Origin of the sequence: Pseudomonas sp. PDM22, from assembly GCF_014851965.1 — a bacterium.
Classification (GTDB): Bacteria; Pseudomonadota; Gammaproteobacteria; order Pseudomonadales; family Pseudomonadaceae; genus Pseudomonas.
On record NZ_JACVAR010000004.1, the window covers coordinates 338194 to 451336 of the forward strand.

The 113143-nt window shown below is 65.9% G+C and carries 100 protein-coding genes and 1 riboswitch (1 of these 101 cut by a window edge); of the genes, 42 read left to right on the forward strand and 58 right to left on the reverse strand.

Annotated features, from left to right (window positions below; genetic code table 11):
• Positions 1-39 precede the first annotated feature (39 nt).
• Complete coding sequence (locus tag IB255_RS16510; protein WP_081515374.1) at positions 40-951, reverse strand: LysR family transcriptional regulator; 912 nt, start codon at positions 949-951, stop codon at positions 40-42.
• A gap of 130 nt (positions 952-1081) precedes the next feature.
• Between IB255_RS16510 and IB255_RS16515 the strand changes: the two genes are divergently transcribed.
• Genes IB255_RS16515 through IB255_RS16525 form a run of 3 tightly spaced genes read left to right on the forward strand, consistent with a single transcriptional unit; the run spans position 1082 to position 3653 of the window.
• Entirely contained in the window at positions 1082-2338 is a 1257-nt protein-coding gene (locus IB255_RS16515; RefSeq protein WP_081515375.1) for a D-amino acid dehydrogenase, read from the forward strand.
• Between the two features lie 25 nt (positions 2339-2363).
• Positions 2364-2714 (forward strand): RidA family protein, encoded by a 351-nt coding sequence (locus tag IB255_RS16520; protein ID WP_081515376.1) that lies wholly within the window; start codon positions 2364-2366, stop codon positions 2712-2714.
• 39 nt (positions 2715-2753) lie between these two features.
• On the forward strand, positions 2754-3653 hold the full coding sequence (locus IB255_RS16525; RefSeq protein ID WP_081515377.1) for a transporter substrate-binding domain-containing protein: 900 nt from the start codon (positions 2754-2756) through the stop codon (positions 3651-3653).
• A 5-nt stretch (positions 3654-3658) separates the two neighbouring features.
• Here IB255_RS16525 and IB255_RS16530 read toward each other — a convergent pair whose 3' ends face one another.
• Both IB255_RS16530 and IB255_RS16535 read right to left on the reverse strand, forming a co-directional pair.
• A complete protein-coding gene (locus IB255_RS16530) occupies positions 3659-4135 on the reverse strand; it encodes an NUDIX domain-containing protein (RefSeq protein ID WP_081515378.1) in 477 nt (158 codons plus the stop codon).
• A complete protein-coding gene (locus IB255_RS16535; protein WP_081515379.1) occupies positions 4132-4560 on the reverse strand; it encodes a hypothetical protein in 429 nt (142 codons plus the stop codon). Before IB255_RS16535 ends, IB255_RS16530 begins: the two co-directional genes overlap by 4 nt.
• A gap of 178 nt (positions 4561-4738) precedes the next feature.
• On the opposite strand from IB255_RS16535, the gene pip reads away from it, so the two are divergent.
• The 7 genes from pip to IB255_RS16570 all read left to right on the forward strand — a co-directional run bounded on the left by pip (position 4739) and on the right by IB255_RS16570 (position 13264).
• Positions 4739-5710 (forward strand): prolyl aminopeptidase, encoded by a 972-nt coding sequence (pip, locus tag IB255_RS16540; protein WP_081515380.1) that lies wholly within the window; start codon positions 4739-4741, stop codon positions 5708-5710.
• Complete coding sequence (gene dtd, locus IB255_RS16545) at positions 5707-6144, forward strand: D-aminoacyl-tRNA deacylase (protein ID WP_081515381.1); 438 nt, start codon at positions 5707-5709, stop codon at positions 6142-6144. The genes pip and dtd overlap by 4 nt, the downstream gene beginning before the upstream one ends.
• 201 nt (positions 6145-6345) lie before the next feature.
• Positions 6346-7914: a glucan biosynthesis protein G gene (locus IB255_RS16550; RefSeq protein WP_081515382.1), complete on the forward strand. Its 1569-nt coding sequence runs from the start codon at positions 6346-6348 to the stop codon at positions 7912-7914.
• Entirely contained in the window at positions 7907-10480 is a 2574-nt protein-coding gene (gene mdoH, locus IB255_RS16555; RefSeq protein ID WP_081515383.1) for a glucans biosynthesis glucosyltransferase MdoH, read from the forward strand. Before IB255_RS16550 ends, mdoH begins: the two co-directional genes overlap by 8 nt.
• 223 nt (positions 10481-10703) lie before the next feature.
• Positions 10704-11501: a transporter substrate-binding domain-containing protein gene (locus IB255_RS16560; RefSeq protein WP_081515384.1), complete on the forward strand. Its 798-nt coding sequence runs from the start codon at positions 10704-10706 to the stop codon at positions 11499-11501.
• A gap of 73 nt (positions 11502-11574) precedes the next feature.
• On the forward strand, positions 11575-12537 hold the full coding sequence (locus IB255_RS16565; RefSeq protein ID WP_081515385.1) for an amino acid ABC transporter permease: 963 nt from the start codon (positions 11575-11577) through the stop codon (positions 12535-12537).
• Positions 12530-13264 (forward strand): amino acid ABC transporter ATP-binding protein, encoded by a 735-nt coding sequence (locus IB255_RS16570; RefSeq protein WP_081515386.1) that lies wholly within the window; start codon positions 12530-12532, stop codon positions 13262-13264. Before IB255_RS16565 ends, IB255_RS16570 begins: the two co-directional genes overlap by 8 nt.
• 231 nt (positions 13265-13495) lie before the next feature.
• On the opposite strand, the gene IB255_RS16575 is transcribed toward IB255_RS16570, so the two are convergent.
• From IB255_RS16575 to IB255_RS16600, 6 genes are all read right to left on the reverse strand, one after another.
• On the reverse strand, positions 13496-15598 hold the full coding sequence (locus IB255_RS16575; RefSeq protein ID WP_139791447.1) for a DEAD/DEAH box helicase: 2103 nt from the start codon (positions 15596-15598) through the stop codon (positions 13496-13498).
• 154 nt (positions 15599-15752) lie between these two features.
• Positions 15753-16601 (reverse strand): methylenetetrahydrofolate reductase [NAD(P)H], encoded by an 849-nt coding sequence (gene metF / locus IB255_RS16580; RefSeq protein ID WP_081515389.1) that lies wholly within the window; start codon positions 16599-16601, stop codon positions 15753-15755.
• Positions 16602-16655: 54 nt separating this feature from the next.
• Positions 16656-17186, reverse strand: a complete 531-nt coding sequence (locus IB255_RS16585) for an HD domain-containing protein (protein ID WP_081515390.1) — start codon at positions 17184-17186, stop codon at positions 16656-16658.
• 53 nt (positions 17187-17239) lie between these two features.
• Positions 17240-18649: an adenosylhomocysteinase gene (gene ahcY / locus IB255_RS16590; RefSeq protein WP_081515391.1), complete on the reverse strand. Its 1410-nt coding sequence runs from the start codon at positions 18647-18649 to the stop codon at positions 17240-17242.
• 22 nt (positions 18650-18671) lie between these two features.
• Positions 18672-18784: riboswitch (S-adenosyl-L-homocysteine riboswitch) on the reverse strand.
• A gap of 215 nt (positions 18785-18999) precedes the next feature.
• Complete coding sequence (locus IB255_RS16595; protein WP_081515392.1) at positions 19000-20223, reverse strand: CaiB/BaiF CoA transferase family protein; 1224 nt, start codon at positions 20221-20223, stop codon at positions 19000-19002.
• A gap of 124 nt (positions 20224-20347) precedes the next feature.
• Positions 20348-21529: an acyl-CoA dehydrogenase gene (locus IB255_RS16600; protein ID WP_038803335.1), complete on the reverse strand. Its 1182-nt coding sequence runs from the start codon at positions 21527-21529 to the stop codon at positions 20348-20350.
• Positions 21530-21758: 229 nt separating this feature from the next.
• Between IB255_RS16600 and gcvA the strand changes: the two genes are divergently transcribed.
• The 5 genes from gcvA (at position 21759) to IB255_RS16625 (ending at position 26031) form a co-directional block, all read left to right on the forward strand.
• Positions 21759-22667: a transcriptional regulator GcvA gene (gcvA, locus tag IB255_RS16605; protein ID WP_192210567.1), complete on the forward strand. Its 909-nt coding sequence runs from the start codon at positions 21759-21761 to the stop codon at positions 22665-22667.
• 105 nt (positions 22668-22772) lie between these two features.
• Complete coding sequence (locus tag IB255_RS16610) at positions 22773-23180, forward strand: acyl-CoA thioesterase (protein ID WP_045215897.1); 408 nt, start codon at positions 22773-22775, stop codon at positions 23178-23180.
• 193 nt (positions 23181-23373) lie between these two features.
• On the forward strand, positions 23374-24381 hold the full coding sequence (locus tag IB255_RS16615; protein ID WP_081515394.1) for an ABC transporter substrate-binding protein: 1008 nt from the start codon (positions 23374-23376) through the stop codon (positions 24379-24381).
• A 67-nt stretch (positions 24382-24448) separates the two neighbouring features.
• Positions 24449-25255, forward strand: a complete 807-nt coding sequence (locus IB255_RS16620) for an ABC transporter permease (protein WP_015479267.1) — start codon at positions 24449-24451, stop codon at positions 25253-25255.
• Positions 25255-26031 carry an ABC transporter ATP-binding protein gene (locus IB255_RS16625; RefSeq protein ID WP_081515395.1) on the forward strand — a complete coding sequence of 259 codons (777 nt, stop codon included), beginning with the start codon at positions 25255-25257 and terminating at the stop codon, positions 26029-26031. The genes IB255_RS16620 and IB255_RS16625 overlap by 1 nt, the downstream gene beginning before the upstream one ends.
• A 19-nt stretch (positions 26032-26050) precedes the next feature.
• Here IB255_RS16625 and IB255_RS16630 read toward each other — a convergent pair whose 3' ends face one another.
• Both IB255_RS16630 and IB255_RS16635 read right to left on the reverse strand, forming a co-directional pair.
• Positions 26051-27043, reverse strand: a complete 993-nt coding sequence (locus IB255_RS16630; protein ID WP_192210568.1) for a TPM domain-containing protein — start codon at positions 27041-27043, stop codon at positions 26051-26053.
• Positions 27040-27654 carry a LemA family protein gene (locus IB255_RS16635; protein ID WP_081515397.1) on the reverse strand — a complete coding sequence of 205 codons (615 nt, stop codon included), beginning with the start codon at positions 27652-27654 and terminating at the stop codon, positions 27040-27042. Before IB255_RS16635 ends, IB255_RS16630 begins: the two co-directional genes overlap by 4 nt.
• 146 nt (positions 27655-27800) lie before the next feature.
• On the opposite strand from IB255_RS16635, the gene IB255_RS16640 reads away from it, so the two are divergent.
• From IB255_RS16640 to IB255_RS16650, 3 genes are all read left to right on the forward strand, one after another.
• The gene (locus IB255_RS16640) at positions 27801-28631 is read left to right on the forward strand and encodes an EamA family transporter (protein ID WP_151188563.1); all 831 of its coding nucleotides are present in this window, start codon (positions 27801-27803) and stop codon (positions 28629-28631) included.
• Between the two features lie 100 nt (positions 28632-28731).
• On the forward strand, positions 28732-29118 hold the full coding sequence (locus IB255_RS16645) for an MAPEG family protein (protein ID WP_151188562.1): 387 nt from the start codon (positions 28732-28734) through the stop codon (positions 29116-29118).
• Between the two features lie 144 nt (positions 29119-29262).
• Positions 29263-29730 carry a c-type cytochrome gene (locus IB255_RS16650; protein WP_192210569.1) on the forward strand — a complete coding sequence of 156 codons (468 nt, stop codon included), beginning with the start codon at positions 29263-29265 and terminating at the stop codon, positions 29728-29730.
• A gap of 67 nt (positions 29731-29797) precedes the next feature.
• Here IB255_RS16650 and IB255_RS16655 read toward each other — a convergent pair whose 3' ends face one another.
• On the reverse strand, positions 29798-30196 hold the full coding sequence (locus IB255_RS16655) for a DUF1090 domain-containing protein (RefSeq protein WP_081515401.1): 399 nt from the start codon (positions 30194-30196) through the stop codon (positions 29798-29800).
• 163 nt (positions 30197-30359) lie between these two features.
• On the opposite strand from IB255_RS16655, the gene IB255_RS16660 reads away from it, so the two are divergent.
• Positions 30360-31358 carry an alpha/beta hydrolase family esterase gene (locus IB255_RS16660; RefSeq protein WP_081515402.1) on the forward strand — a complete coding sequence of 333 codons (999 nt, stop codon included), beginning with the start codon at positions 30360-30362 and terminating at the stop codon, positions 31356-31358.
• Here the strand turns inward: IB255_RS16660 and IB255_RS16665 are convergent.
• Positions 31355-32101: a metallophosphoesterase gene (locus IB255_RS16665; protein ID WP_192210570.1), complete on the reverse strand. Its 747-nt coding sequence runs from the start codon at positions 32099-32101 to the stop codon at positions 31355-31357. The two genes, IB255_RS16660 and IB255_RS16665, sit on opposite strands and share 4 nt — an antisense overlap.
• Before the next feature lie 172 nt (positions 32102-32273).
• On the opposite strand from IB255_RS16665, the gene IB255_RS16670 reads away from it, so the two are divergent.
• The gene (locus IB255_RS16670) at positions 32274-33578 is read left to right on the forward strand and encodes a ferric reductase-like transmembrane domain-containing protein (RefSeq protein ID WP_192210571.1); all 1305 of its coding nucleotides are present in this window, start codon (positions 32274-32276) and stop codon (positions 33576-33578) included.
• Positions 33579-33583: 5 nt separating this feature from the next.
• On the opposite strand, the gene ligB is transcribed toward IB255_RS16670, so the two are convergent.
• From ligB to IB255_RS16685, 3 genes are all read right to left on the reverse strand, one after another.
• Entirely contained in the window at positions 33584-35251 is a 1668-nt protein-coding gene (gene ligB, locus IB255_RS16675) for an NAD-dependent DNA ligase LigB (RefSeq protein WP_192210572.1), read from the reverse strand.
• 148 nt (positions 35252-35399) lie between these two features.
• The gene (metK, locus tag IB255_RS16680) at positions 35400-36590 is read right to left on the reverse strand and encodes a methionine adenosyltransferase (protein WP_169935922.1); all 1191 of its coding nucleotides are present in this window, start codon (positions 36588-36590) and stop codon (positions 35400-35402) included.
• 18 nt (positions 36591-36608) lie between these two features.
• Positions 36609-37610, reverse strand: a complete 1002-nt coding sequence (locus tag IB255_RS16685; protein WP_192210573.1) for an ArsR/SmtB family transcription factor — start codon at positions 37608-37610, stop codon at positions 36609-36611.
• Positions 37611-37834: 224 nt separating this feature from the next.
• Here IB255_RS16685 and tkt point away from each other — a divergent pair, with 224 nt between their 5' ends.
• The 8 genes from tkt to IB255_RS16730 all read left to right on the forward strand — a co-directional run bounded on the left by tkt (position 37835) and on the right by IB255_RS16730 (position 45934).
• Entirely contained in the window at positions 37835-39832 is a 1998-nt protein-coding gene (gene tkt / locus IB255_RS16690) for a transketolase (RefSeq protein WP_081515408.1), read from the forward strand.
• Positions 39833-39891: 59 nt separating this feature from the next.
• A complete protein-coding gene (gene epd, locus IB255_RS16695) occupies positions 39892-40938 on the forward strand; it encodes an erythrose-4-phosphate dehydrogenase (RefSeq protein ID WP_081515409.1) in 1047 nt (348 codons plus the stop codon).
• A gap of 28 nt (positions 40939-40966) precedes the next feature.
• Positions 40967-42130, forward strand: coding sequence for a phosphoglycerate kinase (locus IB255_RS16700; RefSeq protein WP_081515410.1), 1164 nt, complete (start codon positions 40967-40969; stop codon positions 42128-42130).
• A gap of 424 nt (positions 42131-42554) precedes the next feature.
• A complete protein-coding gene (locus IB255_RS16710) occupies positions 42555-42890 on the forward strand; it encodes an MliC family protein (protein ID WP_081515412.1) in 336 nt (111 codons plus the stop codon).
• A gap of 120 nt (positions 42891-43010) precedes the next feature.
• Positions 43011-44075, forward strand: a complete 1065-nt coding sequence (fba, locus tag IB255_RS16715; protein ID WP_024764154.1) for a class II fructose-bisphosphate aldolase — start codon at positions 43011-43013, stop codon at positions 44073-44075.
• A 73-nt stretch (positions 44076-44148) separates the two neighbouring features.
• The gene (locus tag IB255_RS16720) at positions 44149-44577 is read left to right on the forward strand and encodes a hypothetical protein (protein WP_081515413.1); all 429 of its coding nucleotides are present in this window, start codon (positions 44149-44151) and stop codon (positions 44575-44577) included.
• A gap of 42 nt (positions 44578-44619) precedes the next feature.
• Complete coding sequence (locus IB255_RS16725; protein WP_081515414.1) at positions 44620-45390, forward strand: class I SAM-dependent methyltransferase; 771 nt, start codon at positions 44620-44622, stop codon at positions 45388-45390.
• Between the two features lie 49 nt (positions 45391-45439).
• Positions 45440-45934 carry a YgjP-like metallopeptidase domain-containing protein gene (locus tag IB255_RS16730; RefSeq protein ID WP_081515415.1) on the forward strand — a complete coding sequence of 165 codons (495 nt, stop codon included), beginning with the start codon at positions 45440-45442 and terminating at the stop codon, positions 45932-45934.
• Here IB255_RS16730 and IB255_RS16735 read toward each other — a convergent pair.
• Together IB255_RS16735 and IB255_RS16740 are read right to left on the reverse strand one after the other, a co-directional pair.
• Complete coding sequence (locus IB255_RS16735; RefSeq protein ID WP_081515416.1) at positions 45928-46395, reverse strand: hypothetical protein; 468 nt, start codon at positions 46393-46395, stop codon at positions 45928-45930. The two genes, IB255_RS16730 and IB255_RS16735, sit on opposite strands and share 7 nt — an antisense overlap.
• A gap of 176 nt (positions 46396-46571) precedes the next feature.
• Complete coding sequence (locus IB255_RS16740; protein ID WP_081515417.1) at positions 46572-49001, reverse strand: penicillin-binding protein 1A; 2430 nt, start codon at positions 48999-49001, stop codon at positions 46572-46574.
• A gap of 186 nt (positions 49002-49187) precedes the next feature.
• Here IB255_RS16740 and IB255_RS16745 point away from each other — a divergent pair, with 186 nt between their 5' ends.
• From IB255_RS16745 to hemE, 11 genes are all read left to right on the forward strand, one after another.
• Entirely contained in the window at positions 49188-50252 is a 1065-nt protein-coding gene (locus IB255_RS16745) for a pilus assembly protein PilM (RefSeq protein WP_017520515.1), read from the forward strand.
• Positions 50252-50845: a type 4a pilus biogenesis protein PilN gene (pilN, locus tag IB255_RS16750; RefSeq protein ID WP_081515418.1), complete on the forward strand. Its 594-nt coding sequence runs from the start codon at positions 50252-50254 to the stop codon at positions 50843-50845. Before IB255_RS16745 ends, pilN begins: the two co-directional genes overlap by 1 nt.
• On the forward strand, positions 50842-51504 hold the full coding sequence (pilO, locus tag IB255_RS16755) for a type 4a pilus biogenesis protein PilO (protein ID WP_081515419.1): 663 nt from the start codon (positions 50842-50844) through the stop codon (positions 51502-51504). Before pilN ends, pilO begins: the two co-directional genes overlap by 4 nt.
• The gene (gene pilP / locus IB255_RS16760) at positions 51501-52025 is read left to right on the forward strand and encodes a type 4a pilus biogenesis lipoprotein PilP (RefSeq protein ID WP_081515420.1); all 525 of its coding nucleotides are present in this window, start codon (positions 51501-51503) and stop codon (positions 52023-52025) included. The genes pilO and pilP overlap by 4 nt, the downstream gene beginning before the upstream one ends.
• A gap of 53 nt (positions 52026-52078) precedes the next feature.
• Positions 52079-54157, forward strand: a complete 2079-nt coding sequence (gene pilQ, locus IB255_RS16765; RefSeq protein WP_081515421.1) for a type IV pilus secretin PilQ — start codon at positions 52079-52081, stop codon at positions 54155-54157.
• Between the two features lie 8 nt (positions 54158-54165).
• Complete coding sequence (gene aroK, locus IB255_RS16770) at positions 54166-54684, forward strand: shikimate kinase AroK (protein WP_081515781.1); 519 nt, start codon at positions 54166-54168, stop codon at positions 54682-54684.
• A gap of 50 nt (positions 54685-54734) precedes the next feature.
• Positions 54735-55841: a 3-dehydroquinate synthase gene (gene aroB / locus IB255_RS16775; protein ID WP_081515422.1), complete on the forward strand. Its 1107-nt coding sequence runs from the start codon at positions 54735-54737 to the stop codon at positions 55839-55841.
• A 6-nt stretch (positions 55842-55847) separates the two neighbouring features.
• Positions 55848-57539 (forward strand): AAA family ATPase, encoded by a 1692-nt coding sequence (locus tag IB255_RS16780; protein WP_081515423.1) that lies wholly within the window; start codon positions 55848-55850, stop codon positions 57537-57539.
• 461 nt (positions 57540-58000) lie between these two features.
• A complete protein-coding gene (gene gltB, locus IB255_RS16785; protein ID WP_081515424.1) occupies positions 58001-62446 on the forward strand; it encodes a glutamate synthase large subunit in 4446 nt (1481 codons plus the stop codon).
• A gap of 27 nt (positions 62447-62473) precedes the next feature.
• Positions 62474-63892: an FAD-dependent oxidoreductase gene (locus IB255_RS16790; RefSeq protein WP_081515425.1), complete on the forward strand. Its 1419-nt coding sequence runs from the start codon at positions 62474-62476 to the stop codon at positions 63890-63892.
• Positions 63893-64080: 188 nt separating this feature from the next.
• The gene (gene hemE / locus IB255_RS16795) at positions 64081-65145 is read left to right on the forward strand and encodes a uroporphyrinogen decarboxylase (protein ID WP_081515426.1); all 1065 of its coding nucleotides are present in this window, start codon (positions 64081-64083) and stop codon (positions 65143-65145) included.
• Between the two features lie 625 nt (positions 65146-65770).
• Here the strand turns inward: hemE and gabP are convergent.
• The gene (gabP, locus tag IB255_RS16800; RefSeq protein WP_192210574.1) at positions 65771-67162 is read right to left on the reverse strand and encodes a GABA permease; all 1392 of its coding nucleotides are present in this window, start codon (positions 67160-67162) and stop codon (positions 65771-65773) included.
• Positions 67163-67405: 243 nt separating this feature from the next.
• Complete coding sequence (locus IB255_RS16805; RefSeq protein ID WP_225594911.1) at positions 67406-68749, reverse strand: MFS transporter; 1344 nt, start codon at positions 68747-68749, stop codon at positions 67406-67408.
• 245 nt (positions 68750-68994) lie between these two features.
• Here IB255_RS16805 and IB255_RS16810 point away from each other — a divergent pair, with 245 nt between their 5' ends.
• Entirely contained in the window at positions 68995-69888 is an 894-nt protein-coding gene (locus IB255_RS16810; RefSeq protein WP_081515428.1) for a LysR family transcriptional regulator, read from the forward strand.
• Between the two features lie 139 nt (positions 69889-70027).
• On the opposite strand, the gene IB255_RS16815 is transcribed toward IB255_RS16810, so the two are convergent.
• Genes IB255_RS16815 through IB255_RS16920 form a run of 22 tightly spaced genes read right to left on the reverse strand, consistent with a single transcriptional unit; the run spans position 70028 to position 89039 of the window.
• Complete coding sequence (locus IB255_RS16815) at positions 70028-70468, reverse strand: excinuclease (protein ID WP_081515429.1); 441 nt, start codon at positions 70466-70468, stop codon at positions 70028-70030.
• A gap of 27 nt (positions 70469-70495) precedes the next feature.
• Positions 70496-70894, reverse strand: coding sequence for a hypothetical protein (locus tag IB255_RS16820; protein WP_081515430.1), 399 nt, complete (start codon positions 70892-70894; stop codon positions 70496-70498).
• 47 nt (positions 70895-70941) lie between these two features.
• Positions 70942-72168: a beta-ketoacyl-ACP synthase gene (locus tag IB255_RS16825; RefSeq protein WP_081515431.1), complete on the reverse strand. Its 1227-nt coding sequence runs from the start codon at positions 72166-72168 to the stop codon at positions 70942-70944.
• Positions 72168-72896 (reverse strand): 3-oxoacyl-ACP reductase FabG, encoded by a 729-nt coding sequence (gene fabG, locus IB255_RS16830; protein ID WP_192210575.1) that lies wholly within the window; start codon positions 72894-72896, stop codon positions 72168-72170. Before fabG ends, IB255_RS16825 begins: the two co-directional genes overlap by 1 nt.
• Positions 72893-73390, reverse strand: a complete 498-nt coding sequence (locus IB255_RS16835; RefSeq protein ID WP_192210576.1) for a hotdog family protein — start codon at positions 73388-73390, stop codon at positions 72893-72895. Before IB255_RS16835 ends, fabG begins: the two co-directional genes overlap by 4 nt.
• Positions 73387-74610 carry a beta-ketoacyl-[acyl-carrier-protein] synthase family protein gene (locus IB255_RS16840; protein ID WP_192210577.1) on the reverse strand — a complete coding sequence of 408 codons (1224 nt, stop codon included), beginning with the start codon at positions 74608-74610 and terminating at the stop codon, positions 73387-73389. The genes IB255_RS16835 and IB255_RS16840 overlap by 4 nt, the downstream gene beginning before the upstream one ends.
• Positions 74607-75110, reverse strand: a complete 504-nt coding sequence (locus tag IB255_RS16845) for a hypothetical protein (RefSeq protein WP_192210578.1) — start codon at positions 75108-75110, stop codon at positions 74607-74609. Before IB255_RS16845 ends, IB255_RS16840 begins: the two co-directional genes overlap by 4 nt.
• A 2-nt stretch (positions 75111-75112) precedes the next feature.
• Complete coding sequence (locus tag IB255_RS16850) at positions 75113-75835, reverse strand: class I SAM-dependent methyltransferase (protein WP_192210579.1); 723 nt, start codon at positions 75833-75835, stop codon at positions 75113-75115.
• A 16-nt stretch (positions 75836-75851) separates the two neighbouring features.
• Positions 75852-77090 carry an NAD(P)/FAD-dependent oxidoreductase gene (locus IB255_RS16855; protein WP_151188545.1) on the reverse strand — a complete coding sequence of 413 codons (1239 nt, stop codon included), beginning with the start codon at positions 77088-77090 and terminating at the stop codon, positions 75852-75854.
• Positions 77077-78270: a sodium:proton antiporter gene (locus tag IB255_RS16860; protein WP_192210580.1), complete on the reverse strand. Its 1194-nt coding sequence runs from the start codon at positions 78268-78270 to the stop codon at positions 77077-77079. Before IB255_RS16860 ends, IB255_RS16855 begins: the two co-directional genes overlap by 14 nt.
• On the reverse strand, positions 78264-80612 hold the full coding sequence (locus tag IB255_RS16865) for an MMPL family transporter (protein WP_192210581.1): 2349 nt from the start codon (positions 80610-80612) through the stop codon (positions 78264-78266). Before IB255_RS16865 ends, IB255_RS16860 begins: the two co-directional genes overlap by 7 nt.
• Positions 80584-81177 carry an outer membrane lipoprotein carrier protein LolA gene (locus tag IB255_RS16870; protein WP_151188543.1) on the reverse strand — a complete coding sequence of 198 codons (594 nt, stop codon included), beginning with the start codon at positions 81175-81177 and terminating at the stop codon, positions 80584-80586. Before IB255_RS16870 ends, IB255_RS16865 begins: the two co-directional genes overlap by 29 nt.
• Positions 81171-81608, reverse strand: a complete 438-nt coding sequence (locus IB255_RS16875; protein ID WP_151188542.1) for an acyl-CoA thioesterase — start codon at positions 81606-81608, stop codon at positions 81171-81173. Before IB255_RS16875 ends, IB255_RS16870 begins: the two co-directional genes overlap by 7 nt.
• Positions 81601-83142, reverse strand: coding sequence for an HAL/PAL/TAL family ammonia-lyase (locus IB255_RS16880; RefSeq protein ID WP_192210582.1), 1542 nt, complete (start codon positions 83140-83142; stop codon positions 81601-81603). The genes IB255_RS16875 and IB255_RS16880 overlap by 8 nt, the downstream gene beginning before the upstream one ends.
• Complete coding sequence (locus IB255_RS16885; protein ID WP_225594912.1) at positions 83126-84004, reverse strand: glycosyl transferase; 879 nt, start codon at positions 84002-84004, stop codon at positions 83126-83128. The genes IB255_RS16880 and IB255_RS16885 overlap by 17 nt, the downstream gene beginning before the upstream one ends.
• A 47-nt stretch (positions 84005-84051) precedes the next feature.
• Complete coding sequence (locus tag IB255_RS16890) at positions 84052-84795, reverse strand: glycosyltransferase family 2 protein (RefSeq protein WP_151188539.1); 744 nt, start codon at positions 84793-84795, stop codon at positions 84052-84054.
• On the reverse strand, positions 84792-86483 hold the full coding sequence (locus tag IB255_RS16895) for an AMP-binding protein (RefSeq protein WP_192210584.1): 1692 nt from the start codon (positions 86481-86483) through the stop codon (positions 84792-84794). The genes IB255_RS16890 and IB255_RS16895 overlap by 4 nt, the downstream gene beginning before the upstream one ends.
• Positions 86480-87025 carry a hypothetical protein gene (locus IB255_RS16900; protein ID WP_081515446.1) on the reverse strand — a complete coding sequence of 182 codons (546 nt, stop codon included), beginning with the start codon at positions 87023-87025 and terminating at the stop codon, positions 86480-86482. Before IB255_RS16900 ends, IB255_RS16895 begins: the two co-directional genes overlap by 4 nt.
• The gene (locus tag IB255_RS16905) at positions 87022-87270 is read right to left on the reverse strand and encodes an acyl carrier protein (protein ID WP_081515447.1); all 249 of its coding nucleotides are present in this window, start codon (positions 87268-87270) and stop codon (positions 87022-87024) included. The genes IB255_RS16900 and IB255_RS16905 overlap by 4 nt, the downstream gene beginning before the upstream one ends.
• Before the next feature lie 11 nt (positions 87271-87281).
• Complete coding sequence (locus IB255_RS16910; RefSeq protein WP_045216036.1) at positions 87282-87542, reverse strand: phosphopantetheine-binding protein; 261 nt, start codon at positions 87540-87542, stop codon at positions 87282-87284.
• Positions 87517-88347, reverse strand: a complete 831-nt coding sequence (locus IB255_RS16915; RefSeq protein WP_192210585.1) for a lysophospholipid acyltransferase family protein — start codon at positions 88345-88347, stop codon at positions 87517-87519. Before IB255_RS16915 ends, IB255_RS16910 begins: the two co-directional genes overlap by 26 nt.
• Positions 88323-89039, reverse strand: coding sequence for a beta-ketoacyl synthase chain length factor (locus IB255_RS16920; RefSeq protein ID WP_192210586.1), 717 nt, complete (start codon positions 89037-89039; stop codon positions 88323-88325). The genes IB255_RS16915 and IB255_RS16920 overlap by 25 nt, the downstream gene beginning before the upstream one ends.
• 322 nt (positions 89040-89361) lie before the next feature.
• Between IB255_RS16920 and IB255_RS16925 the strand changes: the two genes are divergently transcribed.
• Positions 89362-90129 (forward strand): ParA family protein, encoded by a 768-nt coding sequence (locus IB255_RS16925; protein WP_138523465.1) that lies wholly within the window; start codon positions 89362-89364, stop codon positions 90127-90129.
• 4 nt (positions 90130-90133) lie between these two features.
• Here IB255_RS16925 and IB255_RS16930 read toward each other — a convergent pair whose 3' ends face one another.
• From IB255_RS16930 to IB255_RS16985, 12 genes are all read right to left on the reverse strand, one after another.
• A complete protein-coding gene (locus tag IB255_RS16930; RefSeq protein WP_192210587.1) occupies positions 90134-90943 on the reverse strand; it encodes a universal stress protein in 810 nt (269 codons plus the stop codon).
• Between the two features lie 77 nt (positions 90944-91020).
• Positions 91021-91464, reverse strand: a complete 444-nt coding sequence (locus IB255_RS16935; protein ID WP_081515452.1) for a YiiD C-terminal domain-containing protein — start codon at positions 91462-91464, stop codon at positions 91021-91023.
• Between the two features lie 95 nt (positions 91465-91559).
• Positions 91560-91994, reverse strand: a complete 435-nt coding sequence (gene trxC / locus IB255_RS16940; protein WP_138213961.1) for a thioredoxin TrxC — start codon at positions 91992-91994, stop codon at positions 91560-91562.
• A gap of 26 nt (positions 91995-92020) precedes the next feature.
• Positions 92021-92203, reverse strand: coding sequence for a hypothetical protein (locus IB255_RS16945; RefSeq protein WP_081515454.1), 183 nt, complete (start codon positions 92201-92203; stop codon positions 92021-92023).
• A gap of 93 nt (positions 92204-92296) precedes the next feature.
• Positions 92297-92617 (reverse strand): hypothetical protein, encoded by a 321-nt coding sequence (locus tag IB255_RS16950; RefSeq protein WP_192210588.1) that lies wholly within the window; start codon positions 92615-92617, stop codon positions 92297-92299.
• Between the two features lie 576 nt (positions 92618-93193).
• Complete coding sequence (locus tag IB255_RS16955; RefSeq protein WP_192210589.1) at positions 93194-95113, reverse strand: methyl-accepting chemotaxis protein; 1920 nt, start codon at positions 95111-95113, stop codon at positions 93194-93196.
• A 398-nt stretch (positions 95114-95511) separates the two neighbouring features.
• On the reverse strand, positions 95512-96789 hold the full coding sequence (locus tag IB255_RS16960) for a bifunctional O-acetylhomoserine aminocarboxypropyltransferase/cysteine synthase (protein ID WP_081515457.1): 1278 nt from the start codon (positions 96787-96789) through the stop codon (positions 95512-95514).
• Between the two features lie 122 nt (positions 96790-96911).
• On the reverse strand, positions 96912-98372 hold the full coding sequence (gene selO / locus IB255_RS16965) for a protein adenylyltransferase SelO (protein ID WP_192210590.1): 1461 nt from the start codon (positions 98370-98372) through the stop codon (positions 96912-96914).
• Positions 98373-98430: 58 nt separating this feature from the next.
• On the reverse strand, positions 98431-101796 hold the full coding sequence (gene mscK / locus IB255_RS16970; RefSeq protein WP_081515458.1) for a mechanosensitive channel MscK: 3366 nt from the start codon (positions 101794-101796) through the stop codon (positions 98431-98433).
• 84 nt (positions 101797-101880) lie between these two features.
• The gene (locus IB255_RS16975; protein ID WP_081515459.1) at positions 101881-103623 is read right to left on the reverse strand and encodes a potassium/proton antiporter; all 1743 of its coding nucleotides are present in this window, start codon (positions 103621-103623) and stop codon (positions 101881-101883) included.
• A gap of 100 nt (positions 103624-103723) precedes the next feature.
• A complete protein-coding gene (locus IB255_RS16980) occupies positions 103724-104407 on the reverse strand; it encodes a hypothetical protein (protein WP_192210591.1) in 684 nt (227 codons plus the stop codon).
• A 165-nt stretch (positions 104408-104572) separates the two neighbouring features.
• The gene (locus tag IB255_RS16985) at positions 104573-106375 is read right to left on the reverse strand and encodes an acyl-CoA dehydrogenase (protein WP_192210592.1); all 1803 of its coding nucleotides are present in this window, start codon (positions 106373-106375) and stop codon (positions 104573-104575) included.
• 178 nt (positions 106376-106553) lie between these two features.
• Here IB255_RS16985 and IB255_RS16990 point away from each other — a divergent pair, with 178 nt between their 5' ends.
• Positions 106554-107390, forward strand: coding sequence for a 23S rRNA (adenine(2030)-N(6))-methyltransferase RlmJ (locus IB255_RS16990; protein WP_192210593.1), 837 nt, complete (start codon positions 106554-106556; stop codon positions 107388-107390).
• A 50-nt stretch (positions 107391-107440) separates the two neighbouring features.
• Here the strand turns inward: IB255_RS16990 and msrA are convergent, their stop codons facing one another.
• The 4 genes from msrA to aceE all read right to left on the reverse strand — a co-directional run.
• A complete protein-coding gene (gene msrA, locus IB255_RS16995; protein ID WP_081515464.1) occupies positions 107441-108088 on the reverse strand; it encodes a peptide-methionine (S)-S-oxide reductase MsrA in 648 nt (215 codons plus the stop codon).
• Positions 108089-108198: 110 nt separating this feature from the next.
• Positions 108199-110898, reverse strand: coding sequence for a putative bifunctional diguanylate cyclase/phosphodiesterase (locus tag IB255_RS17000; protein ID WP_081515465.1), 2700 nt, complete (start codon positions 110896-110898; stop codon positions 108199-108201).
• Between the two features lie 288 nt (positions 110899-111186).
• Positions 111187-112830 carry a dihydrolipoyllysine-residue acetyltransferase gene (aceF, locus tag IB255_RS17005; RefSeq protein ID WP_192210594.1) on the reverse strand — a complete coding sequence of 548 codons (1644 nt, stop codon included), beginning with the start codon at positions 112828-112830 and terminating at the stop codon, positions 111187-111189.
• An 11-nt stretch (positions 112831-112841) separates the two neighbouring features.
• Positions 112842-113143 carry the 3' end of a pyruvate dehydrogenase (acetyl-transferring), homodimeric type gene (gene aceE, locus IB255_RS17010; RefSeq protein WP_081515467.1) on the reverse strand. It continues 2347 nt past the right edge of the window, so 302 of the gene's 2649 nt are visible here — the last part of the coding sequence; its start codon lies beyond the right edge, outside the window — the gene reads right to left on this strand; the stop codon is at positions 112842-112844.

The window sequence follows — 113143 nt, forward strand, 5'->3', positions numbered from 1 at the left end:
TTGATCCGCCTGGTCTGCTTGCCCGCACTGCCGGGAAAACTATTCGAAGCGGTGCTGCGCCAGTTGCTTCTCGGCATGCCGCACCAGCATTTCCAGCAGCAGCGCCTGGGTGTGCGGCGGGGTTTCGTCGGCGCGGGTCAGGGCATAGAGCGTCACCTTTACGGTGGGTGACAAGGTTCGCTGCACTGTCAGGCGCTCGTCTGCACCCAGGGCGGTAAAGGGGTCGACCAGCGCCAATCCCGTTCCGGCTTCCACCAGCGTTCTTGCCAACGCATAGGTCTGCACCGCGATGCGCACGCGCGGTGGCGGTTCGACGTTGGCCAGATGGCTTTCCAGGCGGGCGGACAGCGGGTCGGAAGTGGACAGCCCGATCATCGGTTCGCCGGCCAGTTCGTTCAGTGTCAGGGGCTGGCCGAGGTGCTCCGCCGGCCAGTGGCCGCGCGGCGCCAGGGCGACCAGCGGGCCGCTGGCGATGGGCTGCGAGCGCAGGCCGGGGTGGTCGGTCTGTTGCAGGGTCAGGGCGAGGTCGAGTTCGCGCATCAGCAGGTTCTGCACCAGTTCGCGGGAGTGCTGGGTGGCCAGCTCGCAGCTGCTCTGCGGGTAGCGGTCGGTCCATTCGCGAATCACTGGCGGCAGCAGCGATAGCGCCATCGCCGGCGTGGCGCCCACGCGCAGGCGGTTTTCCGGCTGGCCGCGCAGGCTCTGCGCGAGGCGCCGCACGCCCTGCAGGCTTTCGCTGACCTTGGCCACTTCGCGCTCCAGCTCCAGCGCCTCGGGTGTCGCCTGCAACTTTCCGCGAACACGAAGAAAGAGCGGGAAGCCCAACTGCTGCTCGGCATGCTGCAGCACCTTGGTCACCGCCGGCTGCGAGACGTGCAGCAGTTGCGCAGCGCCGCTGACCGAACCGGTCTCGCGGATGGCCTGGAACACTTCGATATGGCGCAGGCGCATGGCTTGCCTCCGTAGGCGGATTCGCCAGGGTATAACCCTGGTTTATGGGTTACCCATATTTATTCATTGTTCGCCGCCTGTCACTCGCGCCTAAGGTCGAGGCCAGGTTTGGATGGGCAGTGAGAAGGCAATGGCACAGCGGGTTTGCATCATCGGCGCGGGCGTGGTCGGGTTGGCCACGGCCCAGGCGCTGGTCCTCGAAGGCTTCGACGTCACCGTGCTGGAGGCGCGGGATCAGGCCGGGCTGGAAACCAGCTTCGCCAACGGCGGCCAGCTGTCCTACCGCTATGTCGCGCCGCTGGCCGATGCCGGCGTGCCGCAGCAGGCGCTGGGCTGGCTGCTGCGCAGGGACTCGCCGCTGCGCCTGCGCCCGCGCCTGGACCCGGCGCAATGGCGCTGGCTGCTGGAGTTCACCGCCGCCTGCCGGCGCTCGGTGAACCAGGCCAACGCCAAACACCTTCTGCGTCTTGCCCTGTTCAGCCAGGCTACATTGGCGCAGTGGCGCGAGGATGGGCTGGACGGCTTCGACTGGCGGCGCAACGGCAAGCTGGTGGCCTTCCGCGATGAAGGCAGCTTCCTCAGTGCGAGGCAGAACCTGTCCGACCCTGCCGAACAATTCGTCCTCTCGGCGCAGCAATGCCGCGAGCTGGACCCGGCGCTGGAGCGCGCGCCCTTCGTCGGTGGCATCCATACGCCGGACGAGGAGGTTGCCGACTGCTTCCTGTTCTGCCAGCGGCTGGCGGAGCGGCTTCAGGCTTCCGGGCGCTGCCGCACCCTCTATGGCCATCCGGCATCCCGGCTGATTCTGCGCAACGGCGCGGTGGCAGGCGTGGAGGCGGGCGGGGCGGCTGGTGTGGAAAGCTTCGAGGCCGATCACGTCGTGCTCGCCGCCGGCTACCGCAGCGCAGCACTGCTGCCGCGCGGGCCGCGTCTGCCGCTCTATCCGCTGAAGGGCTACAGCCTGACCGCGCCGATCCGCGCCAATGATCACGCGCCGGACGTGAGCCTGACCGACTACGACCGCAAGGTGGTCTACGCGCGCATCGGCGAGCGCTTGCGCATTGCCGCCATGGTCGACATCGTCGGCTTCGACCCGAGCCTGGAGCCCAAGCGGCTGGCGCTGATCCGCCAGCAGGCGGCGGATACCCTGCCCAACGCCTGCGATTACGGCGCCGCCATCGAATGGGCCGGCATGCGCCCGGCCACACCCACTGGCGTGCCGCTGGTGGGCGCGTGCGGGCCGCGCGGCCTGTGGCTCAACCTCGGTCACGGCGCTCTCGGTTTTACCTTGGCCTGCGGCAGCGCACAGCTGATCGCCGCGCAGATCAGTGGGAGCAAACCCGCCATCGACACCAGCGGCCTGACCCCCGAACGGCTGGCCGGCTGATTCCATCGGATTTAGGAGACCCACCATGCAACTCACACGCATCGCCACCAACGACCGCCTTTCCGGCGCTATGGTCTTCGGCTCGCTGGTGTTCCTTTCCGGGCAGGTGCCCGGTCAGGCCACCGATATCCAGGGCCAGACCGGCGAGGTGCTGGCGAAGATCGACGCACTACTGGCTGAAGCCGGCACCGGGAAGGCGAACATCCTCAGCGCGACCATTTACCTGAAGGACATCGCCGCGGACTTCGAAGCCATGAACGGCATCTGGTCCGCCTGGCTGCCCGAAGGCTGCGCGCCGACCCGCACCACGGTGCAGGCGCTGCTGGCGCGGCCGTCGGTGCTGGTGGAAATCACGGTGATCGCCGCGCGCCCCTGAACCTCAACCCGACTCACAACAACAAGAGGGACCGAACTCATGAAACGACTCGCACTGGGAATACTGGCGGCGTCCAGCCTGGTCTGCGCGCTGGCGCAGGCGAACGAAGCGCTGGATGGCACGTTGAAGAAAGTCGACGATCAAGGCGCGATAACCCTGGGTTATCGCGACGCCTCGGTGCCGTTCTCCTACCTGGGCGACAACAGCGGGCAGCCCATGGGCTACTCGGTGGACCTGGCCGGAAAGGTGGTTGAACGCATCAAGCAGAAGCTCGACAAGCCGGACCTGAAAGTGAAGTACAACCTGGTGACCTCGCAGACACGCATCCCGCTGGTGCAGAACGGCACGGTCGACCTGGAATGCGGCTCCACCGGCGTCACCGCAGAGCGCCAGAAGCAGGTCGCCTTCTCCTACGGCTTCATCTACGTGAAGGGCCAGTTGCTGACCGCCAAGGACAGCGGCATCCAGGGCTTCGATGACCTCAAGGGCAAGAACGTGGTGACCACCGCCGGCACCACCAACGAGCGCTACCTCAAGGCCTACAACGCCGAGCACAAGCTGGGCATGAACGTGGTCAGCGCCAAGGACCATGGCGAAGCCTTCCTCATGCTGCAATCCGGCCGCGCGGTAGCCTTCTACATGGATGACGCATTGCTCTACGGCGAGAAGGCCAAGGCGCGCGACCCGCATCATTGGGTAGTGGTGGGCGAGCCGCAGTCGCGGGAAATCTATGCCTGCATGGTGCGCCGCGACGATCCGCAGTTCCTCGCGCTGGTCAACCAGACGCTGGCCGACCTCTACGCCTCGGGCGAGATCAAGGGCATCTACCAGCGCTGGTTCGAGCAGCCGATCCCGCCGAAGAACCTCAACCTGGAGTTCCCCATGACCGCCGAGCTGCAGGCGATCATCGCCAAGCCCACCAGCGAACCGGTGCAGTAACGCTGCTAGCGCTGCAGGCCGAGGTGACGAATGACCGGCTGCGCCTCGGCCAGGCGTTCCCAGACGTCGTCGAGCAATTCGGCGGGGTAGTAGGAGGGCAGGCGCGGCAGTTCCTGGCGCGGTACCCAGGCGACCTCGCGGATATCGAACTCGTCGCCGCCCAGGCCGCGCAGGTTGTCCAGGCTGACCCGGCCATCCCAGGCATCCACGCGGTAGAACAGTTCCATGTGGAAGCGCCCGGCCACCGGCTCGGCGAACTCGCGCACATAGACCAGTGGGCCGACCTCCACCACCAGCCCGGTTTCCTCCCGGCACTCGCGGCGCACCGTGTCGCGGGTGGACTCGTCCTTGTCCGACTCGAAGCCGCCGCCCGGCGGAATCCAGTAAACGTCCCCGGCTACCTCGTGGCGCACCAGCAGGATCTCGTCGTTGCGCAGCAGCAGGCCGGCGGCGCGGATGCGGTGTTGCAGGGGGAGAGTCATTGCCACTCGAGCCTCGCCAGTTTCCATTCAGAACCTTCGCGCCACCACTCCAGCTTCACGGCGTAATGCCCGGCGCTGTCGGGGATGAGGTTCTCGGCGCCGGTAAGGGCGACCTGCGCGTCGGTATGGCCGCGATTGGTATAGGTCGGGTCGATCCGGCTCTCGCTGCTGAGCAGGATCACCTTGACCTGCTGGTGGCGCAGGAACATCAGCGTCATGGTGCGCCTGGCCCAGTCGCGGTCGAACTCGCCATTGGCGCGGAAATCGCCGGCCAGCTGATCGATCACGGCCCCGCTATTCTTGGCTTCGAGGTTGTCCTGCAATTGCTTGACGGCAGCGTCCAGTTGCGCGCGCGGGTCGTCCCGGCCGCAACCGGTCAAGGCAAGCAGCAGGATGAATAGAGAAAGAAACAACTTCCGTGGCATGGCTCACTAACTCCCTTATGGGTTTTTCGCTGGCCCGAGTATCATGCCCGACACCGTGGGGGCCGAAGACTTTCGATGGAAGTCGCGCCGCGGCAACGCGACTTTCTATTGGGTGGCGACAGGCCCTAGGATGGTTACTGGTCCGGAGCGACCGTACGCACTGATCCAGGAGCGAGCCATGCAAACTTTGTATCCGGAAATCAAGCCTCACGCGCGCCATGAACTGGCCGTCGAAGAGCCGCACGTCCTCTATGTGGACGAGAGCGGTACGCCCGACGGATTGCCGGTTCTGTTCATCCATGGCGGCCCGGGCTCCGGTTGCGATGCCATGTCGCGGCGCTTCTTCGATCCCAATATCTACCGCATCGTCACCTTCGACCAGCGCGGCTGTGGCCGCTCCACGCCCTACGCGAGCCTGGAGAACAACACCACCTGGCACCTGGTCGAGGATATCGAGCGCATCCGCGAGCACCTGGGTATCGACAAATGGGTGCTGTTCGGCGGCTCCTGGGGCTCGACCCTCTCGCTGGCCTACGCCCAGGCTCATCCCGAGCGTGTGCTGGCGCTGATCGTACGCGGCATCTTCCTCTGCCGCCCGCAGGAAATCCGCTGGTTCTACCAGGAAGGCGCGAGCCGCCTGTTCCCCGATTACTGGGAGGACTACCTGGCGCCGATTCCCGCCGATGAGCACGACGACCTGCTGCACGCCTTCCACCGCCGCCTGACCGGTCCGGACCAGATCGCCCAGATGCACGCCGCCCGTGCCTGGTCCACCTGGGAAGGCCGTACCGCCACGCTGCGGCCGAACCCGGCTGTGGTCGAGCGCTTCGCCGACCCGCACCGCTCGCTGTCCATCGCCCGGATCGAGAACCACTACTTCGTCAACGACGGCTTCCTCGAGCCCGACCAGTTGCTGCGCGACATGCACAAGATCGCCCACCTGCCGGGCGTGATCGTCCACGGCCGCTATGACGTGGTCTGCCCGCTGGACAACGCCTGGGCGCTGCACAAGGCCTGGCCCAACAGCGAACTGCAGATCGTCCGCGACGCCGGCCACGTGGCCGGTGAGCCGGGCATCACCGATGCGCTGGTGCGCGCCACCAACGAGATCGGCCGGCGCCTGCTGAACCTGCCGCCGGAGGCTGAATGAAGGGTCTGATCCAGCGGGTGCGTGGCGCCCGCGTCGAGGTCGACGGCGAAATCGTCGGCGCCATCGATCATGGGCTGCTGGCCCTGGTGGGGGTAGAACCCCAGGATGATGAAGAGTCAGTGAACCGTTTGTTGCACAAGCTGCTTAACTATCGAGTGTTTGGCGACGATGAAGGTAAAATGAACCTTTCATTGAGCGATGTCGGCGGCGGTCTGCTGCTGGTCTCGCAGTTCACCCTGGCCGCGGATACCCGAAAGGGGCTGCGACCGAGCTTTTCCAGCGCGGCGCCACCTGAAAAGGGCGCCGCGTTGTTCGATCTACTCGTGGAACAGGCGCGAGAGCGTCATCCGCTGGTCGCCACTGGCCGTTTTGGCGCCAACATGCAGGTCCACCTGGTCAATGACGGCCCGGTGACCTTTCTACTGGAGGCTTGAACGCGCGGCAGCTTGTCATATCGCCGTGGGATGATGGTTAGGGCTTATGCACTTAGAACAATGCGCCTCCGGGAGCCTGAAGTACCCGTGGAAAAAATCGGGGAATCATTCAGGCTCACCGGGGTCGGAATTCAATCGCCAGCAGATTGGCATCGCCTTTGCTGGCTTTAATCGTTTTGTGTTCACGGACGAGGGGGACTCGTGATTTTCCGTTCCGTTCAACAACCGCTTTCGCGCCAAATCCTTCGCGGACTGGTCGGCTCCGCCCTGTTGGCGTTGAGCGCTACCCATGCCTGGGCCTTCAATCTCGACGACGTTGGCGAAAAGGCCAAGGCGCTGGCTGCAGAGAAGTACAGCGCACCGACGAGCAACCTGCCATCGGAATTCAGCGAAATGAAGTTCGCCGATTACCAGCAGATTCGCTTCCGTAACGAGAAGGCCTACTGGGCCGACGAGAAGACCCCCTTCAAGATCAGCTTCTATCACCAGGGCATGCACTTCGACACCCCGGTGAAGATCAACGAAGTCACGGCGACCGACGTCAAGGAGATCAAATACGATCCCTCCCGTTTCGACTTCGGTTCCCTGAAGTTCGACGCCAATGCCACCAAGGACCTGGGCTACGCCGGCTTCCGCCTGCTGTACCCGATCAACTCGCCGGACAAGCAGGACGAGATCGCCACCTTCCTGGGGGCGAGCTACTTCCGCATCATCGGCAAGGACCAGTGGTGGGGCCTGTCCGCCCGTGGCCTGGCGCTGGACACCGCGCTGCCGTCGGGTGAGGAATTCCCGCGCTTCCGCGAGTTCTGGATCGAAAAACCCAAGCCCAAGGACAAGCACCTGGTGATCTTCGCGCTGCTGGATTCGCCCCGTGCGACTGGCGCGTACCGCTTCACCATCCGTCCGGGCAACGACACCGTGGTCGATGTGAAGGCCCGCGTGTTCCTGCGCGACAAGGTGACCAAGCTGGGCCTTGCGCCGCTGACCAGCATGTTCCTGTTCGGCTCCAACCAGCCGTCGCCGGAGCACAACTTCCGTCCGGAGCTGCATGACTCCACCGGCCTGCAGATCCATGCTGGCAACGACGAGTGGATCTGGCGCCCGCTGAACAACCCGAAACACCTGTCCGTCAGTGCCTACAGCGTCGAGAATCCGAAAGGCTTCGGTCTGCTGCAGCGTGGCCGCGAGTTCTCCCGCTACGAAGACCTCGACGACCGCTACGATCTGCGCCCGTCGGCCTGGGTCGAGCCGCAGGGCGACTGGGGCAAGGGCACCATCGAGCTGGTGGAGATCCCGACCCCGGACGAGACCAACGACAACATCGTTGCCTTCTGGAACCCCGAGAAGCGCCCGGAAGCCGGCGAGCCGCTGGACTTCGCCTACCGCATGCGCTGGACCAAGGACGAGCAGGCCCTGCACGATCCGAAGAATGCCTGGGTCATGCAGACCCTGCGCTCTGTCGGTGATGTGAAGCAGAAGAACCTGATCCGCCAGCCGGATGGCAGTGTCGCCCTGGTCGTCGATTTCGTCGGCCCGACCCTGAAGGCGCTGGCAGGCGATGCCCCGGTGAGCACCCAGGTGAGCACCGACGACAACGCAGAAGTGAAGGAAAACAGCCTGCGCTACAACGCAGTGACCCAGGGCTGGCGTCTGACCCTGCGGATCAAGGTCAAGGATCCGAAGAAGCCGACGGAAATGCGCGCTGCCCTGGTAAACGGTGGCCAGACCATTTCCGAAACCTGGAGCTACCAGCTGCCTGCCGATGAATAACTCCACCGCTACCACCGCGCCGGTGGCCGATTATCTCGCGCACCTGCCGCTGTCGGCGCAGGAGCGTGAGCGGCTGGCCAAGGCCGGTTCCATCAGCGAGCTGCACGAGCAGCTCGCTGGCGACGTCGAGGGTGATGACGCTGCGCTGGCTTCGGTCGGCGCACGTCTGCGCCACGGCTACGGCCAGGACCTCGACGATGCCCAGATGCTGGGCATGGACGACAACGGTCGTACCTACCTCAAGGCCGCGCCGCCGATCCAGCGCACCAAGGTGATCCCCGAACCCTGGCGCACCAACCCGATCATGCGCGGCTGGCGCCGCCTGACCGGTCGCAGCAACCCCTCCAAGCCCTCCCGCGACCTGCCCAAGGCGCGCTGGCAGCGGGTCGGCTCGCTGCGCCGGTTCATCTTGGTCCTGCTCATGCTCGGCCAGACCAGCGTCGCCACCTACTACATGAAAGGCATCCTGCCCTACCAGGGCTGGGCCTTCGTCGATCTCGAAGAAATCAACCGCCAGACCTTCCTGCAGACCCTGGAGCAGGTGCTGCCGTACGTCATCCAGTTCGGCGTGCTGGCGCTCTTCGCCATCCTCTTCTGCTGGGTCTCGGCAGGTTTCTGGACTGCCCTGATGGGCTTCTGGGAACTGCTCACCGGCCGCGACCGCTACCGCATTTCCGGCAGCAGCGCGGGCAGCGAGCCGATCGCCGCCGACGCACGCACCGCCATCGTCATGCCGATCTGCAACGAGGATGTTCCGCGCGTCTTCGCCGGCCTGCGGGCGACCTACGAGTCGGTCGCGGCCAGCGGCGAGCTGGATCGCTTCGACTTCTTCGTGCTCAGCGACACCAACCAGCCCGACATCGCCATGGCCGAAGAAAAGGCCTGGATCGAGCTGTGCAAGGAAGCCCTGGGCTTCGGTCGCATCTTCTACCGTCGCCGCCGGCGCCGGGTGAAGCGCAAGAGCGGCAACATCGACGACTTCTGCCGTCGCTGGGGTGGCCAGTACAAGTACATGGTCGTCATGGACGCGGACAGCGTGATGAGCGGCGATTGCCTGACCAAGCTGGTGCGCCTGATGGAGGCCAACCCCGAGGCTGGCATCATCCAGACCGCGCCCAAGGCGTCGGGCATGGACACCCTCTACGCGCGCATGCAGCAGTTCGCCACCCGCGTCTACGGTCCGCTGTTCACCGCCGGCCTGCACTTCTGGCAGCTGGGCGAATCCCACTACTGGGGCCACAACGCGATCATCCGGGTGAAACCCTTCATCGAGCACTGCGCCCTGGCGCCGCTGCCGGGCAAGGGTTCCTTCGCTGGCGCGATCCTCTCCCACGACTTCGTCGAAGCCGCGCTGATGCGCCGTGCCGGCTGGGGCGTGTGGATCGCCTATGACCTGGAAGGCAGCTACGAGGAATTGCCGCCCAACCTGCTGGACGAGCTCAAGCGCGACCGCCGCTGGTGCCACGGCAACCTGATGAACTTCCGCCTGTTCCTGGTCAAGGGCATGCACCCGGTGCACCGCGCGGTGTTCCTCACCGGCGTGATGTCCTACCTGTCGGCGCCGCTGTGGTTCTTCTTCCTGGTGCTGTCCACCGCGCTGCTGGCGGTGCATCAGCTGATGGAGCCGCAGTACTTCCTGGAGCCGCGCCAGCTGTTCCCGATCTGGCCGCAGTGGCATCCGGAGAAGGCCATCGCCCTGTTCTCCACCACTCTGACCCTGCTGTTCCTGCCCAAGCTGCTCAGCGTCATGCTGATCTGGGCCAAGGGCGCCAAGGGCTACGGCGGTGTGATCAAGGTGACCCTGAGCATGCTGCTGGAGATGTTCTTCTCCGTGCTGCTCGCCCCGGTGCGCATGCTCTTCCATACTCGCTTCGTGCTGGCCGCGTTCCTCGGCTGGGAAGCCCAGTGGAAGTCGCCGCAGCGTGACGACGACGATACCCCGTGGAGCGAGGCGATCCGTCGCCACGGCCTGCAGACCCTGCTGGGCCTGTGCTGGGCGCTGCTGGTGGCGTGGCTGAACCCGCGCTTCCTGTGGTGGCTGTCGCCCATCGTCGGCGCCCTGATGCTGTCGATCCCGGTCTCGGTGATCAGCAGCCGGGTCAAGCTGGGCCTGGCCTCGCGCGACGAGAAACTGTTCCTCATCCCCGAGGAATACGACACCCCGCGCGAGCTGCGTGCCACCGACGAGTACACCTACCAGAACCGCTGGCAGGCGCTGAAGGACGGCTTCGTCCGTTCCGCCGTCGACCCGGTGCTGAACGCCCTGGCGTGCGCCATGGGCACCGCCCGCCACGGTCAGTCCGCCGCCATCGAAGCGACCCGTACCGCGCTGGTCGAGAAGGCGCTGGAAGCCGGCCCTGAGCAGCTCGACGGCAACCGCCGCCTGGCGCTGCTGAGCGACCCGGTAGCGCTGTCGCGCCTGCACCTGGCGCTCTGGCAGGGTGACAAGGAACAGTGGATCGGTCCCTGGCGGCAATCGCTGCAGGCCGATGCCCATGCCCCGGCCGTGCCCCTGGCGCCGGTCGCGGAGCAGGGCGCCATGGCATTGCCCGCCGCGCAATCCTGACCCAGCGCCTCCCTCGTCCCGTCCGGGGCGAGGGAGGCGTGGCGGTTTAGCCTGTTTTCCCCGCGCACCGCTGCTGGTACCCTTCGCCAGCTATCCAGAAAAGATTGAGATATCCGCCGCATGGGGTACGCTTCGCAGCCTTCTGTGCCCGGCATGCCTGGGCGCGCGCGATTCGATCGCTGGAAAAAACAAGAAGTTCTTTCACTTGCTTGGGAGTATGGGGATGAAAAAGTACCTGGCATCGCTGGTGATGGGCGTCTGCGCCCTGGTCAGCGTGAGCGCGGCTCAGGCCGGCGCCATCGATGAAGCGGCCAAGCGCGGCACCCTGCGCGTAGGCATGGACCCGACCTACATGCCGTTCGAGATGACCAACAAGCGCGGTCAGATCGTCGGTTTCGAAGTGGACCTGCTCAAGGCCATGGCCAAATCCATGAACGTCAAGCTGGAGCTGGTCTCCACCGCCTATGACGGCATCATCCCGGCCCTGCTCACCGACAAGTTCGACATGATCGGTTCGGGCATGACCCTGACCCAGGAACGCAACCTGCGCCTGAACTTCTCCGATCCCTTCATCGTGGTCGGCCAGACCCTGCTGATCCGCAAGGAACTGCAAGGCGAGATCAAGTCCTACAAGGACCTGAACGACGCGAAATACCGCATCACCTCCAAGATCGGCACCACCGGCGAATTCGTTGCCAAGAAGCAGCTGTCCAAGGCCCAGTACCACGGTTTCGACAACGAGCCCGAAGCGGTCATGGATGTGGTCAACGGCAAGGCTGACGCCTTCATCTACGACTCGCCCTACAACGTCGTCGGCGTGAGCAAGTTCGGCGCCGGCAAGCTGGTGCACCTGGACCAGCCGTTCACCTACGAGCCGCTGGCCTTTGGTCTGAAGAAGGGCGACTACGACTCGATCAACTTCATCAACAACTTCCTCAAGCAGATTCGCGAAGACGGCACCTACGATCGCCTGCATGACAAGTGGTTCAAGAACACCGACTGGCTCAAGGACATGGAATAATCCACGTCTGACGCTGGTTGACCCGACGCGCAGGCCCTGAGCCTGCGCGTTCGCATTTTCACGGTAGAGATTCGTGGCTAGAACGAAACGCGCAACCTGGCCCTGGCACGGGCTGACCGGACTGATCCTGCTGTTGATCGGTCTGGCCCTCTGGTACTCCACTTCGCTGATCTCCTACGAGTGGCGCTGGAACCGCGTCCCGCAGTACTTCGCCTACCAGGCCGAAGAACCGCTGCGCGCGGAGAGCATCTCGCGGGTCGAGAAGATCGAGGATCAGGGCGGTAACGCCCGTGTCACCCTGGTGGACGAAGACGGCAAGCAGCAGGTGCTGAGCGTGGCTGCCGACACCCTGCAGTTCTCCGAGAACGACGACGTCGCCGAGGGCGATGTGGTCGGCTCGACCCGTCACTGGGCTGCCGGCCCGCTGGCCTGGGGCCTGTGGACCACGGTGTGGATCTCCTTCGTTTCCGGCGCGTTCGGCCTGTTCATCGGCCTGTTCACCGGTCTCTGTCGCCTGTCGAAGAACCCGACCCTGCACGACCTCTCGACCCTCTACGTCGAACTGGTGCGCGGTACGCCGTTGCTGGTGCAGATCTTCATCTTCTACTTCTTCATCGGCACCGTGCTGAACCTGTCCCGCGAGTTCGCCGGTGTGGCGGCGCTGGCGCTGTTCACCGGCGCCTACGTGGCCGAGATCGTCCGTGCCGGCGTGCAGTCCATCGCCCGTGGCCAGGATGAGGCCGCGCGCTCCCTGGGGCTGAACGCCGCGCAGTCGATGCGCCACGTGATCCTGCCGCAGGCATTCAAGCGCGTGCTGCCGCCGCTGGCCGGGCAGTTCATCAGCTTGGTGAAGGACACTTCCCTGGTCTCGGTGATCGCCATCACCGAGCTGACCAAGAGCGGCCGCGAGGCGATCACCACCTCGTTCTCCACCTTCGAGATCTGGTTCTGCGTCGCCGCGCTCTACCTCGTGATCAACCTGCCGCTGTCGCATCTGGCGGGGCGTCTGGAGCGGAGGCTCGGCCAAAGTGATTGAAGTCCGTAATCTGACCAAGGTCTACGACACCCGCGGGCTGGTCGTGCGCGCGGTGGACGATGTCAGCACCGGCGTCGCCCGCGGCGAAGTGGTGGTGGTGATCGGGCCGTCCGGCTCGGGCAAGTCCACTTTCCTGCGCTGCCTGAATGGCCTGGAAGAGTTCGACTCCGGCTCGGTGAGCATCGACGGCGTTGACCTCGCCAACCCGAAGACCGACATCAACGCCTACCGCCGCGAAGTCGGCATGGTGTTCCAGCACTTCAACCTGTTCCCGCACATGACCGTGCTGGAGAACCTGTGCCTGGCGCAGAAGGTCGTGCGCAAGCGCGGCAAGGCCGAGCGCGAAGCCAAGGCCCGTGCGCTGCTGGAAAAGGTCGGCATCGGCCAGAAGGCCAACGAGTACCCGTCGCGCCTCTCCGGCGGCCAGCAGCAGCGCGTGGCGATTGCCCGTGCGCTGTGCATGGAACCGAAGGTGATGCTGTTCGACGAACCCACCTCGGCGCTCGACCCGGAAATGGTCGGCGAGGTGCTGGACGTGATGAAGACCCTGGCCGTGGAAGGCATGACCATGGTCTGCGTGACCCACGAGATGGGCTTCGCCCGCGAAGTAGCGGACCGCGTGCTGTTCTTCGATCACGGCAAGCTGCTGGAGGACGCCGCTCCGGCGGAGTTCTTCGCCCAGCCCAAGGATGCGCGTGCGCAGAGCTTCCTGCGGCAGGTGCTGTGAGTCTCATGCACTGCTGAAAAAGCCGCCTTCGGGCGGCTTTTTTGTGCCTGCCCGGGGGGAAGTCTGTTCTCTGTGATCAGCCGCTGGCACCCGTAGGGCGGATAACGCCGTAGGCGTTATGCGCCCTACGCGGGCAAATGAGGTGCGGGGCTTTTGTAGGATCACAGGGTGTGTCGGCGACAAATCGCGGGCAAAAAGAAACCGCCCCGGAGGGCGGTTTCTTCTACAGCATCACTCGCGGTTGCGGGTCAGCAGCGCGGGACGCTCGGTCTTGCGGCGCGGTTCCAGTTCTTCCAACTGCTCCGGCGTCGGGAAGCGGTCGGTACGGACCAGGTCGCGCTTGTTGATCACTACCGGCTGGCGGGTCGGCTTGGCGGCGCCGTACTCGCTCGGCTCGCGCAGCGGGGCGTCGTTCATGCGCGAAGCCGGAGCCTTGCCACCGCGTTTGCGCTGGCCTTGCCCCTGCCCCTGCTTGCCCTGGCCGTTGCCGCCCTGGCCTTGTCCACGACCGCCGGCGCCAGGCTTCTTGGCAGCACGGCCCTGGCCTTGTCCTTGACCTTGGCTGCGGCCTTGACCGCTGCCGCCCTGGCCGCCGCCCTGACCACCCTGGCCGCGGGCGCGTTGCTGGCCCTGACCCTGGTTCTGGCCCTGACCTGCGCCTTGCCCCTGACCGCCACGGCGGCGCTGGCCGCGTTGCTGGTCCTTGTCCGGGAACGGGCTGACGTAGTCGGCGCGGTTGCCGAAGTTGTCGAAGTCGTCGTCGAGGAATTCTTCCGGATCGCGATTGCCATCGACAGCTTTCGGCGCGCGAGCCGGCTTGGCCTGCTGCTGACGGCCCTGGCCCTGCTGCTCTTGCTGCTGGCGGGGCTGGCGCGGTTGACGGGGTTCGCGCGGTTCGCGCGGCTCACGAGCCTGAGCGTTGGCGTTCGGTTGAGCATCGCCGCCCTGGCCGTCGCCCTTCTTCTTGCCGCGTCCGCCACGACGGCGGCGCTTGCCGGCCGGCTTGTCGCCGTCGACGGCCTCGCCTTCAGCGTTGGGAGCGGCGCTCTGCTGCTCTTCGGCGTGCGGTTGTTGCGGCTTGTCCTTGTTGCGGTCCTTGCGCTCGCCGCGCTTGGCCTTGTCCTTGCGCGGCTGGCGCTGCGGGGCTTCCTTCGGCTCGGGCTGCTGGACTTCCGGCAGCACGGCGTCGGGGTCGAAGCCGAGCATGTCGCCATCGGGGATGCGCTGCTTGGTCAGGCGCTCGATGGCCTTGAGCAACTTGTCCTCGTCCGGCGCCACCAGCGAGATGGCTTCACCGGTACGACCGGCGCGGCCGGTACGGCCGATGCGGTGGACGTAGTCTTCCTCGACGTTGGGCAGCTCGTAGTTGACCACGTGGGGCAACTGGTCGATGTCCAGGCCGCGGGCGGCGATGTCGGTGGCGACCAGGATGCGCACGTCGTTGGCCTTGAAGTCGGCCAGGGCCTTGGTGCGCGCGTTCTGGCTCTTGTTGCCGTGGATCGCGGCGGCCGGCAGGCCGTGCTTGGTCAGGTACTCGGCCAGGCGGTTGGCGCCGTGCTTGGTGCGGGTGAACACCAGCACCTGCTCCCAGGCGCCCATGGTCACCAGGTGCGCCAGCAGCGCGCGCTTCTGTACCGACGGAATGCGGAACACACGCTGCTCGATACGCTCGACGGTGGTGTTCGGCGGGGTGACCTCGATGCGCTCCGGGTTGTGCAGGAGCTTGTTGGTGAGGTCGATGATGTCTTTGGAGAAGGTCGCGGAGAACAGCAGGTTCTGGCGCTTGGCCGGAAGCTTGGCGAGGACCTTCTTCACGTCGTGGATGAAGCCCATGTCGAGCATGCGGTCGGCTTCGTCGAGGACGAGGATTTCCACGCGGGACAGATCGACGCTGCCCTGGCCGATCAGGTCGAGCAGGCGGCCGGGGCAGGCGACCAGGACGTCGACGCCCTTGGACATCGCCTGGACCTGCGGATTCATGCCGACGCCGCCGAAGATGCAGGCGCTTTTCAGGGGCAGGTCACGGGCGTAGACCTTGAAGCTGTCGTGCACCTGGGCAGCCAGCTCGCGGGTCGGGGTCAGTACCAGGACGCGGGCCTGGCGCGGGCCGTGGCGGTGTTCGCGGTCCGGGTGGCCTTCGGGGAACAGGCGTTCGAGCACCGGGAGGGCGAAGCCGCCGGTCTTGCCGGTGCCGGTCTGGGCGGCAACCATGAGGTCGCGGCCTTGCAGTACTGCGGGGATGGCGCGTTCCTGGACGGGAGTGGGGCGCGCGTAGCCGGCGGCTTCAACGGCGCCAGCCAGGGCCTCGGAGAGACCGAGGGAAGTAAAGGACATGCGGGGTTCCTGTAGGCCGGCGACCTGCCGGCTCGAGGGCGCGTGATTTCAGGCTCGGGGCGAGCGCTCAGCCGATGGCTGGAAGCACCCCGTCCACGATACGCCGGCGTTGCGCTGGCCGGGATCGCGGACGGTAAGCCCGGAGCAATGATCCTCAGCGGGGGAGCTTGAGGTTGTTCCAGAGCGCCAGGCTGGGTTCAGCCTGGTTCAGGGTGTAGAAATGCAGACCGGGTGCGCCGCCCTCGAGGAGGCGTTCGCACATGTCGGTGATGACCTGCTCACCAAAGGCCTGGATGCTGGCGATGTCGTCGCCGTAGGCTTCCAGCTGCTTGCGAATCCAACGGGGGATTTCCGCGCCACAGGCGTCGGAGAAGCGGGCCAGTTTGGTGTAGTTGGTGATCGGCATGATACCCGGTACGACCGGAATGCTGACACCGAGTTTCTCCGCACGCTCGACAAAATGGAAGTAGCTATCGGCGTTGAAGAAGTATTGTGTGATGGCAGAGTCGGCGCCGGCTTTGACCTTGCGCACGAAATTCGCCAAATCATCCTCGAAATTGCGCGCCTGCGGGTGAACTTCCGGATAGGCGGCAACTTCGATGTGGAAGTGATCGCCGGTTTCGGCGCGGATGAATTCCACCAGTTCGTTGGCGTAGCGCAGCTCGCCGCTGGCCATGCCCATGCCCGAGGGCAGGTCGCCGCGCAGGGCGACGATGCGACGGATGCCGGCGTCCTTGTAGTGGGCCAGCAGGGCACGCAGCTCGGGCTTGGTGTCGCCGACGCAGGACAGGTGCGGTGCGGTCGGCACCTTCACTTCGCCATCCAGCTGCAGCACGGTGGTCAGGGTGCGATCGCGGGTGGAGCCGCCGGCACCATAGGTGCAGGAGAAGAAGTCGGGCTTTTTCGCGGCCAGCTGGCTTGCGGTGGCCAGCAGTTTTTCATGGCCGGCTTCGGTCTTGGCGGGGAAGAACTCGAAGCTGAAACGGCGTTCTTTCTGACTCATGGTCGTTCCTTCGGCGCCCCGTCATCGCGTGGCTGCCGGCATGTGCCGTCGACTTCAGAAGTAACGGCGGTAGTTGTCTATCTTCGTGCGCAGTCGCTCGGCGCTGGGCTCGTGCGCATGGCCGAGGACGGCCAGGATGCGCTGCGACTGAACATGGTATTCGGCGATCTTGCTCCGCGCCCAGGTCGAGGGTGGCGGCTGCAGGTTGGTGATCCGGTCGCACAGCTTGACGATCGCATACTGCGGCGCGCCGGTCGCCAGCCTTTCGAGGTAGATGTCGAATGGCAGTTTCTCGCCATTCACCACCTTGCTCAGGCGCTGGGCGCCGTCGGCGACGAACTCGCCGAAACGCATCTGCAGTTCCTCGAAGGGCACCGGGGTGTCCTCGAGTACGTCGTGCAGCAGGGCAATCTGGACGGTCTCCGCCAGGCGCTGGATGGGCGCTTCGCGGTCGGCCGCCATCACTTCATTGGCCACCATCGCCAGGTGGACTGCGTAGGGCAGCGACGAGGCGGTCAGCGTCTGCCCGGCGTGAGCGCCGGCGGCGAAGAGCCAGGCCTGGTTGTAGCTGTCCTGCAGGTCCATGGGGCACCAGATGGCAAAGAGGGCAGACGATTGCTCGTCTGCCCTCTGGCACATCAGTAGCGGTAGGTGTCCGGCTTGAACGGGCCTTCCACGGTCACACCGATGTACTCGGCCTGTTTCGGGGTCAGCTGGGTGACGACGCCACCGAAGCCTTTGACCATCTCCAGGGCCACTTCTTCGTCGAGCTTCTTGGGCAGTACTTCGACGGTCAGACGCTCGGCTTTCTTCTCGGCGGAGAGGTCAGCGTACTTCTGCTCGAACAGGAAGATCTGCGCCAGCACCTGGTTGGCGAAGGAACCGTCCATGATGCGGCTCGGGTGGCCGGTGGCGTTACCCAGGTTCACCAGACGGCCTTCGGCCAGCAGGATCAGGTAGTCGTCGTTGGCCGGATCGAAGTCGCCAGCGCCGGTGCGGTGGATCTTGTGCACCTGCGGCTTCACCTCTTCCCAAGCCCAGGTCTTGCGCATGAAGGCGGTGTCGATCTCGTTGTCGAAGTGACCGATGTTGCACACCACGGCACGCTTCTTCAGCGCTTTCAGCATGCCGGCGTCGCAGACGTTGACGTTGCCGGTGGTGGTGACGATCAGGTCGATCTTGCCCAAGAGAGCTGCGTCAACGCTGGCTTCGGTGCCGTCGTTCAGGCCGTTCTTGTATGGGGAAACCAGCTCGAAGCCGTCCATGCAGGCCTGCATGGCGCAGATCGGGTCGATTTCGGAAACCTTCACGATCATGCCTTCCTGGCGCAGGGACTGGGCGGAGCCCTTGCCCACGTCGCCGTAGCCGATCACCAGGGCCTGCTTGCCCGACAGCAGGTGGTCGGTGCCGCGCTTGATGGCGTCGTTCAGGCTGTGACGGCAGCCGTACTTGTTGTCGTTCTTGCTCTTGGTCACAGCGTCGTTGACGTTGATCGCCGGGACTTTCAGGGTGCCGGCCTTGAGCATGTCGAGCAGGCGGTGCACACCGGTGGTGGTCTCTTCGGTGACGCCGTGGATGCGCTCGAGCATCTGCGGGTATTTCTTGTGCAGGATTTCGGTCAGGTCACCGCCGTCGTCCAGCACCATGTTGGCGTCCCACGGCTGGCCATCTTTCAGGATGGTCTGCTCGATGCACCACTCGTACTCCTGCTCGGTTTCGCCTTTCCAGGCGAAGACCGGGATACCGGCGGCGGCGATGGCGGCAGCAGCCTGGTCCTGGGTGGAGAAGATGTTGCAGGACGACCAGCGGACCTCTGCACCGAGGGCAGTGAGGGTCTCGATCAGCACGCCGGTCTGGATGGTCATGTGGATGCAGCCGAGGATCTTCGCGCCTTTCAGCGGCTGGCTGGCGGCGTACTTGCGGCGCAGGCCCATCAGAGCCGGCATTTCGGACTCGGCGATGATCAGCTCGCGGCGGCCCCAGGCGGCCAGGGAAATGTCGGCGACTTTGAAGTCGGTGAAACCGGCAGGCGTCATGACAGCGCTCATGCGTAACTCTCCATTCGTTGTCTGCGAATGGGCGCCGTTGATGCGTTTGGCGATCGGCGGTTGCCGACCGTGACGCGCCCCATCCGAGCCTGACATGTCGAAGCGAATCGACCTGCTGCAGCGCCCCTCGGACAGGTGGCGGGAACAGCCGGACAGCGCCGGCCGTTATTGAAGCTTGCGGATTATAGCCATGGCGCATGACAAGCCAAAGGCTTTTGGTCGCGTTCACGTATTGCATCGCGGCCGGGATCCCCGTCGCGCCCGCGCCAGGGGCCGTGAAAACCCTGGCGCGGGCGTCGTTGCGGGGATCGTTGGGCGCTCGCGGGAGCGGGCGCCGGCTGTCAGTTGGCTCAGATCACGCCGTCGTCGCGCAGCTTGCCGATGGCCGCCTGGTCCAGGCCCAGCACGCCTTCGAGGATTTCCTGGGTGTGCTGGCCGAGGGTCGGCGGGGCATTGCGGTATTCCACGGGCGTCTCGGACAGGCGGATCGGGCTGGCCACCTGCGGCACGCTGCCAGCCAGCGGATGCGGCAGGTCCACGCGCAGGCCGCGGGCGATCACCTGCGGGTCGGCGAAGACCTGCGCCAGGTCGTTGATCGGACCGCAGGGTACGCTGGCCCGTTCCAGCAGCGTGATCCATTCGGCAGTGGTGCGCATCACGGTGGACTGGCGGATCAGCGGGATCAGCACCTCGCGGTGCGCCACGCGCGCCTGGTTGGTGGCGAAGCGCTCGTCGCTGGCCCATTCCGGGTGGCCCGCCAGTTCGGCGAATTTGCGGAACTGCCCGTCATTGCCGACGGTGAGGATGAGGTCGCCATCGGCAGTGGGGAAGTCCTGATACGGCACGATGTTCGGGTGCGCGTTGCCCAGGCGACGCGGCGGGTTGCCGGTGGTCAGGTAGTTCAGAGTCTGGTTGGCCAGGCAGGCGACCTGCACGTCCAGCAGCGCCATGTCGATGTGCTGGCCGATGCCGCTGACATCGCGATGGGCGAGGGCGGCGAGGATCGCGGTGGACGAGTACAGGCCGGTGAGGATGTCGGTCAGCGCGACGCCGACCTTCACCGGGCCGGCGCCTTCCTCGGCGTCGGAACGGCCGGTCAGGCTCATCAGGCCGCCCAGGCCCTGGATCATGAAGTCGTAGCCTGCGCGCTTGGCGTAGGGGCCGAACTGGCCGAAGCCGGTGATCGAGCAGTAGATCAGCTTCGGATTCAGCGCTTTCAGCGACTCGTAGTCCAGGCCGTAGGCTTTCAGCCCGCCAACCTTGAAGTTCTCCAGCACGATGTCGGCCTTGGCGGCGAGTTCGCGCACCAGGCGCTGGCCTTCGGGCTGGATGAAGTCGATGGTCAGGGATTTCTTGTTGCGGTTCGCCGACAGGTAATACGCCGCTTCGCTGGTGTCGCGGCCGTCTGCATCCTTCAGGAACGGCGGGCCCCAGGCGCGGGTGTCGTCGCCGCTGCCGGGACGCTCGATCTTGATCACTTCCGCGCCGAGGTCGGCGAGGATCTGCCCGGCCCAGGGGCCGGCGAGAACGCGGGAGAGGTCGAGGACACGGATGTGCGAAAGGGCGCCGGACATGCAATCACCTGCAGCTTGAATAGGGGCGGGGAGGGCGCAGTGCGGGGACTCCACGGTCCTCCCCGGGGCCTCTCGGGCGAGAGGTAAAACGGGCGCCAGCTCCGAAGGAACTGGCGCGAGGCGCTTAGAAGAACGCCTGGATGCCGGTCTGGGCGCGGCCGAGGATCAGCGCGTGGACGTCGTGGGTACCTTCGTAGGTGTTCACCACTTCCAGGTTGACCAGGTGGCGGGCGACGCCGAATTCGTCGGAGATGCCGTTGCCGCCGAGCATGTCGCGGGCCAGGCGGGCGATGTCCAGGGCCTTGCCGCAGCTGTTGCGCTTCATGATCGAGGTGATTTCGACGGCGGCGGTGCCTTCGTCCTTCATCCGGCCCAGGCGCAGGCAGCCTTGCAGGGCGAGGGTGATGTCGGTCTGCATGTCGGCCAGTTTCTTCTGGATCAGCTGGTTGGCGGCCAGCGGGCGGCCGAACTGCTTGCGGTCCAGGGTGTACTGGCGAGCGGTGTGCCAGCAGGCTTCGGCGGCACCCAGGGCGCCCCAGGAGATGCCGTAGCGGGCGGAGTTCAGGCAGGTGAACGGACCACGCAGGCCGCGCACGTCCGGGAAGGCGTTCTCTTCCGGGCAGAACACGTTGTTCATCACGATCTCGCCGGTGATCGAGGCGCGCAGGCCGACCTTGCCGTGGATCGCCGGGGCGGACAGGCCTTCCCAGCCTTTTTCCAGGACGAAGCCGCGGATCTGGCCTTCGTCATCCTTGGCCCAGACCACGAAGACGTCGGCGATCGGGCTGTTGGTGATCCACATCTTGGCGCCGGTCAGGCGGTAGCCGCCGTCGACCTTCTTGGCGCGAGTGATCATCGAGCCCGGGTCGGAGCCGTGGTCCGGCTCGGTCAGGCCGAAGCAGCCGATGTACTCGCCGCTGGCCAGTTTCGGCAGGTATTTCTGCTTGGTGGCTTCGTTGCCGAATTCATTGATCGGCACCATCACCAGGGAGGACTGCACGCTCATCATCGAGCGGTAGCCGGAGTCGATGCGCTCGACTTCACGGGCGATCAGGCCGTAGCACACGTAGTTCAGGCCGCTACCGCCGTACTGTTCGGGGATGGTCGCGCCGAGCAGGCCGGTTTCGCCCATCTCGCGGAAGATCGCCGGGTCGGTCTGTTCATGGCGGAAGGCTTCCAGCACGCGCGGGGCCAGCTTGTCCTGGGCGAACTGCTGGGCGCTGTCGCGCACCATGCGCTCTTCTTCGGTGAGTTGCTGATCCAGCAGCAGCGGATCTTCCCAGTTGAAGCTTGCTTTGGTCGCCATGGAGAAACCTCGAACGCAGACAGTGAAAGACCCGCACAAGTCTAGGCGGGCTCGGTGTGGGCCATCCTAGTCAGCCGTCGGGAAGCCGGGCAACCGACTAATTCGCACGCTGTTGTGCTATTTTGTCACTCCGTAATCGCAGGGTTGATGCGATTTTTTCCAGGAGTTGCCTCTATATCAGGCGTTCCTGGCGAATTCTGCGCATCACGATATTCCGAAGAGGCATTCGATGCGACGCAAGATCCCGACCACCGCGGCGCTGGTCGCCTTCGAATCCGCCGCCCGCCACGAAAGCTTCACCAAGGCCGCGGACGAACTGTCGCTGACCCAGAGCGCCATCTGCCGGCAGATCGCCACGCTGGAGGAGTTCCTCGGCGTCGAGCTGTTCCGTCGTTCGCGGCGCGGGGTGAAGCTGACCGAGGCGGGGCTCAACTACAGCCGCCGCGTGGCCCAGCGCCTGGACGCCGTGGAGCGCGACACCCTGGCGGTGATGGGCCAGCAGGGTGGCGGTACGCTGGAGCTGGCGGTGGTGCCGACCTTCGCCACCCAGTGGCTGTTGCCGCGGCTGAAGGATTTCAAGCGGCTGCACCCGGAAGTCACGGTCAACCTGACCAACCGTACCCGGCCGTTCCTCTTCGCTGACACCGAGTTCGACGCCGCACTGTATTTCGGCGATGGCGTGTGGTCCGGTACGGTCGCCAACTTCCTCATGCACGAGAACCCGGTGCCGGTGTGCAGCCCCGAGCTGCTGGGTGGGCAACGGGCGTTGTCCGCGGCCCAGATCGCCGAGTTGCCGCTGATGCAACAGACCACCCGGCCCTACGCCTGGCGCCAGTGGTTCGGTTCGCTGGACATGAGCGTGGCGCACGACATGAGCGGCACCCGCTACGAGCTGTTTTCCATGCTCGCCCAGGCGGCGATGCACGGCATGGGCGTGGCGCTGATCCCGCCGATGCTGATCCAGCAGGAGCTGGCCGACGGCCGGCTGATCGTGCCGATGCAACATGCCTATTTGAGCGAAAATGCCTATTACCTGATGATTCCCGAACGCAAGGTGGAGTCGGCGACCCTGGGCGCGTTCCGCGACTGGCTGGTCGACGAGGCGGCCAGGTACCGAGCCGAAGCCGGCCTCGGCTGAGCCATGACAAGCAGACAGGCGCCGGCCGGGTCCAGACTTGCATAGCCGGCGGGGCTTTCCCAGTCATCGCGCTCACGAGGCGCAACCTCCCAAGAAGGAGCTTCCATGAATTTCCATACCCGCAAATGGGTCAAGCCTGAAGACCTCAACCCGAACGGCACCCTGTTCGGCGGCAGTCTTCTGAAGTGGATCGACGAAGAAGCGGCGATCTACGCCATCATCCAGCTGGGCAACCAGCGTGTGGTGACCAAGTTCATCTCGGAGATCAACTTCGTCAGCTCGGCACGCCAGGGCGACATCATCGAGCTGGGCATCACCGCCACCGAGTTCGGTCGCACCTCGATCACCCTGACCTGCGAGGTGCGCAACAAGATCACCCGCAAGAGCATCCTCACGGTCGACAAGATGGTCTTCGTCAACATCGGTCCGGACGGTCAGCCGGCGCCCCATGGTCGCACCGAGATCCTCTACATCAAGGACCAGTTCAAGGACGACGCCATTCCCCAGCCCTGATGGCTGGCTCGCCGAGGTGATTGCCAGCGTGCCCGGAGCCAAGCCGAACCGCGGCGAAAACCTTTGCATTTGCGTCGATTGAATGTGAGCCTGTGCCCGCCCACGGCGGGCATGGGCCGACGCACGCTCCCCGCCGATCCAGCAGCACGCATTCACCCGAATGTGCCTGCAAAACAATGACCGGGGAGAGACCATGCACACCACCTTCGCATCCGCGCTGCGCCAATTGGCCGTGGCCACCTGTGCCAGCCTGCTGCTGGCCGGCGCCGCGCACGCTGCAGCGATCAACGCCGACACCAAGCCCGAAGCCGGCACCTTCAAGATGGGCATGCAGCCCTGGCTGGGCTACGGCCAGTGGTATGTCGCCGAACAGGCTGGCGCCTTCAAGGCCAACGGCCTGGAGCAGGTCGAGCTGGTCAACTTCACCGAAGACAAGGACATGAACGCCGCCCTGGCCAGCGGCCAGATCGACGGTGGCAACCTCGCCACCCACACCGCCATGGCCATGGTCGTCGCCGGCCTGCCGGTGAAGATCGTCCTGCTGCTGGACCAGAGCACCAGCGCCGACGCGCTGATCGTCGACCCGTCGATCAAGACACTGACCGACCTCAAGGGCAAGCAGGTTGCCTACGAAGAAGGCACCACCAGCGACATCCTCCTGCACAGCGCCCTGCGCAAGGCCGGCCTGACCATCGCAGACGTGCAGCCGGTGCCGATGCCCGCCGCCAACGCCGGCAGCGCGCTGATCGCCGGCCAGGTCCCGGCTGCCGTGACCTACGAGCCCTACCTGTCCGCCGCCAAGCAGCAGAACCCCAAGGTCAACCTGCTGTACAAGGGCTCGGATGATCCGGGCATCATCAGCGACGTGTTCGTGGTCCGCGACGAAGTCCTCAAGGAGCGTCCCGGCCAGGTGCTGGCGCTGATCAAAAGCTGGGAAGCCGGCCTCAAGCACTACAACGAGAAGGGCGCCGAAGGCCGCGCCGCCATCGCCAAGGGCGTGGGCGCCGACGAGTCCGAGCTGACCAGTGCCTTCGACGGCGTGCACTTCTACTCGGTGAAGGAAAACCAGGCCGAGCTGAAGGGCGCCTTCCAGAAGGGCTCGTTCGAGCACATCCAGAAGGCCGCCAGCGAAGCCGGCATCCTCCAGCAGCCGGTCACCCCGGCGCAGGCCATCGACGCGCGCTTCGTCGAGGCTCTCTGATCCTCTGAAACACCCCGCGCGCCGGCCCTGAGCCGGCGCGCGTCTTTCTCCGTTCGACGAGCCCGACATGAAAGCCCGTAAATCCAACCCGCTGTTCACCATCGGCAAGCCGATCGCGCAGCGCCACTTCCTGCTCATCGGCGGCGCCGTGTTCGTCCTGCTGGCGCTGCTCTGGTGGCTGGCCGGCGCGAGCGGCGCGGTGCCGAAGATATTCCTGCCGGCGCCCGGCGACGTCTGGGCGCGCATGCTCAAGCTGGCCGCCGACGGAACCCTGTGGTCGGACCTGAAGGTCAGCGTGTACCGCATCGCCGTGGCCTTCCTGGTGTCCTCGGCGATGTCCATCGTGATCGGCGTTTTCGCCGGCTGCTACGGCTTCTGGAAAGCCGCCACCGAGCCGCTGGTGGACTTCGTGCGCTACATGCCGGTGGTCGCCTTCGTGCCGCTGACCATCCTCTGGGCCGGCACCAGCGACTTCCAGAAATTCCTCATCATCTGGATCGGCACCTTCTTCCAGCAGGTGCTGATGGTGATGGACGCCATCAAGCGCGTGCCGGCGGACTTCGTCGGCCTCGGCCGCACCCTCGGCATGCCGGATCGCCGCATCCTCCTGAGGATCGTCCTGCCCAGCGCCCTGCCGGGCATCTGGGACGCGCTGCGGATCAGCCTCGGCTGGGCCTGGACCTGGCTGGTGCTGGCCGAACTGGTGGCCGCCACCTCCGGCCTGGGCTACCGCATCACCGTGTCCCAGCGCTTCTTCCAGACCGACACCATCATCGGCTACATCCTTCTGCTGGGCTTCCTCGGGCTGGTCACCGACCAGGCCATGCGCGCCGGCGAGAAGGTTCTGTTCCGCTACAACCGGAGACGCAGCTGATGGCGACTTTGGAAATCTCCGGCCTGAACAAGAGTTTCGCGGTCGGCAAGGAGCGCCGCGAGGTGCTGCGCAACATCGACCTGACCCTGGCGGACAACGAGTTCGTCTCCATCGTCGGCACCTCGGGCTGTGGCAAGAGCACGCTGCTGTCCATTGCTGCCGGCCTGGAGGAGTTCGACAGCGGCAGCGTCAAGGTGGATGGCGTGCCGATCGCAGGTCCCGGCCTGGACCGTGGGGTGGTGTTCCAGTCCTACACCCTGCTGCCCTGGCTCACTGCGCGGCAGAACGTCGAGTTCGCCCTCAAGGCGGCCGGCATGTCGCGCGCGCAGTGCCGCGAGATCGCCGATGAGCACCTGGAACTGGTGAAGCTGACGAAGTTCGCCGAGGCTTATCCGAACGAATTGTCCGGCGGCATGAAGCAGCGCGTGGCGATTGCCCGAGCGCTGTCCTACCGGCCGAAGATCCTGCTGATGGACGAGCCCTTCGGCGCGCTGGATGCCATGACCCGCCACCAGATGCAGGAGCTGCTCACGCGCATCTGGGAAACCCACCGGCTGACGGTGATGTTCGTCACCCATGACGTGGAAGAGGCGGTCTACCTGTCCGACCGCATCGTGGTGATGGGCCTGGGCCCGGGGCGGATCAAGACCACCTTCGACGTGAAGCTCGGTCGCCCGCGCCATGAGGACATGGCCGCCAGCGCCGAGTTCATCGACCTGCAGCGCCAGGTGCTGCGTTCGATCCGCGAGGAAGAACAGGGCGTCGCCGCCCTGTAATTCTCAAGCGTGCAGGGGCTTACCAGCGGCCGGAGGCCCCGCCGCCGCCGCTGGAGCCACCGCCCCCTCGGAAGCCTCCGCCTCCGCCGCCCCCACGCCCACCGCCGCCACGGCCGATCGAGCTGATGATCATCAGCAGTAGCTGCAGCACGCCCGAGGTCAGCCACATCGGCGGCAGGAAGAAGATGTACAGCACCAGCGGAATCGAGAAGGAGCCGATCATCTGCTGCTGCAGGGCTTCGGGGTTGGCTTCGCTGAACAGCAATACTGCCGAGGCCACTCCGCCGACCAGTGCACTGCACAGCAGGTAGCGGCCCATGCTGCGCTGGCGCAACCACTGCACCGGGAACAGCAGGCAGAGCAGCGGCACACCCACCAGCAGGGCGAGCAGGCCGAGCAGGCGCGCAGGGGGGATTTCCTCGGCGGCACTGGCGTTGCGGTTGGAGTACGCATCGCTGTAGCCCGTCACCGGGCCCGTCTGCGGCAGCTGATCCGCTGCGCCCGCATCGGGTTCGGCAGGGGTTGCCGCTGGCGGTTCTATCAGTGCGACGAGGCTGTCGACGCCGGCCTGGATGCCGCCGGCGAAGTCGCCGGTCCTGAAGTGCGGGACTATGGTGTCGCGGATGATGCGCCCGGCCTGCACGTCGGTGATGGTGCCTTCCAGTCCGTAGCCGACTTCGATGCGCAGCGCGCGATCATTCTTGGCAACCACCAGCAGCACGCCGTCGTCCACGCCCTTGCGGCCGAGCTTCCATTGCTCGAAGGCGCGGACTGCGTAGTCCTCGATACTGTCCTCGCCGGTGCTGGGGATCAGCAGCACGGCGATCTGCGCGCCCTTGCGCTGTTCGAGGCCGGCGAGCTGGCTTTCCAGCTGCGCGCGCTGGCCTGCATCGAGGGTCTGGGTGAGGTCGGTGACGCGGGCGCCGAGCGGCGGGATGGCGACCGGCGCCGCCTGCAGCAGGCCCGTCCAGCACAGCAGCAGGGCGGCCAGCAGCCAGCGCGGCAGGGTCATTGCGCGGGCTGCGCCGGCGCGTTGCCGAAGTCCACTTTAGGCGCGGTGGAGATGGCGGCTTCGTTCTCGACGCTGAAGTTGGCCTTGGGCTTGTAGCCGAAGATTTTCGCGGTGATCACCTGCGGGAACTGGCGAATCATCACATTGTATTCCTGCACCGACTTCACGTAGCGGCCACGGGCGACGGTGATGCGGTTCTCGGTGCCCTCGAGCTGGGTCAGCAGGTCCTTGAACAGGCCGTCGGCCTTGAGCTGCGGGTAGTTTTCCGAGACCACTAGCAGGCGCGAGAGCGCCGAACTGAGCTGGCCCTGGGCCTGCTGGAAGCGCTTGACCGCTTCCGGATCGTCCAGTTGGTCGGCATTGAGCGTGGTGCTGCCAACCTTGGCGCGGGCCTCGGTCACCTGGGTCAGCACGCTGGCTTCATGGGAGGCGTAGCCCTTCACGGTGCTGACCAGGTTGGGGATCAGGTCGGCGCGGCGCTGGTACTGGTTGAGCACTTCCGACCAGGCGGCCTTCACCTGTTCGTCACCGGCCTGCATGGCGTTGTAGCCGCAGCCGGAGAGCAGGGTGACCAGGATGTAGCCGGTGAGGAACTTGATCAAACGGGGCATGGCAGACGCTCGTGCTGACGAAAAGGCCCAGTCTAGGTCAGTTCCGGCTGAGGAGTCAGATGGAAATGTCCGAAACAGCCAGCACTTGCCGGCCATGGGGTGGCTCAGGGTAGAATTCATCTGGTCTATACCAGGAGTTCGTTTTCGTGCTCGCCACTACCCTGGTGCTGCTGGCCGCCCTGCTGCACGCCACCTGGAATACCCTCGTCAAATTCAGCAGCGACCGCCTGCTGGTGGTCGCCTGCATGGACATGGTCGGCCTGGCAGCCGCGCTGGTCCTGCTGCCATGGATCGAGATTCCTCCTGCGGCGGTCTGGCCCTGGCTGCTGGCCGCCGTGTCGCTGCAACTGGTCTACCGGGTGCTTCTGATCCAGGCCTACAAGGTCGGTGACCTGGGGCTGGTCTACCCGCTGATGCGCGGCCTGTCGCCGCTGGTGGTGCTGGCGCTGACCCTGACCTTCGGCGGCGAGCACCTGACCGACAAGCAGATCCTCGGCATCCTGCTGATCCCGGTCGGCATGCTGTTCCTGCTCAAGGGCGGGGGCGGCTCGAAGCTGCCGTGGATCGCCTATCCCACTGTGCTGCTGATGGGCGTGTGCATCGGCAGCTACACCTGGACCGACGGCAACGCGCTGAAGCTCTGGCCCAAGCCGCTGGACTACCTGGTCTGGCTGTCGCTGCTGTCTGGCCTGCCATTCCCGCTGGTGGCGCTGGTCGGGCGCACACGGGCCTTCGCCAAGTTCTGGATCAACGACTGGAAGCTCGGCCTGAGCGTCGGTTTCTGCGTGCTGCTCAGCTACGGGCTGGTGCTCTGGGCCATGCAGATGGGCTCCATCGCCGAGGCTGCCGCGCTGCGCGAGACCAGCGTGCTGCTGGTGGTGCTGTTCGGCATGCGCTTCCTCAAGGAGCCCTTCGGCCTGCCGCGCCTGGCCGCCTGCAGCCTGGTGCTGGCGGGCATGCTGGTGATGAAGCTGTGAGGATTGGCCCGCGCTACGCCGCGTGGCGCCAAGCCGGTCAAGGACGCGGCGTGCGGCGATGACCTAAGCTGCGCGCTTTCCCCTCGACGAGATTCTTCCCATGCCCATTGCCTTCTGGTGCGTCCTGATCGCGATCTTCCTGCCCTACGTCGGCACCAGCCTCGCCAAGTTCACCGGCGGTGGTTTCGGCCCCCGGCAGAACCACGACCCGCGTACCTTCCTCGCCACCCTGGAGGGCTACCGCAAGCGCGCCAACGCCTTCCAGATGAACAGCTTCGAGGTCACCCCGGCCTTCGCCGCGGCGGTGATCATCGCCTACGTGGTGAACAACGCCGAACCCGCCACCATCGACCGCCTGGCCATCGCCTGGGTCACCAGCCGTCTGCTCTACCTGATCTTCTACGTCGCGGACCTGGCGCTGCTGCGTTCGCTGGTCTGGTTCCTCGGCATGGGCCTGATCATCGCGATCTTCGTCGTTTCGGCCTGACCTGTGCGCGCCTGAACGGCGGCTGAACGAAAGGCGCACGGCTGCGGCGGATGGCCGCAGCTGCTTGGGCGTGGTCTGGAACATTCGGACATCGGGGCGGATAATCCGGCGCTTCCGTGAATAGCCGTCCTACAAGAGTCCCCCATGAAGTTGAAGACCCTGCTCGTTCTGCTGCTCGCCGGCACGGCGCTCGCCGGCTGCCATCGCTTGGACCCCAACTCGCCGGAGTACAAGCGCCAGGCGGTGTTCAAGGAGATGCTCAAGACCAGCGAGGACATGGGCGGCATGCTGCGCGGACGCATCCCCTTCGATGCGGACAAGTTCCGCGCGAACTCGACCAAGCTCGGCGAACTGGCCGACAAGCCCTGGCAGTATTTCCCCACTACCCAGCCGCCGGCTGACAAGGTGGAAAGCGACGATACCCGCGCCAAGGCGGAAATCTGGCAGCGCCAGCTGGAGTTCCAGGCCGACGCCAAGACCTTCCAGCAGGCCGTCCACGCGCTGGGCGAGAACACCCGCAATGCCACGCCGACGCCCGAGGGCGTGCGCAAGGACTTCGCCGCGGTGGAAGACGCCTGCGAAGCCTGCCACAAGAAATTCCGCGCGCTCTAACGCCGTAGTCCTTTGCAGGAGCGAGCAAGCTCGCTCCTGCAGTCAGCGTGACCCGCCAAGCAGGGCTTTACTCTTCCAGCTCGCGCTTGGCCTGCTCCAGTTCGGCGCGGGCTTCGGCCAGCTTGTCCTTGCGCTTCTCGATCTTCTCCGCGTCGCCCTTGTTCATCGCCTTGCGCAGGTCCTTTTCGCGCTGGGCGACTTCCTTCTCGGCATCCAGCACGTTCTGCTTGCGCTCCTGCGTGAGGCTGGCGTCGGTGCAGTAGGTCTTCACCTTCTCCAGCGCGGTCTGCAGGCCGGCGACGCGGTTGCCGTTGCCCTGGGCCTTGGCCTGCTCGAGCTGGGTTTCGATGGCGGCACGCTTGGCTGCGCAGCCGGTCAGCGGTTGCTTGGCGGCATCGGCGGCAAACAGCGGGTTTGCGCAGCCGAGGGCGAGAACGGCGGCCATCAGGGCAGAGCTTCGGAACATTTTCGGAGTCCTTGGTTACCAAACACTATGACGTTGGAGTCAACGGCTAGAGTTTGCCATGGACGGCGCGGCGAGGGGCTGCCCCAGGACAATCGCCCCCGTTCGATTGCCCAGGAGAAAGCCGGGACTCGCAAGGCCCGCCAGGCGGGCAAGGAGAGGCGGTATGCGGGTGGCGATGCGGATCGTGCAGGCACTCATCGCGCTGCTGGTGCTGGCGCTGCTGGTGGGCGGCTGGTGGTACGTGCCCGGTGAGCTGAAGCTGCAGCCGGTGCTGACCGGCAGCAGCGAGGATGCCTCGGTGCGCCAGGGCGAACGGCGCCGCAGCTATGTCCTCTACGTGCCGCAGAAACTGGCCGAGCGCCCGGCGCTGCTGGTGGTTCTGCACAGCTCGCAGAGCAACGGCGAGCGCATGCGCCGCGACAGCGGCTACCGCTTTGATGCCCTGGCCGATCGCGATGGTTTCCTGGTGCTCTATCCCGATGGTTTCGAAGGGCACTGGAACGACTGTCGGCGGGTGGCCTCCTACAGCGCGCGGCGCCTGAACATCGACGACGTCGGCTTCCTCTCGCAGATGATCGAAAGCCTGCAGCGCGAGCGCGGCGTCGATCCGGCTCGGGTATTCGTCACCGGCTACTCCAACGGTGGGCAGATGGCCCTGCGCCTGGCCGCCGAGGCGCCGGACAAGGTCGATGGCGTCGCCGCCGTGGCTGCCAGCCTGCCGGGCGCCGGCAACGACGCCTGCCGTCCTGCCGAACAGCCCAAGGCCGCGCTGTTGATGAATGGTACGCGTGACCCGATCAATCCCTACGCGGGTGGCCGGGTCACGCTGTTCGGCTTCGGCGATCGCGGCACCGTGCTTTCCGCCGAGGACTCTGCCCTCGCGCTGGCGCGGCGCAATGGCCAGGGCGGCGAGCCGCAGGTGGACAAGCTGACCCAGCCGGGCCCGGTGTGGACGCAGCGGCAGCGCTGGGCTGCCGGCGACGGGCCGCCCGTGGAATTGGTGACAGTGTTCGGCGGCGGCCATCTGATTTCGCAGCCGCTGTACCGACCGCCGCGCCTGCTTGGCCGAGTCGACCCGCAACTGGACGGGCCGGCTGAGATCTGGCGCTTCTTCAGCGAGCTGTCACCTGACGAGCCGCCACGCATCGAGCCGCCGTTCTAGAGTTCGATCACCCGACAGGGATCGAAGCCGCTGTCCTCGCCGGGGTAGGCGCCGGGGTTGGCGATGATCCGACCCCGGCCGACCCGATAATCCAGGCACTCGTGCACGTGTCCGTGAATCCACAGGTCGCAGCGTTCGGCCAGGGCTTCCAGGTTCGAGGCGAAGGCGGGCGACAGGGCGTCGCCGACATAGTGCGAGGGAATGGAGCGAGCGCTGGGCGCGTGGTGCGTCACCACCACCGTCGGGCCGGCGAAGGGTTGATCCAGCTCCGCCGCCAGCCATTCGCAGCTGGCGCCGCAGAGCTCGCGACTCATCTCGGGAGTGAAGGGCTGGGTGAAGTAATCCACCGTGTTGAAATCAGGCATCAGCAACTGCGCCTGCTCACAGGCCAGTTCCGACGCGCGTTCGCCGTAGAGCTGGAAGTCCGTCCACAACGTGGTGCCGAGGAAGCGCACGCCGCCGAGGGTCACCGCATCCTTCTCGAGGAAGTGGATATCCAGCGCGCGGGCCAGGTTGCGCATGGCCTGGGTCAGTTCGGGCAGGTCGGAGTGGTAGAACTCGTGGTTGCCGGCGACGTAGATGATGTCGCTGTACGGGAATTCCTCCCGCGCCCAGTGCAGGCCCTGCAGGTGCTCGTGAATATCCCCGGCCAGCACGACGACATCCGCGGCCGCCTGCGGCAGTTCGCGGCGGCTGTTGGGGAAGTATTCGTGGTGGAGGTCGGACAGGATTCGCAGGCGCATGGTGTGAAACTGGTATTTAGGAATATGCCGAGCATAACGAAGGGCGATGCGTTTGACATGGGTCATGGCATCGCGGGTGTCTGCCTAAAGACCTTTCGAAATTAAGGGATGATTCAGAAGATTCCTTCAGCTTCCGCTTGGGCTCGCTGCTTTGGCGCCCCAAGGAGGACTCATGAAACTCATCTGGATCGTACTGCTGGCCGTTGCGGCTACCTTTGGCCTGGCGCTGTTCTTCGACCCGCCGGCTACCCTGGACATCTGGGTCCTGCGCAAGCAGGCCATTCTCTTTACCGGCGTCGCGTCCTTCGCGCTGATGTCGCTGATCATGCTGCTGGCGGTGCGCCCGGTCTGGCTGGAAAAGCCGCTGGACGGCCTCGACCGCATGTACCGCGCGCACAAGTGGGCGGGCATCCTGGCCATCGTGCTGGGCCTGGCGCACTACCTGATGGAACTGGGCGGGCCGCTGCTCGCCGAGTTCATCGCCAAGCCGGCCAAGGGGCCGCGGGTGGAGACCTTCCTCGACGTGTTCCGCGGCTCGGCCAAGGACCTGGGCGAGTGGTCGGCCTGGCTGCTGGCGGCGATGCTGGTCATCACCCTCTGGCAACGCTTCCCGTACCACCTGTGGCGCTACGTCCACAAAACCCTCGCGGTGGTCTACCTGGTGCTCGCCTTCCATGGCGTGGTGCTGGCGCCGGCGGGTTACTGGACGCAGCCGGTGGGCTGGCTGGTGGCGTTCTGCGCCGTGGTGGGCAGCCTCTGCGCGCTCTGGTCGCTCACCGGGCAGATCGGCCGTCGGCGTACCCATGAAGGTGTCGTGGTCGCTATTGAGCGCCCCGGCGAGCGCATGCTGGAAGTCACCTGCAGGCTGCAGGGGCGCTGGCAGCATCGCGCCGGTCAGTTCGCTTTCCTCACCTGTGATCGCCTGGAGGGACAGCATCCCTTCACCCTTTCCTGCAGCGATCTGGGCAATGGCGAGGTGCGCTTCAGCATCAAGGCGCTCGGGGACTACACACAGCGCCTTCAGGATGCTCTGAAGATCGGTGATCCGGTGAAGGTGGAAGGGCCCTACGGCCGCTTCGACTTCCGTCGTGACAAGGGCGAGCGGCAGGTGTGGATCGCCGGTGGTATCGGCATCACGCCCTTCCTGGCCTGGCTCGAGTCGCTGCAGGCGCGGCCGGAGGACTGTCCGGAAGTAACGCTGCTGTATTGCGTACGCTCACCGTCCGACGCCATCTACGCCGGGCGCCTGCGCGAGCTGTGCGCGAAGTTGCCACGCATTGATCTGCGCGTGCATTACAGCGAAAGCGAAGGCTACCTGCAGGCGGCGGACCTGGGCCTGCAGCCCGGAGCGCAGGGTCGCTGGCCGAGCGTCTGGTTCTGCGGCCCGCAGGCACTGGCCGAACTGCTGCGCCGTGACCTGCGCCGGCAAGGCATGCCGGGCAGCCGCTTCCACCAGGAAGCCTTCCAGATGCGCTGAGGCGCTCAGAAACCGGCGACACCGAGGTCCTGCAACTGCCCGCGCAGTTGCAGGACTTCCGGTGCTCTGAAGAAGGCTTCCAGTTGCGCCGCGCGGACCTTTCCGATGCCCGGTTGCTCCTGCCACTGAGGCGCGCTGCGGGCGGCCAGGGCAGACCAGTTTTCTGCCGCCGGATAGGCATTCGGGAGGGGCGTGCCGAGAGCGCGCAGCCAGACGGCGAACGAGCGCTGTCGTGCCAGCTGGAACTGCTGGTGCAGGTTGGCGGCGCTGCGCTCGCCCAGGCCGGGCACCTGGCTCAATTGCTCCGGCGTCAGAACCATCCAGTCGAGCAGTCCCGCCAGCAGGCCGGCCTCGTGCAGGCGCCGCCAGGTGCCGGGACCGACGCCCGAGAGTTCCAGGCCGCTCTTGCCGCTCAGCCATTGCAGGCGGGCAAGGAATTGCTCCGTGCAGCCCTCCGTGGGTTGCCAGCAGGAGAGGGCGTTGAACTGCTCGTCCGTGGGTACAGCCAGTTCGGAGCGAATCGGCGAGCGCCAGACCACGCCGTCGAGGCGGGGGATGGTCAGCCCGGCAAGGGCGATGGCGACCTGATCACCGGGCCGGATATCGAGGCTGCGCCAGCGCTTGAGCGAGCCGGCGGCGACCCGCTGGATGGTCCGCCCATCCAGTTCCACGGGAGCGAGATGCAGCAGCGGCGTCACCCGCCCGCTGCGACCGACCTTGAACTCCACGCGCCGCACCTCGGCCAGTGCCTGTTGATGCGGGTACTTCCAGGCCACCGCCCAGCCCGGCGCCTGTGCGCTCCAGGCCTTGCCCGGCGGCCGGCGGCCCTGGCGAATGACGATGCCGTCGCTGGCGAACGGCAGGGGCTGGCGATACCAGCGTTCGCGCCAGGCTTCGATTTCCGGCTGCCCTGCCACCGCCTCGGTCAGCTCGGCGCTGTCGCCGAACCCCATCTGGCGCAGGCGTGCCAGGCGCCCGGGCATCTCCAGCGGGCCGTCCGGCAGCTCCCAGACGAACAGGCCGATTTGCGTGCCTTCGTCGCCAAGCTCCTTGCGTGCCATCAGCCCGGCGACCTTGCCGCGCGCACCCGCGCCACCCTTCAGCGCTTGCACATGCTGCGGAAGGTGCCAGTACAACTCGCCTTGCAGCACCCATTCGCCGCCCGTGCCGGGCAATTCCTTGGGGATTGCGGGAATCCGCTGCGCATTGGCGGTCCAGTCCTGCCCGCGGGTGCCGTCGCCGCGGCTGATCGCCTGGGCAAACCTGCCGTTGCGGTAGACGAGCGTGACCGCCACGCCGTCGACTTTGGGCTGCACCCAGAGATCGCTGCGGTTTGCCAGCCAGGTGCCCACGGCCGAGGCGTCGGGAAGCTTGTCGAGGCCTGTGTGGACGAAGGGGTGGCGAACCGCCCCGGCGCTGCTGGCCAGCGGTGATTCGGGGGTGGCAGAGGCTTGCGGGAAGCACGCCTGCCATTGGCGCAGGCGCTCGCGGGACTGGTCGTAGAGTTCATCGGCGACCGGTGATTGGCCGTCTCGGTGGTAGTTGTCATCCCACTGCCGCAGCTGTGCGCGGAGCGCGTCGATCTGCCGGGGTGCCTGCTCGGCCGGCCAGTCGGGGCAGGCATGGGCGAGAAGGGGAGGGAGCAGCAGAAGGGCGAGGGCAAGGCGAAGCATGGCGAGCGTCCGGGCAGCGGAAACCCGCAAGGCTAGGACTGGGACGCAGCACTCGGCGCTGGGATGGCTGTGGATTCTTCGCGAGGGTTTGTGGGAGCGCGGAAACGAAAAAGCCCCGCCGAGGCGGGGCTTTTCCTGCTACCGGGTCTTACAGGCCGGCGGCATCACGCAGGGCGGCAGCCTTGTCGGTGCGCTCCCAGGTGAAGGCGGTGAAGGTGTCGTCACCGTAGGTCATTTCGAACGGGTTGCGACCGAAGTGGCCGTAGGCCGCGGTCGGCTGGTACATCGGGTGCAGCAGGTCGAGCATCTTGGTGATCGCGTACGGACGCAGGTCGAAGTGCTCGCGGACCAGCTGGATGATCTTGTCATCGCTGATCTTGCCGGTGCCGAAGGTGTTGATCGAGATGGAAGTCGGCTGGGCCACGCCGATGGCGTAGGACACCTGGATTTCGCAGCGCTCGGCCAGGCCGGCGGCAACGATGTTCTTGGCCACATAGCGACCGGCGTAGGCAGCGGAACGGTCGACCTTGGACGGGTCCTTGCCGGAGAACGCGCCGCCGCCGTGACGGGCCATGCCGCCGTAGGAGTCGACGATGATCTTGCGGCCGGTCAGGCCGCAGTCGCCCACCGGGCCGCCGATCACGAAGTTGCCGGTCGGGTTGATGTGGAACTGGGTGTCCTTGTGCAGCAGCTCGGCCGGCAGCACCTGCTTGATGATCAGCTCCATCACGCCTTCGCGCAGGTCCTTGTAGCTGACTTCCGGGTTGTGCTGGGTGGACAGGACGATGGCGTCGATGCCGACGACCTTGCCACCTTCGTAGCGGCAGGTGACCTGGGACTTGGCGTCCGGGCGCAGCCACGGCAGCAGGCCGGATTTGCGGGCCTCGGCCTGACGCTCCACCAGACGGTGGGAGAAGCAGATCGGCGCGGGCATCAGCACGTCGGTTTCGTTGCTGGCATAGCCGAACATCAGGCCCTGGTCGCCAGCGCCCTGGTCTTCCGGCTTGGCGCGGTCGACGCCCTGGTTGATGTCCACCGACTGCTTGCCGATGATGTTCAGTACGCCGCAGGTGGCGCCGTCGAAGCCGACGTCGGAGCTGTTGTAGCCAATGTCGATGATGACCTTGCGCACCAGCTCTTCCAGGTCGACCCAGGCGGAGGTGGTGACTTCACCGGCGATGATCGCGACACCGGTCTTCACCAGGGTTTCGCAGGCCACGCGGGCGTATTTGTCCTTGGCGATGATGGCGTCGAGCACCGCATCGGAAATCTGGTCAGCGATCTTGTCCGGATGGCCTTCGGAGACGGATTCGGAGGTGAAAACAGAGTATTCGCTCATCTAACGGTTCCCATTCAATTACCGGTGGGTGAGGACGCTTCGCGAATCCGGTTTGGCGAAGTGCCGTACCTGGATCTGAAAGCCATTACGTAAACCGATGTAAACACTTTCGCCAGACGCGAGCCCGGCGGCGTCGGCCCAGAGGGCCAGGTCTTCCTGTTCGAACCCCAGCCAGAGATCACCACAGGCCTCTCGGGCCCAGCTCTGGTCGTGGCTGCAGAGTTCGGTCACCAGCAGGCTGCCACCGGGTTTCACCAGGTGGGCCAGCTGCTTCACGGCCTCCGCCGGTGCGGCGAAGTGGTGCAGCACCATGTTCAGCACCACGCAGTCCGCCGCGTCGTCGACGTCCTGCAGGGCATCGCCCAGCCGCAGCCGGACATTGTTCAAACCTTCGCTGGCGCAGCGTTGCCGCGCCATGTCGAGCATGGTCTGGCTGTTGTCCAGCGCCGTGACGTGGTTGAAGCGTCGGGCCAGCTCGGGGAGGAATCCGCCGTCGCCGGGGCCGACTTCCAGCGCCGTGGCGCCGGGGGCGAAGCTCAGGGCATCTAGCAGCGCCAGCACGCTTTCGCGGTATTGCGGCAGTCCTGCGATCAGGTCCTGGGTCGCCTGGAACTTCTCCGCGCTGCGGGCGAAGAAATCACGGCTGACGGCGGCACGCTGGGCGTGTACGCCATCGATGCGGGCGCTGACGTCATCGGCCAGTGCCAGTTCGTCCACTTCTTCGAGCAGCGCACCGTGCAGCGTGCCGCCCAGGCTTTCGCCCTGGGGCAGGGCGCGGCGATAGAAGATCGCGTTGCCTTCGCGGCGGGTGGCGACCAGGCCGGCCTGGGACAGCACCTTCAGGTGGTGGCTCATGCCCGACTGGCGGACGCCGAAGATATGCGCCAGCTCCAGCACGCCGAACGAATCGTTGGCCAGCACCCGCAGGACATTCAGCCGCAGCGGATCGCCGCCGGCCTTGCACAGGGCAGCCAGCTGGTCGCAATCGTCGTGGCGGATTTCGGGCAGGCGCAGACTCATAGGTCGGGCAGTCTAGTCGTGGCTTACGGGGTGGGCAATAGCTGTATCAAAAAATTTTGATATTGATGGATGAGCGGTTTTTGACCAGCTGGATGACCCAGGCGCGTGCCTTGCATCAGGCATCTGCCGATCTGTCATTGCCCCGCGGGGCCCGGCTGGGCGAAAATACCGGCCTTTTTTCATTCCCTTCGATCTTTCGAAGCAGCCCCCGCAGGAGATTAGCGATGCCCAGCCGTCGTGAGCGAGCCAACGCCATCCGCGCACTGAGCATGGATGCCGTGCAGAAAGCCAACAGCGGCCATCCCGGCGCCCCCATGGGCATGGCGGATATCGCCGAAGTCCTCTGGCGCGACTTCCTCAAGCACAACCCGAGCAACCCGCAGTGGGCTGACCGTGACCGCTTCGTGCTGTCCAACGGCCACGGCTCGATGCTGATCTACTCGCTGCTGCACCTCACCGGCTACGACGTCACCGTCGATGACCTGAAGAACTTCCGCCAGATGCACTCGCGCACGCCGGGTCACCCGGAATACGGCTACACCGCCGGCGTCGAGACCACCACCGGCCCGCTGGGCCAGGGCATCGCCAATGCCGTGGGCATGGCGCTGGCCGAGAAGGTGCTGGCCGCCCAGTTCAACCGTGACGGCCACAGCATCGTCGACCACTACACCTACGCCTTCCTGGGCGACGGCTGCATGATGGAGGGCATCTCCCATGAAGTCGCTTCGCTGGCCGGCACCCTGCGCCTGAACAAGCTGGTCGCCTTCTACGACGACAACGGCATCTCCATCGATGGCGAAGTCCACGGCTGGTTCACCGACGACACCCCCAAGCGCTTCGAAGCCTACGGCTGGCAGGTGATCCGCAATGTCGACGGGCATGACGCCGACGAGATCAAGACCGCCATCGAGACCGCCCGCAAGAGCGACGTGCCGACCCTGATCTGCTGCAAGACCATCATCGGCTTCGGCTCGCCGAACAAGCAGGGCAAGGAAGAGAGCCATGGCGCCGCCCTGGGCGTCGACGAAGTGGCCGCCACCCGCGCCGCGCTGGGCTGGAACCACGCGCCGTTCGAAGTCCCGGCGGATATCTACGCCGAGTGGAGCGCCAAGGACACCGGCGCCACCCGCGAAGCCGAGTGGAACAAGCGTTTCGCCGCCTACCAGGCTGCGCACCCGGAACTGGCCGCCGAGTTCGAGCGCCGTGTTGCCGGTGAACTGCCGGCCGACTTCGCCGAGAAGGCCGCTGCCTATGTCGCCGACGTCGCCCTGAAAGGCGAGACCATCGCCAGCCGCAAGGCCAGCCAGAACGCCCTGAACGCCTTCGGCCCGCTGCTGCCGGAACTGCTGGGCGGCTCCGCCGACCTTGCCGGCTCCAACCTGACCCTGTGGAAAGGCTGCAAGGGTGTGAGCGCCGACGACGCCAACGGCAACTACATGTTCTACGGCGTGCGCGAGTTCGGCATGAGCGCCATCATGAACGGCGTGGCCCTGCACGGCGGCTTCATCCCCTACGGCGCGACCTTCCTGATCTTCATGGAATACGCCCGCAACGCAGTGCGCATGTCCGCCCTGATGAAGCAGCGCGTGCTCTATGTGTTCACCCACGACTCCATCGGTCTGGGCGAAGACGGCCCGACCCACCAGCCGATCGAGCAGCTGGCCAGCCTGCGCCTGACCCCGAACCTGGACACCTGGCGCCCGGCCGACGCCGTGGAATCCGCGGTGGCCTGGAAGTACGCCATCGAGCGTGCCGACGGTCCGTCCGCGCTGATCTTCAGCCGCCAGAACCTGCCGCACCAGCCGCGCGACGCCGCCCAGCTGGCCGACGTGGCGCGTGGCGCCTACGTGCTGAAGGACTGCGACGGCGAGCCGGAACTGATCCTGATCGCCACCGGCTCCGAAGTCGGCCTGGCCGTCCAGGCGTTCGACAAGCTGAGCGCCGAAGGCCGCAAGGTGCGCGTGGTCTCCATGCCGTCCACCAGCGTCTTCGACCAGCAGGACGCCGGCTACAAGCAGGCCGTGCTGCCGGTCCAGGTCGCTGCGCGCATCGCCATCGAAGCTGCCCACGCCGACTACTGGTACAAGTACGTCGGCCTGGAAGGCCGTGTCATCGGCATGACCACCTTCGGTGAGTCGGCCCCGGCCCCGGCGCTGTTCGAGCACTTCGGCTTCACCGTCGAGAACGTGCTGGAAGTCGCCGCCGAGCTGCTCGAAGCCTGACGAGCGCCTGAGCCTGCCGGGGCCCATCAGGCCCCGGCAGCGAACACCAAGGGATAACAATGTCCAAGCGCCCTTACCGAGTTGCCCTCAACGGTTACGGCCGTATCGGCCGCTGCGTGTTCCGTGCTCTGCACGAACGCGGCGCCAAGGCTGATTTCTCCATCGTCGCGCTGAACGACCTGGCGGACCTGGCCAGCCTGGAGTACCTGACCCGCTTCGACTCCACCCACGGCCGCTTTCCCGGCGAGGTGAGTGTGGCCGACGGCTGCCTGCATGTGGGCGGCGACTGCGTGAAGGTATTCCGCGAAGCCGAACCCGAGGCCATCGACTGGCGCGCCCTGGACATCGACCTGGTGCTGGAATGCTCCGGTGTCTACAACACCCGCGCCGACGGCGAGCGCTTCCTCGGTGCCGGTGCGCCGCGGGTGCTGTTCTCCCAGCCGATGGCCAGCGAGGTGGACATCGATGCCACCGTGGTCTTCGGCATCAACCAGCAGGGTCTCTCGGGCGCCGAGACGCTGGTGTCCAACGCCTCCTGCACCACCAACTGCAGCGTGCCGTTGCTCAAGTTGCTGAACGAAGCCGTGGGCATCGAGTACGTCTCGATCACCACCATTCACTCGGCGATGAACGACCAGCCGGTGATCGACGCCTACCACCACGAAGATCTGCGCCGCACGCGCTCGGCCTTCCAGTCGGTGATCCCGGTGTCCACCGGGCTGGCACGAGGCATCGAGCGCCTGCTGCCGGAACTCGCCGGGCGAATCCAGGCCAAAGCCATTCGGGTGCCGACGGTGAACGTCTCGGCCCTGGACATCACCCTGCAGGTCTCCCGCGATACGTCCGCCGAGGAGATCAACCGCGTGCTGCGCCAGGCTGCCACCGAAGGCCCGCTGAAAGGCCTGCTGGCGTACACCGAGCTGCCCCACGCCAGCTGCGATTTCAATCACGACCCGCACTCGGCCATCGTCGATGGCAGCCAGACCCGCGTTTCCGGCCCCCGCCTGGTGAACGTGCTGGCCTGGTTCGACAACGAGTGGGGGTTCGCCAACCGCATGCTCGACACCGCAGGGCACTACCTGCGGGTCGCCGCTACCGAACGTTAATCAAACAGCCCCAACAGGACTGACTGTCATGACCGTGTTGAAGATGACCGACCTCGACCTCCAAGGTAAGCGCGTGCTGATCCGCGAAGACCTCAACGTTCCGGTGAAGGACGGTGTGGTCAAGAGCGACGCGCGCATCCTGGCCTCGCTGCCGACCATCAAGCTGGCCCTGGAAAAGGGCGCGGCGGTGATGGTCTGCTCGCACCTGGGCCGCCCGACCGAAGGTGAGTTCTCCGCCGAGAACAGCCTGCAGCCGGTTGCCGACTATCTGTCCAAGGCCCTCGGCCGCGCCGTGCCGCTGGTCAAGGACTACCTGGGCGGCGTCGAAGTGAAGCCGGGCGAAGTCGTGCTGTTCGAGAACGTGCGCTTCAACAAGGGCGAGAAGAAGAACGCCGACGAGCTGGCCCAGCAATACGCCGCCCTGTGCGACGTGTTCGTCATGGATGCCTTCGGCACCGCCCACCGTGCCGAGGGTTCGACCCACGGCGTGGCCAAGTTCGCCAAGGTCGCCGCGGCCGGCCCGCTGCTGGCCGCCGAACTGGATGCCCTGGGCAAGGCCCTGGGCAATCCGGCCCGCCCGATGGCTGCCATCGTCGCCGGCTCCAAGGTTTCCACCAAGCTCGACGTGCTCAACAGCCTGGCGCTGATCTGCGACCAGCTGATCGTCGGTGGCGGCATCGCCAACACCTTCCTCGCTGCGGCGGGCCACAAGGTCGGCAAGTCGCTGTACGAGGCCGACCTGGTCGATACCGCCAAGGCCATCGCCGCCAAAGTCAGCGTTCCGCTGCCGGTGGACGTCGTGGTTGCCAAGGAGTTCGCCGAGACCGCCGTTGCCACCGTCAAAGACATCGCTGACGTGGCCGACGATGACATGATCCTGGACATCGGTCCGAAGACCGCCGCCCAGTTCGCCGAGCTGCTGAAGACTTCCAAGACCATCCTGTGGAACGGTCCGGTCGGCGTGTTCGAGTTCGACCAGTTCGGCGAAGGCACCAAAACCCTGGCCAAGGCCATCGCCGAAGGCACCGCCTTCAGCATCGCCGGCGGTGGCGACACTCTGGCGGCTATCGACAAGTACGGCATCGGCGAGCAGATCTCCTACATTTCCACCGGTGGTGGCGCCTTCCTCGAGTTCGTCGAGGGCAAGGTCCTGCCGGCCGTGGAAGTGCTGGAGCAGCGCGCCAAGGCCTGATCCTGGCGACACCGCCGGGCGACAGTAAAGCAAACCTCTTCGGCATCCCCGGGTCACAAGCCTTGTACGGATGCCAAGGAGAACGGTCATGCGAGCTGTCGTCCCTCTGTTGTCGTTTTGCCTCGTGCTGGTCGGCTGTGCCGGAAGCGGTGGAGCTCCCAGTACCTGTGAAGTGATGAGCCCGCCTTCGGTCATGGTGCCTTCGGACCAGAACCGCGAACGGGTGGATAGCCAGAGCAGCGGCGATCCGACGCCCGAGCAGAAACCGGTGAACTGCCCCTGAGGCAACGCCTGGCGGCCGGGATCACGATCTGACAGTGCCGCCCGCGCCCAGGCGCAGGCGGCACTGGCGTTCCTGCGGCGGGACGGGCAATCTGGCGTATTGGATATCCGGCGGCGCGTCCGCCCGAAGGAGAGTCGCCCGATGTTGCGTTATCTCGTCCCGGCCCTGGCGCTTGCGCTGGTGGCGGGTTGTTCCAGTCACTCGACAGGCGGCAACTCCGCTGTGCAGGGTGGTTGGAGCCACTGGGTCTGCGACAGCAAGGCCGAAGTGCGGTGGCGTTACGTGGACCCCAGCAAGTCGGTCGTCGACCTGAAGCTGGGGGAGGACGACGTGGTTCATCACCTGGAAGAGGAACCCGGCGGCTCCGGCGCTTTCTATAGCGACGGGCTGATCGGCTTGAGCATCAAAGGTGACCAGGGCCTGGTGTACTGGGTCGAGAGCAACGACCTGATCGGCCGTGGTTGCAAGGCGCACTGAGCGCCGATTGTCCGGCTCGCGCCGGAAGACTTGAACACGGCCTGCCCCTGCGGCAGGCTTCCAAACATGTAGTTAAGGGGCTCGTGTGACCGAGCCTGACTTCTGGGAGAAGCGAAGACCATGGCACTCATCAGCATGCGCCAAATGCTGGACCACGCCGCCGAGTTCGGCTACGGCGTTCCGGCTTTCAACGTCAACAACCTCGAGCAGATGCGCGCCATCATGGAAGCGGCCGACAAGACCGATTCCCCGGTGATCGTGCAGGCCTCCGCTGGTGCCCGCAAATACGCCGGTGCGCCCTTCCTGCGCCACCTGATCCTCGCGGCCATCGAGGAATTCCCGCACATCCCGGTGTGCATGCACCAGGATCACGGCACCAGCCCTGACGTCTGCCAGCGCTCCATCCAGCTGGGCTTCTCCTCCGTCATGATGGACGGCTCGCTGAAGGAAGACGGCAAGACCCCGGCCGACTACGAGTACAACGTCCGCGTCACCCAGCAGACCGTTGCCTTCGCCCACGCCTGCGGCGTGTCCGTGGAAGGTGAGCTGGGCTGCCTGGGTTCCCTGGAAACCGGCATGGCCGGCGAGGAAGACGGCGTTGGCGCCGAAGGCGTGCTGGACCACAGCCAGCTGCTGACCGATCCGGAAGAAGCCGCGGACTTCGTCAAGAAGACCCAGGTCGACGCCCTGGCCATCGCCATCGGCACCAGCCACGGCGCCTACAAGTTCACCAAGCCGCCGACCGGCGATGTGCTCTCCATCGAGCGCATCAAGGAAATCCACAAGCGCATCCCCAACACCCACCTGGTGATGCACGGCTCCTCCTCGGTGCCGCAAGAGTGGCTGAAGGTGATCAACGAGTTCGGCGGCGACATCAAGGAAACCTACGGCGTGCCGGTCGAGGAAATCGTCGAAGGCATCAAGCACGGCGTGCGCAAGGTCAACATCGACACCGACCTGCGCCTGGCTTCCACCGGCGCCATCCGCCGCATGATGGCCGAGCAGCCGAGCGAGTTCGACCCGCGCAAGTTCTTCGCCAAGACCATCGTCGCCATGCGTGATATCTGCATCGCTCGCTACGAAGCCTTCGGCACCGCCGGCCATGCCTCGAAGATCAAGCCGATCTCCCTGGAAGGCATGTTCCAGCGTTACGCCAAGGGTGAGCTGGTGTCGAAGGTCAACTGATCCCGAGCCCTGCTTGTTCCTGAAGAGCCCCGCCCTGCGGGGCTCTTTCGTATCTGCCAGAAGGAAATCGCCGATGCTGCGTGCCTTGCTTTGTGTCCTGCTGCTGACGCTCGCCGGTTGCTCGCTGCGCCCGACCGCGCCTGTCGCGCCGCCTTCCAAGCCGCCGGTGGACCTGCCGGTGGACGCGCAGAACTGCCTGACTCACCAGGAATGCACGTTGAAGACCTCGCGCACCCTGCTGTTCGTCTTCGACTATGCCGAGGCGGGCGCAGCCCTGGTGGAAAACGAGAACCGCGTGCTCAGTACGCCGGAGAAGGCACCGAAGAAAGGCTGGCCGGCGATCCGCATCCAGTTGGCCGATCCGGATGGTGGGCGCTTCGAGTTCTCCAGCGAGTGCCGGCAGAAGCGCTGCCGTATCAAGGAATCGCGTCTGCTCAGCTGCTACCGTAGTTACCTTGATGGAAAGACCACTCTCGACGGCAAGGCCTGCCGGTTCCGCTGAGCGCTGGTGCTCGAGGCGGGCCGGACCGGCTCTGGAGGCAAGATGACGGATGTACATGGCAGTGCGCAGGAAGGTTTCTCCCGCGAGGCGAAGGCCTACGCCCACGGGCGCCCGGACTATCCCGACGAGCTGCTGGGCTGGCTCGGCGAGGAGCTGGGCATAGGTGCCGACACGGAAGTGGTCGACCTCGGTGCCGGTACCGGGAAGTTCACTTCCCTGTTGCTGCGCACTGGTGCGCAGGTCACGGCCATCGAGCCGGTGGCGGCCATGCGGGAGCAGCTCGGTGCTTCCTTGCCCGCTGTGAAGGTGCTCAACGGCACGGCCCAGGCGATGCCGCTGGTGACGGAAAGCGTCGATGCGCTGACCTGTGCCCAGGCCTTCCACTGGTTCGCCGACGAGCGGGCGCTGGAGGAAATCCATCGCGTGCTGCGACCGGGCGGCCATCTCGGGCTGGTCTGGAATGTGCGCGACGAGCGTGTCGACTGGGTTGCCCAGGTGACGCGCATTCTCGAACGCTACGAAGGCAGCACGCCGCGCTTCCACACCGGGCAGTGGCGCCGCGCCTTTGCCGGGTCGCGCTTCGAAGACCTGCGCCTGCGCGAATTCAGCTACCAGCACATCGGCCCGCCGGAGCGGGTGATTGTCGCGCGTACCCTGTCGGTGAGCTTCATCGCGGCGTTGCCCGACGAGCAGAAGCAGCGGGTCGCCGAGCAACTTCACGAGCTGATCGCCACGCACCCGGCGCTGAAGGGGTGCAGCGAAGTCGCCTTCCCCTATCGCACCGAGGCCTACAGCACCCGCGCGCTGGCCTGACCGGGGAATGCGGTAGACTGGCGGACGTTTCCTCCGCCAGTCGTATCCCATGCAGCCGCTTCGCTATCTCCAGGCCTATCCGCCACAACTTCAGGACCAGGTGCGCCAGCTCATCGAGCAGGACCGCCTCGGCGAGTACCTGGAGCGCCGCTATCCGGGTCGTCATGACGTGCAGAGCGACAAGGCGCTGTACGGCTACGCCATGGACCTCAAGCAGCAGTACATGCGCACCGCGCCCGCGGTGGACAAGGTGCTCTACGACAACAAGCTGGACGTGGTGCAGCGCGCGCTGGGCCTGAACACGGCGATCTCCCGCGTGCAGGGCGGCAAGCTCAAGGCGAAGAAGGAAATCCGCGTCGCCTCGCTGTTCAAGGACGCGGCCCCCGAATTCCTGCAGATGATCGTCGTCCACGAACTGGCGCATCTGAAGGAGCGCGATCACAGCAAGGCCTTCTACCAGCTCTGCGAGCACATGCTGCCCGGCTATCACCAGCTGGAGTTCGACCTGCGTGTCTACCTGACCTGGCGCGACCTGCCTCAGTAGTACAGCCGCCCCAGGTAGAGCAGCCCCAGGCACCACGGCAGCAGCAGGGCGAAGCCCAGGTAGCGCAGCGCCGTGCGCGGGCCGCTCTCGCCCCGGTTCAGCCAATTGACGCCCGCCAGCACCAGCGCATAGGTCGCCAGGCCTGCCAGCAGCCATTCGTACTGCTCCGTCGTGGGCGAAACCGGCCCGAGGTGGGTATGGGTGAGGTGCCATGCGCAAAGAGCGATTGCCGGCACCAGCAGGGCCGATGCCACCAGGATTCTCCCGGCGAGTTGCAGCAGGAAGGCGATCAGCAGCCCCGCCAGGCCCGCGCTGGCAATCAGCAGGGCAAACAACTGGTCGAGATAGACGAGATCGGGCGAGGGTTCGAGCGAGCGGGGTTGTGCGAGCAGGCGCAACAAGGGCGCACCGAGCAGAAGGGCGATCAGGCAGAACAGCCAGCCTGGCAGGGCGCGTGGCATCCGAAACTCCTGATGAAGTTGCTGCGGGAAGCCCCTGACGCGCCGGATGGGGTCGGTCGCCTGGGGTTGTTCGCCGCCGCAAAGCCCAGATTAATCAATGATTTGGCGAAATGCCATAATTTTGTCGGGAATGATTCCCGAAAATGAGAAGGCCCCTCCGGGGAGGGGCCTTTCTGTCAGAAGAGGTCGATTGGCGCTTCTTCATCCGCCGGCATGCCGCTGCCGGGAGCGCTGCCGGGCGCCAGTTCGTTCATCGACGGCGGCGTATCTTCGTTCTTGAACAGTTCGAAGTACGCGCCCGGGGTGCCCGGAGGCGCAGCACGGCCGGTGACCGGGTCGATGCGCAGGCTGACCAGGCCGGGCGGCTCGGGCAGCAGGTGCGACGGCTTGTCTTTCAGCGCCGCGCCCATGTAGCGCATCCAGATCGGCAGGGCGACGTTGCCGCCGTACTCGGCGCGGCCGAGGCTTTCCGGCTGGTCGAAGCCCACCCAGACGGTGGTCATGTAGTCGGCGTTGAAGCCGGAGAACCAGGCGTCCTTGGACTCGTTGGTGGTGCCGGTCTTGCCCGCCAGATCATCGCGCTTGAGCGCCAGTGCGCGACGGCCTGTGCCGCGCTTGATCACGTCCTGCAGCATGCTGGTCATGATGTACGCGGTGCGCGCATCGATGACGCGTTCGGCGGCCGCTGGCTCGATGGTGGTCTTGGCCTGGCTCGGATCGTCGTTGCCGAAAGCGTCGGTGGCGGCCGGTTGTGGCTGCGCCTGCACCTGTTCTTCGTTCTGCGGAATGCTCGGCGGGTTGGCCTGGTACAGCACCTGCCCGTCGCGGCTTTCGATGCGTTGCACGATGTAGGGCGCGACCTTGAAGCCGCCGTTGGCGAAAACGGTCCAGGCGCTGGCGATCTCCATGGGTGTCAGGGTCGCGGTGCCCAGCGCCATGGATAGGTTCGGCGGCAGGTCGTCCTTGTTCAGGCCGAACTTGCTGATGCAGTTGCGTGCGCGGTCGACGCCCAGGGCTTGGAGGATGCGGATCGATACCATGTTGCGCGACTTGTAGAGCGCCTCGCGCATGGGGATCGGGCCGAGGAAGGTGTTGGTGTCGTTCTTCGGACGCCAGACCTTGTCCAGGTACTCGTCATAGAACACCACCGGGGCGTCGTTGATCAGCGAGGCGGCGGTGAAGCCGTTGTCCAGCGCACAGCTGTAGATGAACGGCTTGAAGCTGGAGCCGGGCTGGCGACGGGCCTGGGTGGCGCGGTTGTAGTTGCTCTGCTCGAAGGAGAAGCCGCCCACCAGCGCCATGATCGCGCCGTCCTGCGGGTTGAGCGAGACCAGGGCGCTCTGCGCGGCCGGCACCTGGGTCAGGCGCAGCGAACCGTCTTCCTTGCGTTGTACGCGGATCACGTCGCCGGCCTGCACCACATCGCTGGGCTGGCTGGGCATGCGGCCCATGCTGTTGTTGCTCAGGTAGGGGCGAGCCCACTTCATGCCGTCCCAGCTCAGGGCCTCTTCCTTGCCGTCGCGGGTCATGACCATGGCGCCGCTCTTCTCGACCTGGGTGACGATGGCTGGTTCCAGGCCGCCCAGCGGGCGCTGCTGCGCGATGGCCTGGCGCCACGCGTCACGAGTCTTGCCCGGGAGGCGCGTCTCGGGGCCGCGGTAGCCGTGCCGCTGGTCGTAATCCTGAAGACCTTCGCGCAGGGCGGTGTTGGCGTCTTCCTGCAGGTCGCTGCGCACCGTGGTGTAGACGCGATAGCCCTCAGTGTAGGCATCGCCACCGAAGCGGCCGACCAGTTCGGCGCGGGCCATCTCGGCGATGTATGGGGCTGCCAGCTCCGGAGTCTGGACGTGGTAGGACGCACCGACGGGTTCCTGGATAGCGGCCTGATAGCGCGGCTGGTCGATGAAGCCGAGCTTGAGCATGCGCTCGAGAATCCAGTTGCGACGCTCCAGGCTGCGTGCGGCGTTGGCCAGCGGGTTATAGCGCGACGGTGCCTTGGGCAGGCCGGCGATCATCGCCATCTGCGCCAGGCTCAGGTCCTTGATGGACTTGCCGTAATAGACCTGGGCGGCGGCTTCGACGCCGTAGGCGCGGTTGCCCAGGTAGATCTTGTTGACGTAGAGCTCGAGGATCTCGTCCTTGGTGAGCGAGCGCTCGATCTGCAGGGCGAGCAGGATCTCGTTGATCTTGCGGGAGAAGCTTCTCTCATTGGTGAGGAAGTAGTTCTTCGCCACCTGCATGGTGATGGTGCTGCCACCGGTCTGGATGTGCCCGGTCTTCAATAATTGCGCGGCAGCACGCATCAGGCTTTTGACGTCCACGCCATAATGGTTGGCGAAATTGTCATCTTCAGCCGATAACAGTGCGTGGGTGAAATCCGGGGGGATTTCAGCAAATCGAATCGGCGTTCGGCGCATCTCGCCAAACTCTGCTATCAATTTGTTATCAGCACTGTACACGCGCAGCGGCATCTGCAGCCGCACGTTGCGCAAGGCCTCCACGGACGGGAGGTTCGGGCTGAGGTACAGATAGGCGCCGCTGAAACTGAGCAGCACTCCACAAATAATGGTGACGCAGGTCCACCACAGAAACTTCAGCAGGCGCATCGGGAAGGTCTTGGATTTCCAGGGAAAAGAAAGAGTTAAGCGGATGGCGCGGTAAAAAGGGAAAAGCTGATCACATTATAAGCAGTTTTTTTGCTGGCGAGCCATTTGCGAAGCTGTCAAGTCTGGTATCTAATGTGGAAAAACATAAATCGTCCGTAAGTCTCGGATGCTGATAGGAAATCAGTCGTGCTAGGGCTCTTCAATAAGAAAGCGAACACGCTGCTGGGGATAGACATCAGTTCGACTTCGGTCAAACTTCTCGAATTGAGCCGCTCTGGAGGCCGCTACAAGGTAGAGGCCTACGCTGTCGAGCCGCTCCCGCCCAATGCAGTGGTAGAAAAGAACATCGCTGAGCTGGAGGGTGTCGGCCAGGCGCTGTCACGTGTGGTCGCCAAGGCGCGGACCGCAGTGAAAACGTCTGCGGTCGCGGTTGCCGGCTCGGCGGTCATCACTAAAACCATCGAGATGGACGGCGGACTCTCGGACGACGAGCTGGAGAATCAGCTCAAGATCGAGGCCGACCAGTACATCCCCTATCCCCTCGAAGAGGTCGCGATCGACTTCGAGGTGCAGGGCACGTCCGCACGCAACGCGGATCGCGTCGATGTTCTTCTCGCCGCATGCCGGAAGGAGAACGTCGAGGTGCGCGAAGCTGCGCTGGCGCTCGCGGGCCTGACGGCCAAGGTCGTCGACGTCGAAGCCTACGCGCTGGAGCGAGCGTTCAGTCTGCTGGGAGACCAGTTGGGCGGCAATGCCGACGAGCTCACAGTTGCGGTGGTCGATATCGGCGCCACCATGACCACGCTGAGCGTCCTGCACCATGGCCGCACCATCTATACGCGTGAGCAGCTTTTCGGCGGGCGTCAGCTCACCGAGGAGATCCAGCGCCGCTATGGACTGTCGGTCGAGGAAGCGGGTCTCGCCAAGAAGCAGGGCGGTCTTCCGGATGACTACGACAGCGAAGTGTTGCAGCCGTTCAAGGACGCCGTGGTTCAGCAGGTGTCGCGTTCGCTGCAGTTCTTCTTCGCGGCCGGCCAGTTCAACGATGTGGACTACATCCTGCTGGCGGGAGGCACTGCGTCCATCCCTGATCTGGATCGTCTGATCCAGCAGAAGATCGGCACTCCGACCCTGGTGGCCAACCCCTTCGCCGACATGGTGCTGAGTGGCAAGGTCAACGCCGGAGCGCTGGCCAGTGATGCGCCCGCGCTGATGATTGCCTGCGGTCTGGCGATGAGGAGTTTCGACTGATGGCACGCATCAACCTATTGCCGTGGCGGGAGCAGCTGCGCGAGGAGCGCAAGCAGCGCTTCCTGGTGATCCTGGGTGCCGTTCTGCTGGCTTCCGGGGCGATCGTTTTCCTCGGGGATCAGTACTTCAACTCGGCCATCGAGAACCAGACAGCGCGCAACGACTTCCTGCGCAAGGAAATCGCCGTGCTGGATGCGCGTATCAAGGAGATCAGTGAGCTGAAGACCCGTCGCCAGCAATTGCTGGAGCGGATGAAGATCATTCAGGACCTGCAGGGCAACCGCCCGATCATCGGCCGAGTGTTCGACCAACTGGTCCGCACCCTGCCTGATGGCGTGTTCTTCACTGAGCTGAAGATGTCCGGGAAGTCCATTGCCATTGCCGGTGCAGCAGAGTCCAACAACCGCGTCTCCAATCTCATGCGCAACCTCGATTCGTCCGAGTGGCTGACTTCGCCGAACCTGACCGAAGTGAAGGCTGTTACCCAGGGCGCCCTGGATCAGGCGAATGTCTTCCAGTTGACGGTGCAGCAGACCCAGCCCGGCAGTGAGGAACAGGACAAGCAGAGCACCCCGCAAGGAGCCAAGAAATGAGTCTGGCCAGTTCTCTGGAGAGCTTGCGCAAGGTCGATATCAACGATCTTGACCTGAACAACCTTGGTTCCTGGCCGGCAGCAGTCAAGGTCATCGCCTGTATCCTGCTGATGGCCGTGGTTCTGGCGCTTGGCTACAACTTCCATCTGAAGGAACTGCAGGATCAGCTCGACCGCAATCGCGAGGAAGAGCAGACCCTCAAGCAGCAGTTCTCGACCAAGGCCTTCCAGGCGGCAAACCTGGAAGCCTACAAAGGGCAGATGAAGGAGATGGAAGAGTCCTTCGGCGCCCTTCTGCGTCAGCTGCCGAGTGATACCGAGGTCCCTGGCCTGCTGGAAGACATCACCCGCACTGGCCTGGGTAGTGGCCTGGAGTTCGAAGAGATCAAGCTGCTGCCGGAAGTGACCCAGCAGTTCTATATCGAGCTGCCGATCCAGATCAGCGTCGTAGGCGGATACCACGATCTGGCGACCTTCGTCAGCGGTGTGTCCAGCCTGCCGCGAATCGTCACGCTGCATGACTTCGACATCAAGCCGGCGAGCTCGGACAGCACCTCCAAGCTGCGCATGAGCATCCTGGCGAAAACCTATCGCTACAACGACAAGGGCGTGAAGGTTACTGCCCCGGCGGCTGGAGCGAAGACAGGAGCGAAGAAATGAGGGGGCGCCTGATCATTTGCAGTTTCCTGCTCCTGACCTTGAACGGTTGTGGCTCGGGTAGTGATTTTGCCGACCTGCAGAGCTACATGGACGAAGTGCGCGCTCGCCCGAAGGGGACGATCGAGCCGATGCCCAAGTTCCAGGCCTATGAAGCCTTTACCTATAGCGCCTCGTCCCTGCGCAGCCCCTTCCAGCCGCCGGTGAAGATCGACCTGGCGATCAAGCAGAAGGGCAACAGGGTCATCAAGCCCGATGAAACACGGGTCAAGCAGTTCCTCGAGGGCTTCAACATCGAAACCTTCGAAATGGTCGGCACCCTGGCCAAGGACAGTCAGGTATTTGCTCTCGTGAAAGGTGCAGGAGGGGTGCATCGGGTACGAGTGGGTGACTACCTTGGGCGCAACGACGGCAAGATCGTTGCGATCAACGAAGCCAAGATCGACGTGATTGAAATCGTTCCTGATGGTGAGGGTGGCTGGCTGGAGCGTCCGCGCAGCCTGACTCTCAAGGAACGCTCCTAAGGGCGGGGATGAACATGGATAACAAACAGCAGTCTGCACGACGGATTCAGACGATGAATAGAAAGCTTTCCCGCCTCGGCATTTCCGTGCTCGCGGCCGTATTCGCGCCGGCTCTGCTGGCCGCGAACCTGCAGAGTGTCGACGTGGCGGCGCTGCCGGGCGATCGCGTGGAGCTGAAGCTGGGCTTCGACGAGCCGGTTGCCGCGCCGCGTGGCTACACCATTGAGCAGCCGGCGCGAATCGCGCTGGACCTGCCGGGTGTGCAGAACAAGCTGGGCAGCAAGAACCGCGAGCTGGGCGTGGGCAATGCCCGCAGCCTGACCGTGGTCGAGGCGAAGGACCGTACTCGCCTGATCGTCAATCTGGCGACCCTCGTGCCCTACAGCACCCGTGCGGAAGGTTCGAACCTGTACGTCGTGGTCGGTGCGGGCGCAGCGACTTCCAGCTCCTACGCCTCCGCGGCGCCGGCAGCGGCTCCAGCGGCCAGGCCCGCTCAGCCCAAGCCCTACGTCCCGGCTGGCAAGGCGATTCGTAATATCGACTTCCAGCGTGGCGAGCAAGGCGAAGGCAATGTCGTGATCGATCTGTCCGATCCGACTGTCAGCCCGGACATTCAGGAGCAGGGCGGCAAGATCCGCCTGGACTTCCCGCGTACCCAGCTGCCGGACAATCTGCGCGTCCGCCTGGACGTGAAGGACTTCGCGACCCCGGTACAGCTGGTCAACGCTTCCGCGGTCGGCGACAAGGCCAGCATCACCATCGAGCCGACCGGTCTGTACGACTACCTCGTCTACCAGACCGACAATCGCATGACCGTCAGCATCAAACCGCTGACCCAGGACGATGCCGAGAAGCGCAAGAAGGACACCTTCGCCTACACCGGTGAAAAGCTGTCGCTGAACTTCCAGGATATCGATGTGCGCTCGGTGCTGCAGCTGATCGCCGACTTCACCGACCTGAACCTGGTGGCTTCGGACACCGTGCAGGGCAACATCACCCTTCGTCTGCAGAACGTGCCGTGGGATCAGGCGCTGGATCTGGTGCTCAAGACCAAGGGCCTGGACAAGCGCAAGGTCGGCAACGTATTGCTGGTCGCGCCGGCTGACGAGATCGCGGCTCGCGAGCGCCAGGAGCTGGAAGCGCAGAAGCAGATCTCCGAACTGGCTCCGCTGCGTCGCGAGCTGATTCAGGTGAACTACGCCAAGGCGGCGGACATTGCCAAGCTGTTCAGCTCCGTCACTGGCAGCGGTGCCAGCGCTCCGGGCGTTGCGGCGGCTGCACAGGGCGACAACCGCGGTTCGATCACCGTGGATGACCGCACCAACAGCATCATTGCCTACCAGACCCAGGATCGCCTGGACGAGCTGCGCCGCATCGTCGCCCAGCTGGACATCCCGGTTCGTCAGGTGATGATCGAGGCGCGCATCGTCGAAGCCAACGTCGACTACACCAAGGAACTGGGTGTGAACTGGAGCGGCTCGCTCTCCGGCCACGGCAACTTCGATGTCTCCGGCGGCACCAACAGCACTGGCAACACCTTCGTTGACCTGGGCACGTCGAACGCCACCCCGACTTCGGGCATCAGTATCGGCTTCACCACCAACAACACCATCCTGGATCTCCAGCTCAACGCCATGGAGAAGACCGGTAACGGTGAAGTGGTGTCCCAGCCGAAGGTCGTCACCTCGGACAAGGAAACCGCGAAGATCCTGAAAGGCTCGGAGATTCCCTACCAGGAAGCCAGCTCCAGCGGCGCGACCTCGGTGTCCTTCAAGGAAGCGGCGCTGTCCCTGGAAGTGACCCCGCAGATCACTCCGGACAACCGCATCATCATGGAAGTGAAGGTCAACAAGGACGAGCCGGACTACGCCAACGCCCTGAACGGCGTACCGCCGATCAAGAAGAACGAGGTGAACGCGAAAGTGCTGGTCAACGATGGCGAAACCATCGTGATTGGTGGCGTGTTCTCCAACACCCAGACCAAGTCCACGGCCAAGGTGCCGTTCCTGGGCGACGTGCCGATGATCGGCCGCCTGTTCAAGAACGACTATGTGACCGACAGCAAGAACGAGCTGCTGGTTTTCCTTACCCCGCGGATCATGAATAATCAGGCCATTGCAATCGGCCGTTGATCAATGTCGTGTCCAATTTGATTCTGGTAGGCCCGATGGGAGCTGGTAAAAGCACCATCGGGCGTCTTCTCGCCAAAGAGCTTCACCTCGTCTTCAAAGATTCGGATAAAGAGATCGAGCAGCGCTGCGGAGCCAACATCCCCTGGATATTCGATGTCGAGGGCGAGGCGGGCTTCCGTGAGCGTGAGCAGGCGATGCTGGCCGAGCTATGCGATGAAGGGGGCATGGTCATCGCCACCGGCGGTGGCGCCGTCATGCGTGACGCCAATCGGCTCATCCTCAAGGGGGGCGGCAAGGTGATCTACCTGCACGCCTCGGTCGAGCAGCAGATTTCCCGCACGGCGCGCGACAAGAACCGCCCGTTGCTGCAGAAGCCCAATCCGGAGCAGATCCTTCGTGATCTGATGCAGATGCGCGATCCGCTTTATCGCGAAATAGCCGACGTGATCATCGAAACCGACGAGCGGCCTCCGCGTCTTGTCGTGCTGGAGATCATCGAGCGCCTGCGTGAGCTGGAGCGCCATTAACGGCGCTGCAATCTGCGGTATCCTAGTCCCCTTTCTTGCCTGGGGGTTTCATGCGCACACTCAACGTCGATCTGGCCGATCGCAGCTACCCGATCTACATCGGCGAGGGGCTGCTGGATGATCTGCGCTACTTCGAGCCGCACATTCGTGGCCGTCAGGTAGCCATCGTCACCAATGAAACCATCGCGCCGCTGTACCTGGATCGACTGCAGAAGACCCTGGCCGGCTACAAGGTCACCACGGTCGTGCTCCCCGATGGCGAGGCCTACAAGCAGTGGGAAACCCTGCAACTGATCTTCGATGGCCTGCTGACCGCGCGCCATGACCGCAAGACCACGCTGATCGCCTTGGGCGGCGGCGTCATCGGCGACATGACCGGTTTCGCTGCGGCTTGCTACCAGCGCGGCGTCGACTTCATCCAGGTGCCTACCACCCTGCTGTCCCAGGTGGACTCCTCCGTGGGCGGCAAGACCGGCATCAACCACCCGCTGGGCAAGAACATGGTCGGTGCCTTCTACCAGCCCCAGGCGGTGGTCATCGATACCGCGACCCTGAAGACCCTGCCGCCCCGCGAGCTCTCCGCCGGCCTGGCTGAGGTGATCAAGTACGGCTTCATCTGCGACGAGCCCTTCCTCACCTGGCTGGAAGCGCACATGGATGACCTGCTGGCGCTGGATACCATCGCGCTGACCGAGGCCATCGAGCGCTCCTGCGCGGCCAAGGCCCGCGTGGTCGGTGCCGACGAGAAGGAAACCGGTGTCCGCGCCACCCTCAACCTGGGCCATACCTTCGGCCACGCCATCGAGACTCACATGGGTTATGGCGTCTGGCTGCACGGCGAAGCCGTGGGGGCGGGAACCGTGATGGCACTTGAGATGTCGCATCGGCTGGGATGGCTGACAAAGGCCGAGCTCGATCGCGGCATCCGTCTGCTCGCCGCGGCGAAGCTGCCGGTGGTCCCGCCGCAGGAAATGAACGCCGAGCATTTTCTCGAGCACATGGCCGTCGACAAGAAAGTGCTCGATGGCCGTCTGCGTCTGGTATTGCTCCAAGGGCTGGGGGGCGCGGTCGTGACCGCCGAATTCCCCCGTGAGATTCTGGAAGAAACACTGCGCGCTGACTACCAGGCACTGGTCGGTCAGGCAGGAGAACACTGAGGTCCCATGTCCAGCTTGCATGCCGATGAGGCCTTCCTGGCCCACTACCAGTTCAGTCACGACCCGTTCGCACCGCGGGTTCCGGGCTTCAAGTTCTTCCCTGCGCAGCGCAAGCCCGTGCTGGGGCAGTTGCACCACCTGGCGCGCTACAGCCAGTTGCTGCTGGCCGTCACCGGCCCGCTGGGCAGCGGCAAGACCCTGCTGCGCCAGGCCCTGGTGGCCAGCACCAACAAGGACGCCGTCTCCAGCGTGGTGATTTCCGGTCGCTCGGTGACCGACGAAGCCACCCTGCTGCGCCAGCTCGCGCAAGGCCTGGGCATCACCCAGACCAGCATCGAGGCGATCCTTGCCAAGGTCGCTCAATTGGCGATCACCGGCCAGGACGTCTACCTGCTGGTGGATGATGCCGAGCAACTGCGCGATGACGCTCTGGAAGTCCTCCTGCTCTTGGCTGCCGGTAATTCCGAGGCGCGCCTGCATGTCTTCCTGTTCGGCGAGCCCGAGTTGCTGTCGCGCCTCGAAGTGCTGTCCGAGGGTGAGGAGCGCTTCCACGCCATCGAGCTGCAGCCGTACAGCGAGGAAGAGACCCGCGAATACCTGGCGCAGCGCCTCGAGGGTGCGGGGCAGGGCATCGAGCTGATCTCGGCCGATCTGCTGGCCGACATCCACGAGCAATCCGGCGGCTGGCCCGGCACCATCAACCAGACTGCCCGCGACGCCATGATCGAGGCGATGCTGGCTGACCGCAGTGGCGAGCGCAAAGCTTCCGGCGCCGGCTTCAAGCTGCCGAAGAAGCACCTTGCGATCCTCGGCGTGGTCGCCATCGGCGTCATCGCTGCCTGGTTCATGCAGGGCAAGACCACCAAGCCGGAGACCGCGAACAACACCGCTGCGCAGACTTCGTCGCAACTGCCGCTGGGTGGCGCTGCTGCTCCGCAGCCGAGCGCGCAGCCGCAGCCGGATGCCCAGGGTAATGGTCCGTCAGTGGAGTTCGCCGGTTCCAACCAGCCGCTGCCGCTGCCACTGGTAGGCGAGAGCCAGCCGGTGATTCGTGAGCCCATGGCCCAGGCTGGTGGCCAGGAAGATGCCGACGAAGGCGGCATGCCTTCGGCAGCCATCCCGCCGACCGTGACTACCTCCGCTCCGCCGGTAACCCCGCTGGCGAACAATGGCCCGAAACCGCTGAACCCGGTGCCGGCGGCTCCCGTCCAGCAGCAGGCTGCGATCCAGCCAGCCCCGACTCCTGCCCCCGCTCCGCGTCCGGAACCGGTCAAGCCTGCCGCTACTGCGCCGGCCAAGCCTGTCCAGGCTGCCAAGCCGGCTGCGACCAAACCTGCCACCACCGTTGCCAGCGCCAAGCCAGCGACCGCCGCCAGCAAGCCCGCCGCCGCAACCGGTAGCGCCGGTGGCAGCAGCTGGTACCAGTCCCAGGCCGGTTCGCGCTACTCCGTGCAGGTGCTGGGCACCGGCTCCGAAGCCAGTGCCAAGGCCTTTATCAGCCAGCAGGGCAGCGGCGACTACCGCTATTTCCGCAAGAACCTGCAGGGCAAGCCGTTCTACGTCGTGACCTACGGCAGCTTCGCCGACCGCGCCTCCGCGCAGGCGGCGATCAAGAAGCTGCCGGCGAAGATCCAGGCCTCCAAGCCCTGGGCTCGTCCTTTCTCCAGTATCCAGCAGGACATCGCCGGGGCGCGCTGAAAGGTCGCAGTGTCGCAATACTGAAAAAGCCGAGCCCCATCCCCTGGGGCTCGGCTTTTTTATTGGCTTGTGTCTTTTGCTGCATTCTTATAAAAATGCGACATCGGGTGTCAGCAGTGCGTCAAAAAAAACAGTGACGTCGCTTTCCCCATGTGTACAATGACCTCCCTTTGCCTATCGGAAACTTGCCGCTTGAGCGAGTAGACAGGCGAAGTGCTTGAAGAGGGTCTGCTGACGTTTCGTCATGGCCAGGGCCGGAACCGCCGCCACGTTGGGTAAGACGTGGCACCTCGCGCGGAACGGTCATTCCAGGTGAACCAGGGGCTACAACGGCGCTGCACGATAGATGCGGCCCGAGCCTTTGGGGTGCGCGGGAAACGAGCCTGCACGGCGAAACAGGGCGATGGCGAAACGTCAGCAGACCCTGGAATTTATAAAAGTTTTGCCGGTGAGAGTTCCCTATGAAAGCAGGTCTGTACCATCCTGAGACGTTCAAGGATAACTGCGGATTCGGTCTGATCGCCCATATGACGGGCGAGGCAAGCCACGAACTTCTGCAAACCGCCATCGAAGCACTGACCTGCATGACCCACCGAGGTGGGATCAACGCGGACGGGAAAACCGGGGACGGCTGTGGGCTGCTGATCCAGAAGCCCGACCAGTTCCTGCGCGCCGTGGCCCAAGAGTCCTTCAGCGCCGAGCTGCCCGCCCAGTACGCCGTGGGCATGGTCTTCTTCAACCAGGATCCGGTGAAAGCCGAAGCCGCCCGCGCGAACATGAATCGCGAGATCGAGCGCGCCGGCCTGAAGCTGGTCGGTTGGCGCAAGGTGCCGATCGACACCAGCGTCCTGGGTCGCCTCGCGCTGGAGCGCCTGCCGCAGATCGAGCAGGTGTTCATCGGCGGTGAAGGCCTGTCCGACCAGGAATTCGCGGTCAAGCTGTTCAGCTCCCGTCGCCGCTCCTCCGTGGCCAACGCCGAGGACGCCGACCACTACATCTGCAGCTTCTCGCACAAGACCATCATCTATAAGGGCCTGATGATGCCGGCGGACCTCGCCGCCTTCTATCCGGACCTCTCCGACGAGCGCCTGAAGACCGCCATCTGCGTCTTCCACCAGCGCTTCTCGACCAACACCCTGCCGAAGTGGCCGCTGGCCCAGCCGTTCCGCCTGCTGGCGCACAACGGCGAGATCAACACCATCACCGGCAACCGCAACTGGGCCCAGGCCCGTCGCGCCAAGTTCGCCAACGAGTGGATGCCCGATCTCGACGAGCTCGGCCCGCTGGTCAACCGCGTGGGCTCCGACTCCTCCAGCATGGACAACATGCTCGAGCTGATGGTCACCGGCGGCATGGACATGTTCCGTGGCCTGCGCATGATCATTCCGCCGGCCTGGCAGAACGTCGAGACCATGGACGCCGACCTGCGCGCGTTCTACGAATTCAACTCGCTGCACATGGAGCCGTGGGACGGCCCCGCCGGCGTCGTGCTGACCGATGGCCGCTACGCCGTCTGCCTGCTCGACCGCAACGGCCTGCGTCCCTCGCGCTGGGTCACCACCAAGAACGGCTACATCACCCTCGCCTCGGAAATCGGCGTGTGGGACTACAAGCCCGAGGACGTCATCGCCAAGGGCCGTGTCGGTCCGGGCCAGATCCTTGCGGTGGACACCGAGACCGGCCAGCTGCTGCAGACCGAGGACATCGACAACCGCCTGAAGTCGCGCCACCCGTACAAGCAGTGGCTGCGCCAGAGCGCGCTGCGCATCCAGGCCACCCTGGACGATGACCAGGGCGTTGCCAGCTACGACGGCGACCAGCTCAAGCAATACATGAAGATGTTCCAGGTCACCTTCGAGGAGCGTGACCAGGTGCTGCGCCCGCTCGCCGAGCAGGGCCAGGAAGCGGTCGGCTCGATGGGCGACGACACCCCGATGGCGGTGCTGTCCAAACGCATCCGCTCGCCCTACGACTACTTCCGCCAGGTCTTCGCGCAGGTCACCAACCCGCCGATCGACCCGCTGCGCGAAGCGATCGTGATGTCCCTGGAAACCTGTCTGGGCATCGAGCAGAACATCTTCGAAGAGTCTCCGCACCACGCCAACCAGGCGATCCTGACCACCCCGGTGATCTCCCCGGCGAAGTGGCGGACCCTGATGAACCTGGAGCGTCCGGGCTTCGACCTGCACCACATCGACCTGAACTACGACGAGTCCGTCGGCCTCGAAACGGCCGTGCGCAACATTGCCGACCAGGCCGAGGAGGCCGTGCGCGCCGGCAAGGTGTTGCTGGTGCTGTCCGACCGTCACATCGCTCCCGGCAAGCTGCCGGTGCATGCGGCCCTGGCCGTTGGCGCCGTGCACCACCGCCTGGTGCAGACCGGCCTGCGTTGCGACTCCAACATCCTGGTGGAGACCGCCACTGCCCGTGACCCGCACCACTTCGCGGTGCTGGTGGGCTTCGGCGCTTCCGCGGTCTACCCGTACCTCGCCTACGAAGTGCTGGCCGACCTGATCCGTACCGGCGAAGTGCTGGGCGACCTCTACGAGGTCTTCAAGTACTACCGCAAGGGCATCTCCAAGGGGATGCTGAAAATCCTCTCGAAGATGGGCATCTCCACCATCGCCTCCTACCGTGGCGCCCAGCTGTTCGAAGCCATCGGCCTGGCCGACGAAGTCACCGGCCTGTGCTTCCCGGGTACCCCGAGCCGCATCCAGGGCGCGCGCTTCCTCGACATCGAGAACGAGCAGAAGCTGCTGGCGTTCGAGGCCTGGAACAACCGCAAGCCGATCCAGCAGGGTGGTCTGCTGAAGTTCGTCTACGGTGGCGAGTACCACGCCTACAACCCGGACGTGGTGAACACCCTGCAGGCCGCCGTGCAGCAGGGCGACTACGCCAAATTCAAGGAATACACCGCGCTGGTCGACCAGCGCCCGGTCTCCATGCTGCGCGACCTGCTCAAGGTGAAGACCAGCGAGCAGCCGCTGAGCCTGGACGAGATCGAGCCGCTGGAGTCCATCTTCAAGCGCTTCGACGCTGCCGGCATCTCCCTCGGTGCGCTGTCGCCGGAGGCCCACGAGGCCCTGGCCGAAGCGATGAACCGCCTGGGCGGCCGCTCCAACTCCGGTGAGGGTGGCGAAGACCCGGCGCGCTACGGCACGCTGCGCAGCTCGAAGATCAAGCAGGTGGCCACCGGCCGCTTCGGTGTGACCCCGGAATATCTGGTCAACGCCGAAGTCCTGCAGATCAAGGTGGCTCAGGGCGCCAAGCCTGGCGAAGGTGGCCAGCTGCCCGGTGGCAAGGTCAACGGCCTGATCGCCCGCCTGCGCTATGCAGTGCCCGGCGTGACCCTGATCTCGCCGCCGCCGCACCACGACATCTACTCCATCGAAGACCTCGCCCAGCTGATCTTCGACCTCAAGCAGGTCAACCCGCAGGCGCTGGTATCGGTGAAGCTGGTATCCGAGCCGGGCGTTGGCACCATCGCCGCCGGCGTGGCCAAGGCCTATGCGGACCTGATCACCATCTCCGGCTATGACGGCGGCACCGGCGCATCGCCGATCACCTCCATCAAGTACGCGGGTTCCCCGTGGGAGCTGGGCCTCGCCGAGGCGCACCAGACCCTGCGCGGCAACGACCTGCGCGGCAAGGTCCGGGTGCAGACCGACGGCGGCCTGAAGACCGGCCTGGACGTCATCAAGGCGGCCATCCTCGGTGCCGAGAGCTTCGGCTTCGGCACCGCGCCGATGATCGCCCTGGGCTGCAAATACCTGCGTATCTGCCACCTGAACAACTGCGCTACCGGCGTCGCCACCCAGAACGACAAGCTGCGCAAGGACCACTTCATCGGCACCGTGGACATGGTGGTGAACTTCTTCACCTTCATTGCCAGCGAAACCCGTGAGTGGCTGGCCAAGCTCGGCGTGCGCAGCCTGGAAGAACTGATCGGCCGCACCGACCTGCTGGAAATCCTGCCGGGCGAGACGCCCAAGCAGGGCAACCTCGACCTCACGCCGCTGCTGGGCAGCGACCTGATCCCGGCCGAGAAGCCGCAGTTCTGCGAAGTCGAGAAGAATCCGCCGTTCGACCAGGGCCTGCTGGCCGAGAAGATGGTCGAGCTGTCGCGCTCCGCCATCGAAGGCGCCAAGGGCGGCGAGTACGAACTGGACATCTGCAACTGCGACCGTTCCATCGGTGCGCGGATTTCCGGTGAGATCGCCAAGGTCCACGGCAACCAGGGCATGGCCAAGTCGCCGATCACCTTCCGCTTCAAGGGCACTGCGGGGCAGAGCTTCGGCGTGTGGAACGCCGGCGGCCTGCACCTGTACCTGGAAGGCGACGCCAACGACTACGTCGGCAAGGGCATGACCGGCGGCAAGCTGGTCGTCACTCCGCCCAAGGGCAGCCCGTTCAAGTCGCAGGAATCGGCCATCGTCGGCAACACCTGCCTGTACGGCGCCACCGGCGGCAAGCTGTTCGCCGCCGGCACCGCGGGCGAGCGTTTCGGCGTGCGCAACTCCGGCGCTCATGCCGTGGTTGAAGGTACCGGTGACCACTGCTGCGAATACATGACCGGCGGTTTCATCTGCGTACTGGGCAAGACCGGCTACAACTTCGGCTCCGGCATGACCGGTGGCTTCGCTTATGTCCTCGACATGGACAACACCTTCGTCGACCGCGTGAACCATGAGCTGGTGGAAATCCAGCGCATCAGCGGCGAGGCGATGGAGGCCCAGCGCAACCATCTGCGCAAGGTGCTGGTCGAGTACGTGGCGGAAACGGCGAGTGAGTGGGGTGCACATCTGCTGGAGAACCTCGACGACTACCTGCGTCGGTTCTGGCTGGTGAAACCGAAGGCCGCAAGCCTCGGTTCCCTGCTGACCAGCACTCGTGCCAACCCGCAATAAGCGCCTGAAGTTTGATGAGGTCTGAAAATGTCTGAACGTCTTAACAATGACTTCCAGTTCATCGAAGTCGGGCGCAAGGATCCGAAGAAGAAGCTTCTTCGCCAGCGCAAGCGCGAGTTCGTGGAAATCTACGACCTGTTCAAGCCGCAGCAGGCGGCTGACCAGGCCCACCGTTGCCTGGGCTGCGGCAACCCGTACTGCGAGTGGAAGTGCCCGGTCCACAACTTCATCCCCAACTGGTTGAAGCTGGTCTCCGAAGGCAACATCCTCGCCGCCGCCGAACTGTCCCACCAGACCAACACCCTGCCGGAAGTCTGCGGCCGGGTGTGCCCGCAGGACCGCCTGTGCGAAGGCGCCTGCACCCTGAACGATGGCTTCGGCGCGGTCACCATCGGCTCGGTGGAGAAGTACATCACCGACACCGCCTTCGCCATGGGCTGGCGTCCGGACATGTCCAAGGTCAAGCCCACCGGCAAGCGCGTCGCCGTGATCGGCGCGGGCCCGGCGGGCCTGGGCTGCGCCGACGTGCTGGTGCGCAACGGCGTGACCCCGGTGGTGTTCGACAAGAACCCGGAAATCGGCGGCCTGCTGACCTTCGGCATCCCCGAGTTCAAGCTGGAGAAGCAGGTGCTCTCGCGCCGTCGTGAAGTCTTCACCGGCATGGGCATCGAGTTCCGCCTGAACACCGAGATCGGCAAGGACGTCACCATGGAGCAGTTGCTCGATGAGTACGATGCCGTGTTCATGGGCATGGGCACCTACACCTACATGAAAGGCGGCTTCCCTGGCGAAGACCTGCCCGGCGTGCACGATGCGCTGGACTTCCTGATCGCCAACGTGAACCGTAACCTGGGCTTCGAGAAGTCGCCGGAAGACTTCGTCGACATGAAGGGCAAGCGCGTCGTGGTACTGGGCGGTGGCGACACCGCGATGGACTGCAACCGCACCTCCATCCGCCAGGGCGCCAAGAGCGTGACCTGCGCCTACCGCCGTGACGAAGAGAACATGCCCGGCTCGCGCAAAGAGGTGAAGAACGCCAAGGAAGAAGGCGTGAAGTTCCTCTTCAACCGCCAGCCCATCGCCATCGTCGGCGAGGACAAGGTGGAAGGCGTGAAGGTGGTCGAGACCCGCCTCGGCGAGCCGGACGCCCGTGGCCGTCGCAGCCCCGAGCCGATCCCGGGTTCCGAGGAAATCATCCCGGCGGAAGCCGTGCTGATCGCCTTCGGTTTCCGCCCGAGCCCGGCGCCGTGGTTCGACCAGCACCAGGTGGAAATCGACAGCCAGGGCCGCGTCATCGCCCCGGCGGCCTCGCAGTTCAAGCACCAGACCAGCAACCCGAAGATCTTCGCCGGTGGCGACATGGTCCGCGGTTCCGATCTGGTAGTGACGGCGATCTTCGAAGGCCGCACCGCCGCCGAAGGCATCCTGGACTACCTGGGCGTCTGAGTGCGTTCCATGTAGGGCGAATAAGGCGGAACGCCTTATCCGCCGTGGCGGATAACGCCTTTGGCGTTATGCGCCCTACATTGATGACGCAGCGACAAACTGTCGCGATAGACAAAAGGCACGGCACCCGCCGTGCCTTTTCTTTTGGGCTTTGCGAAAATACCTGCACTTTTTTGCCGGATGCCGTTATGACTGCCTTGAAGAACGATCGCTTCCTCCGCGCCCTGCTCAAGCAGCCCGTCGATGTCACCCCTGTCTGGATGATGCGCCAGGCCGGCCGCTACCTGCCGGAGTACCGCGCCACCCGCGCCAAGGCCGGTGACTTCATGAGCCTGTGCATGAACCCGCAGATGGCCTGCGAAGTGACCCTGCAGCCGCTGGACCGCTACCCGCAGCTGGACGCGGCGATCCTCTTCTCCGACATCCTCACCATCCCCGACGCCATGGGCCAGGGCCTGTACTTCGAAACCGGCGAAGGCCCGCGTTTCAAGAAGGTCGTCAGCAACCTGGCCGACATCGAAGCCCTGCCGATCCCTGACCCGGAAAAGGACCTTGGCTACGTGATGGACGCCGTGCGTACCATCCGCCGCGAACTGAACGGCCGCGTGCCGCTGATCGGCTTCTCCGGCAGCCCCTGGACCCTGGCCACCTACATGGTCGAAGGTGGTTCCAGCCGTGACTTCCGCAAGACCAAGGCGATGCTCTACGAAAACCCGCAGGCCCTGCACGCGCTGCTGGACAAGCTGGCGCAGTCGGTCACCAGCTACCTGAATGGCCAGATTCTCGCGGGCGCACAGGCGGTGCAGATCTTCGATTCCTGGGGTGGTGCGCTGTCGGCAGCGGCGTACCAGGAATTCTCCCTGGCCTACATGCAGAAGATCGTCGACGGCCTGATCCGCGAACATGAAGGGCGCCGTGTGCCGGTGATCCTCTTCACCAAGGGTGGCGGCCTGTGGCTGGAGTCCATGGCCAATACCGGCGCCGAAGCGCTGGGCCTGGACTGGACCTGCGACATCGGCAGCGCCCGCGCCCGCGTCGGCGACAAGGTGGCCCTGCAGGGCAACATGGACCCGGCGGTGCTCTACGCCAAGCCGGAAGCCATCCGCGCTGAAGTGGCGCGTATCCTCGGTGCCTTCGGTAATGGCAATGGCCACGTGTTCAACCTTGGCCATGGTGTCACCCCGGAAGTCGATCCTGCCCATGCCGGCGCCTTCTTCGAGGCGGTGCACGAGCTGTCGGCGCAGTATCACTGAGCCTGATACTTCGCTGAAAAGCCCCGCAAATGCGGGGCTTTTTTGTGGCTTCCTGTAGGAGCGGGCCATGCCCGCGATCCGCCGGCAGGGTCGGCGCTTTCTTTTGCTCCGATGTTCCAGTTCTGCTGCTTCGGGTTGGGCATTTCAGCGCCGCTTCGACGTGCGCGCGGATTTTGTGTTTCGCCCCCTCGGGCGAGTTACTTTGGCAAACGCCCCAAAGTAACCAAAGGTCTTGCCCCGGACATCCGGTTTTTCGCTTAGGCGAAAAATCCCCTCGTTGAAGCGCAGTTTCAGGGGCACGCGGCGAAGGGCCATCCCTGGCCCATCGCCGCTCTCGCGACATCCATGTCGCTCAACCCCTGAAACTCCGCTTCAACGAGGCCTCCTGAACGGGGCAGTCGGCGTGTGCGGATGTTTTTCTGGAAGTCCTCAAGAGCCAAAGCCAAAGCCAAAGCCAAAGCCCAAGCCCAAGCCAAAGCCAGGGGCGGGCGAGGCTTTGGCTCTTAGTAGGAGCGAGCTTGCTCGCGAACCGCACGGGACGGTTCCCCATGACGCAATGAAAAAGCCCCGCTCTGCAGCGGGGCTTCTTCATTCCCTCAAGGAGCCTCAGGCTCCCTCAGAGGCATCACGCAGCATCACCCACCAGACCGGCGGCGCGCTGGGACTTGCGGCGGTTGGACACCAGCAGGCCGGAGCAGACCACCACGACGGTCAGCAGGGTGGTGGCGACCACTTCCATGCGGTGGTCCGGGCGGATCAGCATGATCACCAGGGCACCGACGATGAAGAGGATCACCGCCCAGGTCAGCCAGGGGAACAGCCACATCTTCAGCTTCAGCTGGTGGCCCTGGGCGAGCAGCTTCTTGCGCATGCGCAGCTGCGACATGGCGATCACCAGGTACACCAGCAGGGCGATGGCGCCGGAGCTGGCCAGCAGGAAGTTGAACACTTCGGCCGGGGCCAGGTAGTTGGCGAAGGTGCACAGGAAGGCCATGGCGGTGGACAGCAGCACGGCGTAGACCGGGGTGCGGCTGGCGCTGGTTACCTGGGCGATCTTCGGTGCGTCACCGCGCTTGCTCAGCGAGTACATCATGCGCGAAGCGGTGTAGAGCGCCGAGTTCAGGCAGCTGGTGACCGAGACCAGCACGATAATGTCGACGATCAGCTTGGCGTAGGGGATGTGCAGGTGTTCCAGCACGGTCTGGTAGGAGCCCATGCTCACCAGGCGCGGGTCGTTCCACGGCACCAGGCAGACCACGATCAGGATCGACAGCAGGTAGAACAGCGCGATACGCCAGATCACCGAGTTGGTGGCGCGGGTGATCTGCTGCTCCGGGTCCTTGGACTCGGTGGCGGCGATGGTGACGATTTCCGAACCCATGAAGGAGAACATGGTGGTCAGCAGCGCGGCGAGCACGGCGCCCCAGCCCTTGGGCAGGAAGCCTTCGCTGGTCAGGTGGCCGATGCCGGAGACTTCGCTGTTGGGCGAGAAGCCGAAGATGGCCGCGCAGCCCAGCACCAGGAAGGCAATGATCGAGACGACCTTGATCAGCGCCAGCCAGAACTCGAACTCACCGTAGTTCTTCACGCTGAACAGGTTGGTCACGGTCAGCGCGGAGGTGATCAGGAAGGCCAGCACCCAGATCGGCGCGCCGGGGAACCAGGCGTGGATGATCGCGGCGGCGGCGTTGGCTTCCAGCGGGATCACCAGGACCCAGAACCACCAGTACAGCCAGCCGATGGTGAAACCGGCCCAGTGACCGATGGCGCGGTCGGCGTAGGTGGAGAAGGAGCCGCTGTCCGGCTGCGCGACGGCCATTTCGGCCAGCATGCGCATCACCAGGACCACCAGCAGGCCGGCGACCAGATAGGAGACCATGACGGCCGGGCCAGCTTCGGCGATGGCGTGGCCGGAGCCTACGAACAGGCCCGCGCCAATGGCACCGGCGATCGAAAGCATCGTGACGTGACGATTTTGCAGGCCCTGGGAGAGCCCGGGAGAGGGGGTGCTGCTCATGCTTTACCTACAACTACGGAGGGAATTGCGTACTGCGGGAGTCGAGGTCCGTTTCAGGATTCCAACAAGTCGTTCAAGAAATTGAACGCAAGTATCGCGCCACATTCTGTTACGACTTAAGTTGTAGGTTGGGGTGTTTCGCTACGAGCCCCGTGGCAAAGGCATTGCTTAAAACGACATCCATGTCTTTGTACGACCGTTCCATGTCGTTTTCAGGCATGCAGTTTGTTTTGTGTGTAGAAACTACCCAGCTTTGTTGAGTGCGGGCAGGTCGCGCGGTAACACCGGCAGGCGCGCCAGGTGCAGGGCCACCAGCAGGCCGATGCCCAGCAGGCTGGCGATGAACAGGCCCACGCCGTTCCAGCCGTACTGGTGCCAGAAGAGGCCGCCAGCGGTGCCGGCGACGCTGGAGCCGGTGTAGTAGCAGAACAGGTACAGCGACGAGGCCTGGCCCTTGGCCTTCAGGGCGCGGCGGCCGATCCAGCTGCTGGCCACCGAGTGCGCGCCGAAGAAGCCGAAGGTGAACACCAGCAGGCCGACCAGCACCAGGGCCAGCGGTTGCAGCAGGGTGATCAGTACGCCACCGAGCATCAGCGCGATCATCGCCCAGAGCACCTTGCGCCGGCCCAGCTTGTCGGCCAGCGAGCCGACCCAGGCCGAGCTGTAGATGCCCGACAGGTAGACCAGCGAGAGCACGCCGACGATGGCCTGGCTCAGGTGATAGGGCTCGGCCAGCAGGCGGTAGCCGATGTAGTTGAACAGGGTGACGAAGGCACCCATCAGCAGGAACGCCTCGAGGAACAGCCAGGGCAGGCCGGCATCGCGGAAGTGCCCGGTGAAGCCCTCGATGAGCCGGCGCGGCTTGAGCGGCGCCGGGCGGAAGTTCTTCGATTCGGGCAGGATGCGCCAGAACAGCAGCGCCGCCGCCAGGGCAAGCACGCCCAGGGTGGCCAGTGCCACGTGCCAGTTCACGTAGTCCACCAGCACGCCGCTGATCAGCCGCCCGCTCATGCCGCCAATGGCGTTGCCGCCGATGTACAGCCCCATGGACAGCCCGATGTGCTGCGGGTGGATTTCCTCGGAGAGGTAGGTCATGCCCACCGCCGCCAGGCCGCTGAGCGACAGGCCGAGCAGCGCGCGCATGGCCAGCACGCCGTGCCAGGTCGGCATCAGCGAGCTGCCGATGGTGAACAGGGCGGCGAGGACCAGCGAGGCGACCATGATCGACTTGCGCCCGATGGCGTCGGAGATCGGCCCGGTGACCAGCAGGCCGAAGGCCATGGTGATGGTGGAGATCGACAGTACCAGGCTGCTCTGCGCGGCGGTCAGGCTGAAGGCCCTGGACAGCACCGGCATCATCGGCTGCACGCAGTACAGCAGGGCGAAGGTGGCGAAGCCGCCGGAGAACAGCGCCAGCGATGTGCGCATGAATTCCGGGGTGCCTTTCTCGATGTAGGTTTCGATCTCTTCGACGGCGCGCACCACGTCGCCGTTGGCTTCACGCGCGCTCTCGCGCAGATCGGGCAGCACCTCCGCCGGATCGTTGGCGGCGGACGGTTCTTGTACGACAGGCGGCTCGGCCGCCATGGAATGTTCTTCCCGCAAAGCCCGCAGGGCAGGTTGACTCACGACACACCTCTGGATGGAAAAGCTGGGGTAGATGACAGCAGAGGACCTGGAGTGGCGGAAAAGGGCCCGCGCGGCCAGGCAAGGAGCAGGTTGGTAGTCGTTATTGGGCTTGTGTGGAAAGGATAAGGAGCGGGCTTTATTATTTCCAATATATTAATCGACACGTTTGAGTCGTTTTACGAATCGTTGATGGCGGAGGCTGGATGGAACTGCGACACCTGCGTTATTTCATCGCCGTGGCGGAAGAGCTGCACTTCGGCCGCGCCGCCGAGCAGCTGGGGATTTCCCAGCCGCCGCTGAGCCAGCAGATCCAGGCGCTGGAGGAGGAAATCGGCGCGCGGCTGCTGGAGCGCACCAACCGCCGCGTGGCGCTGACCGAGGCCGGCAAGCTGTTTCTCGACGAAGCGCGGCAGGTGTTGCAGCAGGTGGACCGTGCCGTCTTGCTGGCGCGGCGTGCGCACCAGGGCGAGATCGGCGAGCTGAAGGTTGGCTTCACCGCCTCGGCGCCGTTCACCTCCAGCATCCCGCGCGCCATCCTGGCATTCCGTCAGGCCTACCCGGACGTGCACCTGGACCTGCAGGAACTGAGCAGCGGGCAGGCGGTGCAGGCGCTGCTGGAAGAGCGCGTGCAAGTCGGCCTGATTCGTCCGATCCCGCTGCCGGAAACCCTGGAAGCCGTGGAGCTGTTCAGCGAGCCACTGGTGGCCGTGTTGCGCGCCGATCATCCGCTGGCGCAGGCCAGCCAGGAGGGGCTGGAGTTCGCCTTGCTGGCGGACGAGCCGTTCGTGTTTTTCCCGCGCAGCTACGGCACGGGCCTCTACAGCCAGCTGATGGCGCTGTCGCGGCAGGCCGGCTTCAGCCCGCGCATCGCCCAGGAAGCGGGCGAGGCGATGACCATCATCGGCCTGGTGGCAGCGGGGCTCGGTGTGTCGATGCTGCCGGCGTCGTTCCGCCGGACGCGGGTGGATGGCGTGGTCTATCGCACCCTCAGCGATCCGGGCGCGACCAGTTCGGTGTGGCTGGTGCGGCGACGCAACGAGACGTCACGCCTGGCGCAGTCGTTCTTCGACCTGGTGACCCAGCAAATCCAGGCCTGACTCAGGCACATTGGCGGATAACGCCTGGGGCGTCATGCGCCCTACGGGTGGGCCGGATAACGTAGGGCGCATAAAGCGGAACGCTTTATCCGCCGATACCCAAAGCCGGGCACGGCGGACAGCGCCGCGGGACAGCGGCTTACTTGGCGTAGTCGGCCTTCAGCGCGACGCCGGCGATGACTGCGCCGGCGTGGCACTCGAACTGCTTGGCGTCCTTGTACTCGTTGCGCTTGTAGTAGCTGACGATGTTGGTCACGGCGGTGGCGCCGGCCTTCTTCGCCGAGTCCTGCAGGGTGATCAGTGCTGATTGCAGGGCCCAGCGGCAGGCTTCCTCGTCGCTCTTGTTGAAGGCGTTGGTCTTCTTGTTGGTGATGGCGCCGGACTGGACCACGTTCAGCTTGTCACCCGCCGGGTTGCCCGCCAGGTAGAACTTCACGCTGCCGTCCAGGCGACCGGCCTTCACCGCCTCGGCGACGACTTCGTCGAAGGGTAGGTGCAGGGTGGTGTCGCGAGCCTGGCTGATGCCGGGGATGGACGCGCAGAGCGCGAGGGCGAACAGCCCGAGGGTCTTGCGTTGCATGGATCGACTCCTTGTCGATGAGGGGGATCAGTTGCTCGGCGGGGCGAGGTGCAGGTTCTGCAGAATCTTGTTGTTGAGGATGGCGACCCACTTGTTGTAGTTGCGGTGGATCTGCCCGTCCTTCTCGTCCAGGCCGCGGCTGCTGCGCAGCTTGATGGAGTACTGCTGGCTGCTGTACGGAATGCTGACCTCGGCGTGGTGCCGCTCGCGCACGGTTATCTCGGCGTAGATCACGTTGCCGGAGTCCTGCTGCACGGTCCATTTCTGCTCTTCCAGCGCATCGTGGATCGCCGCCTGCACCTGCACCGAGGTGCGGTTGCTGTCCGGCGGCAGGCTCTGGTCGATGTTTTCCACGGGCTTGGTGGTGCAACCGACGGCCATCGCGGTGGCCACGCAGAGCAGCAGGCTGCGGATCAGTCGGGACATGGTTTGCTCTCCTTGCAGTGTCGTTGGGCGGTAACGGTGAGAAAGGCTCAGCGCCAGCGGCGGAAGATCAGCGAGGTGTTGATCCCGCCGAAGGCGAAGTTGTTGTTCATCACGTACTCATGGCTCATCGCGCGCGGCTCGCCCCGCAGGTAGTCGAGGTCGCCGCAGCGCGGGTCGATCTCGTCCAGGTTGAGGGTGTGCACGTAGCGGTCGCTGTTCATCATCTCGATGCTGAACCAGGACTCCAGCGCGCCGCACGCTCCCAGAGTGTGGCCCAGGAAACTCTTCTGCGAGCTGATCGGCATGCGATTTCCGAAGAGTTCGCTGGTCGCCAGGGTTTCGGCGATATCGCCCTGCTCGGTGGCGGTGCCGTGGCCGTTCACGTAACCGATGGCCTCGGTCGGCAGGCCGGCATCTTCCAGCGCCAACTCCATCGCGCGGCGCATGGTCGACTGTTCCGGGCGGGTGGTGTGCTGGCCGTCGGCGTTGCTGCCGAAGCCGACGATCTCGGCGTGGATGCGCGCACCGCGGGCGAGGGCGTGGTCCAGGTCTTCCAGTACCAGCATGCCGGCGCCTTCGCCGATCACCAGGCCATCGCGGCCGCTGTCGTAGGGGCGCGGTGTCTGCTGCGGGGTGTCGTTCTTCAGGCTGGTGGCGTAGAGCGCATCGAACACCATGGCCTCGGTCGGGCACAGCTCCTCGGCGCCGCCGGCGAGCATCAGCGGCAGGCGGCCGAAGCGGATCGCCTCGTAGGCGTAGCCGATGCCCTGGCTGCCGCTGGTGCAGGCGCTGGAGGTGGGGATCACCCGGCCGGTGAGGCCGAAGAAGATGCTGATATTCGCTGCTGTGGTGTGCGGCATCATGCGCACGTAGGAGTTGGCGTTGAGGCCGTCGGCCACCGAGTTCAGCAGCATGTTGCCGAACGCCTTGATCTCGTCGGTGCTGCCGGTGGACGAGCCGCAGGCGACGCCCATGCGGCCGTCGCGGATGGATTCGTCGCCCAGCAGCCCGGCGTCGGCCAGCGCGCGCTCGGCGGCGCCCACCGACAGGCGCGAGACGCGGCCCATGCTGCGCAGCTGCTTGCGGGTCCAGTGCCTGGGCACCACGAAATCCAGTACCGGGCCGGCCAGGCGGGTGTTCAGTTCGGTGAAGCGATCCCACTCGTCCATGCGGCGGATGCCGCTCTGGTTGGCGCTGAAGTGCGCCTCGATGCTCGCCCAGTCCGAACCCAGGGAGGTGATGCCGGACATGCCGGTGATGACGACGCGCTTCATCAGCACAGCCCTCCGTTGACCGCCAGCACCTGGCGGGTGATGTAGCCGGCCTCGGCCGACATCAGGAAATTCACTGCGCCGGCGACTTCTTCCGGGGTGCCCATGCGCTGGGCGGGGATCATCTTGAGGATTTCCTCCACCGGCACCTGCTCGTCGAGCATCGCGGTATCGATCAGCCCCGGTGCCACGCAGTTCACGGTGATTTTCCGCTTGCCCAGCTCGATGGCCAGAGCCTTGGCGGCGCCGATCACGCCGGCCTTGGAGGCGCTGTAGTTGACCTGGCCGCGGTTGCCGATCAGCCCGGACACCGAGGTGATGCAGACGATGCGCCCCGGTTGGCGGCGGCGGATCATCGGCATGATCACCGGGTGCAGGACGTTGTAGAAACCGTCGAGGTTGGTCCGCAGCACCTGGTCCCAGTCCTCTTCGGTGAGCGCCGGGAAGGCGCCGTCGCGGGTCAGGCCGGCGTTGCACACCACGCCGTAATAGGCGCCGTGGGTTTCCACGTCGGCCTCGAGGATGTTGCGCGTGGCTTCGCGGTCGGCCACGTCGAACTGCAACACGCGGGCGCTGCGCCCCAGTGCCTGGACTTCGGCCTGCACAGCATCGGCTTCGGCGCGGCCGCTGCGGCAGTGCAGCACCAGATCGAAGCCGGCCCGCGCCAGGCGCAGGGCGATGGCGCGGCCGATGCCACGGCTGGAGCCGGTTACGAGGATGGAATCAGTCATACGCTTGGCTCTTTCGGCTCTCGGTTCTCGGTTTTTTGATCAGCGAGAGCGGGTTCTTGTAGATAGCTGGCAACCTCTGGCGGGCGGAACACGGTGAGGCGCGCCAGCGCCTTGATCCCCGGTCCTTCCAGATGGCATTCGAAAACGCCCATGCCATTGTCGTCCTGCAGGGTGCGGATGGCATGGATAGTGAGCTGCGCGCCGGCCGGAAAGCTCGCCACGTCGCACTGGTACTGGCGGGTGCCGAGCAGGAAGCCCAGCTCCACCGGCTCGCCGCGCGAGCGCGCCTGGCAGCCGGCGTAGGCGGCGACGCTCTGCGCCATCAGCTCCACGCCGACCCAGGCCGGCAGGCTGCCGTCGGCTTCGTTGAACAGGCCGCCCTGACGCACTGTCAGGCGCGTGCGGATATCCTCGTCGCCGAAGTCGAGCACTTCGTCGATGAGGATCATGTCGCCCGCGTGGGGCAGCAGGGAGGCGATCGGCCAGTCGATCATCGGGTCACTCCAGAATCCTTGCTCATCTCGCCCAGGATCAGGCTGATGTTGTTGCCGCCGAAGGCGAACGAGTTGCTCATCAGGTAGCGCGGGCCTTCGGTCGGCAGTCGCGGCGTGTCGTCGCCCACCAGTTGCAGCGCCGGCAACTGCGGGTCGGCGATGCCGTCCCAGCGTTGCGGTGGTAGGCGCCGGTCGGGGTTGTGCTCGCCCAGCAGCAGCCAGCAGAACGCCGCTTCCAGCGCGCCGGCGGCGCCGAGGGTATGCCCGGACAGCGGTTTGGTCGAGGAGCAGGGCACGCCGGCAGGGAATTCCGCGCTGACGGCAAGGCTCTCCATGGCGTCGTTGTGCGTGGTCGCGGTGCCGTGCAGGTTCAGGTAGGCGATCTGCCCGGCCTCCAGCCGCGCCTCGGCCAGCGCCTTGCGCATCGCTTCGCGGGCGCCACGCCCTTCGGGTTCGGGGGCGGAGATGTGGTGCGCATCGGAGCTGGCACCGGTGCCGAGCAGGGCGACTGTACCGGGCTCGCGGGTCATCAGGAACAGCGCGGCACCTTCGCCGATATTGATGCCCTTGCGGTTCGCCGAGAAGGGTTTGCACAGCTCATCCGACACCGCTTCCAGCGCGCTGAAGCCGTTGAGCGTCAGCTCGCACAGGCTGTCCACGCCGCCGCACAGCACGGCATCGCACAGCCCCAGCTTCAGCAGCCGGCGCGCGCTCTGCAGGGCGCGGCCGCTGGAGGTGCAGGCGGTGGAAATCACGTAGGTCGGGCCGGCCAGTTGGTAGTGATCCGCGAGGTACACGGCCGGGTCCGAAAGCTCCTGGTGGGAGTAGTGGAAGCCTTCGGGCAACTGCCCGTGCAGCCTGTGGTGGCGCACGCCCTGGGTGGTTTCCTGGATGCCCGACGTGCTGGTGCCCAGCACCACTGCCACGCGTGCGGCGCCGTAGCGCTGGATGGCGGCGCGGATGGCCGGGTCGATCTGCGTGGCGGCGGCCAGCAAAAGGCGGTTGTTGCGGGTGTCGTGGCGCTTGTCCGGGATGGCTGCCAGGCGCGCCTTCACCGTGCCGACGGGAATGCTCCTGCCTGGCACCCAGCCGGCCTGCACCTGCATGCCGGCGGACTCGCCCGCCAGCAGCGCGGCGGCCACTTCGCGGCGGTCGTTGCCCAGCGCGCAGATCAGGCCCAGCTCGTTGAGGTAGCTCACGTTGAGGTGCGTGGCGGTCATGGTGCGGCGCTCTCGGCGTTCAGGGGCGTCACCCGGTAGCGAAGGTCGGCGGATTCGAGGGTGATCTCTTGCGCCGACCGGTAGGTGATCTTCCAGCGTTGCTGCAGGTGGCGACCGTGCTCGTCCGCCCGGTAGTCCGTGGTCTGGTAGCGCGAGGCGAGATCACCCTCGGGCGTCAGCGCGAACAGCAGCACGGCGAAGAGTTCGCGCGCCTCGGGGTTGGGCGGCAGCAGGCCGTCGTTGCTCCATTCTCCCTCACGCAGCAGCTGGCGCGACAGCGGTATGCCCAGCGGATCGATCAGCGACCAGCGCAGCGCTGTGCCTTCCTGCTGGATCACCAGCAGCCAGTCCTGTGTCGAGGGTTGGCTGGCCTGGCCTTGTTCGCGATGGATGTGCAGCTGCAACGGCGTCGCCAGCGGCGGCAACATGGACGGCAGCGGCGCATGCTGGGCACAGCCGGCCAGCAGCAGGGCGAAGGCGAGACTCAGCCAGCGGATCATACTCAGCGGCTCTCCAGGGGTTTGCGCACCACGGCGTTGACCAGGGTCTCCTCGCGCTGGCCGAACGGTTTCGGCTTGCGCAGGCCCCAGCGTTCCAGCAGGCCGAAGTCCTTGGCGCGGCTCCACCACAGGTAGGGGTAGGAAACGTTCTTCTCGCTGAATTCGAAGCCCTGCTCGCGGAGCATCTGCAGGTACTGCGCGGCGCTCTTCTGCACATGCATCGGGTGGCGGAAGAACCAGCGGATCACCCAGGTATCGATGTACGCCTCGGTGGACTCGGCGAACAGCAGCAGGCCGCCCGGCTTGAGCACCCGCCAGAACTCCTGCAGCGCCTGCTCCTGCTCCACCAGGTGGTGGAAGGTCTGGTGGCAGAACAGGATATCGACGCTGGCCGAAGGCAGCATCAGGTCGGCGCAGTCGGCGCAGTTCAGCTCCACCTCGATGTTCTCCCGCGCCGCTTCCACGGCCGAGCAGTCGAGACTGTGCGGGTCGGCGTCGAGACCGATCATGCGGCCGGGTTTGAAGGCCTCGCTCAGCAGGCGGAACGAGCGGCCCTGGCCGCAGCCGGCGTCCAGCAGCACCGGGTTTGCCGGGATGTCCCAGCTGACCAGGCGCTTGAGGTCATTGATCGCCACGCGCAGCACGTGGTGTTGCCAGGTGTGGCTCTGCAGGAACCAGAAACCGAAACGGGTTTCTTCGACGTAGGTGGAGGCGGGGCGGGTCATGACAGTCCTTGTCCTTTCAGCTTGCACAGATTTCGGAGAGCACCCGCAGGCGACGCTGCGGTTCGGCGACGAAGGGATTGCGAGTATCCCAGGCGTAGCCGGCGAGAATGGAGCAGATCATCCGGCGGATTTCCGGGGTGGCCTTCTCGTAGAAGATCACGTCCTGGAAGCTGCCGTCGTACCAGCCCTCGACGTAGGCGCGGAAGGTGTCCACGCCGCGCTTGAGTGGCTGGGCGAAATCGCCTTCCCAGTCCACGGTCTCGCCCTTGAGCTGACGGTCGAGCAGGTTGGCCGCCATGCTGGAGGAGCGCATGGCGATGGTGACGCCGGAGGAGAATACCGGGTCGAGGAATTCCGCTGCATTGCCGAGCAGGGCGAAGCCTGGCCCGGCCAGGCGCTTGACGTTCGCCGAGTAGCCGCCGAGGGTGCGCGCGGGGGTGTCCCACACGGCATTCTCCAGCAGCGGGCGCAGGTTCGGCGCAGCGTCGAAGAAGCCCTTCAGGCAGGCGTCCAGGTCATCCAGCTTGCCTTCGAAGTGACGGTCCTCGGCAACCACGCCGACCGAGGTGCGGCCATCGCTGAAGGGGATGGTCCAGTACCAGATGCCGCGCTCTTGCGGGTGGATGCTGATGAGGATCTTCTCGCGGTCGAATTCCGGCGCGTCGATCCGGTCCTCGATATGCGTGAACACGGCGCGGCGCACCGGGAAGCCGGACGGCGCCTCAAGGTCCAGCAGGCGCGGCAGCACACGGCCGTAGCCACTGGCGTCGAGGACGAAGGCGCACTCCACTTCGTACTCGCTGCCGTCCAGGCGACGCACCCGCAGGCGCGGGCAGTCGCCGGCGAAATCGGCAGCGATGATTTCTTCTTCGTAGCGAATTTCCACGCCCTGCAGCTCGGCCTGGTCGGCCAGCAATTGGTCGAAGCGCGCGCGCTGGACCTGGAAGGTCGACCCCTTGCCTTGCGTGAACTTGTCGCGGAAGTCGAACGCGGTGTAGCGCTCGCCCCAGCCGAAGGCGGCGCCGTGCTTCACCTGGAAGCCGGCAGCGAGCACGGCGTCGAGCATCCCCGCTTCCTCGACGAAGTCCAGGCAGTGCGACAGCAGGCTCTCGCCGATGGAGAAGCGCGGGAAGCGCTGGCGTTCCAGCACCAGCACGTCGTGGCCCTTGCGCTTGAGCAGGGCGGCGGCGATGGCGCCGGACGGGCCGGCGCCGATGACGACGACGGTGCGTTGTTGCAGTTCAGGGGCGGACATCTGAGGGGCTCCTTGCCGGTGCCTGATCCTGGGACAAAGACAGGGAATCAGGCGGGGTAGCGGTGGCGGCGCGCGGGCGGCGCACGCCGCAGAGGGCGGGCAGCAGGGTGGCGAACAGGCTCATCAGCAGCAGGCTGAAATACAGCAGCGAGTCGATATGGCCCTGCTGGAACAACAGGTTGAGGAAAACGATTTCGGTCAGCCCGCGGATGTTCAGCAGCAGGCTTTCCTTCCACAACTCACCCAGGCTCGCGCGCGGCAGCGCCCAGCGCAGGCCGAGCCAGCTGCCGGCCAGCTTGCTGAGTACCGGCAGCGCCAGCAGCGCGCCGAGGTAGAGCCAGGAGTAGCCGGCGAGGGCGTGGTGGAAATCGATCTGGAGGATGCCGAAGGCCAGCACCAGCGGTACCAGCAGATAGTTCTGCAGCGCCTGCGCCGCCCGCGGCGACACCGGCAGGCGGAACGGTTGGCGCACCGCGGCCTGGGCCATCAGCCAGGTGATGGCGAACACCAGGGCGTTCAGGTGCCAGTGCTGGCAGGCGATCATCAGGCCGAAGAAGGGCAGGCTGTAGACCAGGTGCTGGCGCATGCCGATCAGCCTTAGCAACAGCGGCCCCGCGCCGGCCAGCAGTGGCCACACCAGTTGGGACGGATCGCTGCTGCCCTGGGCCAGGCCGAACAGGCTCCAGCACCACAGGTCCATCAGCACCGCCGCGTGCATCAGGCGGCGGGTGGCGTCCTCGGGGTAATCGATGTTGCGCAGGAACAGGTAGAGCACCGGGATCGCGGTGATCGAGAACAGCAGGCCGATGCCCAGCACGCTCATGCCCTCGCGTACGCCCAACAGCCACCAGGCGCTCGCCATGCCACAGGCCAGTGGTACGGCGAAGCTGGGCAGGGCGATCTTCAGGCTCTGGCGGCTGACGTCGAGGTCGATCACGTCGCTGAGGATGTGCCCCAGCAGCAGCGCGAAGCCGATGTCGTAGAGTGGCTTGAGCCAGGGCGCGGTAACCAGCGAGCGCACCTCGAAGCCCTGACCCTGGAGGACGATGAACAGCAGCGGCAGCAGCAGGCCGGCCACCAGCAACTGGCTGACGATGGGCAGCAGGCGCAGGCGCCGCCCGCCGATAACCGCGACGGCGAACAGCGGCGGCATGGCCAGCCAGAAGAGGATCGTCAGCATGCCGGAGCTCCTTCTCGGGGGCTTGCTTGTGCCCAGGGGCAGAACAGGAAGCAGAACCCCAGGCCCAGGCCCACGGCCAGGCCGAAGTTGCTGATCACCGGCGTGGCCGACAGCGCCAGCAGGCCGAACGACAGCCAGGTGGTGATGGCCGCCAGCAGCACGCCGACCAGGCTCACCGCCGCGCCGCCCACGCGTTCGCGCATGAGGATGGTGTAATCCACGCCGATGGCGGTGACCAGCAGCAGGCCGAACAGGCTGAACAGCGTCAGCGGCTGGCCCAGCCAGCCGAGGCTGGCGAGGCTGCACAGCGCTGCCAGCAGCGGCAGCAGGACGATGCGCAGGGCGCCGCGCGGCCCGAAGGGTTTGAGCAGCAGGGCGAAGATCAGCACGCAGGAGAGCAGCTTGAGTTCGGTGGCGCTGACCTGGGTGGCGGCGAACAGGCGGTTCAGCTCGCCGAGGCGATCCACCAGCTGCACGCCCTCCAGCCCCTTGGCCTGTTCGGCCAGCACGCCGGCGTCGGACAGCCCCTGCAGGCTCACCAGCCCGGCCACGCCGCCGTCCACCGTGCCCAGCCATAGCGGCCGCCACGGCTCGCCGAGCGGACCCTTCAGGGCCTGGTCCAGGGACTGTGGCGGAAGCTGTTCCAGCTGATCCAGCTCGGCTTGCAGCGCGGCCTGCGCAATGCCCAGGTCGATCAGTGCCTGCCAGTGTTGCGGCAACTGGCGCAGCGCTTCGCGGGCCTGCTGTTGTTGCTGCGCGGTGGCAAGCAACTGGTTGAGCGCGAGGTAGCCCTTGAGCTGGCCGGAGGCGATCAGCTTGTCCAGTCGCGCAGCCAGTTCGGCCTGGCGTTGCAGCAGCTGGGTTTCATCGCTGGCGCGGACCAGGAAGAACTGGCTGGTGGGCTGGTAGCCGGTGATGCGCGCGGCGGCCTGGGCCTCGCTGAGCAATTGCGGCTTGGCGCCCAGCCACTGGCGCAGGTCGTTCTTTACCTGCAGTTGCCACAGCCCGCCGGCGCAGAACAGCACAACCACCGCGAGCAGCGGCCAACTGCCGGTGCGCTGGAGCAGGGCCTGGCGCAGGCCGATCAGGCGCTCGCCCAGCGAGAGCAGCAGGGGCTGCGGGGCGATGGCGTTGCCACGCAGTAGCAGCGGCAGCAGGCCGATCACGCACAGGTAGGCGGCGAGCAGACCGGCCACCGAGAAGGTCGCCACCTGGGTCAGCGCCGGAAAGGGCGTGCAGGCCAGGGCGAGGTAGCCGATTAGGTTGGTGGCGAGGCTGAGAAACAGCCCGCGCTGGCTCAGCTTCAAAGCATGCCAGGGCTGCCAAGGAGCGACAGTCCAGGCTTTCGACAGATAGTGCAGCGGGTAATCCGAGGCCACGCCGATCAGGCTGGCACCCAGCATCAGGGTGAGCAGGTTGATCTTGCCGAACAGCGCGATGCACGCGGTGGCGCCGGCCAGCACGCCGACCAGCACCGGCAGGAAGGCCAGCAATGCGCGTCCGCGGCGGAAGGCGAGCAGCAACAGGAGCAGGGTGCCCAGCGCGGCGCCGCCGCCAACCCAGGTCATTTCGCGGCTGGCCTGGCGCTGGCCGTCGGCCGCATACAGCAGGCCGCTGGCGGCGACGATCTGCCCGCCGTCGGCCGCCAGTTGCTGGCGCGCCTCGGCGATCTGCGCGGCCACGGCGCGCGGCAGGTTCATGTCGAAGGCGTCGGCGCGGGTGCGTGCGCGCAGCAGCACCCAGTTGCGCCCGTTGTCTTCGGCGAGCAGCGCGCCGCTGCCGATGTCCAGCTGCACCTTCGCCGTCAGCGGCTGGTGGTGCTGGATGCGCAAGGCCAGGCCGAACCAGTCCTGGTCATTGGGCAGCAGGCCGAAGCCGGAGAAGGGATCGAAGAGTTGTTCGACGCGCTGCTGGATGAAGGCGGCGGGGTCATCGGAGAGCTGGCGGCGGTCATCGGCATTGAGCAGCGCGAGGCGGCCGGCGCGCAGTTGTTCGCGCAGTGCCGGCAGGTCGGCCTGTACGCCCCACTGCACCTTCTCGTAGAGGCCGCTGGCTTGCCAGCGCTCGGCCAGCTCGCGGGCGTGGGCGATGGCGGTGTCGCGCTCGGGGTAGCCGACCAGCACCAGCAGTTCGCGGTTGAGCGGCTCCTGCATGCGCTGCTCGGCCTGCTTCTGCAGGGCATCACGGCTGCTGCCGGGCACCAGTTCCAGCAGGTCGGTGCTCAGCGGCGCGGCACCGCGCCATTGCCAGGCGGCGAGGGCGAGCAGCGCCAACAGCCCGGCGATCACCAGGCGTGGCAGCCACTGCGGCCGCTCAGCGGGCAAAGTCACTGCGCTCCGCATCGGTCAGGCTGTCGCCGGGCTGGCTGCTGGTCATGCGCAGCACGGTGCGGTCGCCCTGGGCTTCGTGCAGCTCGATGCGCTGCACCAGTTCGCCGCCGGCAATCTCGATGCTGTCGAAGATCTGCTTGAGCAGCACGGCACGCGGCGTCAGGGTGAGTGTCCAGTCGTTCGCTTCGCCGCTCAGGGCGAGGTCGAAGTCGCGCTGCAGGCCGCTGCTGTCGCCTTCCAGTACGGCGAGGAACAGGCGGTTCTGTTGCGCGCTGGCGCTGCGTTGCGGCAGTTGCTGCCAGCCACTGGCGTCGCGCCGGGCGATGCCCTGGTCGTCGATGCGGTAGTCCTGCTTCAGCGGCGTCTGCAGCAGCCAGAGGAGGCCGTGCTGCTTGGCGAGGATGAAGTGGCCCTTGCTCACCAGCGGCTGCGGCAGCGAACGCAGGTGCTTCTCCTGGACGAACTCGCCGCGTACCACCGCCGGTTTGCCGAGCTGCGCGGCCAGTTGCGGCAGGTCGAAGGCGTGGGCCAGCGGAGCGAGCAGAAGGCCGCAGACGAGCAGGGCGCGCTTCAGCATGCTTCGGCCTCCAGTGCGCGCTGCACGGCGTCGATGAACACGGCGGGCGAAACCATCTGCATCTCGCGGCTGGCGATCTCCACCGCCACCTGGGTGCTGCTGGCGCGGGTCAGGCGCTCGCCGGTCTCGGCGTCGCTGATCAGGTAGTTGATCTTCAGGCGGTTCTCCCACTCCACCAGGTCGGCGCGCACGCTGATGCGCTGGCCGAAACGCGCGCCGCGTACGTAGCGCAGCTGCAGGTCGATCACCGGCCAGGCGTAGCCCGCCTCGCGCATCTGCGAGTAGTTGTGGTCGAGCCTGTCGAGCAGAGCGCAGCGCGCGACTTCCAGGTACTTGACGTAGTGGCCGTGCCAGACCACTTCCATCATGTCGACGTCAAAGAACGGCACGAGGATTTCCACCTCGGCCTGCAGCACGCCGGCCTTACGCATAGAGCCCCCAGTGGCGCGCGCGGATGCGCTCCAGGCACAGGCGCAGTTCGCCTTCCAGGGCGCGGTCCTCGATCAGCGGCGGGAAGTCCTGGCCGAGCTGTTCGTGCATGCCGCCCAGCGGCGCCGGCAGCGGGCGCGCACCAGCTTCGCCGCAGCGCAGCCAGACGCCCTGTTGCGCGGCCAGCAGGGTGGCGGCGGCGACCTGTTCGGTCAGCTCCAGGGTACGCAGGGCATCGCGCGCGGCGATGGTGCCCATGCTCACCTTGTCCTGGTTGTGGCACTCGGTGGAGCGCGAGAACACGCTGGCCGGCAGGGTGTTCTTCAGCGCCTCGGCGGTCCAGGCGCTGGCGCCGATCTGCACGGCCTTGAAGCCGTGGTTGATCATCGCGCGGTCGGCCGGCGCGCCCGAGAGGTTGCTCGGCAGGCCATGGTTGTAGCGGGTGTCCACCAGCAGCGCGAGCTGCCGGTCGAGCAGGTCGGCGACGTTGGCCACGAGGTTCTTCAGGCTGTCCATGGCGAAGGCGATGTGCCCGCCGTAGAAGTGCCCGCCGTGGAGCACGCGCTCGTCCTCGGCGTCGATGATCGGGTTGTCGTTGGCGCTGTTCAGTTCGATCTCGATGAACTGCCGCAGCAGGCCCAGGCTGTCGGCCAGCACGCCCAGCACGTGGGGGGCGCAGCGCAGCGAGTAGCGGTCCTGCAGGCGGTGCAGCGGCGGCGTCGGTGCGTCGATGGCGAGGTCCTGGCGAATCCACGCGGCGACCTGCATCTGCCCCGGATGCGGCTTGGCGGCGAACAGGCGCTCGTCGAAGTGCTCCGGGTTGCCCTGCAGGGCGATGACGTTCAGCGCGGTGATGCGCGTGGCCAGCTTGAGCAGGTAGTCCGCGCGCGAATAGGCGAGGCAGGCCAGGCCGGTCATCACCGCCGTGCCGTTCATCAGCGCCAGCGCTTCCTTGGGCCGCAGCACTAGCGGCTGCCAGCCCAGCTCGGCATGGACGTCGGCGGCGCTGCGGCGCTCGCCGCACCACAGTACTTCACGCTCGCCGGCGAGGGTGGCGGCGACATAGGACAGTGGCGTGAGATCACCGCTGGCGCCCACCGAACCCTCTTCCGGGATCAGCGGCAGGATGTCCAGGGCGAGGAAGGCATGCAGGCGCTCCAGCAGTTCCAGGCGTACGCCGGAAACCCCGTGGCTCAGCGAGCGCAGGCGCGCGGCGAGCACGGCGCGCACGGCGGCCGGTTCCAGCAGCTTGCCCAGGCCGCAGCCGTGGAAGGTGTACAGGTGCTGCGGCAGTGCCTCGACGTGCTCCAGCGGCACAGCCACCACGCAGGAATCGCCGTAGCCGGTGGTGACGCCGTAGATCACGCCTTCCTTGTCCAGCAGGGTGTCGAGGAACTGCGCGCCGCGGGCGATCCGTGCGCGGAACTCGGCGTCGTCGTCCAGGCGGCTTTCGACGCGGCGCTCGGCGAGGGCGACGATCTGTTCGATGCTCAGGTGGCCTTGGCCGAAAACCGGCGTTTCAGTGGTTGTCGTCATGGGCTTTCCAGAACGGGTAGAAGTTGAACCACTGCTGCGGTGCGCGCAGGCAGTAGTGTTCCAGGCGCTGGGCGTAGCGCTGGGTCCAGTGTTTCAGGACCTCCGCGCGGTCGCTGCGGCGCCACTGGATGCGCTCGGCGAAGGGCTCCAGGTGCACGCGGTAGCGGCCCTTTTCCTTCAGGCAGAACATCAGGTTGGCCGGGCACTGCAGCAGCCCGGCGAGCAGCCAGGGGCCCTGCGGGAGTGCGGCCGGGGCGCCGAGGAAATCGACCTCGACGTTGCGCCCGCCGTGCAGCGGAATGCGGTCGCCGGCAATCGCCAGCCATTCGCCGGCGTCCAGGCGCTGGGACAACTGCAGCATGATCGCCGGGTCCAGTTCGCTCACCTGGATCAGCCGCAGGTGGCTGGCGCCGGACTCGCCCAGCAGCTTGTTGAACTGCTCGGCGTGGCGGGTGTGCACCAGCACGTTCATGCGCACCTTCTCGCCCAGTTCCGCCAGCGCGCGGCAGACTTCGAGGTTGCCCAGGTGCGCGCCCACCAGCAACTGGCCACGGCCGCTGCGCAACTGCGCGCGCAGGTTGTGCGGGTCATTGAGTTCGATGCTGGCGAGGTCCAGGCGGCCGGCCCAGACATCGAGCTTGTCGAGGATGGCGTCGGCGAAGGCCATGAACTGGCCGAACACGCGGCCGGTGGTCGGGCTCAGCGAGGCGTTGCCGCTGTGCTGCGCCAGGCGCTGCTGATACTCGCGGATGGCGCCGCGCGCACGGGAGCCGAAGAGGAAGAAGTACAGCACGATCAGGTGCAGCAGCGGCGACAGCAGGCGGCGGCCGAGGGTACGCGCCGCCCAGGCGGTGAAGCGCATCAGCAGCAGGCTGCCGCGCTCGCGCTGTTGCGCCCAGTGCTGCGCGCTCACGCGGCGCTCCGCAGGCGGCGCCAGAGGATGGCCGGCGAGCGCCAGAGCATGCCGAAGAACAGCCGCGCGTGCATGGAGGAGATCAGTGCGTTGTCGTGGAACAGGCGGAAGTGCGAGAGGCCGTCCAGCGGATAATGCACCTTCGTCGGCAGCCACTGCATCGGCTGGTTGCGCCAGGCCAGACGGACGAGGATTTCCGGGTCGAAATCCATGCGCTTGCCCAGCGTGGTGCTGTCGATCAGCTTGAGCGTGGATGCCAGCGGGTAGACCCGGAAGCCGCACATGCCGTCGCGGATCGACAGCGACAGGCTGTTGATCCACACCCAGACGTGGGTCAGGTAGCGCGCGTAGAGGCGACCCTTTGGCACGCTTTCGTCGTACTGCGGATAGCCGCAGACCAGCGCCTCGGGATGCTCGCGGGAGGTGCCGAGGAAGCGCTGCACGTCGCCCAGGTCGTGCTGGCCGTCGGCGTCCACCTGCAGCGCGTGGGTGAAGCCCAGGCGCGCGGCTTCGCGCAGGCCGGCCATCACCGCGCCGCCCTTGCCCTGGTTCACCGGCAGGCGCACCAGGTACGTGTCGCGGCCTGCGGCGAGCTGGTCCATCACCGCCGCGCACTCGCGGCTGGAGGCGTCGTCGACCAGCACGCAGGGCAGGCCGGCGGCGAGCAGTTCGGCGACCACCTGGGGCAGCGCGTGCTCGTGGTTGTACACCGGAATCACGGCACACGGTTTGGTGCTCATTCGTCCGCCCCCAGCAGGATGCGCCCGGAGGAGCAGGCGGCCTCGCCACGGGTGAAGGCGAAGTACAGCTTGCCGCGCTCGGCGTCCCAGCGCAGGGCCAGCTGGCAGAGATCGCCCGGCCGCAGCAGTTGCTGGAACTTCAGCACTTCCATGCCGCCGAAGCGTGGCGGCAGGTCGAAGACCTGGCGGCCCAGTTGCTGCGCCCATTGCACCTGCACCACGCCCGGCAGCACGGGAGCCTTGGGGAAGTGGCCGGGGAAGTAGGCGAGGTCCAGGGGGATTTCCAGCTGGAAGTGCTGTTCGCCGTCCACCGCGTTGTGCGTCAGTACGTCGGGATCGCGGCTGCGCGGCGCGTGCAGCAGTTCGTCCACCAGGCTTTGCGGCAGCTTGCCCTGGGCATTGCCCGGCAGGCGTCGCAGCAGGCGCCAGCGGCGCGGCAGGGCGAGGGCTTCGCAGTGGTCGGCGAGGTGTTCGCGCAGGCGCTGGGTCAGCGCGCGGCGGCCGCCGTTGCGCAGCTCATGCAGGCCGGCGTCGCTCAGGGCGACCAGTGCGCCGAGGCTGGCGCGGTTCTCCTGCACCACGCCCAGGCGCGCTTCGCTGACGAAGGGATGCTTCATCAGCGCCGCTTCCAGTTGCGGCAGGGAGATGCGTTTTTCTTCCAGCTTGACGATGCGGTCGAGCCGGCCGAGCAGCTCGAAGCGGCCGTCGGCGCAGAGTCGCGCGGCGTCGGCGGTCTGTTCGGTTGCACCCGGTGGCAGGTAGGTCGATTCGATGCGCAGCGCGCCGTGGTCGTCCTGGCTCAGGGTTACGCCATCGAACGGCTGCCACAGCTGACCGCCCTGGCGCCAGGCGATGCCGCCGGTCTCGGAGCTGCCGTAGATTTCCGTGGGCGCCTGGCCGAGGCGTTCGTGCAACTGCTCGCCGGCTTCGGCCGGCAGCGGGCCGCCGGAGGAGAACACCCGCACCACCGGGCGCAGCGCCGACCAGTCGAGGTTGTCGCCCATGCGCTTGAGCAGCGCCGGGCTGCCGACCCAGGCGAAGCGTGGCTGGTCGAGGCTCAGGCGTTGCAGGTCTTCGGGGAAGGCGATCTGCCGGCGCAGGAAGGCGCGGCCGGCGGACAGCGGCCAGAGCACGCGGAACAGCAGGCCGTAGATGTGCTGCGCGGCGACGCTGCCGAGGATGCGCGCATCGCCCAGTTGTTCGCCCCAGAGGGCTTCCAGCACCTGCACTTCGTTGCTCAGCTGGCGCAGGGACTTGCCGATCAGCTTGGGCTCGCCGGTGGAGCCGGAGGTGCTGAGCACCAGGCGGCAGGCGTCGAGGTCCAGTTCTTCAGGTGCAAGAGGGGCCGGAGGCAGTGCCGGGCCGTTCAGCTCGGCCAGCAGCAGGTCACCGGGCTGATCGCCGATCCAGGCGTCGATCCGCGAGGCCAGTCGCTCGCGGCTGTGGGCGAGGTTGTCGGCCGGCAGCACCGCTTCGGCACCGGCCAGCCACGCCGCGTAGAGGGCAATTGCCAGTTCGGCGGCGTCTTCCAGGTGGATCGCCACGCGCCGGGCATTGCGCTGGCGCAGGGCGCCGGCGGCTGCGCAGACGCGCTGCAGGAAGTCGCTGGCGAGCAGCGTCGGCTCCAGCGCCAATGGGCGCGCGGCGGGCAGCTCCAGCAGCAGCCGGGCGAGGGAAATCGATTTCATCCTTGACCTCTGACCCGCTGCCGTACCAGCCACTCGACGGCGAACAGCACGCCCATCAGCAGGTAGGAAATCAGGCCGTTGTACAGCGTCCACCAGGCCAGCGGAGCCCACAGTGTGAGGGCCGCGGCAATCAGGCCGTTGCCCAGGAAGAACAGCACCCAGGCCTGGGTCACCCGGCGGGTGTAGCGCACCGCGTGGGGCGGCAGCTCCGGCTCGCGCAGGCGCGCCAGGCGCTCGACCAGCGGCGGACCGAATTTCAGGCTGAGGGCGAACAGGCTCAGCAGGCCTGCGCTGATCAGCACCGGGTACCAGCGCAGCAGGTGCGGCTCGTTGAGGAACCACAGCAGCATGCAGAAGGCCACGGCCGCCAGCGCCATCCAGCGTTGCCCGGGGCGTTGCCCGCTGCCCAGGCTGCGGGCGAACCACAACCCGCCCAGCAGCAGCGCGAAGAATTTCGGCGACAGGTGATCGATGCCGAAGTAGATCGCGAACGGGTAGAGCAGTCCGGCCAGCAGCAGGCCGAGCCCGACCAGGCGTGTCATGGGTTGGCCAGGCGATAGACCGCTTCGACCACGTCGCCGACGGTACGCACCGACTTGAATTCCTCGGCGGCGATCTTCTTGCCGGTCTGGCGCTTGAGGTGGTCGATCAGGTCGACGGCGTCGATGCTGTCGATCTCCAGGTCCTGGTACAGGTTGGCGTCGAGGCTGATCTGCTCCGGCTCCAGTTCGAACAGCTCGACCAGGGCGTCGCGCAGGGTGTTGAAAATGTCCTCACGGGTTTGCATGGTCGGCGGTCTCAGGCGGCTTTCTGGGCGGTCACGAAGGCCGCCAGGCTCGCCACATTGGCGAAATGCTGGCGGGTGTCCTTGGCATCGGCGTCGATCTTGATGCCGTAGCGTTTCTGGATGGCCAGGCCCAGTTCCAGGGCGTCGACCGAATCCAGGCCGAGGCCGTCGCCGAAAAGCGCGTCTTCGGCGCCGATGTCGTCAGGGCCGATATCTTCGAGGCCGAGGGCGTCGATGATCAGCTGTTTAATCTCCAGTTGCAGATCGCTCATCTCTTGCGAGCTCCTTGATGAAATGCTGGTGCAGGAAGGCATTGAGCCGGCGCGAGGCTGCCGGGGCGGGGCCCTGGCTGGCAAAGACCTGCGGGTCCAGGTCGTCGCCGACGCGCAGCCGGAAATGCACGCGGCGGGCGGGAATGCTGTACCAGGGCTCGGCCTTGGTCAGGGTGGTCGGGGTCACGGTGATGGTCACCGGGGTGATGACGCTGGCGCCGCGCAGGGCTATGGACGCCGCGCCGCGATGGAATTGCGGAGCCGCGCCCGGCGTGGTGCGGGTGCCCTCGGGGAAGACGATCAGGGTCTGGCCCTGCTGCAACGCGTCCACGGCCTCATCGAACATGTCCATGCTGCCGTTGTTGCTGATGTATTGCGCCGCCGTCACCGGACCGCGGGTGAAGGGGTTGGCGAACAGGCTCTGCTTGACCACGCAGTTGGCGTCGCGGATCAGGCCGATGAGGAAGACCACGTCGATCAGCGAGGGATGGTTGGCGATCACCATCTGCCCCGGCCGACCCAGGCGCGAGATGCCTTCAACTTCCCCCGCACCTTCTATTTCAAAGCTGAGAACGCCGCTGCGCTGCATGATCTGCACGAACAGCCAGAACAGCCGGCTGACCGTCCGACGTGCCCGGGTGCGGCGGCGCAGGGCATCGCCGGGCAGCAGCGCCAGCAGCGGGAAGACCAGCACCCGCAGCAGCAGGCCGCCGATACCGAAGAGGGCGAAGCACAGGCCGGTGGCGAACAGGCGCCACAGCCAAGCGTCGGCGCGCTTGCTCAGTGGTTGCGTTGCCAGGTCCATAGACGCTTCTTCCAGGGGTGGTGGATCAGGCCGGTGCGCTCGATCAGCGCGCGCACCAGGTTCAGGGCATTGGGGTGGGACGGCGGAGCAAGGGCCGTGCCGTTTTCCGCGAGTTCCAGCGACCATTCGCTGCCAGCCTTCAGGCGCAGGGCCACGGCGTAGGGGAAGGGCACGTCGTCGACCCAGGGGGCATATAGCTCCGGCAGCGGCTCTTCGGTCACCACCAGCAGTACCTCCGGGGCACCCTCGGCCAGCAGTGCGGCGGCTTCCAGCAGGCCGTGCTCGAAGCCGTCACGTTCGCCGGCGATCGCCGTCATTTCGCTGGAGTCCTGCCGCAGGATCGACCACAGGCCAATGACCGCGTTGTGTACGGAAAGGCTGAACTGGGTCGGCGACAGTGGTTGTTCGACGGCCAGCTCGCGCAGCAGTTCCAGGCTGCGGCCGGTTTCGCCGTGGCGGGAAACGAAGATCAGTGGCATCGGTGGCCGCCCGTCGGCCAGCGGCCAGGCGACACTGAACACCATCCGCGCCAGGGGGCTGAGGCGTCGGCGTTGCATGGCGGGGAGAAAGGCGACATCCGGTTGGGCGGCGCTGTCAGGAAGACGTTCTTCCCGTACCCAGCTCTGCCAGTCGGCAATCGTGGACAGACCCGGGGCCCAGGCGCTCCACTGGTCGATATTGAATTGAATCACGCTGCGAGCTCTTGTGGGCCCTTCGGGGCATTCCGGTCGGCTAATGGGTCTTCCTTGATCCACCAAGAGCTTCGTCGACACGTGCCATGGCGCAGGGCCGGTATTATCCCGGTCATGCTGCTGTCAAGCAAACCTTTGCTTACAAAAGGGCTGACGCAGGAAATAGGGCAATTCTCGATTGAATGCCGACTTTATGACGAACCACTGTATGAAATCCGGTCAGCCGCCGAGCGGTAGCGGAGCCTCGGTGCGAGGATGCTCGCCCTTGTCATGGGCTTTGCATAGAATCCCGGGGTCTTGAATGGTTCTGGAGGGATGGCTCATGCGGCGCGTGGTGTTCAATCAGAAGGGCGGGGTCGGCAAGTCCAGCATCGCCTGCAACCTGGCGGCAGTGAGCGCAGCGGAGGGCTATCGCACCTTGCTGGTGGACCTGGATGCCCAGGCCAATTCCACGCATTACCTCACCGGCCTGACCGGCGAGGACCTGCCGGTGGGCATCGCTGACTTCTTCAAGCAGACGTTGTCGTCCGGGCCTTTCAGCCGCAAGGGCAAGGTCGACATCTACGAGACGCCCTTCGACAACCTGCACATCGTCACGGCCAGCCCGGAGCTGGCGGACCTGCAGCCCAAGCTCGAGCAGAAGCACAAGATCAACAAGCTGCGCAAACTGCTGGACGAGCTGTCCGAAGACTACGACCGTATTTACCTGGATACGCCGCCGGCACTGAACTTCTACACGGTATCCGCTCTGATCGCGGCAGATCGCTGCTTGATCCCCTTCGATTGCGACAGTTTCTCCCGCCAGGCACTGTACGGACTGCTGCAGGAGATCGAAGAGCTGAAGGAAGACCACAACGAGGAGCTGGAAGTCGAAGGCATCGTGGTCAACCAGTTCCAGCCGCGCGCGACCCTGCCGCAGCAACTGCTGGATGAGCTGGTGGAAGAGGAACTGCCGGTGCTGCCGGTGTACCTGATGAGCTCGGTGAAGATGCGCGAGTCGCACCAGGCCTGCACCCCGCTGATCTTCCTCGAGCCGCGGCACAAGCTGACCCAGCAGTTCGTCGAGCTGCACAACCTGCTGGAAGCCTGAACGCTTACTGGCTGATCAGCACATCGCAGGGCGGCCGGCGCAGGAAATAGCGCGTCGAGCTGCCCAACATGGCCTGCTCGATGGCGCCGCGGCTGCGGCTGCCGAGCACCAGCAGGTCCGGTGTCCATTCGCGTAATGCCGTTTCCAGCGCCTGCTGGGGTGTGCCCTGCTGCACTGCGCAAAGCAATTGCGGCCCTGTGGTCGGCACCTGCGTGCGCTCATCCTGCAGCGCCTGGCGCAGCAGTTCGCGCTGGGTGTCCAGGTGGCTGTCGGCGCGCCCCGCCTTTTTGCCCGGCTGGTAGGCGTTGAGCGCGAGCAATTCGGCGTCGGCCGCGAGCAGCCGGTAACCGGCGCGCCAGGCCTGGCAGGAGCTGTGCGACAGGTCCAGACCGGCAAGGGCCTTCGCGTAAGGTCTGGCGGACTCGTCCACGGCCAGCAGGATCGGCGTGCGGCAATGCCGGGCGATGCGCTCCAGGGTGGTGCCGTCGAAGCGTTCCAGCAACTGCTGGTGGTGCGCGCCGATCACCAGCAGATCGGCGTTCAGTTCCTGCACGGCCTGGGTGACCGTATTCGCCGCGCGGCCCTGGCGGATCACCAGCTGGTAGTCGGTGATGTCACTGGCGCGGGCCGCATCACGCAGCGCCACCTCGGCGGCTTCGCGCACCGTGGCCATCATGCGGTCGGGGAAGAATTCCTCGATGACGTGCAGCAGCGTGACGCTGGCGCCGTGCTGGCGGGCCAGCTGGGCGGCGCGGCGTACGGCGATATCCGCCTCGACGCTGAGGTCGTGGGCGACGAGCAGGTTCCTGTACATGGTGGGCTCCCTCTGTGGCGCTTCCACTGTCGCGCCACGTAGGAAATTTCACCTTGATGCAGGGCAATGGCCCGGATTCAGCGGCTACGCAGCTGATAGATGGCGTGGCTTTCGGCGACGACGTTGCCTTCTTCGTCCTTCAGCTGCAGGTCGAGGACGAATTCGGCCTTGCCGAGGTTCGTGGCTTCTTCGCCGATACGCTGGATGTCCTCTTCACTGAGCCGTGCCTCGACCGTCACGTCGCTGGCGGCGGGGCGCAGGAAGCGCAGGCCGGCTTCCTTGACGATGGGATAGAAGCGCCGGGCGTCGAAGCTGGTCAGCATCAGCACGCCCCCGGGCAGCTCGGCCACGGTGAACAATGCGCCGGCGTACATGTTGCGCAGGTGGTTCTCGTTGTCCTTGAGCGGCATGCGCAGGCGCACGAGGCCCGGTTCCAGCACCTCGGCCTTGAGGCCGGTGCGCTTGACGAAGGCGATGTGCTCTTCGGTGAGTTGGCGGATGAATTCCAGGTTATGACGCATGGGCGCGCTCCGATTCGCCGGCGGGGTTTGTCCCCAAGCCTAGCCGCACCACGCGGCCTGGCAATGACCGCGTGGATTGACCGAAACGCTCGCCCTCAGATGCCCTGGCGCGACAGCCAGTCGAGCAGCTGCGGCAGCGGCATTGCGCCGCTCTGGCGCGCCACTTCCTGGCCGTTGCGCAGCAGGATCAGGCTCGGGATCGAACGAATCCCCAGGCGCGTGGAGAGGTTCGGGTTGGCATCGCTGTCGAGCTTGGCCAGGCGCACCTTGCCCGACAGCCGCGCGGCGGCCTGCTCGAACACCGGCGCAAAGCCCTTGCACGGCCCGCACCAGTCGGCCCACACGTCTACCAGCAACGGCAGGTCGCCCTTGGCCTGGGCGGCGAAGCCGGCCTCGTCGAGGTCGAACGGCGTATCCAGCACGATCGGCGACTGGCAGCGCCCGCAACTGGGCGAATCGTTCACCCGCGTGGCGGGAACGCGGTTCAGGCCGTTGCAGTGGGGGCAGGGGATGATCAGGGAATCGGACATGGAAGTGCTCCTCAGGCTATGGGGAGCTAGGTGGTGGCGGGGACTGTGTTTATCAACTGCTCGGGACTCTCCGGGGTGCGCTCTAACGGTATTCGCCGTTCTGCGTTGCTGAAAAAGTCTTCGTGCAGTTGGGGTATGTCGCTGGTGTCGATGGCTTCGTCCGGTAGTTCTTCCAGGTGCTTCCAGTTGGTTCGGGAGATTCCTTTCATGGGGTTTGGCTTCCTCGGTGGTTTGCGTCGGCTGCCGCCGACGGATCGCGGGCATGGCCCGCTCCCACAGAGCCGGGCCGTGCGCGTCAGGGGCTAGCTGTGGCTGACGCGCTGCTGGTGGTCTGCCTCGTACAGCGAGTGGGCATCGGAGGCCAGCAGCAGGAGGGCGCGGTTGATTTGCAGGACGTTGCGTAGCGGCTGGGCGTCGAGGGTGGCGAGGGAGAGGATGCCGAGCAGGTCGATGACGGCGCTCAGGCGGTCTTCGGCGGCGTTGTAGAGTTCTTCGGCGGGGGCGTCGGCGCGCAGGTAGAGCGTGGCGTTGCGGGGATGGGCGTGGTGTTGTGAGTCGGTTCCCAGGGGGAGGAAACGGTCTTTTTCGGGGTGTGCGGGTGCATTACCATCGGTTTTAGCCATGATTAGTTGCCTGTTAACTGATTGTGGTTAGCGGGCCTTCGGTGTTGTCGCACCGGGGGCTCGCGTCTTTTGATCCGTGCCGTTCGGCACTTCCGGGTCGCAATCTCCCGCCGCGTGGAACATGCAGGAAAATTCCTGCATCGTGCCGCTTATGCTCGGGAAGATGTCGTCATTCTACGGAGTCAAAGCAAGCGAAAACCCGGCGGGAAGGGGAATCCACCGTGTCTGGCAGGAGCTTGCGAAAAGACGGGTTTGGGCGGGGTAGGACAGCGGGAATTCGATGTAGTCCCGCCTGAAGTGACGTCAGGCGGGTTCGCGAGCAAGGACTGGGCGTCCCCCTCGCTCCTACAATGCGCTGTAGGAGCAACTGTCTTTTCTCGGTGATTGACCGCTGGCACCTGTAGGGCGAATAACCCGGGACGGGTTATCCGCCAGGACGGCGGATAACGCCTTAGGCGTTATGCGCCCTACAGGGGATAGCGAGGCATGGAGCTGTTGTAGGAGCGGGCCATGCCCGCGATCCGGCCGGCAGGCCGGATGATTCGCCGGTGGGGCAGCGCGTCCTGCCCCTGCGCATCACACGCGGAAGTGGCTGACCAGCGTCTGCAACTGCCCACCCAGGCGGGCGAGTTCGACGCTGGAGGCGGCGACTTCTTCGTTGGCCGAGGCGGTCTGTTCGGAAACGTCGCGCACATTCACCACGCTGCGGCTGATTTCTTCGGCCACGGCGCTCTGCTCCTCGGCGGCGGTGGCGATCTGCTGGTTCATCGCCTGGATATTGGAGACGGTGCGGGTGATCTCGCCGAGGGATTCGCCGGCCTGGCGGCTCAGGGCGACGCTGCTGGCGGTGAGCTCGCGGCTGCCGAGCATGACGCTGGAAACCTGGCGGGTGCCGCTCTGCAGGCCGGCAACCAGGGCTTCGATTTCTTCGGTGGACTGCTGGGTGCGCTGGGCCAGGCCGCGCACTTCGTCGGCGACCACGGCGAATCCACGCCCGGCCTCGCCCGCGCGGGCGGCTTCGATGGCGGCGTTGAGGGCCAGCAGGTTGGTCTGCTCGGCCACCGACTTGATCACGTCCATGACCTTGCCGATCTTCTCGCTCTCCTGCTCCAGGCGCTGCATGGCCTCGGCGGAGCGTTCGACTTCCTCGGCCAGGCGCTCGATCTGCTCGACTGCCTTGTTCACCACACGGTCGCCGTCCTGGGCCTGGTGGTCGGCGGCGGAGGCGGCCTGGGAGGCCTGCTCGGCGTTGCGCGCGACTTCCTGCACGGTGGCGGACATCTCGTGCATGGCGGTGGCGACCTGGTCGGTCTCGACCTTCTGGGTGTTGGCGCCGGCGCTGGTCTGCTCGGTGACGGCGGAGAGTTCCTCGGCGGCGCTGGCGATCTGGGTGACGCCATCGCGGATGCCACCGATCAGCTCGCGCAGGCTCTGGCTCATACGCTGCATGCTCTGCTGCAGGCGGCCGAGTTCGTCGCGGCGGCTGACCTGGATGGTCTGCGACAGGTCGCCGGCGGCTATGCGGTCGACCACCGCCATGGTGTCGTGCAGCGGGCGGGTGATCTGGCGGGTGATGATCAGCGCGGCGATGCTGCCCAGCACCAGCGCGAGCAGGGTGACCAGGGTTTGCAGGCTGCGGGCCTTGGCGCTTTCGACGTCGCGGCGATCGAGCTGCAGTTGGTAGAGGTTTTCGCTGATCTTGACGATGTCCTGGCCCTGGGCGGTCATTTCCTTGCGCGCCTGGACGATCGCGGCCATGTTCTGGCGCAGCGTGGCGACGGCGTCGCGGTAGGTGCGCAGGGCGGTGCCGAGTTGCTGGACGTACTGCGCTTCGGCGACGCCGAGCACGCTTTCCAGGGCTGGCAGGCCGGCGATGCTTTCGTCGAGGCCGCGGGTCACTCCGTCACCGTTGCTGGTGAGGGCGGTGGCGAGGTAGTCGCGCACGTCGTAGCGGGCCTGCAGCAGGTCTTCGCGGGTGCCGGTGATGGCCTGGAAGCGGGTGGCGCGCTCTTCGTCGGCCGGGGCCTTGAGGATGTCCTGCTGGATCTGCGCGGTCAGCTCGTTGGCGCGGGCAGCGTTGTCCTGCAGGGTGCGGCGGGTGAGGCCGGCGCTCTGGTAGCCGGCGCGCATGGCGGCCAGGGATTTCTCGTAGTCACCGATGATGCCGCCGAGCTGGTCGAGCATGCGCACGTTCTCCGGGCTGACGAAGGACGCGCGCAGTTTCTGCTGCTGCGCCTTGAAGTCGGCCAGGGTGCTCATGACGTTGGCGGCTTCCTGCTCGGCGCCGTCGGCGATCATGTACTGCAGGCGCGTGATGCGCAGCTTGGTGAGGCGCGAGTTCAGCTCGGTGATGTCGCTCATCCAGTTGCTGCGGTCGATCAGCGAGCCCAGGCCGACCCAGCTGACGATGGCGAGGATGGCGGTGAAGGCGAGGACCAGGCCGAAGCCCAGGGCCAACTTGAGATTCACGCTCAGGTTGGAAATCCAGCTGTTCATTGACGATCTCCAGGAAAGGTTGTGTGAAGTCAGGCCGTTCGGAGATTGTTGTTATTGGGGGCCAGGGTGGCGAACCACGTCCCTGCACTATCGGCAGGCCGGGACGGAACCCGATGGTGGCGAGCGAAAAAAGTTATCCGCCGGCCGGCGCCGGGAGGCGGGTCGGGGTGCGGATGACGGGGGAAGGGAGACGGTGGACGGCCGCGCAATTCCCTTTTCGCTGGCGTATCAGGTGGCGCGGTCGCGCGGTTGCCTGGGGTGCAGGCAGCGACGGCATTGTACGGAATGGTGAGGCCATCGTCTGCCCGATGATGGCATCTGGATATGACGGTGATGCGTCAGCTTATTCATGAGGCCCCGCACGAGGCACCGCCTGGCGCCTCGTGCGGGGCTGGCCGTCAGGCCCTGGCGGCGTCCAGCGCCTGGGCCAGGTCGGCGAGGATGTCGTCGATGTGCTCGATGCCGATGGACAGGCGCACCATGTCGCGCGGCACGCCGGCTTTCTCCAGTTCCTCGTCGTTGAGCTGACGGTGGGTGGTGGAGGCCGGGTGGCAGGCCAGGGACTTGGCGTCGCCGATGTTCACCAGGCGCACCACGAGCTGGAGTGCGTCGATGAAGCGTGCGCCCGCTTCCTGCCCGCCCTTGATGCCGAACGAGAGGATCGACGCGGGTTTGCCGCCCATGTAACGCAGCGCCAGCTCCTGCTCGGGGTGGTCGGCGAGGCCGGCGTATTTCACCCAGCTGACTTGCGGGTGGTCCTGCAGGTACTGCGCGACTTTCACCGCGTTCTCGCAGTGGCGCTCCATGCGCAGGGCGAGGGTTTCCAGGCCCTGCAGGATGAGGAAGGCGTTGAACGGCGAGAGCGCGGCGCCGGTGTTGCGCAGTGGCACCACGCGGCAGCGGCCGATGAAGGCGGCGGGGCCGAAGGCTTCGGTGTAGGTGACGCCGTGATAGGACGCATCCGGCGTGTTGAGCAGCGGGAAGCGCGCCTTGTTCTCGGCCCAGGGGAATTTGCCGGAGTCGACGACGATGCCGCCGATGCTGGTGCCGTGTCCGCCGATGTACTTGGTCAGCGAGTGCACGACGATGTCCGCGCCGTGCTCGAACGGGCGGCAGAGGATCGGCGTGGCGACGGTGTTGTCGACGATCAGCGGCACGCCATGGCGGTGTGCGGCATCGGCCAGGGCCTGGAGATCGACGATGTTGCCCGCCGGGTTGCCGATGGATTCGCAGAACACCGCCTTGGTGCGTTCGTCGATCAGTGCTTCGAGGGCGGCGATGTCATCGTGCGGCGCAAAGCGGGTCTGGATGCCGAAGCGCGGCAGGGTGTGGGCGAACAGGTTGTAGGTGCCGCCATAGAGCTTGGCCACCGAGACGATGTTGTCGCCGGCTTCGGCGACGGTCTGGATGGCGTAGGTGATGGCGGCCATGCCGGAAGCCACGGCCAGAGCGGCGACGCCGCCTTCCAGTGCGGCCACGCGCTCCTCCAGCACCGCATTGGTGGGGTTCATGATGCGCGTGTAGATGTTGCCGGCGACCTTCAGGTCGAACAGGTCGGCACCGTGCTGGGTGTCGTCGAACGCGTAGGAGCTGGTCTGGTAGATCGGCACGGCCACGGCCTTGGTGGTCGGGTCGGGGCTGTAGCCGGCGTGGATGGCCAGGGTTTCCGGTTTCATTGTTCGAGCGTCCTTGTGGCAGAAAGCCCCGAGGATGCGAGCGGTGCCCGGCCCCGGTCAATGACCGGGAGCAATGCGGGGCGGGCGCCGCTAGATCGCTTTTCGCTGAGCTTATAACCGCCTCAGGACGAGCAACTGATCTCCAGGTGACGGCCCCAGTCCGGCGGGCGCCGGGTGAAGACTTCGGCGTCGGGCTGTTCTTCGAAGGGCTTGCTGAGCACTTCGTGCAGGCGGCGCACCACGCTGAAATCACCTTGCTCGGCGGCGCTGATGGCTTCCTGGGCGAGGTAGTTGCGCAGCACGTAGAGCGGGTTGGCCGCGTGCATGCGGGCACGGCGCTGGTCCTGGCTGCCGCCTTCGCGCTCGGTGCGGGCCTGATAGTCGGCGGCCCAGGCGTCGAAACCGGCGAGGTCGACGAAGTCTTCCCGCACCACGGCCAGCGCCTGCTCCGGTGCCTGATCGCCGAGGCGGCGGAAGAACAGCGAGTAGTCCACGGCGCCCTTCTGCATGGTCTGCAGCAGGCGCTGCACCCGCTCCAGGTCGCCCTCTTCGGCCGTGGTCAGGCCGAGGCGGCGGCGCATCAGGTCCAGGTAGCTGGCCTGGTAGAGCGGCAGGAACAGGTCCAGCGTGGCGCGCAGGTCGTCCACCTCGACGAAGGGCGTCAGCGCCTGGCCGAGGGCCGCGAGGTTCCAGTGGGTGATGGGCACCTGGTTGCTGAAGGAGTAGCGGCCGGTGTCGTCGGAGTGGTTGCAGATGTGGTTGGCGTCGAAGTCGTCGAGGAAGGCGTAGGGGCCGTAGTCGAAGGTGATGCCGAGGATCGACATGTTGTCGGTGTTCATCACCCCGTGGCAGAAGCCGTACGCCTGCCAGTAGGCAATCATCTCGGCGTTGCGCTCGACCACTTCGCGGAAGAATGCGAGGTAGGGCTTTTCGTCATCCAGGCACTGTGGGTAGTACGACTGCAGGACGAACTCGCCGAGGGTGCGCAGCTGGTCTTCCTGCTTGGTGTAGTAGAAGTATTCGAAGTGGCCGAAGCGCACGTGGCTGGGCGCCAGGCGCAGCAGCATGGCACCGGTTTCCTTCGACTCGCGCCACACCGTGGTGCTGGAGCCGATCACGCACAGTGCGCGGCTGCTGGGGATGCCCAGGGCGGCGAGGTATTCGCTGGCGAGGAATTCGCGGATCGACGAGCGCAGCACGGCGCGGCCATCGCCCATGCGCGAGTAGGGCGTCTGTCCGGCGCCCTTGAGGTGCAGGTCCCAGTGCTCGCCGGCCTCGTTCACCACTTCGCCCAGCAACAGGCCGCGGCCGTCGCCCAGCCGCGGGTTGTAGGAGCCGAACTGGTGCCCGGAATAGACCATCGCGCGCGGATCGGCTTCTTCCCAGAGCTTGTGCCCGGCGAAGATTTCCGCGAACAGCGGGCTTGCCGCCTCGCTCGGGTCGAGGTCGAGCAGGGCCATGGCGGCGGGGCTGGCGACGACCAGGCGCGGGTCGGCGATGGGATCGGGCAGGACCTGGGTGGAAAACACATCGCCCAGGCGGGCGAAGCGGTTATCGAAGGTCAGTTCGTCGAGCTTTTTCACGCGCATCTCCGGTACAAGTCCGAGCATTGTGCTCGGACTTGTCCGAAGGCGTCCACCCTCAGGCCTTGTCGCCGCCAGGCTTGTCGGTGCCCTGGGGGCCGCCGATCTTCACGGGTGCGGCAGCGGGTTGCTGCTGGCCGACGATGACCTGGGCTTCCTGGCCCTGGAAGTTCTTCAGGAACACGTCGACCTGGTTGAAGGCCATGTCGATGCCGGCTTCGCGGAAGGCCAGGGCGATGCGCGTGAGGGTCTCGTCCACCGCCGGGTTACGGTCGCCCAGTTCGCGGACGTGGAAGCGCAGCTCGTAGTCGAAGGTGCTGGCGCTGATCAGGGTGAAGTACACCACCGGCTCCGGGTCGCGCAGGATGCGGGTGTTGGCGTGGGCGGCGTCGAGCATGATCTTGCGCGCCAGCGGCAGGTCGCTCTCGTAGGCCAGGCCGATCTTGATGGTGACGCGCGTGACGGTATCGCTCAGCGACCAGTTCACCAGTTGGCCGGTGATGAAGGTCTGGTTGGGGACGATGATTTCCTTGCGGTCGAAGTCGGTGATGGTGGTGGCGCGGATGCGGATGCGGCTGACGGTGCCGGACAGCGTGCCGATGGTCACCACGTCGCCGATCCGCACCGGGCGCTCGAAAAGGATGATCAGGCCGGAGACGAAGTTGGAGAAGATCGCCTGCAGGCCGAAGCCGAGGCCGACCGACAGCGCGGCCACCAGCCATTGCAGCTTGTCCCAGCTCACCCCGAGGGTGGACAGCGCGCTGACGAAGCCGATGCCGCTGATGGTGTAGGACAGCAGGGTGGTGATGGCGTAGGCGCTGCCCTGGGCCAGGGTCAGGCGTTGCAGCACCAGCACTTCGAGCAGGCCGGGCAGGTTGCGCGCCAGGGCGACGGTCACGGCGGCGATGACCAGCGCCATGAGGAAGTCGCTCAGGCTGATCGGCGTTGTGGACGCTGCATCTCCGGTGCCGCTGGTGTACTGGTAGAGGGTCACGTTGTCGAGGTAGGAGACGACGCTGATCAGGTCGGCCCAGACCCAGTACAGGGTGACCACGAAGCCGATCAGCAGGCCCAGGCGGATCAGGCGCATGGACTGTTCGTTGATCTGCTCGATGCCCAGGGTCGGTTCTTCGACCACCTCGGTGCCCTCGATGCCTTCCTTGGGCGCGTTCTGGCGGTTCTTCAGGGCGCGCTGGTAGGCCAGGCGGCGGGCGGCAACGCCCATGCCGCGGACGAAGGTGGCTTCCACCACCATCCAGAACATCAGCAGGAACAGGGTATCGATCAGCCGGTCGGTGAGCTTGAGCGCGGTGTAGTAGTAACCGAAGCCCACGGCCAGGAACAGCGCTACCGGCAGGGCGGTGAAGCCCAGGCCGACAATCATCTTGATCATCGACGGGCGTTCGCTGGACGGGCTGTTGAACAGCAGCTGGGCGAGCAGCCAGGTCATTGCGCCGTAGCCGAACAGCACCACGGCAATGCCGATCACGTCATCGGCCAGCGAGGCCGGCGAGTGCTCGGCGACGGTGACCACGGCGACCAGCGACATCACCACCAGGCCCAGTCGGCGCATCAGCTTGCCGAGGAACTGCACCTGCGGCTGGCTCCAGTGGAAGTGCCGCTCGGCGATGCCGCCCGGGCGCAGGATGCGGTGCGCGGTGTAGAACACCAGCCAGACCTGCGCCATCTCCAGCAGCGCGCTGCCCAGGGTGGCGTTCTGTCCGCGGGCGTCGAGCAGCAGGGCGAGGCCGGCGATGGCCAGGGCCAGGGTGCCGGGCAGTGCCAGCAGCACGGCGAGCAGCAGGGCCAGTGGGGTGTGGGCCTGGCTGTCGCGCTTGAAGTGGCCGATATCGTCGTTCAGCGATTCCAGCTTGTCGTAGAGGAACTTGCGCTTCCACAGCAGGGCGGCAACCAGCAGGAGCAGCGGCAGGAACAGGAAGGGCCGGTCGATCAGGCCCTCGCCCAGCTCCTTGACGCCCGAGCCCCAGGGCACTTCGGCCAGTTGGTGGTGCAGCAGGGCCGGGGTCATCTTGAACCACGACAGGTCCAGCGGGCGGTTGCTGGGAATCCAGAACATCTGCTCGTCGAGGGTGGCGCGCAGGCTGCTGCTGGTTTCCTTGAGCTGCTTCTGGTTCAGCTGCAGGGTGATGGCTTCGTTGAGCAGCGCGTTCAGCTCGTGGTTGAGGCGCTCCATCAGTTCCAGGCGGGTGTCGACCAGCTCGGACAGGTCGTGGCGCAGCTGCGCGGTGACGCTTTCCTGGGATTGCTGGGCCAGCAGGTTGTCGATGTAGACCTGGGTGTTGTTGATCTCGTCGCGCTTCTGGTTCAGCTCGAACTGGTACAGGCGCAGGTCGGCGATCTCGTCGGCGAGGTCCTGGTCGGTCTTGATCACCGGCAGCGACTGCTTCTGCTGGTAGAGGATCTTCGACAGCAGCAGGCTGCCGCGCAGCACGTTGATCTGCTCGTCGAGGGCCTGCTCGCCCTGGGTCAGGTTGTCCAGCTGCTGCTTGGCTTCCAGGTTGCGTCGAGTCAGGGTGTTGAGGCGGTCGGTGGTGCGCAGCAGGTAGTCGGAGAGCTTGAGGTTGGCGGCGTTCTCGTGGCTCAGCAGGCTGTCGGTGCCAGCGGCCTGGTCGGCGTCCTTGGACAGCTCGGCGACGGTCTTCTCCGACTGCTCGCGGCGCTTGTCGCTGATCATCGCCTGCAGTTCGAGGGTTTCGCGCTCTTCGCGACCGATGCGTTCGGCCAGCAGGTCGCGCTGGCTGGAGGCGAGGTCGAGCAGCAGGTTGTTGCCGGCCAGTTGCTTGCGCAGCAGCAGGTTCTGCGCGGTCAGCGCGGCCTGCTCGGCGAGCAGCTCGTTGCGGCGTTCGTCGGTCAGGGGCTTGGCGCCTTCCTTGCCGGCCTTGAGGGCGGTGTTGATGTCCAGCAGGCGCGTCTGGTTCTTGCTCAGGTCGGCCTGGGCGCGCTCGGGGCGGGTCTGCGCGGTGAGGATCTCGCTCTTGGCGTCGATCATCTCCTTCTGCCAGGCGGCCAGCTGCGTGGATTGCTCGTTGAGGAGCATTTCCAGCTGGGTGGCGTTATAGCCGCCATAGCGCTGGGCGGCGGGCTTGTCGGCACTGCCCTTGAGGCGACTGAGGGCCTTCTGGTTCTCGCTGATCAGCTTGGGCGCATCGGCCAGGCGGCCGTTGAGCTCGCTGAGCTGCTTCTCGCTGTCTTCCTTGGCTGCCAGCAGCCTGAGGGTGTTCTCCAGGCTGGCCTTGACCGGCTTGGCTTCGGCATCGCTGAGCTTGCGGTCGGCCAGGCCGTCGAGGCTCTGCTGCACCTTCTCGGCGCTGGGGACGGTGGTATCGGCGGCCAGCGCGGGCAGGCCGGTGAGCGAGCTGCCCAGGAGGACAGCAGTCAGGAGAGTACGCAGCAGGAATGACATGGTCGCGTTCAGCGGCTCGTGCGAAAAAGTGGAGTGAGGGTAGTGCTGGCTGGCCGGCACCCGCAAGCGGGCGCCGGTGGGCGGTCAGAGGAAGAGTCCCGGACCGGGACGACCTTCGGGGAATTTGACCCCGACCTTGCGGATCTTGTTCCCGTCCAGGGCGGCCACGGTCCAGGTCAGGCCGTTCCACTCCACCTGGTCGCCGATGATCGCCTGGCCGCCGATTTCGTGGGCGATGAAGCGGCCCAGGTTCTGCTCGCCGTCGACGCCTTCGAGCTTCAGGCCGTAGAGCGAGGCCACGGCGGACAACTGGGCGTCGCCCTCGAGGACGAAGTCGCCGAAGAAGCGTGCGCTGAGGCCGCGATCCGGCGCCTGGCTGAACAGCTTGCCCAGCGGCGAGAGATCGTGCTCGTGGCCGATCACGCAGAGGATGTCGTCGGCTTCGAGGATGGTGCTGCCGGACGGGTGCAGCAGTTGGGTGCCACGGAACAGCGCGGCGATACGCGTGCCCTCGGGCATCTTCAGTTCGCGCAGGGCGGCGCCGATGCACCACTTTTCCTTGCTCAGGTGGTAGACGAACAGCTCCCACTCGCTGGTCGGGTGGACTTCCAGGCCGGCACGGGAGATCGGCGCCGGGTCCGGCGGCACCACCACGCGCAGCAGCTTGGCGGCCCAGGGCAGGCTGGTGCCCTGCACCAGCAGCGAAACCAGCACGATGAAGAAGGCCACGTTGAAGAACAGCTGGGCGTTGGGCAGGCCCGCCATCAGCGGGAACACCGCGAGGATGATCGGCACCGCGCCGCGCAGGCCGACCCAGGCGATGAAGGCCTTCTCGCGGCCATGGAAGGCGCGGAACGGGAACAGGCCGACCAGCACCGACAGCGGGCGGGCGAAGAGGATCATCCACAGCGCCAGGCCCAGGGCGGGCAGGGCGATCGGCCAGAGGTCGTGGGGTGTGACCAGCAGGCCCAGCACCAGGAACATGCCGATCTGCGCCAGCCATGCCATGCCGTCGAGCATGTGCATGATGCCGTGGCGCGATCGGATCGGCTGGTTGCCCAGCACCAGGCCGCACAGGTAGATGGCGAGGATGCCGCTGCCGTGCACCGCGTTGGCCAGGGCGAAGATCAGCAGGCCGCCGCTGATCGCCAGCAACGGGTAGAGGCCGTTGGCCAGGTGGATGCGGTTGATCACCTGCAGCAGCAGCCAGCCGCCGGCGAGGCCCAGCACCGAGCCGATGCCGAACTCGCGCAGGAAGTGCCAGAGGAAGCTCCAGGACAGGCCGCTTTCGCCGTGGGCGAGCATATCGATCAGGGTGACGGTGAGGAACACCGCCATGGGGTCGTTGCTGCCCGATTCGATTTCCAGGGTAGCGGTGACCCGCTCGTTCAGGCCCTTGCCGCCGAGCAGCGAGAACACCGCTGCGGCGTCGGTGGAGCCAACGATGGCGCCGATCAGCAGCCCTTCCATCCAGCTCAGCTTGAACAGCCAGGCGGCAGCGATGCCGGTCAACCCGGCGGTGATCAGCACCCCGGCGGTGGCCAGCGACAAGGCCGGCCAGAGTGCTACACGGAAGCTCGACACCCGCGTGCGCAAACCGCCGTCCAGCAGGATCACCGCCAGCGCCAGGTTGCCCACCAGGTAGGCCATGGGGTAGTTGGAGAAGCCGATGCCGCCGGGGCCGTCGGTGCCCGCGATCATGCCCACGGCGAGGAAGATGACCAGGATCGGGATGCCCAGGCGCGAGGAAAGCGAACTGACCAGGATACTCATGCCGATCAGCACAGCAGCGATCAGGAAATAGCTGTTGATGGCCACGGCATCCAAGGTGTCGACCTCCTGGGGAGTAGGGGAGTGGCGACGCTACTTGGGGATCAGGATGCAGGCCGCATGCCAATCGATTCTAACCTGCGGATTTACAAGGCTGTCAAAGGTTTGTTGAGGACCGTTCGGCGGCGCTTTCCGGCCACGCCCCGGCGGTGGCCCAGGTGGGTACCAGACTTGGTGAGGTAACTTGGGTGGGCGCCCAGGCGACGGCCTCGTCCAGGGGCAGCCGGACGGCATCGAGGCAGGCCTGGCGGTCGCGCTGCAAGGTGGTGCGAGCCCTGCGCATTTCGCCGGCGATGTTCGCCTCGCCGCCGATGGTGCGGACCTGCGTATGCCACAGATGGCGGGCCGAGCTGCCGGCGACGCCGCAACTGCCCAGCGGATCGTAGTAGGACGAGCCGAACTGGGCGTAGCCGGCGTTGACCAGGGCATTGAAGTAGCGGCTCTGCGCGGCGATCGACTTGCCGTCGCCGCCGCGCAGGACTTCGAGGCCATTGGACATGGCCTTGTCGATGCTCAGCAGATAGTCGTCGGCATGCTGCAAGGCTTCCGTGCTGGGCTCGGTGAAGATCGGCGCAGAATTCAGTGGGGACGCCAGGCTGCTTTGCGGGTCGCTCTGGGGCAGCGCATCGGCAGGGCCGGTATTGAACAGCGCGAGCACGCAGCCCAGCGCGGCAATGACGGCGATGAGCGGGAAAAGCTGCAGGCAGCGGCGTGAGGTGGTAGTGAGTAAGGAGGGATGCATGGCCAGGGTCGTGAAGGCGAAAAGTTGCGCGGGCGCCATTCAACGGCAATTGCCCCTGGCTTCGCTGTCGGCCTGGTCAGCTGTTGTTGTCGGAATCTTCGTTCAGTTCATTCGGCTTACATCCGCATCCCTGTCGAAACGGCACTTTTCCACAGGCATAAAAAAGCCCCGGACGTGACCGGGGCGAAAGGGACATGCCGGGGCCTAGAACCAGGCGTCCTGCATGGTGGAACAGGTATCGTCGCGGCCTTCGAGCAGCGCCAGGTCGTGGTGGCAGGACGGCACTTCCCAGGTCAGGAAGTAGCGCGCGGCCTGCAGCTTGCCGCGGTAGAAGTCAGTGTCCGACGCATCGCCACGCGCCAGCCCCTCCTCGGCGCGAATGGCCTGCTCCAGCCAGCGCCAGCCGATCACGGCGTGGCCGAAGACCTTCAGGTACAGCGCGGAGTTGGCCAGGCCCTGGGCCACGCGGCCCTGCATCAGGTCACCGAGCAGGCTCAGGGTGGTCGCGGACAGGCGCGCCATCAGTTGCTCCAGCGGCTCGCGCAGCTTGTCCAGCGACTGATACGCGCTGGCACGCTCGCAGCACTGGCTGATCAGGCGGGTCAGTTGCTTGAGGCCGGCGCCGTTGTTCTGCGCCAGCTTGCGGCCGAGCAGATCCAGCGACTGGATGCCGTGGGTGCCTTCGTGGATCGGGTTCAGGCGGTTGTCGCGGTAGTACTGCTCCACCGGGTATTCACGGGTGTAGCCGTGGCCGCCGAGGATCTGGATCGCCAGCTCGTTGGCCTTCAGGCAGAACTCCGAGGGCCAGGATTTGACGATCGGGGTGAGCAGGTCGAGCAGCTCGTGGGCCTGCTTGCGTTCTTCTTCGGTGGCCAGCGTCTCGCAGTCATCCACCAGGCGCGCGGCGTACAGGCCGAGGTCGAAGGCGCCTTCGACGTAGGCCTTCTGGGTCAGCAGCATGCGCCGCACGTCGGTGTGCTCGATGATCGACACCGGCGCGGAGGTCGGGTCCTTGGCGTCCACCGGGCGGCCCTGCGGGCGTTCGCGGGCGTACTCCAGGGAGTACAGGTAGCCGGCGTAGCCGAGCATGATGGCGCCCATGCCGACGCCGATGCGCGCCTCGTTCATCATCTGGAACATGTAGGCCAGGCCGTGGTGCGGCTTGCCGACCAGATAGCCGACGCACTCGCCCTTGTCACCGAAGTTCAGCGCGGTAGAGGTGGTCCCGCGCCAGCCCATCTTGTGGAACAGGCCAGCCAGGGTCACGTCGTTGCGCGCGCCGAGCGAGCCGTCTTCGTTGACCAGGAACTTGGGCACGATGAACAGGCTGATGCCCTTCACACCGGGCGGTGCGTCGGGCAGCTTGGCCAGCACCATGTGCACGATGTTGTCCGACAGCGGGTGGTCGCCGCCGGAGATGAAGATCTTGTTGCCCTTGATCCGGTAGCTGCCGTCGGCGACCGGTTCCGCGCGGGTGCGGATGTCGGCCAGGGACGAGCCGGCATGGGGCTCGGTCAGGGCCATGGTGCCGAACCAGCGGCCTTCGATCATCGGCTGCAGGAACAGGCGTTTCTGTTCTTCGCTGCCGAAGGTTTCGATCAGGTGGCTGGAGCCCATGCTCAGCATCGGGTAGGACGAGGTGGCGATGTTGGCCGACTGGAAGTGCGCGAAGCAGGCGCGCGCCAGCAGGTGCGGCAGCTGCATGCCACCCTGTTCGAAGCTGCGCGAGGCGTTCTGGAAACCGGCCTCGTTGAAGGCGTCCACCGCCGGCTTCACTTCCGGGATGAGCACCGCGCCGCCGTCGACGTACTGCGGTTCGTTCTCGTCGTTCTTGCGGTTGTGCGGGGCGAACAGCTCCTCGGCGATGCCGCGGGCGGTGCCCAGGGCGGCGTCGAAGGTCTCGCGGTTGTGCTCGGCGAAGCGTTCGCGTTGGGTCAGAGCCTCGGCGTCGAGCACTTCGTAGAGTTCGAAAGCGAGGTTGCGGGAGCTGAGCAGGGTCTCGGACATGGATCGACCTCCGTGGGAATCGGCGCAGTCTAGTCTGGTGAATGAAGCGCGCACAGAATCATCCATGAGCGTGATAAAGGGCTAAAACGCCCGGCCTCCCGGCGGGCCCCGGCGACGGCGGGCTCGCACCGCACCCGCCCCAGGACCTAAACTGCGCGCCTTGAGGAGTCCGCTATCCATGAACTACCGCCACGCCTACCACGCCGGTAACCACGCCGACGTGCTGAAACACATCGTCCTCGCCCGCATCTTCGCGCTGATGGCGCGCAAGGACACGCCGTTTGCCTACCTCGACAGCCATTCCGGCATCGGCCTCTACGACCTGCTGGGCGATGAAGCCAGCCGCACCGGCGAGTGGGAATCGGGCATCGGTCGCCTGGTCGAGCGCGATGACCTGCCGGAGCTGCTGGAGGATTACCTGGGCGTCGTGAGTGCGCTGAATCCCGACGGTGGCCTGGCGTTCTACCCCGGCTCGCCGGAGCTGGCGCGTCGCCTGACCCGCCCGCAGGATCGGGTGATGCTCAACGAATTGCACCCCGAAGACGGTCGCCTGCTCAAGGCCAACATGGCCGGCGAGCGCCGCATCTCGGTACACCAGGGCGACGGCTGGCTGCTGCCCCGTGCCTTCCTGCCCGTTTCCGAGAAGCGCGGCGTGCTGCTGATCGACCCGCCCTTCGAGCAGCCGGACGACCTGGAGCGCTGCGTGACCGCGCTCGACGAAGCCATCGGCCGCATGCGCCAGACCGTGGTTGCCATCTGGTACCCGATCAAGGACCGCCGCCAGCTCAAGCGTTTCTACCAGCGCCTGGAGAAAAGCTCGGCGCCGAAGATGCTGCGCGTGGAGCTGTGCGTGCATCCGGCCGAGACGGCTGATCGTTTGAACGGCTCCGGATTGGTGATCGTGAACCCGCCGTGGCCGCTGGACGAGGAGCTGCGCGGCCTGCTGCCGTGGTTGGCCGAGACACTGGCGCAGAGCGAAGGCAGCAGCCAGGTGGACTGGCTGATCGCCGAATGAAAAAAGCCCCGGCAGTGCCGGGGCTTTTTCGTGGTGTGGCCGGCGAAGCTTCACGCCGGCAGGCAGACGCCCGTGCCACCCAGGCCGCAGTAGCCGTTGGGGTTCTTCGCCAGGTACTGCTGGTGGTAGGCCTCGGCGTAGTAGAACGGCGGCACTTCGCGGATTTCCGTGGTGATCGCGCCGTAGCCCTTGGCGTCGAGTTCTTTCTGGAAGGCCGTGCGGCTGGCGTCGATGGCGGCTTTCTGCGCCTGGTCGAACCAGTAGATCACCGAGCGGTACTGGGTGCCGGTGTCGTTGCCCTGGCGCATGCCCTGGGTCGGATCGTGGGATTCCCAGAACACCTTCAGTAGCGCCTCGATGCTGGTTTCACGCGGGTCATACGCCACAAGCACCACTTCGCTGTGGCCGGTCAGGCCGGAGCAGACTTCGTCGTAGGTCGGGTTCGGCGTGAAGCCGCCGGCATAGCCCACCGCGGTGACCCAAACGCCTGGCTGCTGCCAGAAGCGCCGCTCGGCGCCCCAGAAGCAACCCAGGCCAACCACGATCTGCTGCACGCCGGCCGGGTAGGGCGCGGACAGCGGGCGGCCATTGACGTAATGCGCTTCGGGCACCGGCATCGGGCTTTCACGCCCCGGCAGGGCCTGGGCGGAGCTGGGCAGTTCCAGCTTGTGGGCAAGTATTTGCGAGCGCAGGGTCATGGCATTCGTCTCCTCTGAATAGGGGCGGCAATAGACTCGGGTACTCGCCGAAGATTACAGCGTTTTTTCCGGAAGCGGGGATGGCTGCGGGCACGCTGTGCCAGCGCGGCTCAGTGCGGGCGGCAGGGGTAGCGCTGCAGGCTGGAGGAGAGGTCGTGGCTGGGGATGGGCTTGTCGAACAGGTAGCCCTGGCCGATGTCGCAGCGGTTGCGTCGCAGGAAGGCCAGCTGGGCGGCGGTCTCGACGCCTTCGGCGACCACCTGCAGCTTGAGGTTGTGGGCCATGGCGATCACCGCCGAGGTGATTTCCATGTCGTCCTGGTTGTCGGGGATGTCCTTGATGAAGCTGCGATCGATCTTGATCACGTCGATGGGGAATTTCTTCAGGTAGCTCAGCGACGAGTAGCCGGTGCCGAAGTCGTCCATGGCCAGGGTCAGGCCGAGGCTCTTCAGGCGCTCCAGCTGCTGGCGGGTGTCGTCGGTGGCATCCAGCAGCAGGCTTTCAGTGAGTTCAAGCTCGAGCTGGCAGGCCGGGATGCTTTCCTCGTGGAGGATCGCGGCGATGGAGCCGACCAGGTCCGGGTCGCTGAACTGCTTGGGCGACAGGTTGATCGCCATGTGCAGCTCGCCCAGGCCCTTGGCGGCCAGCTCGCGCACCTGGCGGCAGGCCTGGCGGATCACCCACTTGCCGATGGGGATGATCAGACCGGTTTCTTCGGCGACGCTGATGAACTGGTCCGGGCGGATCATGCCCTTCTCCGGGTGCTGCCAGCGCAGCAGCGCTTCCAGGCCGAGCAGCGCGCCACTGCGCAGGCACAGTTTGGGCTGGTAGTGCACGGCCAGTTCGTCCTGCACCAGCGCGCGGCGCAGGTTGCTCTCGACGAACAGCTTGTAGCTGGCCTCGGCGGTCATCGCCTCGGTGAAGGTCTGCACCTGGTGCTTGCCGTTGGCCTTGGCCTTGTGCAGCGCCAGGCCGGCATGTTTCATCAGGGTCTGCGGGTCCTGCCCGTGCTGCGGCGCGTAGGCGATGCCCACGGAGCCGGTGATGCTGATCAGCTGGTTGTCGACGAACAGCGGCTTGTCGAGCACGTCGAGGATCTGCGCGGCGACCTTCTCGCCACGGCCGGCCACGGACTCCTCCAGCAGCACGGCGAATTCGTTGCTGGCGAAGCGCGCCAGGGTGGCGCTGTCGCTCAGGCTGCTGCGCAGGCGGCGGGCAAGGTTGGCCAGCAGCTTGTCGCCGGTCTGGTGGCCGAGGCTGTCGTTGATCCGCTTGAAGTTGTCGATGTCCACCAGCAGCAGGCTCAGCGAATGTTCGCTGCCCACCTGCAGGCGTTCTTCCAGGGCGTTGATGAAGAAGTGCCGGTTGGCCAGGCCCGTGAGGTTGTCGCGGTAGGCGAGCTTCTCGATGTGCTGCTGGGCCAGCTTGCTCTGGGTGATGTCTTCGTAGATGCCGATGTAGTGCGTCAGCTCGCCCTTGTCGTCGTAGACCTTGGACAGCGACAACTGGCCCCAGTACGGCTCGAGGTTCTTGCGCCGGCTGCGGAACTCGCCCTGCCAGCTGTTCTGCGTGACCAGGGTGGAGCGCGCGTCGAACAGCAGCTCGCTGAGGTTCGCCAGTGCCGGCAGCTCAGGCAGGCGGCGGCCGCGCACTTCGTCGGCGCCGTACTGGGTGATCGCGGTGAAGCTCGGGTTGACGTATTCCACCAGTCCGTCGCGGTCGATCAGCAGGAAGGCGCTGGCGCTCTGCTCGACGGCGCGCTGGAACAGGTGCAGGGCGCTGGAGACGTTGCGCCGCTCGTGATTCATCAGCACCTGGGCGTACTGGTCGGCCAGTTCGCCGGCAAAGGCGATCTCGTCGCTCTGCCACATGCGCACTTCGCCGACGTGTTCCAGGCAGAGCACGCCGACCACTTCGCCGCCGACGCGAATGGTGGCGTCGAGCATGGCGCTGATGCCCTGCGGGCGCAGGTAGCGCTGGGCCAGTTCCTGGGTGCGCGGGTCCTGCTGGGCGTTGTGGGCGTCGATGGCGCGGCCGCTGTGGACCGCGTCGAGGTAATTGGGGAAGTTGCTGGCGTCGATGTCCTGCGGCTTTTCGTACTGATCGGTGTCGCGGCGGTAGATGGTCACCGCTTCCAGGCGATGGTCGGTGTGCAGGCGCCAGATGCCCGCGCGGGCCACGTCGTAGGCCTCGCAGGCGGCCTGGGCGATCAGCTGGGCAGCCTCGAGCAGCGGGTCGCTGGACAGGTAACGGTGGCGCGCCAGGCGCACGATCAGGTTCTGCTGGGTGCGCGAGCGCACCAGGTGCTGCAGGTGTTCGTCCTGGGAGCGCTGGTACATCTCCAGGGACATCTTCAGGCGGATGTTCTGCGCTTCCAGGTCCAGCAGGCGCGGGTCCAGTTCGGTTTCGTGCTCGTCCGCCTCGGTCTGCAGCAGATAGCCGTGGAGCAGCTGGCGGCCGTGTTGCTGGAAGCTTTCGCCGACCTCCAGCACGTTCAGCGTGCCGCGCGGCGAGTGGAGCAGGTAGCGCACCCGGTAACGGCCGTCCTTGAGCAGTTGCTGCTGCACCTGCTCATGCAGGCGATGGCGCGCTTCGGGCTCCATCAGGCTGGCGTAGGGGGCGTCGAGGATGCCGCAGAGGTCCTGGGCCGGCACGCCGATCTGGCGCTCACAGCCGGGGTCGAGGAACAGCAGGGTCCAGCTGGGTTCATTCAGGCGCTCGAAGCGCAGCATCCCGAGCCTCGAAGGGACGGGAAGCTGCGTGACAACCTCGGCCGCCTGACGGCTGGCGGCATCGGGATGACTCTTCATGCGCGGTGGATTTCCAGGGTGCTGGACGAGGTACATGGCCTCGCCCGACTTCTATGGGCGTTGGCAAGATTTGCATGAGGCACGGGGCCATGACAAGCCAAGACTGTATCGGCCGTCACAGAGCGAAGTTGAGGCAGTGCCGGGCGCCAGGCGTGACCGCCGGTCCGGACAAAAAGAAGCCCCGCCATCCGGCAGGGCTGGAGAGTACGAGCGTGGCGTGCTCGTCGAGAGGAAGGCCGGCGCGGGGCCGGCCCCTTGCAACACCTATAAGAGCAACACTTGCAGCGCTTACAGCAGCAGGGTGCGGATATCACCCAGCAGGTCGGACAGGCGCTTGGTGTAGCGCGCGGCGGCCGCCCCGTTGATCACGCGGTGATCGTAGGACAGCGACAGCGGCAGCATCAGGCGCGGCTGGAAGGCCTTGCCGTCCCACACCGGCTGCATGGTCGCCTTGCTGACACCCAGAATCGCCACTTCCGGCGCGTTGACGATCGGCGTGAAGCCGGTGCCGCCAATGTGGCCGAGGCTGGAGATGGTGAAGCAGGCGCCCTGCATGGCGTCGGCGGAGAGCTTCTTGGTGCGCGCTTTCTCGGCCAGTTCGGCGGCTTCGGCGGCGAGCTGCAGGAGACTCTTCTGGTCGACGTTCTTGATCACCGGGACCAGCAGACCGTCCGGCGTGTCCACGGCGAAGCCGATGTTCACGTACTTCTTGCGGATCAGCGCCTTGCCGCTGGGGGCCAGCGAGCTGTTGAAGTCCGGCATTTCCTTGAGCAGGTGAGCGCAGGCCTTGAGCAGGATCGGCAGCACGGTCAGCTTGACGCCGGCCTTCTCCGCGACGGCTTTCTGGGCCACGCGGAAGGCTTCCATCTCGGTGATGTCGGCCGAGTCGAACTGGGTCACGTGCGGCACGTTCAGCCAGCTGCGATGCAGGTTGGCGGCGCCGACCTGCATCAGGCGGGTCATGGCCACTTCTTCCACTTCGCCGAACTTGCTGAAGTCGACTTCCGGAATCGGCGGGATGCCCGCGCCGCCGGTAGCGCCAGCCGGCGCGCCGGATTTGGCGCGTTGCAGCTGTTCCTTGACGAACGCCTGCACGTCTTCCTTGAGGATACGGCCCTTGGGACCGGTGCCTTTGACTTCACCCAGCTCGATGCCGAACTCGCGGGCGACCATGCGCACTGCGGGGCCTGCGTGAACCTTGGTGCCGTCACGGCTGGGCGCGCCCACCGGTGCGGCTTCCGGAGCCTTGGCCGGGGCCGCGGCAGCCGGTGCGGGAGCTGCGGCCGGAGCGGCAGCGGCCGGAGCCGGTGCAGCAGCCGGAGCTTCTGCGGCGGCCGGAGCAGCAGCGCCCGCGACCTTGAGCTTGAGGATCAGGTCGCCGGTGCCGACTTCGTCACCGATCTTGATCGACACGCTCTCCACCACGCCGGAGGTCGGCGAGGGGATTTCCATGCTGGCCTTGTCCGACTCCAGGGTGATCAGCGACTGGTCGGCTTCGACCGTGTCGCCGGCTTTCACCATGACTTCGATGACATTGGCCTTGCCGGCCGAGCCGATGTCCGGGACGTGGATGTCCTGGACGCTGGCAGCGGCGGGCGCCGCAGCCGGCGCCGGGGCAGCGGCCGGAGCCTCTGCCTTCGGTGCTTCCGGGGCCTGCGCCGGAGCATCGGCCTTGGGCGCTTCGGCGGCAGCCGAACCACCCTCGACTTCCAGCTCGAGGATCTCGTCGCCTTCCTTCAGGGTGTCGCCCACCTTGACCTTCAGGCTCTTCACCACGCCGGCTTTCGGCGAGGGGATTTCCATGCTGGCCTTGTCGGATTCCAGGGTCAGCAGGCTCTGGTCGGCCTCGACGGTGTCGCCGACCTTGACCAGCAGTTCAATGACTTCACCCTGACCATTGCCGATGTCGGGTACACGAATCAGTTCGCTCATCGTGCCTCTCCTCAGCAGTCCAGCGGGTTGCGTTTTTCGGGGTTGATGCCGAACTTGGCGATGGCTTCGGCCACGACCTTGGGTTCGATATCACCGCGATCGGCCAGGGCTTCCAGCGCGGCCAGCACGACCCAGTGGCGGTCGACTTCGAAGAAGTCGCGCAGCTTGCGGCGGCTGTCGCTGCGGCCGAAGCCGTCGGTGCCCAGGACCTTGAACTCCTTGCTCGGCACCCACTGACGGATCTGCTCGGCGTAGAGCTTCATGTAGTCGGTGGAGGCGATCACCGGGCCCTTGCGGCCGGCGAGGCACTCTT

Excerpts from the sequence above, each read along its gene's own strand:
- IB255_RS16510 (WP_081515374.1), bottom strand. The coding sequence starts at position 951 with ATGCGCCTGCGCCATATCGAAGTGTTCCAGGCCATCCGCGAGACCGGT.
- IB255_RS16515 (WP_081515375.1), top strand. The coding sequence starts at position 1,082 with ATGGCACAGCGGGTTTGCATCATCGGCGCGGGCGTGGTCGGGTTGGCC.
- IB255_RS16520 (WP_081515376.1), top strand. The coding sequence starts at position 2,364 with ATGCAACTCACACGCATCGCCACCAACGACCGCCTTTCCGGCGCTATG.
- IB255_RS16525 (WP_081515377.1), top strand. The coding sequence starts at position 2,754 with ATGAAACGACTCGCACTGGGAATACTGGCGGCGTCCAGCCTGGTCTGC.
- IB255_RS16530 (WP_081515378.1), bottom strand. The coding sequence starts at position 4,135 with ATGACTCTCCCCCTGCAACACCGCATCCGCGCCGCCGGCCTGCTGCTG.
- IB255_RS16535 (WP_081515379.1), bottom strand. The coding sequence starts at position 4,560 with ATGCCACGGAAGTTGTTTCTTTCTCTATTCATCCTGCTGCTTGCCTTG.
- pip (WP_081515380.1), top strand. The coding sequence starts at position 4,739 with ATGCAAACTTTGTATCCGGAAATCAAGCCTCACGCGCGCCATGAACTG.
- dtd (WP_081515381.1), top strand. The coding sequence starts at position 5,707 with ATGAAGGGTCTGATCCAGCGGGTGCGTGGCGCCCGCGTCGAGGTCGAC.
- mdoH (WP_081515383.1), top strand. The coding sequence starts at position 7,907 with ATGAATAACTCCACCGCTACCACCGCGCCGGTGGCCGATTATCTCGCG.
- IB255_RS16560 (WP_081515384.1), top strand. The coding sequence starts at position 10,704 with ATGAAAAAGTACCTGGCATCGCTGGTGATGGGCGTCTGCGCCCTGGTC.
- IB255_RS16575 (WP_139791447.1), bottom strand. The coding sequence starts at position 15,598 with ATGTCCTTTACTTCCCTCGGTCTCTCCGAGGCCCTGGCTGGCGCCGTT.
- metF (WP_081515389.1), bottom strand. The coding sequence starts at position 16,601 with ATGAGTCAGAAAGAACGCCGTTTCAGCTTCGAGTTCTTCCCCGCCAAG.
- IB255_RS16585 (WP_081515390.1), bottom strand. The coding sequence starts at position 17,186 with ATGGACCTGCAGGACAGCTACAACCAGGCCTGGCTCTTCGCCGCCGGC.
- ahcY (WP_081515391.1), bottom strand. The coding sequence starts at position 18,649 with ATGAGCGCTGTCATGACGCCTGCCGGTTTCACCGACTTCAAAGTCGCC.
- IB255_RS16595 (WP_081515392.1), bottom strand. The coding sequence starts at position 20,223 with ATGTCCGGCGCCCTTTCGCACATCCGTGTCCTCGACCTCTCCCGCGTT.
- IB255_RS16600 (WP_038803335.1), bottom strand. The coding sequence starts at position 21,529 with ATGGCGACCAAAGCAAGCTTCAACTGGGAAGATCCGCTGCTGCTGGAT.
- gcvA (WP_192210567.1), top strand. The coding sequence starts at position 21,759 with ATGCGACGCAAGATCCCGACCACCGCGGCGCTGGTCGCCTTCGAATCC.
- IB255_RS16610 (WP_045215897.1), top strand. The coding sequence starts at position 22,773 with ATGAATTTCCATACCCGCAAATGGGTCAAGCCTGAAGACCTCAACCCG.
- IB255_RS16615 (WP_081515394.1), top strand. The coding sequence starts at position 23,374 with ATGCACACCACCTTCGCATCCGCGCTGCGCCAATTGGCCGTGGCCACC.
- IB255_RS16620 (WP_015479267.1), top strand. The coding sequence starts at position 24,449 with ATGAAAGCCCGTAAATCCAACCCGCTGTTCACCATCGGCAAGCCGATC.
- IB255_RS16625 (WP_081515395.1), top strand. The coding sequence starts at position 25,255 with ATGGCGACTTTGGAAATCTCCGGCCTGAACAAGAGTTTCGCGGTCGGC.
- IB255_RS16630 (WP_192210568.1), bottom strand. The coding sequence starts at position 27,043 with ATGACCCTGCCGCGCTGGCTGCTGGCCGCCCTGCTGCTGTGCTGGACG.
- IB255_RS16635 (WP_081515397.1), bottom strand. The coding sequence starts at position 27,654 with ATGCCCCGTTTGATCAAGTTCCTCACCGGCTACATCCTGGTCACCCTG.
- IB255_RS16645 (WP_151188562.1), top strand. The coding sequence starts at position 28,732 with ATGCCCATTGCCTTCTGGTGCGTCCTGATCGCGATCTTCCTGCCCTAC.
- IB255_RS16650 (WP_192210569.1), top strand. The coding sequence starts at position 29,263 with ATGAAGTTGAAGACCCTGCTCGTTCTGCTGCTCGCCGGCACGGCGCTC.
- IB255_RS16655 (WP_081515401.1), bottom strand. The coding sequence starts at position 30,196 with ATGTTCCGAAGCTCTGCCCTGATGGCCGCCGTTCTCGCCCTCGGCTGC.
- IB255_RS16660 (WP_081515402.1), top strand. The coding sequence starts at position 30,360 with ATGCGGGTGGCGATGCGGATCGTGCAGGCACTCATCGCGCTGCTGGTG.
- IB255_RS16665 (WP_192210570.1), bottom strand. The coding sequence starts at position 32,101 with ATGCGCCTGCGAATCCTGTCCGACCTCCACCACGAATACTTCCCCAAC.
- IB255_RS16670 (WP_192210571.1), top strand. The coding sequence starts at position 32,274 with ATGAAACTCATCTGGATCGTACTGCTGGCCGTTGCGGCTACCTTTGGC.
- ligB (WP_192210572.1), bottom strand. The coding sequence starts at position 35,251 with ATGCTTCGCCTTGCCCTCGCCCTTCTGCTGCTCCCTCCCCTTCTCGCC.
- metK (WP_169935922.1), bottom strand. The coding sequence starts at position 36,590 with ATGAGCGAATACTCTGTTTTCACCTCCGAATCCGTCTCCGAAGGCCAT.
- IB255_RS16685 (WP_192210573.1), bottom strand. The coding sequence starts at position 37,610 with ATGAGTCTGCGCCTGCCCGAAATCCGCCACGACGATTGCGACCAGCTG.
- tkt (WP_081515408.1), top strand. The coding sequence starts at position 37,835 with ATGCCCAGCCGTCGTGAGCGAGCCAACGCCATCCGCGCACTGAGCATG.
- epd (WP_081515409.1), top strand. The coding sequence starts at position 39,892 with ATGTCCAAGCGCCCTTACCGAGTTGCCCTCAACGGTTACGGCCGTATC.
- IB255_RS16700 (WP_081515410.1), top strand. The coding sequence starts at position 40,967 with ATGACCGTGTTGAAGATGACCGACCTCGACCTCCAAGGTAAGCGCGTG.
- IB255_RS16710 (WP_081515412.1), top strand. The coding sequence starts at position 42,555 with ATGTTGCGTTATCTCGTCCCGGCCCTGGCGCTTGCGCTGGTGGCGGGT.
- fba (WP_024764154.1), top strand. The coding sequence starts at position 43,011 with ATGGCACTCATCAGCATGCGCCAAATGCTGGACCACGCCGCCGAGTTC.
- IB255_RS16720 (WP_081515413.1), top strand. The coding sequence starts at position 44,149 with ATGCTGCGTGCCTTGCTTTGTGTCCTGCTGCTGACGCTCGCCGGTTGC.
- IB255_RS16725 (WP_081515414.1), top strand. The coding sequence starts at position 44,620 with ATGACGGATGTACATGGCAGTGCGCAGGAAGGTTTCTCCCGCGAGGCG.
- IB255_RS16730 (WP_081515415.1), top strand. The coding sequence starts at position 45,440 with ATGCAGCCGCTTCGCTATCTCCAGGCCTATCCGCCACAACTTCAGGAC.
- IB255_RS16735 (WP_081515416.1), bottom strand. The coding sequence starts at position 46,395 with ATGCCACGCGCCCTGCCAGGCTGGCTGTTCTGCCTGATCGCCCTTCTG.
- IB255_RS16740 (WP_081515417.1), bottom strand. The coding sequence starts at position 49,001 with ATGCGCCTGCTGAAGTTTCTGTGGTGGACCTGCGTCACCATTATTTGT.
- pilN (WP_081515418.1), top strand. The coding sequence starts at position 50,252 with ATGGCACGCATCAACCTATTGCCGTGGCGGGAGCAGCTGCGCGAGGAG.
- pilO (WP_081515419.1), top strand. The coding sequence starts at position 50,842 with ATGAGTCTGGCCAGTTCTCTGGAGAGCTTGCGCAAGGTCGATATCAAC.
- pilP (WP_081515420.1), top strand. The coding sequence starts at position 51,501 with ATGAGGGGGCGCCTGATCATTTGCAGTTTCCTGCTCCTGACCTTGAAC.
- pilQ (WP_081515421.1), top strand. The coding sequence starts at position 52,079 with ATGAATAGAAAGCTTTCCCGCCTCGGCATTTCCGTGCTCGCGGCCGTA.
- aroB (WP_081515422.1), top strand. The coding sequence starts at position 54,735 with ATGCGCACACTCAACGTCGATCTGGCCGATCGCAGCTACCCGATCTAC.
- IB255_RS16780 (WP_081515423.1), top strand. The coding sequence starts at position 55,848 with ATGTCCAGCTTGCATGCCGATGAGGCCTTCCTGGCCCACTACCAGTTC.
- gltB (WP_081515424.1), top strand. The coding sequence starts at position 58,001 with ATGAAAGCAGGTCTGTACCATCCTGAGACGTTCAAGGATAACTGCGGA.
- IB255_RS16790 (WP_081515425.1), top strand. The coding sequence starts at position 62,474 with ATGTCTGAACGTCTTAACAATGACTTCCAGTTCATCGAAGTCGGGCGC.
- hemE (WP_081515426.1), top strand. The coding sequence starts at position 64,081 with ATGACTGCCTTGAAGAACGATCGCTTCCTCCGCGCCCTGCTCAAGCAG.
- gabP (WP_192210574.1), bottom strand. The coding sequence starts at position 67,162 with ATGAGCAGCACCCCCTCTCCCGGGCTCTCCCAGGGCCTGCAAAATCGT.
- IB255_RS16805 (WP_225594911.1), bottom strand. The coding sequence starts at position 68,749 with ATGGCGGCCGAGCCGCCTGTCGTACAAGAACCGTCCGCCGCCAACGAT.
- IB255_RS16810 (WP_081515428.1), top strand. The coding sequence starts at position 68,995 with ATGGAACTGCGACACCTGCGTTATTTCATCGCCGTGGCGGAAGAGCTG.
- IB255_RS16815 (WP_081515429.1), bottom strand. The coding sequence starts at position 70,468 with ATGCAACGCAAGACCCTCGGGCTGTTCGCCCTCGCGCTCTGCGCGTCC.
- IB255_RS16820 (WP_081515430.1), bottom strand. The coding sequence starts at position 70,894 with ATGTCCCGACTGATCCGCAGCCTGCTGCTCTGCGTGGCCACCGCGATG.
- IB255_RS16825 (WP_081515431.1), bottom strand. The coding sequence starts at position 72,168 with ATGAAGCGCGTCGTCATCACCGGCATGTCCGGCATCACCTCCCTGGGT.
- fabG (WP_192210575.1), bottom strand. The coding sequence starts at position 72,896 with ATGACTGATTCCATCCTCGTAACCGGCTCCAGCCGTGGCATCGGCCGC.
- IB255_RS16835 (WP_192210576.1), bottom strand. The coding sequence starts at position 73,390 with ATGATCGACTGGCCGATCGCCTCCCTGCTGCCCCACGCGGGCGACATG.
- IB255_RS16840 (WP_192210577.1), bottom strand. The coding sequence starts at position 74,610 with ATGACCGCCACGCACCTCAACGTGAGCTACCTCAACGAGCTGGGCCTG.
- IB255_RS16845 (WP_192210578.1), bottom strand. The coding sequence starts at position 75,110 with ATGATCCGCTGGCTGAGTCTCGCCTTCGCCCTGCTGCTGGCCGGCTGT.
- IB255_RS16850 (WP_192210579.1), bottom strand. The coding sequence starts at position 75,835 with ATGACCCGCCCCGCCTCCACCTACGTCGAAGAAACCCGTTTCGGTTTC.
- IB255_RS16855 (WP_151188545.1), bottom strand. The coding sequence starts at position 77,090 with ATGTCCGCCCCTGAACTGCAACAACGCACCGTCGTCGTCATCGGCGCC.
- IB255_RS16860 (WP_192210580.1), bottom strand. The coding sequence starts at position 78,270 with ATGCTGACGATCCTCTTCTGGCTGGCCATGCCGCCGCTGTTCGCCGTC.
- IB255_RS16865 (WP_192210581.1), bottom strand. The coding sequence starts at position 80,612 with ATGCGGAGCGCAGTGACTTTGCCCGCTGAGCGGCCGCAGTGGCTGCCA.
- IB255_RS16870 (WP_151188543.1), bottom strand. The coding sequence starts at position 81,177 with ATGCTGAAGCGCGCCCTGCTCGTCTGCGGCCTTCTGCTCGCTCCGCTG.
- IB255_RS16875 (WP_151188542.1), bottom strand. The coding sequence starts at position 81,608 with ATGCGTAAGGCCGGCGTGCTGCAGGCCGAGGTGGAAATCCTCGTGCCG.
- IB255_RS16880 (WP_192210582.1), bottom strand. The coding sequence starts at position 83,142 with ATGACGACAACCACTGAAACGCCGGTTTTCGGCCAAGGCCACCTGAGC.
- IB255_RS16885 (WP_225594912.1), bottom strand. The coding sequence starts at position 84,004 with ATGCGCTTCACCGCCTGGGCGGCGCGTACCCTCGGCCGCCGCCTGCTG.
- IB255_RS16890 (WP_151188539.1), bottom strand. The coding sequence starts at position 84,795 with ATGAGCACCAAACCGTGTGCCGTGATTCCGGTGTACAACCACGAGCAC.
- IB255_RS16895 (WP_192210584.1), bottom strand. The coding sequence starts at position 86,483 with ATGAAATCGATTTCCCTCGCCCGGCTGCTGCTGGAGCTGCCCGCCGCG.
- IB255_RS16900 (WP_081515446.1), bottom strand. The coding sequence starts at position 87,025 with ATGACACGCCTGGTCGGGCTCGGCCTGCTGCTGGCCGGACTGCTCTAC.
- IB255_RS16905 (WP_081515447.1), bottom strand. The coding sequence starts at position 87,270 with ATGCAAACCCGTGAGGACATTTTCAACACCCTGCGCGACGCCCTGGTC.
- IB255_RS16910 (WP_045216036.1), bottom strand. The coding sequence starts at position 87,542 with ATGAGCGATCTGCAACTGGAGATTAAACAGCTGATCATCGACGCCCTC.
- IB255_RS16915 (WP_192210585.1), bottom strand. The coding sequence starts at position 88,347 with ATGGACCTGGCAACGCAACCACTGAGCAAGCGCGCCGACGCTTGGCTG.
- IB255_RS16925 (WP_138523465.1), top strand. The coding sequence starts at position 89,362 with ATGCGGCGCGTGGTGTTCAATCAGAAGGGCGGGGTCGGCAAGTCCAGC.
- IB255_RS16930 (WP_192210587.1), bottom strand. The coding sequence starts at position 90,943 with ATGTACAGGAACCTGCTCGTCGCCCACGACCTCAGCGTCGAGGCGGAT.
- IB255_RS16935 (WP_081515452.1), bottom strand. The coding sequence starts at position 91,464 with ATGCGTCATAACCTGGAATTCATCCGCCAACTCACCGAAGAGCACATC.
- trxC (WP_138213961.1), bottom strand. The coding sequence starts at position 91,994 with ATGTCCGATTCCCTGATCATCCCCTGCCCCCACTGCAACGGCCTGAAC.
- IB255_RS16945 (WP_081515454.1), bottom strand. The coding sequence starts at position 92,203 with ATGAAAGGAATCTCCCGAACCAACTGGAAGCACCTGGAAGAACTACCG.
- IB255_RS16950 (WP_192210588.1), bottom strand. The coding sequence starts at position 92,617 with ATGGCTAAAACCGATGGTAATGCACCCGCACACCCCGAAAAAGACCGT.
- IB255_RS16955 (WP_192210589.1), bottom strand. The coding sequence starts at position 95,113 with ATGAACAGCTGGATTTCCAACCTGAGCGTGAATCTCAAGTTGGCCCTG.
- IB255_RS16960 (WP_081515457.1), bottom strand. The coding sequence starts at position 96,789 with ATGAAACCGGAAACCCTGGCCATCCACGCCGGCTACAGCCCCGACCCG.
- mscK (WP_081515458.1), bottom strand. The coding sequence starts at position 101,796 with ATGTCATTCCTGCTGCGTACTCTCCTGACTGCTGTCCTCCTGGGCAGC.
- IB255_RS16980 (WP_192210591.1), bottom strand. The coding sequence starts at position 104,407 with ATGGCGCCCGCGCAACTTTTCGCCTTCACGACCCTGGCCATGCATCCC.
- IB255_RS16985 (WP_192210592.1), bottom strand. The coding sequence starts at position 106,375 with ATGTCCGAGACCCTGCTCAGCTCCCGCAACCTCGCTTTCGAACTCTAC.
- IB255_RS16990 (WP_192210593.1), top strand. The coding sequence starts at position 106,554 with ATGAACTACCGCCACGCCTACCACGCCGGTAACCACGCCGACGTGCTG.
- msrA (WP_081515464.1), bottom strand. The coding sequence starts at position 108,088 with ATGACCCTGCGCTCGCAAATACTTGCCCACAAGCTGGAACTGCCCAGC.
- IB255_RS17000 (WP_081515465.1), bottom strand. The coding sequence starts at position 110,898 with ATGAAGAGTCATCCCGATGCCGCCAGCCGTCAGGCGGCCGAGGTTGTC.
- aceF (WP_192210594.1), bottom strand. The coding sequence starts at position 112,830 with ATGAGCGAACTGATTCGTGTACCCGACATCGGCAATGGTCAGGGTGAA.